The sequence below is a fragment of the Actinospineispora acaciae DSM 45401 genome (assembly GCF_000620785.1).
Taxonomy (GTDB): Bacteria; Actinomycetota; Actinomycetes; order Mycobacteriales; family Pseudonocardiaceae; genus Pseudonocardia; species Pseudonocardia acaciae.
The window spans coordinates 392950-508292 of record NZ_JIAI01000004.1; the positions used below are offsets into that span (position 1 = coordinate 392950).

The window sequence follows — 115343 nt, forward strand, 5'->3', positions numbered from 1 at the left end:
ACCTCGCCGCCCGCAGCGGGATCACCGCGCGCTGGTACCGGTTCAGCGACGCGCCACCGGAGGTCACCCGCCAGATCCGGGCGATCTCCCAGGAGTGGGTGGCGCACAAGGGGCTGCCGGAGATGCGGTTCACCCTGGGCGGGCTCGACGAGCTGGCCGACGACGACGTGCGGCTGCTGGTCGCGGTCGACGAGGACGGCACCGTGCACGCGGTGACCAGCTGGCTGCCGGTGCGCCAGGACGGCACGCTGGTCGGCTACACGCTGGACTTCATGCGCCGGCGCGCGGACGCCCCGAGCGGCGTGGTGGAGTTCCTCATCGCCAGCGCCGCGCGCGACTGCCGGGCCGACGGCCTGGAGTTCCTGAGCCTGTCCGGCGCGCCGCTGGCCAGGATCGGCCGGGACACCCCGGCAAGCGGGCTGCAGCGCGCGCTGGACTCCATGAGCCGGATCCTGGAGCCGATCTACGGGTTCGCCTCGCTGCTCGCCTTCAAGGCCAAGTTCCAGCCGTCCTACCGGCCGCTGTACCTGGCCTACCCGGACCCGCTCGCGCTGCCCGCGATCGGCGCCGCGATCACCCGCGCCTACCTGCCCGGGCTCACCGCGCGCGAGGTCTGGGGCATCGGCCGGGTGATGCTCGGGACGGTCCTGCCCCGCCGGCCGTCACCGGGGCGCGACCAGGCCGAGCTGGCCGGCGGCCCAGGGCATCGCCAGCCGTAGCCCGTCGTGCGCCACCGTCCAGGAGTGCGCGCCGGGCACCCGCAGCAACTGGACGTTCATCTTCGCCCTGGTCGCGGCGGCCAGCACCCGCTGCGCCTGCGGGCCGTAGACGGTGTCCCGCTCGCCGATGACCACCACGCCCGCGCTGTGCTCGAACGTCGCGGTGGCCAGGATGTCCAGCGGGTTGACCGTGCGGAACCGGTTCTCGTCACCGCCGAAGGTCGCCTTCACGGTCTGCTCCCGGCCGCCCAGCGTGGGCTCGTCCTGGCCGGAGATGTCGATGAACAGCGGGTACGCCCCCGGCGCGCGGACCGCGAGCTGCAGCGCACAGGTACCGCCGTAGGAGAACCCGCCGATCGCCCAGTGCCGGGGGTCGGCGTCCACGGTCAGGTTGGCGTGGACCCAGGCGGGCACGTCGTGCGCCAGGTAGGTCTCGACGTTGCCCAGCGCGGAGTCCAGGCACAGCGGGTTGCCCAGCGCCGAGCCCGTCGCGTCCGGCATCACCACGATCGGCGCCAGCCCGGCGTGCGCGGCCGCGAACCTGTCCATCAGCTCGGACACCTTGCCCGCCGTCAGCCAGTCCTGCGGCGCCCCGGGCTGGCCGGCGATCAGCACCAGCACCGGCAGCGCCGGCCGGTGCGCGCCCAGGTAGGCCGGCGGCAGGTACACCGACCCCTGCCGCGCGGCAAAGCCCGACCGGGTGCCCGGGATGCTCACCTTGCTGACCCGCCCGCCGCGCGGCATGTCCGGCGGCGGCCGCCAGGTCTCGATCAGCGGCCGGCTCGGGGCGGCGGGCTCCTCCGGGGCCGGCGGCGGCTCGGCGGGCGCGGAGGCGGGGGCGATCGCGGCGAAGTCGACCTCGTTCGCCGGCTCGACGCCCAGCGCGTCGCCCACCGTCGGGTAGTACCCGTACACACTGTTGATCTTCATGCCGGCCAGCAGCACCACCGCGAGCGCCATCGGCACCGCCGCCGACCGCCGCCACCACTCCGACGCCCGCGCCGGCCACCACGCCCCGACCGCGGCCACCACCGCGAACAGCGCCAGCCCAACCCAGGCCAGCACGTCGGCCGGCAGCGGGTCCGGGAACGGCCGCCACACCACGTTCACCACCAGCGCGACCGCCCCCGCGGTGACCACCGCACCCACCGCCGCCGCCGGAGCCACCGCCACCCACCACGGACGCCCCCGCCGCACGGTCAGCCCCACCGCCCCCGCCAACCCCGCCACGGTCAGCACCACGGGCAACGGACCGGCAAGCGTGGACACATCCAGCAGACCGGTCACCGCACGAGTATCCGCTCCGGCGCCGCACGGCTTGTCGGGGTGTCGCGCATGGTGCGGGGTGTGCGGCACCCCAGGTAGGTGTGCGGCGGGCGGTCATTCCGGCCGGCCAGATAAGATTTCGGCTTCGGCACCAGGCAGAGGGGCACGGTCGACATCGTGATGGCCCGGTACGCGATGCTGTTGGTCTTTGTCGCCGCGATCGTCGTCGCGTTCGTGCCCGGGACCGTCATCCACCTCATCGGGCTGGGCGTGTGGTGGTTCGGCGCACTGGTGGTCATCGACCTGTTCATCGGCGGGGGGCTGCCGGCACAGGTCCTCTGGGGGCTCGGGGCGGCCGCGGCCGCGTGGGCCTACACCTCAGGCCAGGCCGAGAGCATGGCGACCGACGGCCATGGGCTGCTGGCGCTCGCGATAGGGACCGCGCTGCTCCAAGTGTTGTCGCTGGTGCGCGCGAGGCGTACGGCGACGCGGCGCCCCGGGCCGGTCGGCGCGGGGGCACCCCCGACGGAGCCGGTCCCTGCCCCCGATCCACGCCAGGAGGTGGCGCGCGTCCTGGCCGTGATGGCCGGACACGTCGAGCGAGCGGCGGCCGACCGCGCGGATGGCGCGGCGGAGCTGGCCAGCCTGCTCGGCCGCTACCGATCTCGTCATGGCACCGACACGATCGCGACCTCCTCCCGGCCGGCGGTGGTGCGTGGCGCGGTCACCGACCTGGCGAGGGGCATGGAGGCGGTCCTGCGCCGGCAGTCGGCGGACGCGCCGGGGCACGCACACGTGGTGCTGGCGGCCCGGTACGCGGACCTGCTGGTCGACCTCGTGCACGGCCGAACGGGGGAATGAGCTGTGGGGCGGGACGTCGAGCACCTGGTACAGAAGGCCCTCGGCAAATGGGAGAAGGCCCGCGCAATGGGCGAACGGGGGAACCTTGCGTTCGCCGGCGTGCTGTACACCAGGGCCATCGGCAGGTTCGTCAGCTATTTCCAGCTCACACCGCACGCGAACGTCGTGCCCGCCTACCATGCACTCGCGTCGATGGGCTGTGAGGCCGCGATGATGTTCGACCATCGCGGCGACGGAGAGCTCGCGATCCAGTTCGCACGCGCGGGTCTGGCCGCCTCGCATCTCGCCGACCCCGCCAAGGGCGAGCCGGCGCGCATCCGGAACGCGCTACGGGACGAGGCGACGAGGCCGATGCACCAATACGTGCTGACGGACGCGCGGCCGCCGCTGCGCCCGGCGACCTTGATCGGTGGTGCCGCACAGGCGCGCGCCCTGCTGGCCGGGATCCTCCGGAAGTATCCGGGCCTGCCAGAGCCGACCTCCCCCCGATGGCCGATCGGCAGCGGGGGAAGGGTGAGCTACCTGCAGGATCAGAAGCGGTACCTGCGAGCAGTGCTGCCCAGCTGCGTCGGCCTGGACAACGACGCCGAGATGCGGACGCTCGCGACCGAGGCGGTCCTCATCTACGACGAGCTGTGCCAGTCGGAAGGTGGTTTCGAGTCGGCCTCGAGGCGAGCCGTCGCCACCCTTGCCCGCATCGACGGCCTCGCCGGTGACGAGTGAACCAGGAGACGTGTAATGGCCCGAACGCCAGCCAGCTCGCTGCAGTCGGCGCTGTCCTGCTGGGACACCGCGAGGAGGCAGGTGGCACGGGGAAATCGCGTCCGGGCCGGGCTCACCTACCAGGAGGGGCTCAACTACTTCGTGCTGTGCGCCAACCTCACCTGGCGCGCCGAGGCCCGCTCGACCACCGCGCCGCGACCGGCCGGCCTGATGCCCGTGTTTCATGCCATCGGGGCGATGGGGCGGGAAGGGGTCCCCGTGATGGAACGGTGCGGTGGGACGCGCGCGGCTCGCCGGCATGCGCGCACCACCCTCGCCGCCTCACACCTGGCGGACCCGACCGGGGGAAGGGCCGAGCTGATCAACGAGGCCCTTGCCGCCGAAACCGGATCCCCGCGGCTCGACCTGAACGGGGACGGCCCGCTGTCGGTGGAGGCCCGGATAGCGGGGGCCGCGCAGGCGCGCCTGCTCCTGGCGACGCTCATGGTGGAACGACCCGACGTTCCTCGGCGGCCGGGCCGTCCCCAGCCGGTCGGGATTCGTGGTTCCGTCTTCCCCGGCACCGAGATCGGCAGGTTCCGGCGGGCCGTGCTGCCGAGCTGCATGGAGCTGGCTGCCGACGACGAGATGAGGCAGCTCGCGCGGGAGAGCGTGGACATGTACACCGAGCTGTGCCGCGCCGTGGCCGGTCATGAGTCGGCACTGGATCGTGCCAAAGAGATTCTTGCGCGGGCCCGCGGGTAGGCCATGCCAGGGGAGGTAGTGGCGCTGCTGGGCGCGCTCGCCGTGTTGGTCTTCCACGCCGGCGACGGCCGGATGCTGTTCATCGCCCGCTTCCGGACGTTCGGGTTCGGGGTGGGCTTGCTCACCTATGCGCTGGCGGCCGGACCGGCGCTCGCCCCTCGGCCCGGCCTGGAGTGGGTCTCGACAGCGACGCATGCCGCGTTCGTCCTCGCCGGGGCCGGTGCGCTGTGGCGACAGAATCAGCACTCGCGACAGCGACGCTCCAACGCCAACTACGATCCGGACGCCGCCTCCGAATGGATCGTCGAAGGCCGGATACTGCTGCGCAGGTTCCTCGCCAGGGACGACTTGGAGGCCCTGGAGCAGGCCGTGGAGATATTCCGGCGCGCGGCCCGCGCCACGGTCAGCCACTCGTCCCACCTCACCCATGTGGCCTCCCTGCTGACGGCGTTGCACGCGCGTTACGAGCGGCTGCGCCGCCTCGACGACCTCGACGAGGCCATCGACATCGGCCGTGAGATCGCCCGAACCGGGTACCGCGGCGGCGCGAGGCGCGCGCTCGTGCTGTCCTTGCTGAGCGCCTCGCTACGGCTTCGCTACGACCATGTCGGCGGCGCCGGAGACCTCGCCGAGGCCGGCGCGGCGTGCCGGACAGCGGTTCGGCTCGTGCCGTTCAGAAGCCGCCACTTTCCGGCCTGCAGCCACGAGTTCGCCTCGGCGCTCCAGAGCGAGTACGCGCTCACCCAGGAGCGACGGTTGCTCGACCTTGCCATCGGGCACATCCAGCGGAGCCTTCGATCGGCACGCAGGCGCGGCTCGGCGCGACCGGTGGACCTGACAACCCTGTGCGCCTTACTCGCCGAACGGGGAAGAAGCACCGGGAGCCTGCGGGACCTCGGGGAAGCCATCGACGCGGGCCGGCTCGCGCTGCAGCGGGTGCCGCCGACCGACCGCCTCTTCCAGTCCTGCCAGAACGCCCTCGCCCTCGCGCTCCGCACCCGCTTCGAGCTCCGCGACCGGACGGCCGGCCCGGAGACGGCCGAAAAACACCGGTACGAGCTCCGGCCCCGGGTCGGAGACCTCGACGAGGCGATTCGCCTCGCGCACCGCGCGACCGAGTCCGTGTCCCCGGACGCGCCGCAAGGCGCCGACCACCGGCTCAACCTCGCCCTGGCCCTGCACAGCAGGTACCGGTACGAGCGGGCGCATGCCGATGACGGCCACCAGGCCGAGCGGACGCTCGGCTGGGCGCTGGAGGCGGCCCGCGACGCCGCGAACCATGCGCTGGCCGACGCCCCCACCCGGGTCAGGGCCGGCCTCGCCTGGAGCGACATCGCCGCATCGAGTGGCCGGCACACGGAGGCCGTGACGGCGTTCGAGGGTGTGATCGGGTTGCTGCCCAGGATCGCCTCGCTCGAGCTTGGGCGGGAGGACCAGGAGGTTCGCCTGGGCCAGTGGACCGGCATCGCCACCAGGGCCGCGGCCTGCGCCCTCAGCGCGGGGCAGCCGGAGAAGGCGCTGGTGCTGCTGGAACAGGGGCGCGGCGTGCTGCTGTCACGTGCCCTCGACGTCCGCGCCGACCTCACGAAGCTGCAGGCCAGAAACCCGACGCTGGCGGCGGAGTTCGACGAGCTGCGAGAGTCGCTCAGCACGGCCTACACCTTGTCGGCGGGGTTCGAAGGCGAGCTCGGGTGGGCTGACGGCGGGACGAGCGCCGAGCCCGCACCCGACGTCGACGACCGGGCGCGGCGGATCCGGCGCGCTCAGGTCGAGCGCTGGGAACACCTGTTGGAGCGGATCCGAGCCGAGGACGGGTTCAGCGACTTCGCCACGACACCGAGCCTGGAGCGGATCCTCGCGCAGGGGGCGGACGGGCCGGTGGTGTACCTCAACGTCAGCGAGGACCGTGCCGACGCGATCATCGTGAGACCGGACGGGGTGATCACGCGGCCGTTGCCCATCACCCTGCGCGAGGTCGCCGACCGCACGCGCGAGCTCCAGCTCGCAGTGGGCCTCGATCGCATCCTCGACCCCTCCGGACGGGAAGCCGTATACGACGTGCTGGCCTGGCTATGGAAATACGTGGTCGATCCGGTGCTGAAGGTCGCGGGCCTACCGGAGCCGGATCCCGAGGGCGCGCCGCCGAGGGTGTGGTGGATCCCCACCGGGGCGTTGACCATGCTCCCCATCCATGCCGCCGGGCTGCATGCCGAGAAAGGCGATTCCCTGCTGGACCGCGCCGTCTCCTCGTACGCTCCGACCATCCGCGCGCTCGCCGCGGTGCGGGAACGCCGTGCCGCCCGCACCGCCCCACGTCCACTGGTCATCGCGATGTCACGGACGCCCGGCGAGGACCCTCTGGAGAACGCCAAGGCGGAGGCCGAGATGGTGTGCCGCCTCTTTCCGGACTCCACGCAGCTGGAGAACGAGCGGGCGACCAGGCAACGGACGCTCGACGAGCTGCAGCGCCACACGTGGGTGCATTTCGCCTGCCATGGGGTGATCGATCCGGACATCCCGTCCCGAAGTCGGCTGCTGCTGCACGACCACCAAGCGAGACCGCTCACCACGGCCGACGTCTCACGCCTCGACCTGGCGGAACCGGCCGTGGCCTACCTCTCCTCGTGCGAGACCGCCCGGACCGGGTCACGGCACGCTGATGAGGCGATCCACCTCGCGTCCGCGTTCCAGCTGGCCGGCTTCCCCGACGTCATCGCGACCCTCTGGAAGATCCCCGACCTGGCGGCGCGCGAGTTCGCCAGGAACACCTACTCGGCGCTCGACCACGCGATCCGGTCCGACACCGCGCTGAACGCGGCCCGCGCGGTGCACGAGGCGGCGCGCCGGGCCCGCACCGACTACCCCAACCTCCCTGGCCTCTGGGCCGGCTACGTACACATGGGCCGCTGATCGCCGGGCGATGCCGGGCGCTCAGTCGGTCGTCACCCATCCCCGGCTGCGTTCCACGGCGCGGCTCCAGTTGGCGTGTTCTCGGGCGCGGACGTCGGCGTCCATGGACGGGGTCCACATGGCCGCGCGATGCCAGTTGGCGGACAGCACCTCCAGGTCCGCCCAGTACTCCACGGCCAGCCCGGCCGCGTACGCCGCGCCGAGCGACACCGCCTCCAGACCGAGCGGTCGCTCGACCGGCACGTCCAGCACGTCCGCGACGAACTGCATGAGCAGGTGGTTCGCGGTCATGCCGCCGTCCACCTTGAGCCGGGTGACCGGCAGCCCGGAGTCCGCGTTCATCGCGTCCACCACCTCGCGGGTCTGCCAGCCGGTGGCCTCCAGCACCGCCCGCGCCAGGTGCCCACGGTTGATGTACGAGGTCAGCCCGACCATCACGCCTCGGGCATCGGCGTGCCAGCGCGGCGCGTACAGCCCGGAGAACGCCGGCACGATGTAGCAGCCGCCGTTGTCCGCCACGGTCAGGGCCAGCGTCTCAATCTGGGCGGCGGTGGGGATCATGCCCAGCGAGTCGCGGAACCACTGCACCAGCGAGCCGGTCACCGCGATCGAGCCCTCCAGCGCGTACACCGGCTTCGGGCCGAGCAGGTAGCCCACGGTCGGGATCAGCCCGTGGGTCGGCTCGGCGATCCGCGCGCCGGTGTTCATCAGCAGGAACGCGCCGGTGCCGTAGGTGCACTTGGCCTCGCCGGGCGCGAAGCAGGCCTGGCCGACCAGCGCGGCGTGCTGGTCGCCGAGCGCCCCGGCCACCGGCACGCCGGGCAGCAGCGTGGTGCAGGTGCCGTAGATCTCGGCGTTCGGCCTGATCTCGGGGAGCATCCGCGCCGGCACGCCCAGCACGTCCAGCAGCGGCTGTGACCATTCGAACGAGCGCAGGTCCATCAGCATGGTGCGGCTGGCGTTCGTCACGTCGGTGACGTGCCGGCCGGTGAGCCGCCAGATCAGCCAGCTCTCCATGGTGCCGAACAGCACGTCGCCGGCCTCCGCGCCGGCCCGCGCGCCCGGCACGTGGTCGAGCAGCCAGCGCAGCCGGGGCCCGGCGAAGTAGGTGGCCGGCCCGATGCCGCTGAGCTTGCCGAACAGCGGCCCGTGCCCGTCCGCCACCAGCTCGGAGACGAAGTGGTCGGTCCGGGTGTCCTGCCAGGTGATCGCCCGCGCCAGCGGCACCCCGGTGTGCCGGTTCCAGATCACCGTGGTCTCGCGCTGGTTGGCGATGCCGAGCCCGGCGATGTTCTCCGGCCCGAGCCCGGCCTGCTTGAGCGCGGCCGGCACCACCCGCGCCACGTTGCGCCAGATCTCCTCGGCGTCGTGCTCCGCCCAGCCCGGGCGCGGGTAGTACTGCCGGTGCTCGCGCTGGGCCACCGCGACCATCCGCCCGGCCCGGTTGAACAGCAGGCACCGGGTGGACGTGGTGCCCTGGTCGATCGCCGCCACCACCCGCTCGCTCACCCGCCCACCCCGTTTCCCCTGGTCAGAACCCGTGAGTGGTTAGCGTTGTCATAGCAACGTTTTCCACTCACGGGTTACGTCTCCTCCCGCAGCGCCGACGAGATCTCCCGGCCGGCGGCGATGAGCTCGGCGGTCAGCTTGGGGCGGGGTTCGCCGCCGGCGCCGAACAGGTGCTCGACCGGGCCCTCGATGCCCAGCGCGGCCACCGCCAGCCCGCCAGGGCCGCGCAGCGCCACCGCCACCCCGCCGGCGCCCGGTTCGTACTCGCCCACGTCGGTGGCGTAGCCGCGGCGGCGGGTGACGTCCAGGTGCGCCTGCAGCGCGGGCACGCTCGCGCAGGTGCGGCCGGTGTAGGGGTGCAGGTCCAGGTCGCGGTGCGCGGGGGTGGCGACCGGCACGAACGCGAGCAGGCACTTGCCCAGCGCGGTGGCGTGCAGCGGCTCGTGCTCGCCGATGCGCAGCCGCTGCGGCGAGCCGTCCGGGCGGAACACGTGGTGCACCAGGCTCGCGGTGGACCCGGCCGGCACGCCCACGTACACCGCGCAGCCGGTGCTGCCGGCCAGCGCGTCGGCCCAGTTCATCGCGTGCGCCCGCAGGTCGTGGTGATCCCAGCCCTCGGCGCCCAGGGTGCGCAGCCCGGAGCCGACCAGGTACTGCGCGGTGTCCCGGTCCTGCGCGACGAAGCCGACCTCGCGCAGCGTGCGGACGATGCCGTGCGCGGTGGCCCTGGGCAGGCCCAGCGCGGCGGCCAGCTCGCCGAGCGCCAGCGGGCGGCCGGCACCGGCGAGCAGCCGCAGCATCGCGGCCGCCCGCTCGACCGACTGAATGGACCCGGGCATCCGACGCAGCGTAGTCCGGATTGTGACCCGGTCGGGGTGTTTGTTCGGCAATGTCGAATGAACGCCGTTGCCGAGGTCACAGTCCGTTTCTAGCGTCACGGCCAACAGGAGCGACGGAGCTCGGAGGAGAGATGCGCAATTCCTACTACGGCGAGCTCATAGCCGAGTTCGCCGGAACCATGATCCTGATCTTGTTCGGCTGCGGCGTGGTGGCCCAGGTGGTGACCACGCCGGACGGCAGCCTCGGCGGGCACGATGCGATCGCCTGGTCCTGGGGCTTCGGGGTGACGTTCGGCGTCTTCGTGGCCGGCCGGATCAGCGGCGCCCACCTCAACCCGGCGGTGACCGTGGCGCTGGCCGCGTACCAGGGCTTCCCCTGGCGCAAGGTGCTGCCGTACTCGCTGGCCCAGACCGCCGGCGCGTTCGTGGCCGCGCTGCTGGTGCGCGCCAACTACGCCGACCTGCTGGCGAAGTACGACCCCGGGCACACGGTGAAGTCGCAGTTCGTGTTCTCCACGCTGCCGGGCAACGGCGCCGAGGGCATCAGCATCGGCACCGCCTTCCTGGACCAGGTGATCGGCACCGCGATCCTGGTCTTCGTGATCTTCGCGCTGGTCAACGCCAGGAACAACCCGCCGCTGGCCAACCTCGCCCCGGTGGCGATCGGGTTCCTGGTGGTGGCGATCGGCATGGCGTTCGGGGCGAACGCCGGGTATGCGATCAACCCGGCACGCGACTTCGGCCCCCGGCTGGCCTCGTTCATCACGGGGTACTCGACGGCCTGGGTGGACCAACACGGCCAGCTCTACTTCTGGTTGCCGATCGTGGCGCCCATCATCGGTGGCCTGGTCGGCGGCGGGCTGTTCCAGCTATTGATCAACCGCAACCTGCCCGCCGACGAGGAAACGCCCACCCCGGTGGGCCGCGACATCCCCCAGTGAACCCATAGGAGTGGATCATGGCCGATTTCGTCGGCGCCGTTGACCAGGGCACGACCAGCACCAGATTCATGATCTTCGACCACGGCGGCAACGAGGTCGGCCGCCACCAGCTCGAACACGAGCAGATCCTGCCCAGGGCGGGCTGGGTCGAGCACAACCCGGTGGAGATCTGGGAACGGACCTCCGCGGTGTGCCAGACCGCGCTAAACAAGACCGGGCTGTCCGCGTCCGACCTCGCCGCGCTGGGCATCACGAACCAGCGCGAGACCACGGTGGTCTGGGACAAGCGCAACGGCCGCCCGTTCTACAACGCGATCGTCTGGCAGGACACCCGCACCGACCGGATCGCCACCGCGCTGGAGCGCGACGGTCGGGGTGACGTCATCCGGCGCAAGGCCGGGCTGCCGCCGGCCACGTACTTCTCCGGCGGCAAGATCCAGTGGATCCTGGAGAACGTCGACGGTGCGCGGGAGGCCGCCGAGCGCGGCGACGCCCTGTTCGGCAACACCGACACCTGGCTGCTGTGGAACCTCACCGGCGGCACCGACGGCGGCGTGCACGTCACCGACGTGACCAACGCCAGCCGCACCATGCTGATGAACCTGGAGACCCTCGACTGGGACGACGAGCTGCTCGGGTTCTTCAACATCCCTCGGCAGATGCTTCCTGAGATCCGTTCGTCCAGCTCGCCCGACCCGTACGGGACGACGCTGGTCCGAGGCCCGCTGGCCGGCGAGGTACCGCTGACCGGCGACCTGGGCGACCAGCAGGCGGCCACCGTGGGCCAGGTCTGCTTCGCACCCGGCGAGGCCAAGAACACCTACGGCACCGGCAACTTCATGCTGCTCAACACCGGCACCGAGCTGGTGCACTCGAAGGCGGGGCTGCTCACCACGGCGTGCTACAAGTTCGGCGACGAGCCGGTGGTCTACGCCCTGGAGGGCTCGATCGCGGTGACCGGCTCGGCCGTGCAGTGGCTGCGCGACCAGCTCGGCATCATCTCCGGCGCCGCGCAGTCCGAGGCGCTGGCCCGGCAGGTGGAGGACAACGGCGGGGTCTACTTCGTGCCGGCGTTCTCCGGGCTGTTCGCGCCGTACTGGCGCTCGGACGCGCGCGGCGCGATCGTCGGGCTGTCCCGGTTCAACACCAACGCGCACCTGGCCAGGGCCACCCTGGAGGCGATCTGCTACCAGAGCAGGGACGTGGCCGAGGCGATGGAGAAGGACTCCGGGGTGCACCTGGACGTGCTCAAGGTCGACGGCGGCGTGACGTCCAACGACCTGTGCATGCAGATCCAGGCCGACGTGCTGGGCGTCCCGGTGAGCCGGCCGGTGGTGGCAGAGACCACCGCGCTGGGCGCCGCCTACGCGGCCGGGCTCGCGGTGGGTTTCTGGACGTCCACCGACGAGCTGCGGGCGAACTGGAACGAGGCGCACCGCTGGACCCCGAAGTGGACCGAGGAGCAGCGCGCCGAGGGGTACGCGAACTGGCGCAAGGCCGTCGAGCGGACGCTGAACTGGGTGGACGTCGGCTGACATGACGGCTGTCGCGCTCTCCCCCGGGGCGCGCGCCGACGCGCTGGACGCGCTCGGCTCGGGGGAGCTGGACGTGCTGGTGATCGGCGGCGGGGTGGTCGGCGCCGGCTGCGCGCTGGACGCCGCCACCCGCGGGTTGTCCGTCGGGCTGGTGGAGGCCCGCGACCTCGCCGCCGGCACCTCCAGCCGGTCCAGCAAGCTCATCCACGGCGGCCTGCGCTACCTGGAGATGCTGGACTTCCGGCTGGTCACCGAGGCGCTGCGGGAGCGAGGGCTGCTGGTCACCCGGCTGGCGCCGCACCTGGTGCGCCCGGTGCCGTTCCTCTACCCGCTGCGCCACCGGGTCTGGGAGCGGGCCTACGCGGGCGCGGGCGTGACGCTCTACGACGCGCTGGGGCCGCTGGCCGGGCAGGCGCGCGGGCTGCCGCACCACCGGCACCTGACCAGAAGGGGGGCGCGCCGGCTGGCGCCGTCGCTACGAAAGGACGCGCTGGTCGGCGCGCTGCAGTACTACGACGCGCAGGTCGACGACGCCAGGTACACGCTGTTCCTGGCCCGCACGGCGGCGGCCTACGGCGCTCGGGTGGCCACCCGGGCCAGGGTGGTCGGCCTGCTGCGCGAGGGCGGTCGGGTGACCGGCGCCGAGCTGGTCGACCTGGAGAGCGGGCGGACGGTTCGGGCCCGGGCTCGGGTCGTGATCAACGCGACGGGCGTGTGGACCGACGAGACGCAGGCGCTGGCCGGCGAGCGCGGGCGGATCCGGGTGCGGCCCAGCAAGGGCGTGCACCTCGTGGTGCCGCGCGACCGGATCGTCTCGGACACCGGGCTGATCCTGCGCACCGAGAAGTCCGTGCTGTTCGTCATCCCGTGGAACCGGCACTGGATCATCGGCACCACCGACACGGACTGGACGCTGCACAAGGCGCACCCGGCCGCCAGCGCGAGCGACATCGACTACCTGCTCTCGCACGTCAACGAGGTGCTGACCGAGCCGCTGAGCCGCGACGACGTGGTGGGCGTCTACGCCGGCCTTCGCCCGCTGCTGTCCGGGGTGTCCGCTGACACCACCAAGCTGGCCAGGGAACACGCGGTGGTCACCCCGATGCCCGGACTGGTCGTGGTGGCCGGCGGGAAGTACACCACGTACCGGGTGATGGCCCGCGACGCCGTGCAGGCCGCCGTGCACGAGCTCGGTCACTTCAGCCGGGCCGAGGTGCCGCCGTCGTGCACCGAGGACGTGCCGCTGCTCGGCGCGGACGGCTTCGCCGCGGTACGCAACAGGTCGGCCGCCCTGGCCGCGCGCTCCGGCCTGCACCCGGCCCGGATCGAGCGCCTGCTCGGACGCTACGGCTCGCTCATCGACGAGCCGCTCGCGATGGTCGCCGCCGACCCGTCGCTCGGTCGCCCGCTGGCCGGCGCGCCCGACTACCTGCGCGTCGAGATCGTGTACGCCGCCACCCACGAGGGCGCCCGCCACCTCGACGACGTCCTCACCCGCCGCACCCGGATCTCGATCGAGACGTTCCACCGCGGCCTGGACGCCTGCGAGGAGGCCGCCGACCTGCTGGCCCCCGTGCTCGGCTGGACCCCTGCCCAGCGCGCCCGCGAGGTCCAGCACTACCGCGCGCGCGTGGCCGCCGAACGCGAAAGCCAACGGATGCCCGACGACACCACCGCCGACGCCGCCCGAATGGCCGCCCCCGACGAGGTCCCCGTCGCCTAGGCGCAACGCCCCAAACCCCCCGCGAGTCGGGCGTCCTGGCACACCGAGTCGGGCGTTTCAGCACACCACCGGCACACCACCGGCACGCTACCGGCACGCCGTCGGCGCCGCCGCGCGTGCATGTGCTGAAACGCGCGACTCACTGTGCTGAGACGCCCGACTCGCGGGGGGGTTTGGCGGGGGGTTTGGCGGGCGGGTGGGGGTCTCGGACGGGTACATACCGACGGTCGGCAGGTTAGTATCCCTGGTGTGACCAGGGCAGCGACGCGGATGTCGCAGCGGGAGCGGTCCGAGACTACGCAGGGGAAGCTGGTCGCGGCGGCGCGCGAGCTGTTCGCCACGGTCGGCTATCCGGCGACCGCGCTCGGGGCCGTCAGCGAGAAGGCCGGCGTGACCAAGGGCGCGCTCTACCATCACTATGACGGCAAGCCGGCGCTGTTCCGGGCGGTGTTCGAGGCCGAGCAGCGCGAGCTGGCGCGGACCGTGAAGGCGGCGGCCGAGCGCGAACCCGACCCGTGGGACGGGTTCTACGCCGGCTGCCGCGCGTTCTTCGAGGCGTCGCTGGAGCCCGACGTCCAGCGGATCACGCTGCTGGACGCGCCCTCGGTGCTGGACTGGTCCACGATGCGCGAGATCGAGGGCCGGCACGGGTTCGCGCTGATGTGCGCCGGGCTCACCGAGGCCATGCGCACCGGCCGGATCGGGCAGCGGCCGGTGGAGCCGCTGGCCCGGATGCTGCACGGGGCGTTGTGCGAGGCCGCCATGTACGTGGCCCGCGCGGAGGACCAGCAGGCCGCGAACGACCAGGTGCTGCGCGAGCTACGCCGGCTGATGCGCGCGCTCGCCGACCGGGGCTGACCCGGCCGAGGCGATCCGGGCCAGGTCGTAGGCGATCACGGACTCCGCGACCCGGCCATCCCGCAGCCGGAACCTGTCGATGCCGTAGAGGTCGAGCGCGCGCCCGCCGACGGTGCCGGTGCCCTCCCAGCTGATGAACAGCAGCTCGCCCTCGGTGGCGTGCGCGGTCGGCCACAGGTGGATGTCCGGGACCAGCTCGGCCACCCGCGCGACCTGGCCGGCGTAGGCGTCCGCGCCGCGCAGCGGCCGCTCGAACCCGGGCCAGCGCCCGACGACGTCGTCGTGCAGCAGCGGCCGGCAGGCGTCGTAGCTCGGCGCCGTCCACAGCCGGGACCACTCGCCGACGAACCGCGACGCCTGCTCGGCGCTCAACCCGCCCTCGCCGGTCGCCTGGCGAACTCCCGACCCGGCCGTCTCGCGGTACCCGTCCGGATGAAACACCGCCTCGACGTCGTGAGGGTCCTTCGCCGCCGCGTTCTCCTTGACGATCCGCGCCGCATCGCTCATCTGCCGCCTCCCGACCGGGACGATGACGGCCGACGGCCGCCTCTGACGAGCCTGAACGTAACATACCTTCTGACGGTATGTAACTGCCATGCGGTCGCGTCAGCCTGAGTGCGGTCACAGCGGCGGCGACGTGAACCTTGACTCGACGGTCCGCCAGGCCCACCCTTGTTGCACTATCAGGCGCATGTTGCGCACCACGCAACTCAGGAGATCGTCTCGTCGTAACCTGGTGGAGAACTGGACCACAGGGGGTCCCAGTGAGCGACGACCATGGACAGGACGGCAGCGCCCGCCCGCCGAAGAAGATCAGCGACCTCACGGTCACCGACGAGAGCACCGTGCGGCGCGCGGTCGCCGCGGCGGCCATCGGGAACGTCACCGAGTGGTACGACTTCGGGGTCTACGCCTACCTGGTGCCGGTGATCACCCAGGTGTTCTTCTCCAACCTCCCCCGGCCGGTGGCGGTCATCTACGCGTTCGCCACGTTCGCGGTGTCGTTCCTGGTCCGGCCGCTGGGCGGGCTGATCTTCGGGCCGCTGGGCGACCGGATCGGCCGGACCAAGGTGCTGTCGTTGACCGTCATCCTGATGGCGGCCGGCACCTTCGTCGTCGGGCTGCTGCCCAGCTACGCCGCCATCGGCGTGGCCGCCCCGCTACTGGTGCTGCTCGCGCGGATCCTCCAGGGACTGTCCACCGGCGGGGAGTACGGCGGCGCGATGACCTTCATCGCGGAGTACGCGGCCGACCGGCGGCGCGGGTTCCTGGGCAGCTGGCTGGAGTTCGGCACGCTCACCGGCTACGCCCTGGGCGCCACCCTGGTCACGCTGCTGAACACCGTGCTGTCCCACGACCAGATGCTCGCCTGGGGCTGGCGGATCCCGTTCATGCTCGCGCTCCCGCTCGGGCTCGCCGGGGTCTACCTGCGGCTGCGCCTGGAGGAGACGCCGGCCTTCGAGCGGCTGCTGGCGTCCTCGGCCACCCATCAGGGCACCGCGGCCAAGGAGGGGCTGCGGCTGGTGTTCACCAAGCACTGGCGCGCCATCCTGCTCGCCGGCGGCATCGTGGTGGCCTGGAACGTCACGAACTACATGCTGACCAGCTACATCCCGACGTACCTGACGGTCACGCTGCCGGCCAGCGGGGCGCGCGGGATCAGCGAGAACGCCTCGAACCTGATGCAGATCGCCGTGCTCCTGGTGCTCATGGTGGTGGTGACCTTCCTCGGGCGGCTCAGCGACCGGGTCGGGCGGCGGCCGGTGCTGCTGGTTGGCAGCGTCGCGCTGATCGCGCTCGGGCTGCCGTCGGTGCTGCTGATGCGGGCGGACACGCCGGTCACGGTGTTCCTCGGGCTGATCGTCATGGGGCTCACGCTGGTGTGCTTCTCGTCCACCTCGCCGTCCACGCTGCCGGCGATGTTTCCCACGCACATCCGCTACGGCGGGCTGTCAATCACGTTCAACATCTTCGTCTCCGCGTTCGGCGGCACCACCGCGACAGTGGTCAGCGCGCTGGTGCTGGCCACCGGCGACCTCAACTGGCCGGGCTACTACCTGATCGCCGTCGGCGTGGTCGGCGCCGTCAGCGCGTTCCTGCTCACCGAGAGCGCCCGCCACCCGCTGCCCGGCTCACCGCCCGCGGTCGCCACCGAACAGGAAGCCCGCGAGCTGATCGCCCAGCAAGGACCGCGCCCGTGAGTGCCCGGCTCATGCAAGTTTGCGGCCGGCGGCCGTGAAGCAGGTGACGCCGGTACACAGCCAGCCTTCGTGCTCGCCGCGTTCCTGTTCGGCCCAGAACGCGTCGGCTCCGGCGCGGTTCACCTCTCCGGTGGCGACCAGCTCCTCGAGCTGGCCGGCGAACACGACGCGCAGGAAGGCCACGGGGTTGAGCACGACCTGGGGCACGCAGTGCACGTCCGCCAGGCCGGCCTCGGCGAGCAGCCGGTTCAGCCGGCGGCCGATGCGGGGGTTGGGCAGGCCCGAGGCGAGCGCGTGCACGAGCGAGTCCGCGACATGGCTGTCGGGTCCGTCCAGGAAGATGGTTCCCGAGTCGATCTCCGATACCACCACCAGGCCGCCGGGTCGGGTGACCCGGGCCATCTCCGCCACGGCGGCCACCGGATCGTCGATCACCGCGAGTACTCGTTCGGCGCGGCAGCGGTCGAACGTGGCGTCGGGGAAGGGCAGCGACGCGGCGTCGCCGTCGACGAACTCCGCGGGCACACCCAGCGCGCCGGCCCGGCGGCGGGACTCCTCGACCATGCGCGCGCTGCGGTCGAGCCCCACGACGCTGCCGTCCGGCCCCACCACCGTCGCGAGGTGACAGGTGTCGGCGCCGGTGCCCGAGCCGACGTCCAGCACGGACAGCCCCTCGCGCAACCGCAGCTCGCTGGTGATGAGCCGCTTGACGCGGATCTCCCCCGGGATCGTGGTTCGGGCGTCGAGGAAGCGGACGAAGTAGTCGGCGTCGTGATCGTCGACGGCGCCGAAACCGGTCGGGTCGGCATCGTGGGTGGGCCTGGCCATGGGAGTTCCTCTCCGGCGGGCACGTTCGCGCCCGGTGCCGCCGACCCAACGCCGGCGCGTCGCCGCCGGCATGACGAGAACTACTCATCTCGCCACTCGCTCTACCTCGGTGGCAGCTCGCCGGTGCCCTGGGACATCCAGGTGGCGACCTGGACGCGGTTGGCGGCGCCGAGGGCGGCCATGATGTTGCGGACGTGGTTCTCCGCGGTGCGCCGGGAGATGTGCAGTTCGCTCGCGATCTGGCGGTTGCTTCGTCCCCGGGCCACCAGCGATGCGATCTCGCGCTGCCTGGCGGTCAGCGCGTGCCACGCCGGGCGCTGGGCGAGCTGGTCGGCGAGCTCCCTGGCCCGGGTGAGCAGCGGCGCCATGCCCAGCCGCTCGGCGAGCGCCGCGGCCCGCCGGGCATGCTCTCGCGCCTCGGGCGCGTCACCCGGCTCGCCCCGTGAGCGCAGCGCGGCGGCCAGCTCGTGGCGGGCGGTGGCGGCGAAGGGATGCAGCCCGGCCACGTCGTTGGCGGCCACGGCGGCGCGGAAGTGGTCGATCGCGGTGTCGGTGCGCCCGATGGCGGCCGCGGCGATCCCGAGCGGCAGGTGCGCCGAGCCGTAGGTGATCGACACCCCGGCCCCGGCGACCACGTGCAGGTCGGCATGGGGCAACAGGGCGTGATAGGCCGCCTCGGCCGCGTCGGTGTCACCGATCGCGGCGGCCACCGTGCACCGCATGGCGTCGACCGGCATCCGCACGAACGGCGGGACGCGGGCACTGTCGACGCCGGGCACCGCCCGGAGCAGGGCGGCGGCCTCGGCCGTGCGCCCGAGCGCCAGGTGGTACGGCGCGAGGTGCATCAGGTCGCCCATCACCGCGATGGGGTGGTCGTAGTCGGCCGGCAGCGGATCGGGTGGGACGTTGCGCGCGTCGCCGGTGAGCCGGGCGATGAGCAGCGCCGACCAGTAGGGCGCGCGGGCGGTGAGCCCGTCCGGCGTGTGGTCGAGCTCCAGCCGGACCAACCGCTGGGCCTCGGTGAACCGTCCTTGCCCGATCGCGACGGCGACCCGGCTGCGCAGCACGTGCCAGCGAGCCAACGGGCGTCCCAACCGGGTGGCGATCGGATCGGCCCGGTCGATCTCGGCCATGGCGTGGTCGATGTGCCCGGTCTGCATGAGCGCGTCGAAGCGCCACACGTGGCCCCAGAACTCCGCCTCCGGATCGGCGCGGCGCCGCCCGAGCGCGAGCATCTCGGCTCCGAGCACGAGCCGCTCGGCGTGGCCCGCCGGATCGGCGCGGGCGAGCTGGCGGGCCCGCAGCGCGATGCGCAGCGCGTCGTCGTCGCCGACCCGCCTGGCCATCGCCAGCGCGGCCGCGCTGGTGGCCGCCACCTGGTCCGGGCCACCGGCGAACAGGTACGCGATCGCCTGCTGGGCGAGCAGCTGTGCCCGCATCGAGGTCTCGCCCTCGGCCAGCCCCGCCAACGCCTGCTCACACCAGGTGGAGACGCGCAGCGTCCAGCGTGGATCGGGGAACTCCGGCAGGGCCAGGCAGGCCCGGCCGAGCGACTCGGCATCCCCGGTGCGCAACGCCAGCTCGGCCGCGGCGGCGCAGTGCTCCACGGCACCCGAGGAGTCGCGGCGGATGAAGCGGGTCCGACCGGCCTCGATCAGCAGCTCGCAGCGCCGCGCGGAGTCCATGTCCGGTGGCGCGGTGTCCAGCGCGCTGTCGAACAGCTCGGCGGCGTTCTCGTACGCCAGCTCGGCCAGCGCCTCGCGGCCCGCCGTGAAGGCCGCCCGGCTCGCCGCCGCCCGGTCCCCGAGCGGCAGCGCCGCGAGCCGATGCCGCGCGATCTCGACCGGCCGCGCCCCGCCGGCCAGCTCGAGCGCCGTCGCCACGCGCAGGTGTCCCCGCGCTCGTTCGGCGGCGGGAAGATCGGCCAGCAGGGTCTCGCCGAACAGGTCGTGGGCGAACCCGAACCGAGGGCCGGTCCGCCGCGTCACCGCCGTCACCGCCCCGGCCCGCAGCGCCTCGTCGAGGTGCGAGAGCACCAGGGCCGGGTCGGTGTCGCTGACGGTGGCCAGCACCGAGGGGTCGATCTCGCGCCCGAGCACGGCGGCCACCGTCAGCGTCCGGCGGCAGGCGGGCGAGAGGCCGTCCAGGTGTTCGCGGACCGCGTCGCGGATGACGTCGGGAAGCAGCGCATCGGGGGCCAGGCCGGCGCCGAGCAGCCTGCCGATCTCGTGCACGAACAGCGGGTTGCCCCCGGTCCGCGCACAGACGGCGGCGAGGACGGCTGGCTCCGCTCGCCTCCCCAGCTGGGCGCGCAACCCGGCCTCGACCTCCGAGCTCGACCAGCCGCCCAGCGTGATCGACACACCGTGCGGGTGGCGCCCGACCCGCGCACACAGCTCGGCCCCGGACGGGCGTGCTCGCAGCTCCCGCGCCCGAAACGCGCCCACTATCGCGAGCCGGCACTCCCGCACCTGTGACACGACGCTGACCAGCAGCGACAACGAGTCGGGGTCGAAACGGTGCACGTCGTCGAACCGCAGCACCGTCCCGTCCCCGGCGGCCCGCGCCAACGCCAGCCCGAACCGCTCGAACGCGACGAACCGCGCCTCGGGGCTCGGCAACGACGTGCTCGGCTCCGCGTCGGCCCTGGCAAGCCACGAACCGCCGCGAGCCAGCTCCTCCCGCAGCCCCGCCGCCGGCCACAGCCGCACCACCTGCCGCCACGGCCAGAACGCCGGCGCCACGCCCACCGCCGGCGCCTGCACGCTCACCACCGACCAGCCCCGAGCCGCCGCGACCCGACCGAACTCCGCCAGCAGCCGCGTCTTCCCGATCCCCGGGTCGCCACCGACCACACCGACCCCGGCATGCCCCGACCGCGCCGCGCTCAGGACGTCGAGCAGCGCGGCCAGCTCACCCGCCCGGCCGACGAACGTCCCGCGTCCCGCCACCGCCGTCCCTCACCCGTGAGTGGTTAGCGTTGCTATGACAACGCTAACCACTCACGGGTCTTTTTCTTGACCAGGATGGCCGCGAGCAGGTAGGCGGCGACGATCGCCAGCAGCCACGGCAAGGCGGCCGGCGGCGGGGCGGTCATCTGCAGCGCGGACGCCCACGGCGAGCGGGGCAGGGCGAGGCCGACCAGGACGGCGGCGGTGGCGGCCGCGAGCACGGCGTAGGCCGGCCGGGTCAGGCCCCGGCCGCGCAGCACCAGCACCACCAGGACCTGGGAGAGCAGGCCGACGGTGAACCAGCCGGCCTGGAACACGGACTGCTCGGCCGGGGTGTTCGCGCCGACGAGCCACCAGAGCACGCCGAACGTGGCCAGGTCGAACAGCGAGCTCAGCGGCCCGAACACCAGCATGAACCGGACCAGCCGGCGGGCGTCCCAGCGGCGCGGGCGGCGCAGGTAGCCCGGCTCCACCCGGTCGAAGGGCAGCGCGAGCTGGGCCGCGTCATAGATCAGGTTCTGGGCCAGCAGCTGGACCGGAAGCATCGGCAGGAACGGCAGGAACAGGCTGGCCGCGAGCACCGAGAACACGTTGCCGAGGTTGGACGCGGCGGTGATCTTGACGTACTTCATGGTGTTGCCGAGCGTGCGCCGGCCGGCCACCACGCCGTTGACCAGCACCGTCGGGTCGGTGTCCAGCAGCACCAGGTCGGCGGCGTCGCGGGCGGCCGGGGTCGCGTTGTGCACGCAGATGCCGACGTCGGCGGTGCGCAGCGCGGTGGTGTCGTTGGCGCCGTCGCCGAGGAACCCGACGCAGTGCCCCCGGCGGCGCAGCGCGGCGATGATCCGCGCCTTGTGCTGCGGGTTGACCTTGGCGAACACCGTGGTCCGCTCGACCAGCTCGGCCAGCGCGGAGTCCGAGGCGCGCTCCACGTCGTGGCCGAGCACGATCCGCCCGACCGGGATGCCGGCGCGCTTGCAGACCTGCTCGGCCACCAGCGCCGAGTCGCCGGTGAGCATCTTGACCGCCACGCCGTGCTCGGCCAGCCGCTCGACGGCGTCCGGCATGGTGGCCTTGACCGGGTCGACGAACGCCACGAACCCGATCAGCGTGAGGTCGCGCTCCAGGTCGTCGGGCTCGGCGGGCCCACCGAGGCCGCCCGGGTCGGCCAGCTCGGCGAGGCGGGAGGCCACCGCGAGCACCCGCATGCCGTGCGCCTCGTGCGCGGCCACCAGGTCCGCTGCCTCCCGCCGCCGCGCCGCGTCCAGCTGGGCTCCCTGGGCACCGGCCTGGTACGACGTGCAGCGGGCCAGGATCTCGTCCGGGTCGCCGCTGGTGATCAGCAGGTGCTCGCCGGCGGGGTCCCTGACCACCACCGAGGCCCGCCGCCGGTCGTGGTCGAACCCGAGCTCGTCGACCTTGGTGTACATGGCGCGGGCCAGCAGCGCCTCGTCCTCGGTGACGTAGTCCTGGATCGCCCGGTCGAACCGGTCCGGCGGGCCGGACAGCGACCGGCCGATCAGGTACGCGTACTCGACGGCGGAGTCGTCGAGCTGGCCGTCCAGGTCCACGCTGTGCGCGAACGCCACCCGGTCCTCGGTGAGGGTGCCCGTCTTGTCCAGGCACAGCACGTCCATCCCGCCGAGATCCTGGATGGAGTCCAGCCGTTTGACGATCACGTCGCGGCGGGACAGGGCCACCGCTCCCCTGGCCAGGGTGGCCGTCACGATCGCCGGCAGCATCTCCGGCGTGAGCCCGACCGCCACCGCCACCGCGAACAGCCCCGCCTGCGCCCAGTCACCGGTGACCGAGCCGTTGACCACCAGCACGATCGGCACCAGGACCAGCATGAACCGGATCAGCGTGCGCCCGACGGCCCGCACCCCGTGATCGACGCTGCTCTCCGGCCGCGCCCCGGAGGCGTCCCGGGCGAGCGCGCCGAAGTAGGTACCGGGGCCGGTGGTCATGACCACGGCGGTCGCCGTGCCGCTGACCACCGAGGTGCCCGCGAAACACACCGACGGCAGGTCCACGACGTCGGTGTCCGTCTTGCGGCGCCACGGCCAGAACGTACGTGCCGGCCGGGGCTCCGGAGGCTCCGGTGGCTCCTGGCCGCTGGGGGCGCGCTTGCGGACCGGGGTCGCCTCGCCGGACAGCACCGACTGGTCCACCCGCAGCCCGTTGGCGTGCAGCAGCCGCAGGTCGGCCGGCACCACGTCGCCGGCGGCCAGGGACACCACGTCGCCGGGCACCAGGTCCTCCACCGGCACCTCGCGCCACACCCCGGGCTGGCCGACGGCGCAGCGCCGGCGCACGGTGGCGGTGCGGGTGACCCGTGAGCGCAGCCGGCGCACCGCCCGGTCCGACCGCGTCCGCAGCCACCACCGCAGCCCGACGCTGATCGCGACCATCACCGCGATGGTCACCCAGCCCCTGGCGTCGCCGAGCGCGGCGAACACCGCGGCCAGCCCGACCAGCAGCAGCACGAACGGGCTGAGGAACGCGGCGCGCAGCCGGCCCAGCGCGGTCGGCTCGGCGGGGTCGGGGTGGCCGGGGTCCCAGCGCTGCTCCGCCTCGGCCTCGGTCAGGCCGCGCGGTGAGGTGCCCAGCCGCTGGCACAACGTCAACGGCGGCGCGGCCGCCAGGCCACGCAGCGCCACCTCGTGCCCGGCGCCGATCCGCCCGTCAGCCATGTGCTTCGCCCCGTTGGTCTCCTGATGGATGCCAGCGCTTGCCCTCCCCCGGCCGGGGCGTCCATCGACTGAAGAATGTGTCCTTGCGCAACCGTACAGAGTGAGACAGTCTGCTGGGCCCCGGCGTGAAAGGGATCGCATTGGCAGTGACGCCCCAACCCGGCGTTCCACTGGACGCGGAGCCGCTCCAGGAGGCCGCGGCCACGTTCGGCATGCTCGCCGCGACCTCCCGGCTGCAGATCATCTGGCTGCTCGCCGGCGGGGAGCGCGACGTGGGCACGCTGGCCACCGAGGTGGGCCAGACGGTGGCCACGGTCAGCCAGCATTTGGCCAAGCTCAAGCTCGCCGGGCTGGTCAGGTCGCGGCGGGACGGGCGCCGGCAGATCTACCTGATCGACAACCCCCGGCTGGTCGACGTGGTCCGGCTGACCGTCGGCCGCGACCTGCCAGCGAGCCCGCATGCGGAGGCGCACGCGGAGGGCGCCTGACGAAATCCGCGACTCACCCTGACGAAATCCACGACTCGCGGGCGGTTCATTCGCTCACTTGCGTAGGTACTTGACAATGAGACGGGCGGCGGTGTGCACTACGTGGCGGTGGCGGCACCCGCGTGTGCCCGGGCGGTGAGGAGGTGAGTGATGGATTCGGGTCGAAGTCCGGTTCCGTTGATCACTTCGCGCGTGCCGGGTCCGGTTCCGGGGGCGACTGACTAGTTCCGTCCGGACGGTGGCGCGCGCCCGTCGAACGGGGGCACCGCCATGACTTGGCGCGTTCTGCTCGAGATCGTATCGATTCGCCGCCGTCCGGCGGCCGCGCCGCACTGGGCGCTCAGGGCCGGCCAGGTCACGCCGGCCGGACCGATGTTGATGACCGCCGCGCACGGCGGCCGTACCTACACCCGGCCGTTCCCGCGTCCTGGCGATGCCGTCGCGGGCAACATCGACGCGGCGGTGACGCGGGCACGGGCCACGGCCGTGCTCGACCCGGCGCACGTGGGCGACATCCGGGGCGCGCTGGGCACCATCCGGCACGGCGACGCGCGCCGCCGGGTGGGCCTGCCGGCCCGGGTGCGGACGCTGCTGGCGATCGTCGGCCCCGGCCTGATCGTGATGGTCGGGGACAACGACGCCGGCGCGTTCGGCACGTACACCCAGGCCGGCCAGGACTACGGCACCCGGCTGTTGTGGACGCTGTTTCTGCTGGTCCCGGTGCTGTATGTGAACCAGGAGATGGTGCTGCGGCTGGGCGCGGTCACCGGGGTCGGGCACGCCAGGCTGATCCTGGAGCGGTTCGGCCGGTTCTGGGGCGCGTTCAGCGTGATCGACCTGTTCGCGCTCAACGCGCTGACCCTGGTCACCGAGTTCATCGGGATCGCCCTCGGGCTGTCCTACCTCGGGCTGCCCACCGTGCCGGGGGTGCTGGTCGCGGCGGTGCTGGTGGTGGCCGCCGCGAGCGCCGGCAGCTTCCGCCGGTTCGAGCGGGCCTGCCTGGTGCTGGTCGGCGGGTCGTTGCTGCTGGTGCCGATCGTGGTGATGGCGCACCCACCGGTCGGCCGGATCGCCCGCGACTTCGTGCTGCCCGGCCTGCCGGCGGGCGGCGAGCCGTCCACGGTGCTGTTGCTGATCATCGCGATCGTGGGCACCACGGTGGCGCCGTGGCAGTTGTTCTTCCAGCAGTCCTACCTCGTCGACAAGCGGATCACGCCGAGGTTCATCGGCTACGCGCGGGCCGACCTGTGGATCGGGATCGTGCTGGTGGTCGTCGGCGCGGTGGCGATGATGGCGTTCTGTGCGGCGGCGTTCGAGGGACGCCCGGAGGCCGGCAGCTTCACCGACGCCGCCGGGGTGGCCGACGGGCTCGGGCGTTACGTCGGGAACGGCGCCGGGGTGCTGTTCGCGGTGGCGTTGATCGACGCGAGCGTCATCGGCGCGGCGGCGGTGTCGCTGGCCACCGCGTACGCGATCGGCGACGTGCTCGGGCTGCGGCACTCGCTGCACCGCCGGCCCCGGGAGGCCAAGGGCTTCTACGCGGTGTTCGCCGGCCTGGTCGTCGCGGCGGCGGTGATCGTGGTCGTCCCGGGCAGCCCGTTGGGCCTGCTCACCGAGGGCGTGCAGACCCTGGCCGGGGTGCTGCTGCCGTCGGCGACGGTGTTCCTGCTGCTGTTGTGCAACGACCGCGCCGTGCTCGGCCCGTGGGTCAACGGCCGGGCGATGAACGTCTTCACCTCGGCGGTGGTCGCGGTGCTGGTGATGCTCTCGGTCGTGCTCACCGCCTCGGTGGTGTTCCCGGGCATCGGCACCGCCGCGATCCTGGCCGTCCTCGGCGCCGGCACCTGCCTGGCAGTCCCGCTGGTGATCGTCTACGCCCGGCACGAGACGGCGCCGCGCCCGCGCCCGGCCGACCGCGACGCCAGGGCCGGCTGGCGGATGCCGCCGCTGGGGCTGCTCCCGCCGCCTCGGCTGGGGCTCGGACGCCGGCTCGGGCTCGGCGTGCTGCGCGGCTACCTGGTCATCGCCGTGGGCATGGTCGTCGTCCGGGTGGTTCAGCTCGCCCTCTGATCACAGGGAAGGAGCGTGGGGCAATGAGCGTGGCGGAGATGGCGCTGCGGCTGGTCGCCGGGTTCGGGCTCGGCGCGGCCATCGGCATGGAGCGGCAGTGGCGGGCGCGCGGCGCGGGCCTGCGCACGAACGCGCTGGTGGCCACGGGCGCGGCGCTGTTCGTGCTGTTGTCGACGTACGGCTTCGACGCCGGCCTGGAGGGTGGGGTGCGGGTGGCCGACCCGACCAGGGTGGCCGCGCAGGTGGTGTCCGGCATCGGGTTCCTCGGTGCCGGGGTGATCCTGCGCGACGGGCTGAACGTGCGCGGGCTGAACACCGCGGCCACCCTGTGGTGCGCGGCCGCCGTGGGCTCGCTGGCCGGCGCCGGGATGTATCCGGTGGCCGCGTTGGGCGCGGTGGCCGTGGTGGTGGCCAACCTGCTGCTGCGCCCGCTCGGGCGGCGGCTGGACCGCCAGCCGGCCGGCGGCGACGAGGTGTGCGTGGAGTACCGCTTCGAGGCGGCGTGCGAGGAGGCCGCCGAGGCGCACATCCGCGCGCTGCTGGTGCAGGCGGTGACCGACACGGCGTTCGGGCTGCGCGGCATCCGCAGCTACAACACCGCCACCGACGGCCAGGTCACGGTGGCCGCCGAGCTCACCGCCGACCACCGCGACGACCGCCGGCTCGAACAGGCCGTCAGCCGCCTGAGCCTGGAGCCGGCCGTCACGTCCGTGACCTGGAGCGCCGTCCAGGACCCGTGATCGGCATTGTGGGGCGCCGGAGGGACGGCGTATAAGGAGACATCCGATGTCTGCGAGAGGTGTGACGGCGTGAGTGAGTTGGACGGGCTCAAGGCCATCGTCAGCGGCGGCGGGTCCGGGATCGGGCTGGCCGCCGCGCGGATGCTGGCCGCCCGGGGCGCCGAGGTGGCCTGCCTGGACCTGGACCCGTCGCGGGTCGGCGCGCCGCTGCTCGGGCTGCGCGCGGACGTCACCGATCAAGAGTCGGTGGACTCGGCGGTCGACGCGGCGGTGGCTCGGCTCGGCGGCGGGCTGGACATCCTGGTCAACAACGCCGGCATCGGTGCTCAGGGCACCGTGGAGGCCAACCCGCTGGACGAGTGGCACCGGGTGCTCGACGTCAACGTGCTCGGCATGGTCCGCCTGACCAGGGCGGCGCTGCCGCACCTGCGCGCGTCGCGGGCCGCCGCGATCGTGAACACCTGCTCGATCGCGGCCACCGCCGGGCTGCCGAACCGGGCGCTGTACAGCGCGTCGAAGGGCGCGGTGCAGTCGCTCACGCTGGCCATGGCCGCCGACCACGTCGGCGAGGGCATCCGGGTCAACTGCGTCAACCCGGGCACGGCGGACACGCCGTGGGTCGGCCGGCTGCTCGCCGCCGCCGACGACCCGGCCGCCGAGCGCGCGGCGCTGGAGGCCCGCCAGCCGATGGGCCGGCTGGTGTCCGCCGACGAGGTGGCGGCGGCCATCGCGTACCTGGCCGGCCCGGCGGCGGGCTCCACCACCGGAACCGTGCTCGCCGTCGACGGCGGCATGCAGGGGCTGCGGTTACGCCCGCGTCCGTAGCGGCGCCCCGGCGCGCAGGATCCGGTACGGCGGCCACAGCGCGACCAGCAGGCCGAGCGCCGCGACCGGGATCAGGTCCAGGCTCAGGGTGGGCAGCGTCCAGGCGCCCAACGCCAGGACCGGCGACCACCACGGCACCCGACGGGCCGGCAACCATGCGGCCAGCGTCATCAGGCCGATCGCCGCGAGCACCGACAGCGCGGGGCCGGTCCCGTAGAACATCTGGGCCGCGCCGGGGACGGCGTCGCGCAACTGGTCGGCGATGACCCCGCGCTCCGCCTTGGTCGAGGCGAGCGCGCCGGCGACCAGGTCGATCACGGCCTGGCCGACGCCGCAGAGCGCACCCAGCCAGCCGAGCAGCACCAGCCCGGTACCGATCCGGCGCACCGAGGGGCCTGCGTCGGCGAGCAGGCGCCGCAGGGCGTAGGTCGCCGCCCCGACCGCCAGGTACGAGGCCAGGTAGAAGACGTGGCTGACCGTCCACACCACCCCCGGCGACCGGGTCGGGTCCAGCAGCCGGACGGCGCCGTAGGCGAACAGCAGGGCCGGGGCGAGCGGCAGGCAGGCGGCGCTCACGCGGTCGGTCACGGACACGGGCCGACGGTATGCGCACGAGCTGGTGGCGGTCCCGGTTAATTCGGCGGGGCGACTACCGCGCGGACGGCGGCGGCGTGCCGAGCGCTCTGCGCAGCCACTGCTCCACCCCGGCCACGTGGATCGTCGCCCACGAGCGCGCCACGTCCGGCTGGCGGGCGGCGATGGCGTCGCAGATGGCGGTGTGCTGCTCGATGGTGCGGGCCACCGCGCCCTCCTGGGTCAGGCCGCGCCAGATCCGGGCCCGCAGGGTCGGGCCGGTCAGCCCGTCGATCAACGAGCAGAGCACGCCGTTGCCGCTGCCCGCCGCGACCCGCCGGTGGAACTCCAGGTCGTTGGCCACCAGCGCGTCCAGGTCCGGGTCCGGGTCGAGCTCGGCCAGCACCGCGCGCAGGCCCTCGATCTCCGCCTCCGGCATCGCCACCGCGGCCATCGCGGTGGCCGCCGGCTCCAGGATGCGGCGGACCTCGAAGAACTCCAGCACCGAGTCGTCGCGGTGGAAGTCGATCACGAAGCTCATCGCGTCCAGCAGCAGGTCCGCGTCCAGGCTGGTCACGTAGGTGCCGTCGCCCTGGCGCACGTCCAGCACCCTGATCAGCGACAACGCCCTGACCGCCTCGCGCAGCGAGCTGCGCGACAGCCCCAGCCGCTCGGCCAGGTCGGCCTCGCGCGGCAGCCGCGCCCCCGGCCCCAGCTCGCCGGAAACGATCATTGCTTTGATCTTCTCGATCGCTTCGTCTGTGACCGGCACGGGGCCTCCCGGACATCGGATGTCTCAGGGTATCCCCGGCGCGGCGGTTACCGTTGGCCGATGACGAGGGTGCACGCGTTCGGCGACGACGCGCTGGGCGACCACGACGCGGTGGCGCTCGCCTCGCTGATCAGGGACGGGGAGATCGGCGCGGAGGAGGCGGCGAAGGCGGCCGCCGAGCGGGCGCTGCGGGTCGAGCCGGCGCTGCGGGCCGTCGAGTTCACCGCGCCCGCGCCGGTCCAGCCGGTGCGCGAAGGGCCGTTCGCGGGCGTGCCGACCTACGTCAAGGACAACACCGACGTGCGCGGCATGCCGACCGGCCACGGCACTGCCGCGTTCCGGGCCGGGCCGGCGCGCGCGACCGGTGCGTTCGCCGCCCAACTGCTGAGCACCGGGCTGGCCGCGCTGGGCAAGAGCCGGCTGCCGGAGTTCGGTTTCAACGCCAGCACCGAGTTCGCCGACGCCGAGCCGACGCGCAACCCGTGGCACACCGGCCACTCCAGCGGGGCGTCCTCGGGGGGCGCGGCGGCGCTGGTCGCGGCGGGTGTGGTGCCGATCGCGCACGCCAACGACGGCGGCGGGTCGATCCGGATCCCGGCGGCGTGCTGCGGGCTGGTCGGGCTGAAGCCGAGCCGGGGCCGGCACCTGGAGAGCCCGCAGGCTCGGTCGATGCCGATCAAGATCATCTCCGAGGGGGTGGTGTCCCGGTCGGTGCGCGACACCGCCGCGTTCCTCGCCGCCGCCGAGCGGCACTGGCGCAACCCGGCGCTGCCGCCGTTGGGGCTGGTGGAGGGGCCGGCGAACCGGCGGCTGCGGGTCGGGCTGGTGCTCGACTCGGTCGGCGGGGTACGGGCGTGCGCGCAGACCCGGGCCGCCGTGCTGGACACCGCGCGGGCGCTCACCTCGATGGGCCACGACGTCTCGCCGGTTCGGCTGCCCGTGGACGACCGGTTCGTCGCGGACTTCACCCTGTACTGGGGGATGCTGGCGTTCTCGGCCGGCGCGTTCGGCCGGTGGACGCTGTCCCGCTCGTTCGACGCCTCGAAGCTGGACGGGCTGAGCGTCGGCCTTGGTCGGTTGTACCGGCGTGGGCTGCTCCGCACGCCCGGCATGCTCGCGCGGCTGTCCCGGGTGCGGCGGGCGTACGCGGGGATGTTCGTGCGGCACGAGGTGGTGCTCTCCCCGGTGCTGGCGCACGTCACGCCGCTTCTCGGCGAGCTGAGCCCGAACGTGCCGTTCGACGAGCTGCTGCACCGGCTGACCCGGTACGTGGCGTTCACGCCGCTGAACAACATCGCCGGCGCCCCGGCCATCTCGCTGCCGACCGGGGCGTCGTCGGACGGGCTGCCGATCGGCGTGCAGATCTCGGCCGCGCACGGCGACGAGCGGACCCTGCTGGAGCTGGCGTTCGCGCTGGAGCAGGACCGGCCGTTTCGGCGGATCCAGGACTGACCGACACGGCTCACGGCGGTTACATGCCCGGTTGGGTTCACTGGCCGGCATGGCGATCGACGGTTTCGCCGCGCCCGGCTGGCTCGCGCTGCTCGGGCTGGTCGCCGCCGTCACGGCGGGCTACGGCTGGTCGCAGCGGCGACGGCGGCGCAACATCCTGCGGTTCACCAACCTCGCGCTGCTGGACCGGGTGGTGCCCCGGGCGCCCGGCTGGCCCCGGCACGTGCCGGCCGCGCTGCTCCTGGTCGCGCTGATCCTGTTGACGGTGGGCCTGGCCGGGCCGACCGCGCAGGCGCAGGTGCCACGCAACCGGGCCACCGTGATGCTGGTCATCGACGTCTCGCAGTCCATGCGCGCGACCGACGTCGCCCCGTCCCGGCTGGCCGCGGCCCAGGAGGCCGCCACCCGGTTCGTCCGCGAGCTGCCGCCGACGGTCAACCTCGGGCTCGAGTCGTTCGCCGGCACCGCGGCCGTCCTGGTGCCGCCCACCACCGACCGCGAGGCCGCCGTCCACCAGATCCAGACGCTCCAGCTCGCCGAGTCCACCGCCACCGGCGAGGCGCTGGCCGCCGCCCTCAACTCCATCACCGCGTTCAACGCCCAGGTCCCCGGCAGCGAGTCCGGCCCGCCGCCCGCCCGGATCGTCCTGATGAGCGACGGCAAGCAGAACGTCGGCCGCGACGAGTTCGCGCTCGCCGCCGAGGCCGCCCGCCAGCATGTGCCGATCAGCACCATCTCGTTCGGCACCCTGTTGGGGACCATCGACATGGGCGGAGGCATCATCCCGGTGCCCGTGGACGACTCGTCGCTGGCGAGGGTTGCCCAGCTCTCCGGCGGGCGGTTCTACCCCGCGCAGAGCGGCGCCGAGCTGCACCAGGTGTACGACAACCTCCGCGAACAGATCGGCTACCAGACCGTCGAGGCGGACGTGAGCAGGCCCTGGCTCGTGCTCGGCACGCTCGTGACCCTGCTCGCCGCCGCTCTCGCCGTCGTTCGTGCCCAGCGCCTGCCGGCCTGACTATCGCTGGCTTTGCCGTGTCCGGACGGCGCGGGTGGCTCCGACCCTGTGGCGAGGCGCCCGGTGTGGGCGCCCTGACGAGCGAGGAGCTACCAGTGGCGGATCCGGTTGTGCACTTCGAGATCATCGGTACCGACCCGACGAAGCTTCGCGAGTATTACGGCGAGCTTTTCGGGTGGGAGTTCGGTGTGGGAGATGCGTCAAGCTTGGAGGTGTCGGAACCCGGAAACTACGGGTTCGTGGACGGGACGACTACCGGCGATGGGAACGGGATCAACGGCGGCATCGGCGGGGGTGATGGTTATCGGCCGCGGGTAGTTTTCTACGTTGATGTGCCTGATGTCGAGGCGGCGTTGCGGAAGGCGGAGAGCCTGGGCGGGACGCGGCGGTTCGGGCCTGAGCCGAAGGGCGCGAAGAAGGGCGAACTCGTGGTAGGGCAGTTCACCGATCCGGAGGGGAACTTGGTGGGGGTGGCTGGGCTCAGTTCGTGACCGTGCGCGTCGTTCGAAAATCCCACCAACGCGGGCTAGAGCCGATGCGATGCTAGTTCGGCGCCTTCGACGAGAGATTTCAGTTTCGCCCACATGATGGACGGGTGGACGCGGCGGACGAATGGTCCCTGGGCGAAGCCGCAGTCGGTGCCGGCGATGACGTTGTCGGGGCCGACCACACGGGCCAGCCGCACCAGGCGTTGGGCGATCAGCTCGGGGTGTTCGACGACATTGGTGGCGTGGGAGACGACGCCGGGGATGAGCTTGCGGCCTTCGGGGAGGGTGACGTTTTCCCAGACCTGCCATTCGTGCTCGTGGCGGGGGTTGGCCTGCTCCAGGGCGTAGGCGCCCACCGGGACGCGGAGGATCAGGTCGACGATGTCGGCCAGGGGGACGTCGCCGACGTGTGGGGCGTTCCAGCTGCCCCAGCAGACGTGGTAGCGGGAGCGGTCGGGTGGGATGCCGTCCAGGGCGCGGACCAGGGCCTCGACGCGGAGGGTGGCCCACTCCCGGTAGTCGCTCAGGGAAGCGGGCGGGACCATGGTGTCGTACATCGAGGCCAGCCAGGCGTCGTCGACCTGGACCATCAGGCCGGCGTCGACGATGGTGCGGTACTCCTCGTTGAGGGCGGCGGCCACCGCGAAGACGTAGTCGCGTTCGGTGGCGTAGTGCTCGTCGTGGCGGACGGGGACGACGCTCGCGGGGGCGACGACCGGGAGGAAGCCGGCGGTGACGTCGACATCGGACAGCGCGGCCGTGAGGTTGGAGATGTCGCGCTGCACCGCGTCGGCGCCGATGTAGGAGACGGGACCGGTGCAGACCCAGTTCGTGATCGAACCGGTGAAGCCCTGGGTTCGTTCGTACTCGGCGTAGAAGTCGGGGAACAGGCGCTTGTCGGTGCCGGGCATGACGACCACGCCGGGCTCGGTGCCGCCTTCGACGGGGCGGTCCTCGAAGCCGGCGAGGCGGGAACGGACGTAGCGCGACCAGCTCACCGACTTGCCGAACTCGCCGTCGCTGACCACGTCGATGCCGATCTCGGCCTGCTGGCGGACCACGCCGGCGACGGCGTGGCGCAGCGTGGCCGCGTAGACGTCCTCGTCGTAGGGGCGGCCGGTTTCCTTGTCGCGCAGGATCGCGACCAGGTCGTCCGGGCGGATCAGGCTGCCCACGTGGGTGGTGAGGATCTTCACCACGCCCGGGTCAGCCCCAGATCTCGGTCGCGGTCTCCACCACCAGGCGGAGCTTGGCCCACTGCTCCTCGGCGGTCAGGGCGTTGCCGTTCACCGTGGAGGAGAAGCCGCACTGCGGGGACAGGCAGAGCTGGTCGATGTCCACGTAGCGGCTGGCCTCCTCGACGCGGCGCTTCAGGTCGTCCTTGGACTCCAACTCGCCGCGTTTGGTCGTGACCAGGCCCAGAACCACGAACTTGCCTTTGGGTACGAACCGGAGTGGCGCGAAGTCGCCCGAGCGCTGGTCGTCCCACTCCATGAAGTAGCCGTCCACGGCGAGCTCGTTGAACAGCGCCTCGGCCACGAAGTCGTAGCCGCCCTCGGCCACCCAGGACGAGCGGAAGTTGCCCCGGCACATGTGCGTGGTGATCGCCATGCCTTCGGGGCGGTCGCGCAGGGCGGCGTTGATCTGGCGGATGTAGCGCTCGTGCAGGTGCTCGGCGTCGTCGCCCCGGGCGGCGATCTGCTCGCGCTGCTTCGGGTCGTTCAGGTAGGCCAGGCTGGTGTCGTCGAACTGCAGGTAGCGGCAGCCGGCCTCGGCGATGCGCCGCACCTGCTCGGCGTAGGCGGCGCTGACGTCGGTCCAGAACGCGTCGTCGTCGGCGTAGACGCCCGGGTCGATGGACGCCCGGCCGCCCCGGTAGTGGACCATGCTCGGCGACGGGATGGTCAGCTTCGGCAGCGCCGAGGTGGCCAGCGAGCGCACCGCCTGGAAGTCCGGCTCGAAGATGGTGTGCTCCAGGCGCACCGGGCCGGCGACGCGCAGCGCGGCCGGGGTGAACTGGAGGGTCCCGGACTCGTTGCGGAACTCGATGGCCATGTTGTCCTGGGCCTTCTCCACTCCGCCGAGCTGGTAGATGAAGTCCATGTGCCAGGAGGCGCGGCGGAACTCGCCGTCCGTGACCGACCGCAGGCCGACCTCCTCCTGCTTGCGCACGACCTCGGCGATCGCGGTGTCCTCGACCCCCCGCAGCTCGTCGGCGTCGATCGCCCCGGCGGCGAACTTCTCCCGGGCCTCGAGCAGGACCGACGGCCGCAGCAGGCTGCCGACGTGATCACCGCGGAACGGCGGGGTGTCTCGCAAGGCCATCGGCGTTGTCCTCCAACCGGGAAACGGGAACCACCTGCTAACGTATGCAAGAACATATATGATCAGCGAGCCCGCGCAACACCCCGCTCGACCGGCGCTGCGGGGCCGAGCGGGGGACACTGTGACGGATCAGGCGGCGGCGGGCGAGTCGAAGTCCGACCGCGCGTACCAGGCGATCAAGCAGCGGATCGAGGACGGCCAGTACGGCCCCGGCTATCGGTTGGTGCTCGACCAGCTGGCCCGCGAGCTGTCGGTCAGCCCGGTGCCGGTGCGCGAGGCCGTGCGCCGGCTGGAGGCCGAGGGGTACCTGGTCTTCACCCGCAACCACGGCGCCAGGGTGGCCAGCATCGACCCCGACCAGTTCGGGCACACCATGCACGCGCTGGCGATCATGGAGGGGGCCGCGACGGCGCTGGCCGCGCCCGAGCTGACGGCCGAGCACCTGGACCGGGCGCGGCGGCTCAACCAACGGATGCGGGCCAGCATGCGGGCGTTCGACCCGGCGTCGTTCACCCGGCTCAACCACGAGTTCCACGGGCTGCTGTGCGGGGCGTGCCCCAACCCGAGGCTGCGCGGGCTGCTCGAGCGGGAGTGGAGCCGGCTGGCGCTGATCCGCCGCTCGTCGTTCGCGTTCGTCCCTGGCCGGGCGCTCGCCTCGGTGGCCGAGCACGACCTGCTGCTCGACCTGATCTCGTCGGGCCGGCCGGCCGAGGAGATCGAGCGCGCCGCCCGCGACCACAAGCTGGGCACGCTCACCGCGTTCCAGGAGTCCCAGGCCGCGGGCGGCTGACGCGGTCATCGCGCTTCCGAGACGGCGGCCACCTCGGCGGGCGCGGCCGGCCGCACCCCGGGGCGCGCGATGAACGCGGCGCACGCCATGGCCAGCGTGCCCGCGGTGGCCGCCGCGATGAACAGCACGTCCGGGGTGCCGAACGCGCCGAGCAGCGCGCCGCCGATGTACGGGCCGAGGATGCCGCCGAACCGGCCGAACCCGAGCATGAACCCGGTACCGGTGCCCCTGGCGTGCACCGGGTAGGTCATCGCGCAGGTGTTGTTCAGCATGAACTGGCCGCCGATGAGGAAGAACCCGGCGAACGCGATGGCGATGATGTTCAGGATCGGGTGGTACGTGACGACCATGCTCAACGTGGTCAGTGCGCCGAGCCCGCACCAGAGCGCGAGGGCGCCGCGCCGGCCCAGCCACCGGTCGGCCAGGTACCCGCAGACGATCCCGCCCACGAACGGCACGCTGTGCAGCGCCGCGCCGAAGCCGAACCCGAGCGCGAACCCGTCGCCGCGCGCCACCATCAGGTTCGGGGTCCACGCGGTGAGCCCGTAGTTGACGAACAGCAGCAGGAACGACGAGACCCACAGCGCGATCGTGGAGACCAGGAACGGCCGGCTGAGCGGCACCCGCCAGTCGGCTCTCGCCCGCTTGCCGGCCGGCCTGATCTCGGCGAACCGGGCGTCCCGGTAGAGCGCGGCGCGGTCCGGGCGCAGGCGGGCCATCAGGCGGGCGGCCTCCTCGGTGCGCCCGTGCGCCACCAGGTACTCGGTGGACTCCGGGAACACCGCGAGGAACACCAGCCCGACCACGCCGGCGCCGGCACCGACGTAGAACAGCACCTGCCAGCCGTACTGCTGGCTGAACAGGATGCCGATCACCGAGGCCCCCACCCCGCCGATGGAGAACCCGGCGGCGGCCAGGGTGGCCAGCCCGAACCGGGTCTTGTCGGGCAGGTACTCGTTGATATACGCGGTGCCCAGCGGCATGATCACCCCGAGGCCGAGGCCGGTGACCAGCCGGAGCAGCACGAAGCTTCCGTACGAGTCCGCGACCATTGCAGTGACCAGACTGAAGACCCCGGAGACGAGCAGCCCGCCGATCATGGTCGGACGGCGGCCGAAGCGGTCGGCGATCACCCCGTGGCTCAGCGAGCCGATCGCAACGCCGATCAGGCCGGCGGACACCAGGAACCCCTGTTGGCTGGGCGAGAGCGCCCAGGCCTTGCCCACGAAGTGGATCACGTAGGACGGCGCCAGGATGTCGTAGCCGTCGAACGCGATGGCCACGAAGACCAGCCCGATCAGCAGCCAGTGGAACCGGGTCAGCGCCGCGCCGTCCATCTCGGCGCGGACGTCGATCTCTCGGTCGGGCATGTCAGCCTCCTTTGGCTGGCCGCCGGCGCGGGCGTGGCCGGGCGGTTATCTGGGAGCGGCCCCCAGGTCGTCCGGGTCGGTGAGCACCTCGATCAGGGCCGGGCCGTCCAGCGCGCCCAGCTCCTTCACGGCGGCGGGCAGCTCGTGCGCGCGGTCCAGGCGGCGGGCCGGCAGGCCGAAACCGCGAGCCACGGCCGCGATGTCCACCCCGGAGATGTCCTTGCCCGGGTAGCTGCCGACGCGGGCGGCGGTCCCGCCGTAGCGGCGCAGCGCGGCGGCCACCGCGGCGTACGAACGGTTGTTGATCACCACGAACAGCACCGGGATGCGGTGGCGGGCGGCCACCCACAGCGCCTGCGGCCCGAACTGGAACACGCCGTCGCCGACCACCGCCAGCACCCGGCGCTCCGGCGCGCCGAGCTGGTAGCCGAGCGCGGCGCCCATGCCCCAGCCGAGCGAGCCGGACGCCGTGGTGAACAGCGCGTCCACCGAGTTCAGCGGCAGCGCGCGGAGCAGGGCGGGCTCGGACGTGGTGGCATCCTCGAACACGGTGGTGCGGTCGTCGACCACCTCGGCCAGCGCCGCCGCGACCTGGTGGACGGTGGCCGGTGCGGGTGGTTCGGTGTGTTCGGACGGTGTGGGCGGCTCGGTGTGTACGGACGGTACGGGCGGCCGCGCCGGGGCGCGGGCGTCGCCGAGCAGGTCCAGCAGGCCGGCGGCGACCAGCGACTCGTCCGCGACCAGGGCGACGTCGGTGCCCTGCAGTTTGGCCAGCTCGGACGGGTCGACGTGGCTGTGGATCACCCGGCAGCACGGCGGCACCGGCGGCTCCGGCGACGGCTCGAACTCCACGAAGCACCGACAGCCCAGGAACACCAGCACGTCGGCGCCCGCGACCGCCGGGTTCTGCGCCGAGTAGCCACCGGCGTGCAGCGGATGGTCCGCCGGGAAGCCCGGCCGCTCGAACCCGCGCCGGTCCTCGTTGCACACCGGTGCGCCGAGCCGCTCGGCCAGCGCCACCAGCTCGCGCTGCGCGCCGTGCCGGCCCACCTCGGCGCCCGCGACCAGCACCGGCCGCTCCGCCGACCGCAACAGCTCGGCGGCCTCCCGCAGCCGCTCCGGGTCCGGCGCCGTCCTGGCACTCACCCGATGGCGCGCCGGGTCAGGGACGGCGACCGGGCAGACGGTCTCCATCAGGTCCTGCGCCAGCCCCAGCCACACCGGCCCGCTCGGCTCGGCGGTCGCGGCCCGCAGCGCCTGGGTGACGTCCTCGGGCAGGCCCGCGGTGGTCAGCGACTGCCACGCCCGCTTGACGAACGGACGGGCCAGCTCGCCGGTCGCGGGCAGCGCGGTGAAGCCTCCCCTGGCCTGGATGCTCGCCGCCTTGAGCCCGTTGAGCACCACCACCGGCGAGCGCGCCATCCGGGCCGCGTCCAGGTGGGCCAGCCCGTTGACCAGCCCGAGGTGCGTGTGCAGGTAGGCCACCGCCGGCTCCCCGGTGGCCCGCGCGTGCCCGTCGGCCATCGCCACCGTCACCGACTCGTGGGTGGTCAGCACCACCTCGAAGTCCGGATGGCGCACCGTGGCGTCCAGGAACGCCGCCTCCGTGCTGCCCGGGCAGATGAACACCCGCCGCACGCCCCAGGCCAGCAGCACCTCGAGCACCGCGTCCGCGCCGGTCCGAGCGTTCATCCGTCGACGACCCCGAGCGTCATCGAGCCGAGCCGGTCGATCCGGGCGCGCAGCACGTCGCCGGCGGTGATCGGGCCGACCCCGGGCGGGGCTCCGGTGAAGATCAGGTCTCCGGGCAGCAGGGTCATCAGCCGGGAGGCGTAGCTGACGATCGCCGGTACGGGGGTGATCATGTCGCGGGTGTGCACGTGCTGGCGGCGTTCGCTGGTCCCGTCCGCGCCGTCGCGCACCAGCTCGATCTCCAGGCCGGCCGGGTCGCCCACCTCGTCGGCGGTGGTGACCCACGGCCCGACCGGGGCGAACGTGTCGTAGCTCTTGCGGCGCGAGCGGTCGGCGGCGGCGCGCACGGTGATGTCCAGGCCGACGGTGTAGCCGAGCACGTGGTCCAGCGCGTCGGCGAGCGCGATGTCCCGGCCGCCGGTGCCGATCACCACCACCAGCTCGGACTCGTGGTGGATCTCCTGGCCGGCGGCCACCACCTCGCGCGGCAGCACGATGTCCTCGCCGGGCCCGGACAGCGCGGACGGCGCCTTGAGGAACACGTCGAAGGACATCATCCAGTCCTCCACCCGGCCCAGGGTGCGCTCCTGTACCTCGTGCATCTCGGTGACGTGCTCGGCGTAGTTGCTGGCGCAGGCGATGATCTTGGACGGATTGAGCGCGGGCGCGCGCAGGTGCGCGGCGGCGAGCGGAACCGGGGTGCCGGCCTTGGCGGCGGCCTCCAGCTCGGGGCGCAGCGCTACGAAGTCCCGGCACAGCCCGCGCCACCAGCCGGCGGTGACCGGGTCGTCCTCGTGCCGCGAACCGAGCACGGCGGTGACGTCCACGACGCCGTCCTCGGTCACCACCCCGAGCCGCGAGTCGTCGAACAGCGCGAGCCTCATCCGCCGCTCCTCGGGGTGAACGCCGAGATCACCGGCTGCGCGGTGGGCAGTTGCTCCTCGCGGTAGAGGCCCAGCGCGCGCAGCACCGGGGCGTCGCTGAGCACGAACAGGTCCGCCTGGCACGGCGCCCGGTGCTCGACGGCCGACCAGGACGGCACCACGAACATGTCGCCGGGTTCCCAGTCGAAGCGCCGGCCGTCGATCACGCTGTGTCCGTTGCCGCCGTGCACCACGTAGACCCGGTTCCCGGCCCGCCTGGTCGCCGGGGTGGACCGGCCGGCCAGGATCCGCTCCAGCCCGCAGGCCAGGGTGGGCAGCACGCTCGCGCCGGTGCCGGGGTTGACGTACTCGAGACAGACCGACGGTCGGTCTGTCTTGTCGGCGTCCGCGCGCAACCGCGCGTCCGCGTCCTCCCACCGGTAGACCAGCAGCGGCGACGGCGTGGGATCCAGCGCGCCGGTCACCTGCCCGGCGACGTGCGCGCCCGCGCCACCGAACCGGCGCTCGGACTCGTTGCGCCCGCGCACCGGCTGGTTCAGCTCCGGGTGCGGCTCGAAGAACACCGCGTCCAGCGCCTGGACCATGGGCAGGTCGAGGCCGTCGAACCAGAGCATGTTCTCGCCGGCGGTGTTGGTGTGGTCGTGCCAGGCCATCGCCGGGGTCAGCACCAGGTCGCCGGCGCGCATCTCGCAGGCGTCGCCGTCCACCGTGGTGAACACGCCCTCGCCGGCGAGCACGAACCGGATCGCGCCGGGGCTGTGCCGGTGCGCGGGCGCGCTCTCCCTCGGCCCGAGGCACTGCACGGCGGCCCACAGCGTGCCCGCCGCGTACGGCGCGCCGCCCAGCCCGGGGTTGCGCAGGCTCAGCACCCGCCGCTCGCCGCCGCGCTCCACCGGGACCAGCCGGATCGCCCGCTCGGCCAGCGCCCGGTACACCGCCGCCCGCCACAGCCAGGGCACCGCCTTCGGCCGGGGTGTCGGGGTGAGCAGCTCGTCGGTCAGCCGCCACAGCGGTGCCAGGTCCACCGCGTCCAGGTCGCTGTAGAACTCGGCCAGCTCCGACTCCACGTCCACGCTCATCGCGAGGCTCCTTGGTTGGTGAGCAGGGTTTCCGGCGGTGGGGTGCCGATGCCGAACCGCCGCGCGCTCTCCAGCAGCGACACCCGGCGCAGCCACGCCCTGGCCCGGTCCGGGTCGGCCGCGAGCGCGCGCAGCTCGCGGTGCGAGGCCCGGCGGCGCTCCGGGTCGGTCTCGCGCAGCCGCTGGGTGTTGCGTTCGGTGTCGGCCTGCACGTACTCCAGCGCGACCCGGCGGCGGTGCGCGTCGAAGGTGTCCAGCTCGGCGTCCGGGTCGGCGCCGTCGCGCGCGATGCGGGCCAGCCGGCGGGTGAGGTCGAACGCGTCGTGGATCCCGCTGTTCAGGCCCACCCCGCCGATCGGGCTGTTGACGTGCGCGGCGTCCCCGACCAGCAGCACCCGGCCGACCCGGAACGACTCGGCCACCCGCTGGTGCACCCGGTAGATCTGCCGGTCCACGATCGGGTAGCCGCCCGGCAGCGGGGCCACCGCGCGCAGGTGGCGCTGGATCTCCTCCGGCGTGGTCGCCTCCTCGTCGCTCACCTCGGCCGGCACCGGCCAGAGCACCCGCCACGCCTCGGGGGTGTGCAGGATGAACAGCCACTCCACCGGGTCGGCGACGTAGTTGACGTCGGCGATCCCGGGCAGCTGTTCGCGCAGGTCCACGGTGGTGCTGACGATCAGGAACCGCTCCCGGTAGGTGACGCCCTCGAACGCGACGCCGCTGAGCTTGCGCACCGCGCTGGCCGCGCCGTCCGCCCCGATCAGGTACGATCCGCGCAGCCGCGCCTCGCCACCACCGTCGATGCCGCCGTCGGTGCCGCCGTCGGTGCGCGCGGTCACCTCGACGCCGTCGCCGGTGTCGGCCACCCCGGTCACCCGCGCGCCGAAGCGCAGCTCCACGCGGTCGTCGGCGCGCAGCCGGTCGAACAGGAACCTGACCAGGCGCTGCTGGTTGAGCTGCAGCCGGTACGGATACCGGGTCTCGGCGCCCAGCAGCGACAGGTCGAACTCGGCGATCAGCCCGTCGCGGCGGTCCCGGAACTGGTAGCGGGGCACGGTGAGGCCCTCGGCGCGCATCCGCTCGGTGATGTCGATGTCCTCGAGCAGCTCCATGGTCGCGGCGTGGAAGGTGGACGCCCGCCAGTCCGGCCTCGGCTCGGGGTTGGCCTCCACCACCGTGACCGGCAGGCCGGCGTGCGCCAGCGCGGCCGCCGCGGTCATTCCGACCGGGCCGGCGCCGACCACGATCACCGGAAGATCCAAGCTCACGGGCACGACACTAGGAACCCGTCCCTCAATATGGAAGCATGAGCGGCTAAAGTTCTTCTATGTCGAATTCCAACAGGCTCAGCTCGGTGGACAACGCCTTGCGACTGCTGGTGTTGCTCGGCGAGCGGCGGGCGCTGCGGGTGGCGGACGCGGCGGACGGGCTCGGGGTGGCCCGGTCCACCGCGCACCGGCTGCTGTCCAGCCTGCGCGAGCACGGGTTCGCGCTGCAGGACAGGGCCAACGGCGCCTACCGGCCGGGGCCGGTGCTCACCGAGGTCGGGCTGGCCGCCGTCGGCGGCATCGACATCCGCCGGGTGGCCCGGCCGGTGCTGGAGGAGCTGCGCGACCAGACCGGCGAGACGGTGAGCCTGTCGCTGCTGGAGGGACGCAACGTGCGGTTCGTCGACTGTGTGGAGGGCACCCGCTCGGTACGGGTCGGCGACCGCACCGGACTCGCGCTGCCGGCGCACTGCACGGCGGGCGGCAAGGTCCTGCTGGCCGCGCTGTCGCCGGCCGAGCTGACCCGCCGCTACGCCGGGCACGAGCTGACCGTGCGCACCGAGTCCTCGATCGGCGCCTGGGACGAGCTGGAGCGCGAGCTCGCGGCCGTTCGGCGGGAGAACTACGCGATCAACAGGGAGGAGGGCGAGCACGGCATCAGCGCGGTGGCCACCGCCGTCCGCGACCCCGCCGGGGCGCCGCTCGCCGCCCTCGCGGTGGTCGTGCCGGCCGGGCGGCTCGACGAGGACGTGGTCCGTGAGCTGCTGCCCACCGTGCTCGCCTCCGGCACCAGGCTGCGCGAGCTGACCCAGCCTCATTAGCCGAGCCCTTGCACGGGTCGTCATCAATCACTATGTTTCCTGTCACCAAACAGCCTGTGTGATGGCGTCCACGAGGAGGTGGCCGGCATGAGTGCTCCGTCCGGGCCACTCCCGAGCGACGGCGCCGACCTGGGCAAGCGGATCCGGATGCTGCGCGAGCACGGCGGCCAGAGTTTGCGCGCGCTGGCCGCGGCGGCCGGGATCTCGCCGGGTTTCCTCAGCCAGGTCGAGCGCGGGCACGCCAACGCCACCGTCAGCACCCTGCGTGGCATCGCCACCGCGCTCGGGCTGACCACCGCTGACCTGTTCGGCGAGGACGACCTGACGGCCTCGCGGGTGCTGCGCCGCGACGAACGCCCGGAGCTGCCCACCGGCGGCCGGTCCAAGAAGTACCTGCTCTCCCGCCGGCCGCTGCGCAACCTGGAGGTCTACAACGGCGAGCTGGCCGTCGGGGAGGACACCGGGGAGCCGTACACGCACGGCGAGGCCCAGGAGATGTTCCTGGTGATCCGGGGCCGCGTCGAGGTCAGCGTGGACGGCACGGAGTACGAGCTGACCGACGGCGACAGCATCGAGTACCGCACCGACCTGCCACACACCGCCCGCAACCTCGGTGACGGCGTCGCCGAGGTGCTCTGGATCATCTCTCCCCCGCACCGGCCATGACTTCGCGACGGCTCTTGGCGGTGCTCGCCGCGGTGGTGGCCGTGGTGAGCGGGTGCGCGCCGGGGGTGCCGGATCCGGCGAAGCTGGACCTCGGGGCGGGGCCGCCGGCGGCGGGGACGGTGAAGGCCGGGGCGTTGCGGGACTACATCCTGACGTTCGTGTCGTACGGCGGGTTGTTCCAGGAGGGCCAGGAGAAGGCGGCGGTGGAGCCGTTCGCGGCCGAGTCCGGGGCGGAGATGCTCGGCGACGGGCCGACCGACCAGGCGAAGCTGCAGGCCCAGGTGCGGTGGGACAACGTGAGCTGGGACATCGTGGACACCGACGGGGTGTTCGCGGCGGCCAACTGCGGCACGCTGTTCCAGCCGCTGGACCCGGCGATCGTGGACACCAGCAAGATCCCGGACGACCTGCGCGTCAACGCCTGCTCGATCCCGGCGATGAGCTACGGATACGTGCTGGCGTACAACACGAAGAAGTACGGCGCGAACCCGCCGACGGGCTGGAAGGACTTCTTCGACACCGCCCGGTTCCCCGGCAAGCGCTCGATCGTCGGGACGCCCGGCGACGCCGCGCCCGGCCCGATGGAGGCCGCGCTGCTCGCCGACGGCGTCGCGCCGGAGAACCTGTACCCGCTGGACATGGACCGGGCGCTGCGCAAGATGTCCACGATCCGCAAGGACACCGTGTTCTGGACCACCGGCGCGCAGGCCCAGCAACTGCTGGAGTCCGGCGAGGTGGACATGTCGATGATCTGGTCGGGGCGGGCGTACGGCGCGGTGCGCAACGGCGCCCCGTACGCGGTGCAGTGGAACCAGTTCTTCCCGGTGTTCGACGCGATCTCGGTGCCGAAGAACGCGCGCTCGCCCAAGGCGTCGATGGCTTTCCTCAACTACTACCTGGGCGCCCGCCAGCAGGCGACGCTGGCGGAGCTGACCAGCTACAGCCCGATCAACGTGGACGCCGCGCCCCGGCTCGACCCGCTGGCCGCCTCGTACCTGACCACCACGCCGGAGAGGAAGCGCCAGGCCGTGCACGTCGACCTGAAGTGGTGGGCGGCGCACCTGGACGAGGCGATCAGACGCTACAACGACTGGCTCTCGGGGTAGCGGATGGCGTACACAGACGTCCTCGCCACGGAAGCCGCCCCGGATGCCGGCGGTGCCGCGCTGGCCGGTCGGCGGCGCGCGGCGCGGTCCTGGTGGGCGCTGCTGGCGCCGTCGCTGCTGCTGATGGCGGCGTTCTTCGCGCTGCCGCTGGCGTTCGTGGTGTGGTTGACGGGTACGGACGGTGACGGGCTGCTGGGCAACGTCGGCTGGTACCTCGGCGACCCGGTGCAGCGGGCGGTGCTGGTGCGGACGTTCACCACTGCCGGGTTGGTGACGGCGACCTGCGCGGTGGTGGGGTACGGCTACGCGTACCTGATGGTCACCGCGTCGGCGCGGGCCCGGATGGTGCTCACGATCATCGTGCTGATGCCGTTCTGGACCAGCCTGATGGTGCGGACGTTCGCCTGGGTGATCCTGTTGCAGGACAACGGGCTGATCAACTCGCTGCTGGACGGCCTGGGGCTGGGGCGGGTGGCGTTGATCCGCACCACCGGCGGGGTGGTGGTCGGGATGGCGCAGATCCTGCTGCCGATGATGGTGATGCCGATCTACTCGGCGATGCTGCGGATCGACCGGGGGCTGCTCTCGGCCAGCGCGACGCTGGGGGCGCGGCCGGCGGTGACGTTCGCCAGGGTGTGGCTGCCGCTGTCGCTGCCGGGGGTGGCGGCCGGGTCGCTGCTGGTGTTCATCAGCAGCCTCGGGTTCTACGTCACGCCCGCGCTGCTCGGCTCCCCGGACAGCTCGCTGGTCAGCCAGCAGATCTACGCGCAGGTCTCCGGGCTGCTGGCCTGGGGCCGGGGCGGGGTGATGGGGCTGTCGTTGCTGGTCGTGACGGGGGTGCTGCTGTCGCTGGCGTTCGCGGTGGCGGCCTCTTTCCGGGCCGGGCGGTTGCGGGGTTCGCGGTGAACGCACGCCGGTTGGGACGGGCGGCGCTGTGGTGCCTCGGGGTGCTCGTGGCGGTGTGGCTGGTGGCGCCGTCGCTGGTGGTCATCCCGCTGAGCTTCACCGACCGGCCGTCGTTCGCGTTCCCGCCGGGCGGCTGGTCGATCCGGTGGTACGAGCGGTTCTTCACCGACCGGAGCTGGCGGCGCGCGCTGTTCGCGAGCTTTCAGGTCGGGCTGCTGGTGGCGGCGCTGGCCACCGCGATCGGCACCGCCGCCGCGCTCGGCATGGCCCGACACCAGCGCCGGGTCAACTCCGCGGTCCGGGGCTGGCTGGTCGCGCCCATGATCATTCCGGTGATCGTGCTCTCGGTCGGGGTGTACGCGCTGTTCCTGCGGCTGCGCCTGACCGGGACGCTGACCGGGTTCGTCGGCGCGCACACGGTGCTGGCGCTGCCGCTGGTGCTGATCGTGGTGTCGGCCAGCCTGCGGCAGTTCGACAGGCGGCTGGAGGACGCCTCGGCGGTGTGCGGCGCGGGACGGTGGACGACGTTCACCCGGGTGACGCTGCCCGCGATCGCGCCCGGGATGGGGTCCGCCGCGCTGTTCGCGTTCGCCACCAGCTTCGACGAGGTGGTGCTCTCGCTGTTCATCCAGAGCCCGTACCTGCAGACGCTGCCGGTGAAGATGTACGGCTCGGTCACCCGCGACACCGACCCGACGATCGCGGCGGCGTCCTCGCTGATCCTGGTGGTGACCACGATCATCACCGTGGCCGGCGGCGTGATCATGACGAGGAGGACCCAGCGTGCGCGGTGAGGCGGGGGCCGGCGCGGCGATCGAGCTGGCCGGGCTGACGAAGGTCTACGACGGCACGGCGGTGGTGGACGGCATCGACCTGAGCGTGGCGGCCGGCGAGTTCGTCACGCTGCTCGGCCCCAGCGGCTCGGGTAAGACCACCACGCTGAACATGCTGGCCGGGTTCGTGCCGGTGACGTCCGGCGAGATCGTGGTGGGCGGGCGGCGGATGGACACGGTGCCCACGCACCGCCGCGACCTGGGCATGGTGTTCCAGAACTACGCGCTGTTCGGGCACATGTCCGTCGGCGACAACGTGGAGTACCCGCTGCGGCAGCGGCGACTTTCCCGGTCGGAACGGCGTACGCGGGTCGCCGAGGCGTTGAGCATGGTCGGGCTGGACGGGTTCGCCGGCCGGCGTCCGCGCGAGCTGTCCGGCGGGCAGCAGCAGCGGGTCGCGCTGGCCCGCGCGGTGGTGTACCGGCCGAGCGTGCTGCTGATGGACGAACCGCTGGGCGCGCTGGACAAGAAGCTGCGCGACCAGCTCCAGCTGGAGATCCGCCGGATCCACGCCGAGCTGGGCACGACGTTCGTGTTCGTCACCCACGACCAGGACGAGGCGCTGGCGCTGTCCGACCGGATCGCCGTGTTCAACGCCGGGCGCATCGAGCAGGTCGGCACCGGCGAGGAGCTGTACGAGTCGCCACACTCGATGTTCGTGGCCCAGTTTCTCGGCGAGTCGACGGTGCTGGCGGGGCCGTCGCGGGCGGACGGCGGCGGGTCAGTGGTCGAGGTGTTCGGCCGCCCGGTGCGGGCGGAGCGGGGCGACCCGCTGGACGCCGCCGACGCCGCGGTCGTCCTGCGCCCGGAGCGGATCACGCTCGTACCCCGACCCGACGGCGACGACCCGCCGCCGGGATGCAATGCCGTGCCCGGCGACGTGGTCGACCAGGTCTACCTGGGCAACGCCCGCCGGGTGCTGGTCCGGCTGCCCGACGGCGGCCAGGCCCACGTCCGCGAGTCCGCCGCCCACCGCACCGACACCCGCCCCGGCGACCCGGTGTGGCTGACGTTCGCCGCCGCCGACGCCACCGCCCTCCCCCGCTGCTAGAGGAAACATGACCGACCGCACCTACCAGTCCCGCCGCACCGCCGGCCTCACCAACGGCCGGGTCTCGTTCTGGTACGACCAGATCGGACTCCCCGAACGCGGCGAGGCGCTGCCCGGCGACCGGACCGCCGACGTGTGCATCGTCGGCGCCGGCCTCACCGGCCTGTGGACCGCCTACCACCTGGCCACCCACCGCCCCGACCTGCGCATCGTGATGCTGGAGAAGGAGTTCGCCGGGTACGGCGCGTCCGGGCGCAACGGCGGCTGGCTGTCCGCCGAGCTGGCCGGCAACCTCGACCGGTACGCCGCGAGCGGGGGCCGCGACGGGGTGCTCCGGCTGGTCCGCGCCATGGAGGGCGCCGTCGACGACGTCATCGCGGTGTGCGCCGAGGAGGGCATCGACGCGGACATCGTCAAGAACGGGGTCCTGCACGTGGCCAGGTCCGAACCCCAACTGGCCAGGATGGACGCTTCACTGGCCGCCCATCGGGCGTGGGGCATCGGCGAGTGGCACGAGCGCCGGCTGACCCGCCGCGAGGTGCACGAACGGGTCCGGATCGAGGGTGCGCTGGGCGCGGTGTACAGCCCGCACTGCGCGCGCGTCCAACCCGCCAAGCTCGTCCAGGGCATCGCGGCGGCCGTCCGGCGCAAGGGCGTCACGATCTACGAGGACACCGAGGTCACCGCCATCGAACCGGGCCGGGCGGTGACTCAGCGCGGCGTGGTCCGCGCCGAGCACGTGCTGCGCTGCCTGGAGGGCTATACGGCGTCCGTGCAGGGCCGCCGCCGCGAGTGGCTGCCGATGAACTCCTCGATGGTGGCCACCGAGCCGCTGCCCGACGACATCTGGGCGGAGCTCGGCTGGGACGGCGCCGAGCTGGTCGGGGACGCCGCGAACGCCTACAGCTACGCCCAGCGCACCGCGGACGGGCGGATCGCGATCGGCGGCCGGGGCGTGCCGTACCGCTACGGCTCGCGCACCGACGCCGACGGCATCACCCAGGCCTGGACCGTCGAGTCGCTGGCCGCGATCCTGCACAGCCAGTTCCCGGCCACCGCCGACGTCCCGCTCGCCCGCGCGTGGTGCGGCGTGCTCGGCGTCCCCCGAGACTGGTGCGCGAGCGTGAGCCTGGATCCGCGCACCGGCCTCGGCTGGGCGGGCGGATACGTCGGCAGCGGCCTGACCACCACGAACCTGGCCGGCCGCACCCTGGCCGACCTAGTACTGCGCCGCGACACCGACCTGGTGACGCTGCCCTGGACGAACCGCCGGGTGCGCCGCTGGGAGCCCGAACCGCTGCGCTGGCTGGGCGTGCGCTCGATGTACCTGCTCTACCGCGAGGCCGATCGCCGCGAGGCCGCCGGCCTGCGCCGCCCCAGCCGGATCACCCGGTTCGCGAACCTCCTGACCGGCCGCTGAAACCCGTGAGTGGCAATGGGTGCTATGGCGCCTATTGCCACTCACGGCTAACTTGACCACGCCGGGAGATGGGGGGCGCGCCGGGTGGAGGCGGTTGACCAGGTTGTCGTCGAGCGCGGTGGGGTGGGGCTGGCCGCGACGGCGTGTGTGCGGGTCAGGGACGCGGGCGGTGACGTTGTCGGGTCCGGTTTCCTGATCGGGCCGGACCTGGTGGCGACGTGCGCGCACGTGGTGGCCTCGGCGATCGGGGCGGACATGTTCGCCGAGGCGACGCCGGAGCGGCCGGTGCTGGTGGACTTCCCGATGTTGGCCGGCGCGGCGGCGGCCCGGTCGGCGCGGGTGCACCGGTGGGTGCCGGTCGCCGAGGACGGGACCGGCGACGTCGCGCTGCTGCGGTTGACCGCATCGGCCCCGGCCGGGGCGGTGATGCCGCCGGTGCGCCGGGTGGAGGGGCTGTGGGACCACCACTTCCGGGCGTTCGGGTTCCCGGCGGGGCGCTGGGACGGGGTGTGGGCGACCGGGAGGATCCGGGGCGGGCAGGCCACCGGGTGGTTCCAGCTTCAGGGCAACCCGGGCGAGGCGGCCATCGAGGGCGGGTTCTCCGGTTCGCCGGTGTGGGACGACGAGTCCGGCGCGGTGGTCGGGATGACGGTGGCCGCCGACCGGGACCCGAGTGTGACCACGGCGTATTTGATCCCGATCGAGCAGGTGCTCGGGCTGGACCCCGAGCTGCTGCCGTGCCCGTACCGGGGGCTGGAGCCGTTCGACGAGGAGCACGCGGAGTACTTCTTCGGGCGCGAACCCGAGCTGCGCAGGCTGCGGGCGGCGGTGGAGGCCTCGCCGCTGGTGGTGGTGGACGGGCCGTCGGGCGCCGGGAAGTCGTCGCTGGCGCGGGCGGGGCTGTTGCCGGCGTTGCGCGCGGACGGGGTGGCCGTCGAGCGGGTCGAGCCGAGGCCGGGGCTGCCGGTGCTGGTGGACACGGCGGGTGCGGTGCTCAGGCTCGCCGATCCGGGGTCGTCGGCGGCGCGCCAGGCCCGGGACTCCGATCGCATCGGCGCCGCGCTGGGTGACCCGGCGGGCCGGGCCCAGGCGCTCGACGAGCTGGCGGACGCGCTGGCCGGCGGAGACGCACAGCGGCTGGTGCTGTTCGTTGACCAGTTCGAGGAGCTCAGCGAGGCCACCCCGGAGGCGGCCTGCGAGCTGCTCGGGCTGCTCGCCGAGCTGGCGGCGCGCGGCGGAGCGACCGGCCCATTGCGGATCGTGCTCACCGCGCGAGGGCTGGCGCTGCACGAGGCGCTCACCCCGGCGGTCGCGGACGCGCTCGGCTCGGGAACCGTGCTGGTCGGGCCGATGGACCGGGCCCGGCTGCGGGAGGCGATCGTCCGCCCGGCCGAGCGGGCCCCGGGGCTGGGGTTCGACGACGGCCTGGTGGACCGGATCCTGGACGACGCCGGCACCGAACCGGGCCAGCTGCCGCTGGTCGAGTCGCTGCTCGCGCAGCTGTGGGCGCGCCGGGAGGGTGGCGCGCTGACCAACGCCGGCTACCGGGCCGCCGGCGGGGTGGCCGGCGCGCTGGCCGCGCACGCCGAGAAGGTCACCGCCGAGCTGCCCGGCGAGAAGCTGCGCGCGCTGTGCACCCGGCTGGCGGTGCCCGGCCGGGACGGGCGGTTCGTGCGCAAGCCCGTCCGCTACGCCGACCTGCCGCCCGAGCTGCGCGAGCTGGCGCCGCCGCTGGTCGCCGGCCGGCTGGTCGTGGTGGCGGGATCCAGCGGCTCGGGCGGCACCGGCGGCACGGTCGAGCTGGCCCACCAGGCGCTGATCGAGCACTGGCCGAGGCTGCGCGACTGGCTGGCCGCCGACCGCGAGTTCCTGGCCTGGCGCGCCCAACTGGACAACGACCGGCAACGCTGGGAGTCCACCGGCCGCGACGACGGCGCGCTGCCCCGAGGCGCCGCCCTCACCGCCGCCGACGCCTGGACCGACCGCGCCGGCGAACTGACCGACGCCCAGTCAGATTTCCTGCACCGCGCCCGCCAACGCCACCGCCGCGACGCCCGCCGCACGCGGATCATCGCCGCCGCCGTCGCCGCGCTCGTGCTCATCGCCGGCACCCTCACCGTCGTCGCCGTCCGTACCACCGGCCGCAACACCGTCCAACAGGCCACCGCGAACGCCGAGACCCTGGCCCGCGAGGCCACCGCCCGCGCCACCGACGACCCGGTCCTCGCCGCCCAGCTCGCCCTCGCCGCCTGGCGCAGCGACCCGAACAACCCGGCCGCCCGCACCGCCCTGGCCGGCCAGTACCTCGCGCTCGGCGCCGCCGACACCGTCGTCACCGGCGCGCCCGGGGACAAGCCGGTCCTCATCGTCTCCACCAGCGCCACCGCCCCCCACGACAACCTGCTGCTCACCACGGGCGAGGACGACCTGACCGCCGTCACCGACCCGTCCGGCCCGAACCCCCAGCGGCTCCCCCTGCCGGCCCCGACCGGCGCCTTCGGCAAGGACGGCACGCGCTTCTACTACGTGGACGGCGACGGCGCGGTGCGGGTCACCGACGTGCGCCCAGGCGCGACGCCGACGCAACTGGCCGCCCCAACCACGCCGAGACCCACCCTGGCCGGCCGCTCCCCCAACGGCGAGCGGATCGGCTGGTGGTCCCGCGACCAGGCCGGCCGCTCCGCCCTCACCGTCCACGACCTGGCCACCGGGGCGACCCGGACGGTGCCGATCAGCCTGCCGAGCGACGAGGTCAAGCTCGCGCTCACCGACGACCCGGACCGCGTGCGCGTCACCATCGGCGCGTCGACCGACCCCACCCCCCGGTTCACCGTCCGCTCGCTGGCCCGCGACGCCGAGGTCTACTCGGCCCCACCCGGCACCAGCGTCGTCAACAACGGCACCGCCGTGCTCGGCTGCACCCCGGCCGACCCGACGGTGACGCTGAGCCGGGCCTCGCTGGCGGTCACGGACATCACCTCGGGCGCCCGTACCCGGGAGATCCCGCTGGCCCTGCTCACGACCTGCCAGAACTACCGGATCACCACGGACAACCGATACCTGGTGGAGGACCTGACCTTCGGCGCCGGTACCGCACAGCGGCTGTGGCGCGCCACCGAGCTGTCCTCGGGCCGGGCCTACGTCTTCACCAGCCCGCCGATGAACACCTCGGCCTGGCCGCCCCGCCTGGCGCCGTGGATCACGCTGACGACCAGGCCCGACGGGGCGACCACCGCCTTCATCGCCACCGGACCGACAGTTGTTCGCGTCCCGGTGCACCGGGACGCGCCGCTCACCGGCGGCAACGGCGGGCCGACGCCGACGCGTTCGCTGCTGGCCGACGGGCAGGTGCTGCTGGCCACCCAGAAGGACGGAAGCCTCACCAGCTACGACCGAGCCTCCGGCGAGACCCTCGCGACCCGGCCCACCCCGCCCCGCGACCCTGAGCTGGACGTGCCCGACGACGACCTGTGGTCGCCGAGCCAGACCCCGGCCAGCTGGGAGCTGGTCAGGTACCAACCCAGGACGCTGGCGCCCGCGACCCGGCTCACCCTGCCCGGCGGCCCCACCGCGCCACCCAACGAACGCGGCGCCCAGGGCGTCAACTTCGCGCTCGGCAGGATGCCCGGCGGCCCGCCGACGACCGTGACGGCGCTCGTCGGCGGGGTGCTCAGCGCGTGGGACGCCACCACCGGCCAACCCCTCGGTGCCCCCATCAACCTCGCCGCCCAGGCCACCAAGCCCGAGTTCTACCGCGACCACGCGGGGATCTGGCCACGCGTCGGCCACCCGACCCAGGCGCTGGTGGCCACGCCCGAGGACGGCATGCAGCTCTGGGACGTGCCGGCCGGGCGGATGCTCGCCGAGATGAAGATCCCGATCACGGGCCGGTACTCGATCGCGGCGCGGGGCGACCGCCTCGCCGCCCTGACCCGCACCGCCGGCGTCGAGACGTGGGACCTCCCGACCGGCAAGCGAACCGACTCCGGCCTGAACCCCGGGGACGTGATGTCGCTGTGGGGGTTCACCGCCGAGGGCCACCTGATCACCACCCACTACCCCAACCAGGGCAACAGCTCGCCGGAGTCGATCACGCTGTTCGACCTCGACCGGCGCGCGGCCAGCGGCACCCTGGTCCCGGCGGTGTTCGGGGAGTTCACCGGCGTGTCGACCACCCTGGGCATCACCGGCTACAACGACCGGGCGCCCGCCGCCGTGGCCCTGACCGCGCGAGAGTGGCGCGACAGCCTGTGCCGGCTGGTGCCCGGCGAGCTGAGCCCGGCAGCGCGGCGGCTGCTCCCGGACGGCGTCGACCCCGGGCCGCCGTGCCGGTGACCGAAACCGTCGGGGGGCCGTGCAAGGCTGGAGGAATGCACGAGCGGGACGGGCTGGCGGAGCGGTTCGAGGAGCAGCGGGGGCAGCTGCGGTCCGTCGCGTACCGGATGCTCGGGTCGGCCGGCGAGGCCGACGACGCGGTGCAGGAGGCCTGGCTGCGGCTGTCCCGGGTGGACGCCGGCGAGGTCGAGAACCTGGCCGCCTGGCTGACCACCGTGGTGTCCAGGATCTGCCTGGACATGCTCCGCTCCGGGCGGTCGCGGCGGGAGGACCTGGTCGGGGCGCAGGTGTCCGACCGGCCGCGCGACGGCGACGGGAACGAGCCGGAGGACGAGGCGGTCCTGGTCGACTCGGTCGGCCGCGCGCTGCTGGTGGTGCTGGACACCCTCGACCCGGACGAGCGGGTCGCGTTCGTGCTGCACGACATGTTCGCGGTGCCGTTCGACCGGATCGCCCCCATCGTGGACCGCACCACCGCCACCACGAAGAAGCTGGCCAGCCGCGCGCGCCTGCGGGTGCGCGGCACCCCGGCCACCCCCGCCGCCCAGCTCGCCGAGCACCGGAACGTGGTCGACGCCTTCCTCGCGGCGGCCCGGGGCGGCGACCTCACCGCGCTGCTCGCCGTGCTCGCCCCCGACGTGGTGCGCCGTGCCGACCCGGCCGCGCTGCCGGCGGGCGCCGCGCTGGAGTCGCGGGGCGCGCGCACCGTGGCCGAGGAGACCACCGTGTTCGGCCGCCGCGCCCGGTTCGCCGAGGCCGCGCTGGTCAACGGCGAGGTCGGCGCCGTGGTGGCCCCGCGCGGACGGCTCCGGCTGGTGCTCACGTTCACCATCGCGGACGGCAGGGTCGCCGGCTACGAGGTGATCGCCGACCCGGCCCGGCTGCGCGAGCTGGACCTGGCCGTCCTCGACCCTCAGCCCGCCGGGTGGTAGCGGCCGTTGCCTTCCACCCTGCCTCCCTTGCCGTAGCTGTCGTGCGGGCGCACCCAGTCGGTCAGGCTGTGGTACGGGCCGTTCTCGTCGCGGCCCTTGGGCGTGAGGTCCAGGAACATGTACGTGGTGAGCAGCTCCTCACCGCCCCGGCCGAACGATGAGTACGTGTGGAAGATCTGGCCGCTCTCGTCGCGGTGGAAGACGCTGCGCCCGGACAGGTCCTCCATCGGGATCTGGCGATCCTGGTAGTTGTAGTAGATCGTCCCGCCGTCGGCCCGGTCCGGCGGGAAGGACACGTTGAAGTCGTAGTTGAAGTCGCCGCCGAAGGACGAGACGAACCGGAAGTTCCAGCCCATCCGGCGGCGGAACGCCTCGATCTCCTCGATCGGCGCGCGGGCGACGGCGGCGTAGGACACGTCGTGGTTGTTCAGGTGCACCAGCGCGCCCTCGACGTGGTCGGCCTCGAACGCGCAGCCCACGCACGGGGTGGCCTGCCCCGGCGCCATCATGTAGTGCTTGACGATCAGTTGGCTGCGCCCGTCGAACAGGTCGGCCAGCGTGAGCTTCCCGTCCGGGGCGTCGAAGACGTACTCCTTGTCCACCTTGACCCAGGGCAGCGCGCGGCGCTTCGCGGCCAGCCGATCGCGCTCTCGGGTGTGTTCCTTCTCCTCGCGCAGCAGCTCCAGGCGAGCTTCGAGCCACTTCTCGGCGGGGACTACCTCGTGTGTCATCATGATATGAGCGTACAAGTTGCTAGTATGAATAAGCAACTAGAAATCGAGGAGAGCGCGATGCCCGTACAGCGTGGCTACCGGCAGGCCTGTGGGATGGCCCGCGCGCTCGACCTGGTCGGCGAGCGGTGGGCGCTGCTGATCGTGCGCGAGCTGCTGCTCGGCCCGAAGCGGTTCACCGACCTGCGCGCCGCGCTGCCGGGCGCCAGCCCGAACGCGGTGACCGACCGGCTGCGCGAGCTCACCGAGGCGGGCGTGCTGCGCCGCCGCAGGCTCGCGCCGCCCTCGGCCGCCTGGGTCTACGAGCTCACCGACTGGGGCCGGCGGCTGGAGCCGATCCTGCTCGACCTGGGCACCTGGGCGCTCGCGGCCGCCCCTCGGGAGGAGCAGCGGTTCGTCAGCGTCGACTCGCTGATGCTGACGGTCCGCACGTACTTCGCGGGCGACCCCGACGCGCCGCCGGCCACCCTGGAGGTGCGGGTGGCCGGCGAGGCCGAGACCGGCTTCGGCATCTGGCTGCGCGACGGCAGGGCCGACGTGCGCCACGACCGCCCCGACCGGCCCGACGCCGTGATCACCACCGACGCCGCGAGCCTGGTCCGCGCGCTGGCCGACCGCGGCCCGGCGGGGATCACGGCGGCCGGCGACGGCGAGGTCCTCGCGCGGCTGGTCGAGGGCATGGCCGTGCCCGGCCCGGGCTGACGCGCGCGGTCAGCCCGGCGAGACCAGCTGGCCGGCGGCGCGGCTCGCGTGCGACTCGCGGTACTCGCGCGGGCTGATCCCCCTGGCCCGCTTGAACGCGGTGCTCAGCGCGAACGGGCTGCTGTAGCCGACCTTCCTGGCCACCGCCTCCAGGGTGGCGTCCTGGTCGGTGAGCATGTCGGCGGCCAGCGCGAGCCGCCAGCCGGTGAGGAAGGCCATCGGCGGCTCCCCCACCAGCTCGGTGAACCGGCGGGCCAGCGCCGCGCGGGACACCCCGGCCGCGGCCGCCATCTCCGAGACCGTCCACGGGTGCGCCGGGTTGTGGTGCAGCATCCGCAGCGCCTGGCCGACCACCGGGTCGTCGTAGGCGCGGTACCACTTCGGCGCGCCGACACCGGAGCGGGCGAACCAGGCCCGCAGCGCGGCGATCAGCAGCAGGTCGAGCAGCCGGTCCAGCACCGCCTCCTGGCCCGGCTCGTCCTTGACGATCTCGTCGCCGAGCAGCCCGGTCAGCGGGGAGCGCCAGGCCTGCGCCGGCAGCACCAGCATCACCGGCAGCGCCCGCAGCAGCCGCTGGCTGACCTCGCCGTCGATGTTGTAGGAGCCGACCAGCATCAGCGTCGTGCCGGTGGCGCTGTTGCCCCAGGTCCGCACGCCGAGGTCCATCGCGTCGTGCAGGTCGACGCCGTCCGGCGTGGTGCAGCGCTGGTTGGGGTGGATCACCGCCTGGACCGGGGTCGCCGGGTCGTCGGCGAACGTGTACGGGTCGGGGCCCCGGTTGATGACGATGTCACCGGGGCCGACGCGCACGGCGTCGGCGCCGTCCAGGGCCACCCAGGCATGCCCGGTCACCAGGGCGGTCAGGGACAGCGGCGCGCGGTCCGCGATCCGGATCGACCACGGCGGATCCATCACGATGCGCATCAGGAACGCGCCGCGCGCCCTCGGCCCGTCCAGCAGGCCGGCCAGTGCGTCCACCCGGAAGAGTGTAGACGCGCGCGCATGTGGCCGAGCATCTCGACGATGGTCCGTCTCAGCGCGGGCGGCTTGACTGTCGGACATGACTTCACAGACCGCGAACCTGACACTCGTCACCGGCGCCACCGGCACCACCGGCCGCCGGGTGGCCGAACGCCTCGCCGCGCGCGGGGTGCCGACCCGCCTCGCCTCGCGCTCCGCGTCGCCGTCGTTCGACTGGGCGGACGAGGGCACCTGGGCGGCCACGCTGGACGGCGTGAGCGCCGCCTACCTGGCGTACCACCCGGACCTGGTGGCCCCCGGCGCGGTGGACACCGTGCGGCGGTTCGCCGAACAGGCGGTGAAGGCCGGCGTGCGCCGGCTGGTGCTGCTCTCCGGCCGGGGCGAGGAGGAGGCCCGGCGTGGCGAGGAGGTGGTGATGAACGCCGGCGCGGACTGGACCATCGTGCGGTCGGCGTTCTTCGCGCAGAACTTCAGCGAGAAGGGCTTCGAGGAGTTCATCCGCGCCGGCGTGGTGGCGCTGCCCGCGCCCGAGGTGGGCGAGCCGTTCGTGGACGCCGACGACCTGGCCGACGTGGCGGTGGCCGCGCTGACCGAGGACGGCCACGCCGGCCAGCTCTACGAGGTGACCGGGCCGCGGCTGCTGACCTTCGCCGAGGCCATCGCCGAGGTCGCCGCCGCCACCGGCCGCGACCTGGAGTACCACCGGATCAGCAGGGAGGAGTTCATCGCCAACCTGGTCGAGTACGGCCTGCCGGAGGAGACGGCCTCGGTGTTCGCGGACATCTTCGGCACCGTGCTGGACGGGCGCAACGCCTACGTCACCAACGGCGTGGAGCGCGCGCTCGGCCGCCCGCCCCGCGACTTCGCCGACTACGCCCGCGACGTCGCCGCCACCGACGCCTGGACGCCGTGAGATCTGACCCCCGCCCGCGCCCCGGCTACGGACCCTCGGGACCGTCGCCGGGGCGCAGGTGCGCGGTGGGCCGGTAGACGGCCGGGCGCGAGGTGATCCCCTGCTCGGTGAGCAGCCGGCGGGCCGCCTCGGGGAGGTCGGTGCTGGCGATCGCGTCGTCGAACGCCTCCTCGCTGGCCCACCGGGCGACGTTGATGAACCGCAGCTCGGCGTCGTCGTGCACGGCCTGGTACATGGTGGCCTCGACGAACCCCGGCTGGGCGGCCATGATCGCGGCCCGCCGCCGCCACATCTGAAGGAACCGCTCGGACTCCGCCACCGGCACGGTGAACACGTTGATCAGGGTGATCTCCTCGTCGGGTTGCCCGCTCACGGCTGCAGCAGCCCGATCAGGTTGCCGTCGGTGTCGCGCACGGTGGCGATCCGGCGGCCGGTGCCGACGTTGCGGACCGCCGACACGGTCTGCGCGCCGGCCGCCAGCAGCGCCTCGAGGCTGGCCTCGATGTCCTCGACGTGCCAGTAACCGACCGGGCCGGTCATCCCCTTGCCGTGACCGTTCGGATCCAGCCCGACGTGCAGCCCGCCGCCCAGGTCGTAGCCGACGTAGTACGGCTCGTCCTGCGCCGGCGCACCGGCCAGCTCGCCGTACACGGCCTTGGCCTTCGCCAGGTCCGCGACCGGGACGATGACGGTCCTGATGCCTTCGCTCATGGGGTGCCTCCAAGGTGCTCGTCCGTACCCATCACCACCCTGACCCGCCCCGGCCGTTGCATGTGACAGTCCCGCTCCGGTAACAGCGGCACGCTCCGTACCAGCACGACTCGCCCTGACGGAAATCCCGACTCGCCCTGACGGAAATCCCGACTCGCGGAGGGTTACGGGCGGGCGCGGGCGGGGGCGGCGAACCACCTGTCCACGGCGACGGTGACGGCGCCGACCACGGCCGTCGCGACCAGCACGCCGGCCACTGTGTCGGTGGCGTAGTGCCGCTCCAGGGCGACCATCGCGGCGGACACCCCGACCACGGCGGCCGCCGCGAGCCCGACCAGCGTGGCGCGCAGCCACCCGGCCCTGGGCAGGCCGCCGGCCACGAACGCGAGCACCAGCACCCAGGCCAGCGAGGTGATGCTGGTGGCGTGGCCGCTGGGCAGCGACAGGCCACCGCCCTCGAAGGTGCGCCCGACCAGCGGCTTGAGCACGAACTCGGTCACCGTCACGGCCAGCACCGGGCCGGCGACCGCGAGCACCAGCGCGGGCCGGCGGCGGGTCCGCACGGCCGCCCAGACCAGCGCGATCATGCCGAGCAGCAGCGCGGGCGGGCTGCCGAGGTCGGCCACCGGCCAGAGGTACGAGCGGTGGCCGTCGGCGTGCTCCACCAGCGGCCCGCCCAGCGCGGCGTCCAGCAGCCCCGCGGAGCTGTGGCCGGCGTACCACCAGCCCAGCGCCACCGCCCCGAGCGCGCTCACCGCGGCCAGCGTCACGACCACCGCCCGCCACCGCCCCGACAGCAACCCCTCGCTCACACCGTCCAGGGTGCCCGAACGCGCCGCCCACCGGCTCGAACCCTCAGCAACGTGACGCCGGTCTCGCCGGCCGTCACCCCAAACGTCCCGCTGGGCACCGCACGCCGCACTATGCTGCCGGGGTGATCGACCCGGCGCGACCACGCAGCTCCCGGCGCCGCAACCTGATCATCTGTGGCGACAACCCGCTGGCCTACCGGCTGGCCGCCGAGCTGGCGGACCAGTCCAGCGCCGAGGTGACGGTGATCGTCCGGTCCATCGAGGCCAACTGGGCGCCCCGGATCGCCGAGCTGGCCGGCGTGCAACTGGTCGAGCTGCCCGAGCTGAGCGTGGGCGCCTTCCGGGCCGCCGGGCTGGCCGACGCGGACGCGCTGGCGCTGGTCGAGCAGGACGACGTCGGAAACATCCACGCCGCGCTGCGCGCCCACGAGCTCAACCCGAACCTGCGGCTGGTGATCAGGTTCTTCAACATGAGCCTGGGCTACCGGATCCGGGAGCTGTTCCCCGGCTCGGTGGTGCTCTCCGACTCCTCCACGGCGGCGCCGTCGTTCGTGGCGGCGGTGCTCGACGAGGTGGCGCCGGGGACCGTCCGGCTGCCGGGGCGGCACGGCCCCACGGTGTTCGTCGCCCGGCGCGCGGACGTGCCCGCGTCTCGGGTGGTGTGCGGGCTGGCCGACACCCGCGCGCCCGGTGGCCCGGTGCGGCTGCCGCCCGACGAGGACGGCGCGGACCTGGTGCTCGCGCTGGCCGGCGAAGGCGTGCTGCCGGTGGGCCGGCGCCGGTGGCGGGGCCGGGGGCTGGCGCTGACCCGGCTGCGCGGACTGCTGAACCGGAAGCTGGCGCTGGCCGCGCTGCTGCTTGTGGTCCTGCTCGGCGTCGGGACCACGCTGTTCGCGATGCTCAGCGGGCACAGCCTGGGCGACGCGGTGTACCTGACGGTGCTGGACGCGGCGGGTGCCGCCGAGCCGAACACCCGCCTCGGCCTGCCCGAGAAGATCGTCCAGTCGATGATCACGATCGTCGGCATCGCGATCATCCCGGTGGTCACCGCGGCGGTGGTGGACGCGCTGGTCACCGCCCGGCTGACCGGTGGCGCCGGGCGGCCGAGGCGGATGAGCGGGCACGTGGTGCTGGTCGGGCTGGGCAACGTCGGCGCCAGGGTGCTCGCCCAGCTGCACGACGCCGGCGTCCCGGTGGTGGCGGTGGACAGCGACGAGCGCGCCAGGGGCGTCCCGCGCGCCCGCCGCTCCGGCATCCCGGTGGTGATCGGCGACGCCAGCCGCGAGGAGATCCTGCGCGAGGCCCGGCTGGACGCCAGCAGGGCGCTGGTGGCGGTCACCAACAACGACGTGACCAACCTGGAGGCCGGGCTGCACGGCAGGGCCATGCGCGACGACCTGCGGGTGGTGCTGCGGCTGTTCGACGACGACCTGGCCCGGCGGGTGCAGGAGACGTTCGGCATCGACGTCTCGCGCAGCGTGTCGTTCCTGGCCGCGCCGGCGTTCGCGGCCGCCATGCAGCAGCGCCAGGTGCTCACCACCATCCCGGTCGGCCGCCGCGTGCTGCTGGTCGCGGAGATCCCGATCCCGGCCGGCTGCCCGCTGGTCGGCGTCCGGCTGGGCACGGTGTCCACGGCCACCCGGTCGAAGGTCATCGCGCTGCAGCCGCGCGGCGGCGACCGGATCACCATGCCGGCGCCGGCCGACCACGTGCTCGCCGGCGGCGACCGGCTGGTCGCGGTGGCCACCCGCACCGGGCTCGCCGAGCTGTCCGCCCGCGCCAGCCAGCGCCCGTCCGGCCCCGGGTCGACGGGCCTCGAGTCGACGGACGCGCTGGACGCGGAGTCGTTCTACGAGGCCGAGACCGACCACGAACCCCCGAGGTCCCGCTGACCCGAACCGATGGCACGGCGGGCACCCGATCGGCGGCGCGCGGTTGACACCCACCGGCGGGCTGCGAGACTCGAAGGCAGAATGGACGGCGAAGGCCGTCATCGACGGCTGTCATGACTGCGCTGGGCCGCGTACCGAGAGCCCAGGAAGGCGGGTGCGACCCATGGGCGCGTGGAGCCCCACACACTGGTTGATCGTGCTGGCGGTGGTGGTCCTGCTGTTCGGCGCGAAGCGGCTGCCCGAGCTGGCCAGGGGCGTCGGGCGCTCGGCGCGGATCCTCAAGTCCGAGACCAGCGGCCTGGCCGACTCCGAGACCAAGTCGGAGCAGGCCGCCGCCGAGCCCAAGGCCGACCAGGCCGCGACCAGCACCGACAAGCCCGGCACCGGCACCCCGCCGGGTCCGCGCCAGGGCACCGGCTGATCCGCGCGACACGAGATGAGGCGGTAGCACCGCCTCGGGCCGTACCGACCGACCCGTGCGATACCCTCCCCCGCCAGGGATGAGTGACATGATCAGCGGCGAGGGGCTCGGCGGCTAGGTGGGTGGATCCGGCGTGACCCGTAGAGCCTCACCGGCCGACGGCGCCCCTCGACGCGGCGCCCGCCGGCGCGATGTCCCCGTCCCCGCTCGCGGGAGCGGCGCGCTGGCCACGGCCGCCAGGGCCGGACGGGTGACGCTGGCGATGCTGTCCTGCCTGGTGCTGGTCGCCACCGGGTACGGGTGGAGCGTCTACAGCGACCTCAACACCGGGCTGACCAGGTCCGAAGCGCTGGGCGGCGGCCCGGCCGCGTCCTCCTCCGAGCCGATGAACATCCTGATCATGGGCCTGGACAGCCGGCTGGACCAGAACGGCAACCCGCTGCCCAAGGCGGTGATGGACCAGCTGCACGCCGGGGACAGCAGCAACGGCGGCTACAACACCAACGTGCTGATGGTGGTCCACGTCCCCGGCAGCGACCAGGCGGGCGCCCGGCCGGTGGGCATCTCGATCCCGCGTGACGACTACGTCGAGCTGCCCGGGCGGCCCAGCGGGACCCGCAAGGCGAAGATCAAAGAGGGATACGGACTGGCCAAGGCCGAGGCCGAGAGCAAGCTGCGGGCGCGCGGCGTCAAGGACCAGGTCACGCTGGAGCGGCAGGGCCGCGAGGCCGGCCGCAAGCAGACCGTCACCACCGTCCAGGACTTCCTCGGGATCCGGATCGACCACTTCGCGGAGGTCACGCTCGGCGGGTTCTACGACCTGGCCGAGGCGCTCGGCTCGATCACCGTGTGCCTGCAGGGCCCCACCCAGGACAGCTTCTCCGGGGCGAAGTTCGCCAAGGGCCAGCAGCAGCTCAACGCCTCCCAGGCGCTGGCCTTCGTCCGACAGCGCCGCGACAACGTCCACCCCGAGCTGAACTTCACCGACCTGGACCGGGCCCGCCGCCAGCAGGCGTTCCTGGCCTCGGTGGCCTACCAGCTCAAGAGCGCGGGCACGCTGGCCAACCCGGCCCGGATGCACGGCCTGGTCGGGGTGGCCGCCAAGGACCTGGTGATCGACGGCGGGATGGACCTGCTCGAGTTCGCCCAGCGCGCGCCCGCGATCGCCGGCGGCGGGCTGAGCTTCACCACGCTGCCGGTCAAGGCGTTCGACACCGTCGACGGCCAGGCGGTGAACGTGGTGGACAAGGACGAGATCAAGAAGGTGGTGCGCGGCCTGCTCGGCCCGGACGACGCGGCGGCCCCGAAACCGCCGCCGGCCAAGCTGCCGCCCGCGACCCTGGACATCGCCAACGCCTCCGGCCGCGACGGGCTGGCCGGCTCGCTGGGCAAGGCGCTCGCCGCGCGCGGGCTGACCGAGGGCGCGGCCACCACCGACAGCAAGCTGCGCTCGGCCACCACCCTGTCCTACGCCGCGGGCGCCAAGGACGCCGGCGACGCACTGGCAAGTCAGCTCGGCGGCCTGACCGCCCGGCAGGACAGCACGCTCAAGTCCGGCCACCTGAAGCTGGTGCTCGGCACGGACTTCAAGCCGCCGGCCGACCTCGCCGACGCCACCGGGTCGTCCGGCTCTGCCTCGTCCGCGTCGGGTGGGTCGGGCTCGAACCCGGACGGGGTGCCGGCCAGCAGCCTGCACACGAACGGCATCCCCTGCGTGAAGTAGCCCCGCGTCTTAGCCATCCCGATACGGTTAACACAGCAAACACACAGCGTTGCTCGGTTAGCTGTATGTGTGATAACCACCTCCGCCCGCGCCCGGACCCGCTGGCTGGCGGCCGGCGCGGTGCTGGTCGCGGTCGTGCTGCTGGCCGGGTGCGGCCGCTCCGGCTCCGACCACTCGTCCCGCCGGTCGTCGGAGCCGCGCCCGTCGGAGTCCACGGCGGCGGCGCCCGCTCCGGCGCCCGTACCCGCCCCCGCTCCGGCCGGCACCCCGGGCATGGGCACCCCGCAGCCGGCGACCAACTGCACGGTCCAGGCCGGCGACCCCGCCGCGATGGCGGCGGCCACCTCGGGCGCGAACCCCGGCGACCGGATCTGCCTGGCCGGCGACATGGGCGGGCAGCGGCTGGAGCTGCGGCGTTCCGGCACGCCCGAGCGTCCGATCGTGGTCCTCGGCGGCGGCCGGGCGACCACGAAGGGCATCACCGTCGACGCCAGCAACGTCGTGATCGACGGCGTGATCGCCCGCCAGCCCAGCGCGCCCGGCTGGTCGCTCAAGGGCACCAACATCACGGTGAGCAACAGCGCCTCGCTGTCCCCGCGCGGTGACGACGGCGACGGCATCCGGTTCTGGGGCAACGGCATCAAGATCGTGCACAACACCATCCGCGACACCAAGAACCTCAACCACGCGCACGCCGACTGCATGCAGACCTTCGCCACCGACGACGACAACCCGGCCAGCCAGAACGTCCTCATCGACGGCAACCGCTGCGAGGACATCGCCAACATGTGCCTGATCGCCGAGGGTCCGGACAGCGAGGCGGGCGACGGCAGCGGCGAGGGCAAGTCCACGAACTTCGTGTTCACCAACAACTTCTGCGACAACCACGCCAGCCAGGCGCTGTTCGCCGACGACGTCAGCAACATCACCGCCAGCGGCAACCAGATCGTCGGCAAGCTCGACAAGGCCTTCGCGTTCCAGAACAACTCCACCGGCGCCAAGGTCGGCGCCAACCGGGTCGAACGCGCCGGCTACGAGGTCGGCATCGACGACTCCTCCCAGTCCGGCTACCAGGGACCCCAACCCGGCGGCGGCCCCTGACCGTGCGCACCCGTGAGTGGTTAGCGTTGTCATAGCAACGCTAACCACTCACGGGTTCTGATCAGCGTTGGAACGGTGGTTGGCCGGCGAGCATGCCGCCGTCGACGGGCAGTGTTGCGCCGGTCACGAACGCGGAGTCCGGGCCGCACAGCCAGACCACGGCCTGAGCCACCTCGTCGACCTGGCCGAGGCGGCGGGCCGGCAGGGTAGCCGCGACGTGCTTTTGGACGGCGTCGCCGGCGCGCTCCAGGTGGTCGGTGAGGATGGGGCCGGGCGCGAGCGCGTTGACCCGGATGCCGGCCTCGGCGTAGTCCAGCGCGGCGGTGCGGGTCAGGCCGACCAGCCCGGACTTGGCGGTCACGTAGCCGGCCAGCCCGCCGACCGCGCGCAGGCCGGCGGTCGAGGACATGTTCACGATCGAGCCGCCGGTGCCGGTCGCGAGCATGGCCGGGATCTGGTACTTCATGCCCAGGAACACCCCGCGCAGGCTCACCGCGAGCGCGCTGTCGAAGTCCGCCACCGCGACCTCGGCCAGCGGGGTCGGCCGGTGGCCGCCGCCGGCGGCGTTGTTCACGGCGGCGTCGAGGCGGCCGAACTCGTCCATCGTCCGCGCCACCAGCCGGCGCACGGCGTCGGCGTCGGTGACGTCGGTCGGCACCGCGAGGGCCGTGCCGCCGGCGGCGGTGATGGTCGCGGCGTGCGCGGACAGCGCGGCGGAGTCCCTGGCGGCCAGCACGACGGCGTAGCCCGCCCGGCTCAGTGCGGCGGCGGTGGCGGCGCCGATGCCTCGGCTGGCGCCGGTGACGATCGCGACCCGGTTCATCGGCGGGCTCCTACCGGGGTGGTCTCGGTGGCCGGTCTGTTCGGCGCCTTGGCGTTGATCAGCAGGGCGGTGCCGACGGCGGCCGCGGTGAAGATGCCGACCGCCCAGCCGGCGGCGACCGTGTTGCCGTACACCAGCCCGGCGATGTCCCGGCCCGTTGCGCCGGGGTGCGCAGAGCTGTGGCTCGCGGTCGCGGCGGCGGCGGCGACGGTGTTCAGCACGGCGATCCCGAGCGCGCGGCCGACGCCCTGCATGACGTGCACCACGGCGGCGCCCACCCCGGCGTCGGCCCTGGCCAGGCTCACCGTGGCGGTGCTCATCGCGGCGGTGTAGACGGCGCCGAGCCCGAGGCCGAGCACCACCTGCCCCGGCAGCACCCCGGTCAGGTACGCGCTGGTCGGGGTGAGCGCGGTGAGCAGCGACATCCCGGCCGCCGCGACCAGCAGTCCCGGCACGATCAGCGCCCTCGGCGCCACCCGGTGCAGGAGCTGCCCGGCGATCAGCTGCGAGCCGAGGACCACCGCGGCGGACATCGGCAGCAGCGCCAGCCCGGCGGTGCCCGCCGAGTAGCCGAGCGCGACCTGCAGGTAGTACGACAGGAACAGGTACACCCCGGAGATGCCGGCCGTCGCGGCGGCCATCGCCAGGTAGCAGCCCAGCCGGTTGCGGTCGGCGAGAATGCGCGGCGGCAGCAGCGGCCGGGCGATCCGCGCCTCCCACACCGCGAACGCCGCCAGCAGCGCCACCCCGGCCGCGAGCAGCCCGATGACCCGGCCGGAGCCCCAGCCCTCGCCGGCGGCGCCGTTGCACCCGGCCACCAGCGCGGCCAGCCCGGTGGTGCCGAGCAGCGCCCCCGCGACATCCAGCCGGCCGCGCCTGGTGGCGCCGGGCCGGGTGGCGCCACGCAGGTACCAGGCGCCGGCGGCGGCGAGCAGCGCGATCGGCAGGTTCACCAGCCGGGTGACCTGCCAGCCCAGTTCGCCGGTGAGCACCCCGCCGAGCACCAGCCCGACCGCGCCGCCCCCGCCCACGATCGCGCCGAACAGGGCGAACGCCTTGCCCCGCTCCCGTGGCGCGGTGAACGTCACCGAGATCAGCGACAGCACGGCGGGCGCCAGCAGCGCCTCCGAGGCGCCCTGCACGACCCGCGCGGCGGCCAGCGCGGCCAGGTTCGGGGCCAGCGAGCTGGCGATCGAGCCGACCGCGAACCCGCCGAGCCCGAGCAGGTACGCCCTGGTCAGCCCGAGGTGGTCGGCCAGCCGGCCGCCGAGCAGCAACAGCCCGCCGGAGGTCAGCACGAACGCGCTGATCACCCACTGCCGGTCCGCGTCGGAGAACCCCAGCGCGGCCTGCACCGACGGCAGCGAGATGTTCATGGTCATCATGTCGAACACCAGCATGAGCTGGGCGACCGAGACGAAGCTCAGCGCCAGCCACCGCCGGTCGGGTGTCGTGGTCATACCGCCAAGCTGCCGCCCGAGCCCGCCCCAGTCGTCCGGCCAACGAACCGTTCCCCCCACCCCCAACTACGTCCGCCGGCGTACCCGCCCGTACACCCCCGCGGGCCGCACACCTTGTGGGGCCGTCGCACATGGTGCGGCGTGTGCGACGGCCCAACTACCTGTGCGACGGCCGCTACCGCGTGAGCGGGACGACCTCGTAGGGGTCGGGGAGGCGCGAGTCGATGAGGTCGGTGACGCGGGCGCGGGTGGCCTCGATGACGGGGTTGGACCCGGTCGCGGCCCGGAACGCCCGCTCGCTCGTCCAGTGCATGTGGTTGATCACCCGGGTGCCGTCCTCGCTGCGCAGCAGGTGCATCCCGACCAGCCCCGGGATGTCGGCCGGATCCCCGGCGTCCCGAATGCAGTCGACCAGCGCGCCCTGGTTCTCCGGCCGGACGGTGAAGACGTTGATCACCAGCACGCCCTGCTGGCCGGCGACGATGGGAAGCATGATCACTGTGAGGGTCCTCTCGGTATCCGGCCGGGCATGGCCGACCACCGAGGCTAAGGCACCAAGTGTGTCTGATTTGTAACACTTAAGCTCATCACATGCCCGCCACCGAACCCCGCCGCCGAGGCCCGCGCGCCGACGCACGGCGCAACGACGAGCTCGTCCTGCGGGCGGCCGCGCGGGTGCTCGCCGAGGACCCGCGCGCGACCATCCAGCGCATCGCCGACGAGGCGGGGGTCGTCCGCCTGACCGTCTACCGCCGCTACCCCAACCGGGACGCGCTGCGCCGCGCGATCTTCGAAACGGCCGCCGAGGAGGCCAACGCGGTCCTCGCCGACGTGACCGCCCGCGACCTCGAGCCGGTGCCGGCGCTGCGGACGCTCATCGTCGAGATGGCCACGATCGCCCGTCGCTACCCGCTGCTGCTGGTGGGCACCGACCTGCAACCGCTCCCGTCGGACACGCGACGCCCCACCCCGCCACCGGCGAGCCGGGCCATGCAACGCGCGATCCTGGACCTGGTCCGCCGGGGCCAGCACGGCGGAGCGCTGCGCTCGGACCTGCCGGCCGAACTGCTCCCCCAGGCCATCGTCGGCACACTCCGCATCACCCTGCGCTTCGCCCGCGGCCTCGACGCGGACCCCGAACAGATCGGCGCCCAGGTCGCCGACCTGCTGCTGCACGGCTACGCCACCGCACCCGACGCACCGCCGGGCCGAGCGGTCAGAACACGGTGATGGAGGCCGGGGCGCGTTCGGCGCGGCTGAACGCGCGCAGCACGGCGGTCGGCCCGTGGTGGCGCACCGCCAGGCGGGACAGCAGGTCGACCACCGCGTGCACGGCGGCCGGCGGTAGGTCGGGGGTGGGGATGTCCACGCTGACCGCGAGGTCGTCGGAATGCACCGCCAGCTCCATCATGCGGGTGACCAGCAGGTCGTCCAGCGACAGCGACCACGGGCCCCAGAACGGCATCCGCACCGGCCGGTCCGTACCCGAAGCCAGGGCGGTGGCCAGCTCCCCGATGGCGGCGTCCGTCTCCTCGGCCAACGCCGCCGGCCCGTCCGCCGCCAGCCGCTCGGCACCCTCCCGGATCCGGACATTGATCTCCGAGTCCAGGTCCGCGCCGACCCAGGCCGACCGGGCGTAGTGCTCGAGCAGCGGGATGGTCGGCTCGCTCGGCACCGGGTTGGCCAGCACCTCCCGAACGACCAGCACCTGGTACGCCAGGTGACCGGCCAGCCCGCCCACGCTGAGCTCGGGCAACGCGCTCGGCCCGCGCCATGCCTCGACGACCGCCGGCGCCCGCAGCAGGCCCGCGGCCGAGCGGGCGATGGACAGGAAGTCGTCTCTGGTACCGGTCATCTCGCAGCCTCCTGGTGAGCCCGGCCCGCGCCGGTTCGACGCGTCCGAGCTATAGATACTCCGGTACCGGCCCCGCCGAGGAGGCACCCGATGGCGATGACGCTGCAGCAGTTGCAGTACTTCCTCACCGCGGTGCGCCGCAAGTCGTTCTCGGCGGCCGCCGAGGAGATGCACATCGCGCAGCCGAGCCTGTCCGAGCAGATCCGCAGGCTGGAGCGCCAGCTCGGCGTCACGCTGTTCGTCCGCACCAACCGCGAGCTGCAGCTCACCGACGCCGGCCGGATCCTGGTGCCGCACGCCGAGCGCACCCTGGCCGAGTCCCGGGCGGCCGCCGAGGCGGTCCGCGAGGTGCGCACCCTGACCGGCGGCACCGTCTCGTTCGGGACGTTCAGCAGCGCGCACCTGTACCTGCTGCCCGCGCTCATCGCCGACTTCCACCGCCGCTACCCCGGCGTGGTCATGCACATCATCGGGCTGAACTCCGCCGAGGTGGCCACCGAGGTCAGGGAGGGACGGCTGGAGGCCGGGCTGGTGATGCTGCCGGTGGACGCGCGCGGGCTGGCGGTGACCCCGCCGGTGATGACCGACAGCGTGGTCTACGTCAGCGCCGACCCGCAGCGGGTGCGACGCCCGGTGACCATCCACGACATCGCGGCCGGCCCGCTGATCATGAGCGACTCGCGGTGGGAGGACGACCCGCTGCGCCGCGAGATCGCGACCAGGGCGCAGCGCGCGGGCGTCACGCTGACGCCGATCGCCGAGGTCGAGCTGCAGGTGGCGGCGGCCGAGCTGGCCGCGCGCGGGGTGGGCGACACGTTCGTGTCCTGGCACGTGGCCAGCTCGCGCGGGTACCTGCGCCGGCTGGGCTGGGCGCCGCTGGACCCGCCGTACACCGAGACGTTCGGGTTCGTGACCCGCCGCAACACCCCGCTCTCGCCCGCGACCAGGCGCTTCATGGAGCTGGCCGGAAAGCACCTGGCCAGGCTGCAACGCCGCCGCCGTGGACAGCCCCGCTAGCCCGTGCTCAAGGCGGAAGCTATGGGAACGAACGGCGATCTCGGCTTCACAAGGGTGCCCGCCGTTTCCAAGACTGGGCTGGTCGCACGGACCACGCCGAGCTGGAGGGCACCCACGCCATGTCGCTGCCGGAGGCCGACCCCACCGACCGCTACTGCGTCATCGGCGCCGGCGCCGCCGGGCTGGAGACGCTGCGCACCCTGACCGCCGCCGGGATCCCGGTGGACTGCTACGAGCGCACCGACCGCGTCGGCGGCCACTGGCACACCGACTACGACTTCCTGCACCTGATCACGCCCAGGGACGCCTCCGGCTTCGACGGGCACCCGATGCCGCCTGAGTACCCGGCGTTCCCGAGCCGCCGGCAGGTGTGCGACTACCTGGACGGCTTCGCCCGCGAGCACCGCCTGCGCGAGCGGATCACCTTCGACACCGAGGTGCTCGGGCTGGACCCGATCGACGACGGCGCGAAGGGCTGGCGGGTGCGGACCTCGGACGGTGCGAGCACGGAGTACCGGGGTGTGATCGTCTGCAACGGGCACCTGTGGTCGCCGCGGCTGCCCGCCGAGGCGGCGGCGTTCACCGGCACCTCGCTGCACTCCGGGCGCTACCGCAACACCGGCGACATCGGCGGCGAGAGCGTGCTCGTGGTCGGCGCCGGCAACTCCGGCTGCGACATCGCGGTGGACGCCGCGAACGCCGGCTACCGGACGTACATCTCGGTGCGCAGCGGGCACGTGTTCCAGCCCAAGACGTTCTTCGGCCGGCCGCGCGGCGAGCTGCCGGTGCTCCGGCGGCTGCCCGGCTGGCTGCAGGAACGGGTGGCCCGCGCGCTGGTCACGGTGTCGGTGGGCGGGCACGAGCGGTACCCGGGGCTGCCGGCGCCGGCCACCCGCAACCTCAACCGGCAGCCGCCGGTGGTCAACGACCTGTTGCTGTACTGGATCCAGCACGGGCGGATCACTCCTGTGCCGGGGGTGTCCGGCGCCGGAGGGCGGACGGTCAACTTCACCGACGGCTCGCGGCTGGACGTGGACACCGTGGTCTGGGCGACCGGCTTCGAGGTGGCGTTCCCGTTCCTGGACGACGACCTGCTGCGCTGGCAGGGCGGGGTGCCGCTGCGGGTGGGCGCGATGACGCTGCCGGTCGGCCGGCCGGGGCTGTACTTCGTGGGCCTGGCCGCGCCCCGGGGCGGGCAGAACCCCGTCTACTCCGCGCAGGCCCGGCTGGTCGCGCGGATGATCTCCGCGCAGCGCCGGCTGGACGTCCCGCTGTGCGAGCTGTTCGCCGCCGCCGAGCCCCCGGACGCCCGCATCGACATCCTCCGCCCGCTCTGGTTCGACCAGCTCGCCCGCGCGCGCAAGACCCTCACCACGCTGGAGAGGCGCGCCTCCCCCGGCGTCCCAGCTCAAGGAAAAACCTTCGCAAACCAACGGAAATCACGTCTGTGACCAGCGGCGCCGCCGCCGTAACCTCACCTCACCCGGCGGCCGCTCCACTCCTCCCGTATCCCTCGCCAGGAGCGTGAACAACCCATGTCTCATGTGCTCGACGACGCGCCCATGACCAGTTATCACAGGCGGTTGCTCATCGCCTGTTCCGGCGGCCCGTTCCTGGACGGCTACCTGCTGACGATCATCGCGCTGGCGCTGCCCGGCGTCACCAAGGACCTGCACCTCTCGCCCACCGAGATGGGCCTGACCGGCGCGGCGTCGCTGGTCGGGCTGTTCGTCGGCAGCCTCTGGTTCGGCGCCATCACCGACCGGGTGGGCCGGCGCGCGATGTACACCATCGACCTGGTCGCGATGGTGGTGTTCTCCGCGCTGTGCATCGTCGTCACCGACGCCTGGCAGCTGATCGCGCTGCGGTTCCTGATCGGCATCGCGGTGGGCGCGGACTACCCGATCGCCACCTCGCTGCTCGCGGAGTGGATCCCGCGCCAGAAACGCGGGCCGTGGCTGGGCCTGCTCTCCGCGTACTGGCAGGTCGGCGCGGTCGTGTCGTGCGTGGTCGGGTTCGCGGTCACGGTCATCGGCACGGCCGAGGGCTGGCGGTGGATGCTGGGCAGCTCGGTGGTCGCGGCGCTGGCGGTGCTGCTCATCCGGATCGGCATCCTGGAGTCTCCACGCTGGCTGCTGCACCGCGACCGCCGCGAGGAGGCCCGCGCGGCGGTGGAGAAGGCGCTGCAGCGGACGGTCCGCGACGAGGAGCTGGACGAGCTGGCCAGCCACTCCTCCTCCGGCGGGCGGGCCGGCCGCCGCCGCTACCGCGACCTGTTCCACGGCATCTACCTGCGGCGCACGCTCTACTGCGGGCTGAGCTGGCTGTGCCAGGTGACGCCGCAGATGGCCATCTTCACGTTCGCGCCGACGGTGTTGCAGAGCTTCGGGCTGCACGAGGGCGCGCAGTCGATCCTCGGTTCGCTGGTGCTCAACGCCGTCTACTTCGCCGGCCAGGTGCCGGCGTCGTTCCTGCTGGAGCGGCTGGGGCGGCGGAAGGTGGTGATCTCGATGTTCACCATGTCGACGCTGGCGCTGCTGCCGGTGGCGTTCTGGCCGGGGATGGCCGTCGAGGGGATCGTCTCGGCGTTCATTCTGTACGCGCTGTTCAACGCGGCCACCTCGGTGTTCGTGTTCATCTACCCGAACGAGCTGTTCCCGACCGAGATCCGGGCCTCGGCGGTCGGGATCGCGACGGCGATCAGCAGGGTCGGCGCTGCGCTGGGCACGTTCCTGATCCCGGTCGCCCTGGTGGCCATCGGCAACGGGCCGACGATGCTGGTCGCCGCCGTGCTCACCGCGATCGGGCTGGTGCTGTCCATCGTCTGGGCCGAGGAGACCCGGGGCCGCACGCTCGAAGAGACCAGCACGGGCGCGCCGGCGCTCCCGACGAAAGGACAGCTCACCTCATGACTACAGCGATAGTGACCGGGGCGGCCAGCGGCATGGGGCGAGCGGTGGCGCGGCGCTTCGTGGCCGAGGGCTGGTCGGTCGCCGGGTTCGACGTGCAGTCCTCCGGCCTCGGCTCGTTGCGTGAAGAGCTGGGCGAGGGGTTCCTGCCGCTGGTCGTGGACATCACCGACGCCGGGGCGGTCACCGAGGCGGTGCGTGCCACCGTGGACGCGTTCGGGCCGCCGGCGGCGTGCGCGAACGTCGCCGGCATCTACCCGACCTCCACCGTCTGGTCCGGCGACACCGCGCTGTACGAGAAGATCTTCGGCGTGAACGTGCTCGGCACGTTCCTGGTCTCCCAGGCGGTGGCCGCGCCCATGGTCGAGGCGGGGGCCGGCGCGATCGTCAACTTCGCCTCGGTGGACGGGCTGGAGCCGCCGAGCGGCCAGGTGCTCTACAGCGCGTCCAAGGCGGCGGTGGTGAACCTGACGCAGTCGTTCGCGGCGGAGCTGGCGCCGCGCGGCGTCCGGGTCAACGCGGTGGCGCCCGGCTGGGTGGTCACGCCGGGCACCGGCGCGCAGGACCGGCTGGAGGACGGGCTCGCGCAGGTCCCGATGCGCCGGGCCGCCACGCCGGACGAGATCGCCGACGTGGTCTGGTACCTGGCCGGCGAGGGCCGGGCCACCTACATAGCGGGCGCGACGATCATCGCGTCGGGCGGGCTGGTGATGCGATGAACCCCGCCGCCGCTGACCCGTTGCCCAAGCTCACCTGGATCGAGGGCTCCGCCGGCGACCCCGACCTCGCCCCGCTGTGGACGCTAATCCGCGACTACGTCGCCGGCCTCGCGGACGGCGCGTTCGAGCTGAACTTCACCCACCTGCCCGCGGAAGCGGGCGGCGTCCGCCACCCCGCCACCCGCCTCCTTCAAGACTCGATCATGCTCACGGCCGCCGCCGACGCGGCCGCCGATGCCGACGTGGTGATCCTCGGCTGCTGGGCGTCACCGATCATCGAGGCCCGCGCGCTGCTGGACACCCCCGTCACCGGCCTGGCCGAGGGCTCCGCGCGCATCGGCGCCGCGTTCGGCTCCCGGCTCGCGGTGGTCACCGTGGCCGAGGGCCTGCGCCCCGGCTTCGAACGCGACCTGGCGCTGTTCGTGGCGCCCGACAACCTGCTCGCCCCGCCGGTCTGGTGGCTGGACCCGCAGTGCCGCCCCGACGACCTCCTCACCGCCGTCGACAGCCCCGGCCACCTCATCGACAGGTTCGACGCTGTCGCCACCCGCGCCGCCGACGCCGGCGCGGACGCGATCCTGACCGGCTGCGGCTCGGTCGGCGCGCTGCTGGCCGTGCACGGCTACCGCCACCCGCGCACCCGCCCCGACGTCCCCGTCCTGGACTGCGACGCCAGCACCTACCACCTAGCCCGCACCCTCCACGACCTCCACCGCGCCGGCTCCCACCCCAGCCGCACCGCGTACCCCCCGGTACCGCCCGACCGCCGCCCCGCCCTCGACGCCGCCATGACCCGCCTCATTCGCGCAGCTCACCACCCGTGAGTGGTTAGCGTTGTCATAGCAACGCTAACCACTCACGGGCCCTGACCAGGCCGGACGCAGCGTCCGCAACCCGACGCCGAGCGCGATCACGGCGACCACCAGCGCGGCCGCGTACCCGCTCACCCCGACCCAGCCCGCGCCGCCGTAGGCCAGGCCGCCCGCCCAGCCGCCGACGCTGGACCCGGCGTAGTAGCTGAACAGGTACACCGCCGGTCCCTGTACGCCGAGCGCGGCGGAGCGCGAACTCACCCACCCGCTGGCCACCGAGTGCCCGGCGAAGAACCCGGCGGTGGTGATCACGAGCCCGAGGACGACCACGGCGAGCTGGGCGGGCACCATCAGCGCGATCCCGACCAGGGTGAGGACCCCCGCCGGCCACACCATCCGCCGCCGGCCGAACCTGTCCACCAGCCGCCCCGCCGCCGTCGAGGAGAACGAGCCGGCCAGGTACGCCACGAAGATCAGCCCGACCACGGCCTGGGACAGGTGGAACCGGGGTTCGAGCAGCCGGAAGTCCAGGTAGTTGTAGACGGTGACGAAGCAGCCCATGAGCAGGAACCCGACCAGGTACAGCGCCAGCAGTCCGGGGTCGGTCAGCGCCCGGCCCACCGACGCCGCCAGCGCCCTGACGCGCAACGGGCGCGCCCGGAACCGCCGCGACGGCAGGATCGCCGCCCGGAACACCACCGCGCACACCAGCGCCAGCAGCCCGACCACCGCCAGCGCCCACCGCCAGTTCGCCACGTCGTCGACCAGCCCGGCCACCAGCCGCCCGGCCATCCCGCCGATGCTGTTGCCCGCGATGTAGAGGCCCATGCCCGCGCCCAGCGACTCCCGGTGCAGCTCCTCGCCGAGGTAGGACATCGCGACCGCGACCAGCCCGGCCAGCGCGACACCCTGCAGCGCACGCAGCACCAGCAGCACCTCGAAGCTGGGGCTGACCGCCTCGGCCAGGGCGAGCACCGCCGAGGCGAACATCGCCGCGGTCATCACCCGGGTCCGGCCCAGCGCCTCGGACAGCGCGGTGAGCGGGACCACCGCGACGGCCAGCGCCCCGGTCCCGACCGACACCGCCAGGCTGGCCGTCGCCGGAGACAGCCCGAACGTCCGCGCCAGGTCCGGCAGCACCGCCTGCACGCAGTACAGCGTGGTGAAGGTGGCCAACGCGGCGGCGAACAGCGCGAGCGTGATCCGGCGGAACTCCGCGCTGCCCTTGCGGTGCCCCTGGCCCGGGGCCTGGGCATCACGCGAGACCGTCACACCTGCACGCTAGGCAGCGTCCGAACCATCCGTCCAATACGCCATCGACGCGAAAACCATCCATATACGGATGGATCGCCCACGACCAGCACGGGCACAATCGACGCCGTGACCGAGACTGTGAGCAACCAGTCGACCGACCTGGCCGCCGCGCTCGCGCCCAGGCTGGCCGTGCTGCGGGCGGTGGCCGACGAGGGCCGGGTCACCAGGGCGGCGGCCGTGTTGGGCATGCCGCAGCCGACGGTGAGCCGGTGGCTGGCCGTGCTGTCCGAGGAGCTGGGCACGCCGGTGACCGTGCGGGACGGTCGGGGCGTGCGGTTGAGCAGGCCGGGAGCGCTGCTCGCCGAGGCGGCCCGGCAGGCGCTGCGCACGTTGGAGAACGGCTGCCGCGGCGTCGCCGAGGAGATCGACCCGAGCCACGGCCGGGTGGCGCTCGCGTTCCTGCACACCATGGGCGAGCTGCGGGTGCCCGAGCTGCTGCGGGCGTTTCGCGCCGAGCGCCCGCACGTGCGGTTCACCCTGACCCAGGGCCGGCACGAGGACCTGCTGGAGCACGTGCGCACCGGCGCGGCCGACCTGGCGCTGACCGCGCCGCCGCCGACGGGCTCGGACTTCGAGTACACCGAGGTGGAGCAGCAGCCCGTGGTGCTCGCGGTCCCGTCCGACCACCGGCTGGCCCGGCGGCGCTCGGTGCGGGTGGCCGAGCTGGCGGATGAGCCGTTCATCGGCATGAAGGTCGGGTTCGGCATGCGCCGGCTCACCGACGAGCTGTGCGCCGCCGAGGGCTTCCGCCCGCGCCTGGCGTTCGAGGGCGAGAACCTGGACACGGTGCGCGGGCTGGTCGCGGCGGGGCTGGGGGTGTCGCTGATCCCGGTCACCGATCCGGGGCCGCCGCGCGGGGTGGCGGAGGTCCCGCTGCGCCCGCGCGCCGTCCGGCGGATCGGGCTGGTGTGGGCGGCGGACCGGCCGCTGCCTCCGGTGGTGGCCGCGTTCCGGGACTTCGCGCTGCGCGCCGGCGGGCACCGAACCTGACCGAGCCTGACCGCCCGCCGTTTCGCCCGGAGCGGAAGCGTTGCACCCGGACGCCGGGTGACTGTCAGGATGACGTCATGGCGGACATTCTCCGGTTCCCCCCGAACCGCACCCAGGCCCCGGATCGTGAGCCGGAGCCGCTGTGGCGCGAGGTCCTCGGCCGGAGCCTGCGCGCGACCAGGGAAGAGCAGGGCGGCCGCCTGGTCGACGTCGCGGAGCGGGCCGGCATCTCGCCGCAGTACCTGTCCGAGATCGAGCGCGGGCGCAAGGAGCCGTCCAGCGAGATGATCGCCGCGGTGACCGGTGCGCTCGGCATCGACCTGGCCGGGCTGCTCATCGGCATCGCCGGTGACGTCCGTCGGCCGCGCGGCACGGGTCCGGTGGCCCGCCGCCGTCCCACCGGACCCGTGCTCATGGCCGCCTGAGGCACCCTGGCCCTGCCGGTCTCAGGCCCGGTGGTCCAGGACCTGGTCCACCAGCCCGTAGTCGACCGCGCCCACCGCATCGAACACCCGGTCCCGGTCGGTGTCGTGCCTCAGCTGCTCGACGGACTTGCCGGTGTGCGCCGAGAGGATCTCCTCCAGCTGGGTGCGCACCCGCACCACCTCGTCCGCCTGCAGGATGAGGTCCGGGATGGCGCCTCGGCCCTGCGCCGCCGGCTGGTGCAACACCACCCGCGAGTGGCGCAGCACCGAGCGGCGCCCTGGCGCGCCCGCGGCCAGCAGCACCGCGCCGGCCGCGACCGCCTGGCCCACACACGTGGTCGCCACCGGCGCCTTGATGAAGCGCATGGTGTCGTACAGCGCGAGCATCGCGGACGGGTCGCCGCCCTCGGAGTTGATGTAGAAGTTGATCTCTTGTTCCGGGTTGTCCGCCTCCAGGAACAGCAGCTGCGCGATCAGCGCGTTCGCCACCCCGGAGTCGATCCCAGTGCCGAGGTAGACGATCCGCTCCGCCAGCAGGTGGGAGTAGACGTCCATGATCCGCTCGGTCCCCGCGACCCGGGTGATGACGTTGGGGATGGTGTAGGTGCTCATGCTGCCTCCACGCCGATCCCCAGCGCGTGCATGCGCACCGGCACGACCTCGCTGAGATCGTTGACGATGTGGTCGATGAAGCCGTACTCGAGCGCCTGCCCGGTGGTGAACCACCTGTCGTGCAGCGAGTCGGCGTGGATTCGGTCGATCGGCTGGCCGGTGTCCGCCGCGATGAGCCCGAGCACCGTGTCCCGGGTGTAGCGCAGGTCGTCCGCCTGCACCTCCACCTCGACCGCCGAGCCGGCGATCCCGGCCGAGCCCTGGTGCATCAGGATGCGGGCGTGCGGCAGGGCGAAGCGCTTGCCCGGGGTGCCCGCCGACAGCAGGAACTGCCCCGCGCTGCAGGCCAGGCCCAGGGCCAGCGTGGCCACGTCGCACGGCACCAGCCGCATCACGTCGCGGATCGCCAGCATCGCGGGCACCGAGCCGCCCGGCGAGTGGATCCACAGCGCGATGTCCTTGCGGGGGTCCTCGCTGGCCAGCGAGAGCAGCTGGGTGGCCAGCACCGTCCCGTTGTCGTCGTCGAGCGCGCCGTCGAGGACCAGCACCCGCTGGCTGAAGAACCGTTCGCGGAGCCGGTGGTCGAACAGCGGCTGCCTCTCGTCGTTGGTCATGCTCCGACGATGCCGGCGGCGCGGCGCCGGCCGCCGCTCCTTCCGCCGTGAGCAGATCTGCCCTCGGCAGGCGGGACCCCGCGCCCCACTGGTCGAGCGCGGCTAGCGGGGCGCCTTCTGGCTGAACGCCGGCGCCACGAACTTGTCAGGGGCCAGCGGCTCGGAGAAGTCCAGCAGGCCGGCGTCGAGGTAGACGCGCTGCTGGCGGGTGAGCTGGTCGGCGTCCGGGGCGAGGTCGGGGCGCCAGGTGTAGAACGGCACCCGCTGCAGCACTGCCAGGTCCTCGCCGGTGGCGTCGGCCAGGATCTTCAGGTTCTGCTCGGACTTGGCGGCCGTGCCCTGCAGGTCGGCGGAGGCGCGGACCAGCGCGTCGAAGAACTTCTGCGCCCGGTCGGTGCCGGCGAACGCGGCGCCGTAGACGACCCCGCTCGCCGCGGTCCCGGCCGGCGGCACCGCCAGCGGGACGGCCACGCCGTTGCGCTCCATCCGGGTGGTGAACGGCGCCGGCGGCAGGGCGGCGTCCACGCTGCCGTTCGCGATCGCGGCCTCCATGTCCGGGAAGCTGAGGTTGACCGCCCGCACGTCCCTCAGCGTCAGCCCGGAGCCGGCCAGCGTCACCCCGAGCTGGTACCCGCCGGCCGCGCCCGGGCCGCCGGACAGCGCCACGGAGCGCCCGCGCAGGTCGGCGGGGGCCTTGACGGTGCCGGCGTCGACCAGCTTCTTGGACACCTCCAGCGCGGTCGGTGACGCCTTCGGGTCGCCCGTCGAGACGCCCATGGTGCCGACGATCTTGATGTCCAGGCCGGCGTGCAGCGCATTGAACATGCCGGCGGAGAACCCGGCCACCACGGCGTCCACCTTGCCGCTCGCGGCCAGCGGGATGGCGTCCTGGCCGGCCTTGATGGTCTGCAGGTCGACCTTCAGCCCGCGCTCGGCGAAGTAGCCCTTGGCCTGCGCCAGGTACAGCGGCGCGAACAGGGTGGACGGGGCGTGCGCGACGGTGACGGTGGCGTCATCGGGTTTCGCGGACGACCCGCCGCAGCCGGCCAGCGCGGTGGCCAGTGTGGTCACGGCGGTCACAGCGGTCAGCGCCGCGAGCGCCGTCGACATGCGTTTCATCGGGCCTCCGTGTTCTCTTGGGCACCGGCGTTGCGGCGTCGTACCGGTTCGTTCGCCCGGCGCCAGCGCACCATGGCATGTTCCAGCAGCGCGATCAGGCCGGTCACCGCCGCGCCGAGCACCGAGACGGTGATCAGCCCGACGTACATCCGCTCGGGCTGGAAGAGCTGCCAGGAGTTCCAGATCAGGTAGCCGAGGCCCTCGTTGGACGCGACGAACTCCACGGCGGTGATGACCACCACCCCGAGCCCGGCCGACACCCGCAGCCCGGTGAAGATCGACGGCAGGCTGGCGGGGATGGTCACGAACCGGAACTGCCGCCAGCCGGTCGCCCCGTACGCCCGCGCGGCCTCCAGCGCGCCGGCGTCGATCTGGCGGATGCCGGCCAGCGTGTTGATCTGCACCACGAAGAAGATCGTGATCGCCACCGCGAGCACCCTGGGCGTCTCGGTGAGCCCGAAGATCAGCAGCAGCAGCGGCAAGATGGCGATCTTGGGCAGCGCGTACAGGGCGGAGAACGTGGGCGCCAGCGCGGCGTAGAGCGGCCGCCACGCGCCCATCGCCAGGCCCACCGCGATCCCGGCCAGCGCGCCCAGCAGGTAGCCGGCGGACAGCCGGGCCAGCGTGGGAAGGACGTGGTCGAGCAGCTGGCCGGAGGCGATCATGTCGGCGGCGCGGGCGAACGTCCTCGACGGCGGCGGGAACAGCCGCGCGTCCATCACCCCGGCGTCGGCCGCGAGCTGCCAGGCGGCGAGCAGCAGCACCGGGGTGAGCACGGCCAGCGCCAGGTCCCGCCGCCGCAGCCGCCGCGCCCGCCGCAGCTCCCGCTCCACGATCTCCTCGGCGATCGCCTCGGCCGCGCTCACCGGCCCACCCCGCCGCTCGTGCCACCCGTGCCGCTCGTGCCGCTCGTGCCGCCGCCGTTCAGCGACGCCGCCACCTCGTCGCGCAGCAGCGTCCAGATCCGGTGCCGCAGCTCGGCGAACTCCGGGTCCCGCTCGACCTCCATGCCGCGCGGGCGCGCGAACGGCACCTCCAGCTCGGCGGTGACCCGCCCCGGCCGGGCCGACATGACCAGCACCCGGTCGCCGAGCAGCAGCGCCTCCTCGATGGAATGCGTCACCATGACCACCGTCTTGCGCTCCCGCTCCCAGATCCGCAGCAGCTCCTCCTGCAGCAGCAGCCGGGTCTGCGCGTCCAGCGCGCCGAGCGGCTCGTCCATCAGCAGCACCGGCGAGCCGGTGGCGAACGCCCTGGCGATCGCGACCCGCTGGCGCATGCCGCCGGAGAGCTGGTGCGGGTAGGCGTCCTCGAACCCGGCCAGCCCGACCCGCTCCACCCAGCGGCGGGCCAGCGCGGTGCGCTCGCCGCGCGCCATGCCGGCCATCCGGGCCCCGAACGCCACGTTGTCCAGCACCCGCAGCCACGGGAACACGCCGTGCTCCTGGAACACGAACGCGGCGCCGTCCGCCTTCGCGACGGTGCCGGTGGTGGCCGTCTCCAGCCCGCCGAGGATGCGCAGCAGCGTCGACTTCCCGCAGCCGGACGGGCCGATCACGCAGGTGAACGACCCCTCGGCGACGGCGACCGTGGCGTCCCGCAGTGCCCAGATCGGCTCTCCCTTGGCGAAGAAGAGCTTCGAGACCCCCTCGGCCGCGAGCCGAGACCCGTGCGATCCCTCGGACGTCACCGGCGACGAACACCCCCTCCCGGCGTGTCCCGGCATTTCATCACGCACCGGACGATCCCGGCGAAAGGGGGATCTCGGCTCCGGCCGCGCGCGAACCTCCCCACCCACCGCCGCCGGCGAATAGGCTGCCGCCATGCGACCGGACGAGCACCTGGGCTGGCTGGCCGCCGAGCGCGCCGCGTTCGCCCGGGTCCTCCGGGACGGCGACCTGGCCGCCCCGGTGCCGGGCTGCCCGAGCTGGCACCTCGCCGAGCTGACCGCGCACCTTGGCGCCGTCCACCGATGGGCGCGGCAGGTGGTCGAGACCGGCGCCACGGCCTCGAACGACCACCCCGCACCCGCCGGCCGCACGGCGCTGGCCGACTGGTTCGACGAGGGCGGCGCGGCACTGGAACGCACCCTGCGCGGGATCGAACCGGACACGCCCTGCTGGACCATCGCACCGCCCGCCGTCGCCGCTTTCTGGATGCGCCGGCAGGCCCACGAGACGTCGCTGCACCGCTGGGACGCGCAGAGCTCCCAGGGCACCCCCGACCCGATCGACCCCGCGCTGGCCGCCGACGGCGTCGCCGAGGTCGCCGAGGCCATGTTCCCGAGGCAGGTTCGCCTGGGCCGCCAGCCGCCGCTCACCCGGAGCCTGCGCGTCGAGGTCCCCGACGCGGGCGCCTACACCGTCGCCGGCGACGGCACGGCGGCGCCGGGCCCGGACAGCCAACCGGCCGACGTGACGGTCACCGGCCCCGCCGAGGCGCTGCTGCTCCTGCTGTGGAAACGGACCACGCTCGACGACCCCCGGATCTCCGTCACCGGCTCGCCGGCCGCCGCGCACGCCGTCCTCGGCGCGCGGATCACCCCGTAGCTGACGGTCGCTCAACGATCTCCCCGTGCCCGGGCCGACGTCGCACGCTTACTGCTTGCATGACAAAAGCAGCTAGCACTAGCATCACGCTAGCGGAAGCGGCGATGGCCGTCGCTGCGAACCCCGGACGGCCCCGCTCCGCTCGCCAGCGATCGCCCCACGAAGGACGGTTACCCCCGCATGAGAACCGCAACGGCCCAGATACGCGACTTCCGGGCGGAGATCACCGACGCGCAGGTCGCCGATCTGCGCGACCGGCTGGCCCGCACCCGGTGGCCCGAGCCGGCGACGGTCGACGACTGGTCGCAGGGCATCCCGCTGAGCTACACCCGCGAGCTGTGCGAGTACTGGGCCACCGAGTACGACATGCGACGGCTGGCCGCCCGGCTGAACGCGTTCCCCCAGTTCCACGCCACCATCGGCGACCTGGGAATCCACTTCCTGCACGTGCGCTCCCCACACGAACGCGCCCGTCCGGTGGTCATGACGCACGGCTGGCCGGGTTCGGTCGTGGAGTTCCTGGACGTGATCGGCCCGCTGACCGACCCCGAGGCGCACGGCGCCTCGGCGGCCGACGCGTTCCATCTGGTGATCCCCGCACTGCCCGGCTTCGGGTTCAGCGACAAGCCGTCCCACCCCGGTACCGGGATCGAGCGGATCGCCGGCGCCTGGCACGAGCTGATGGTTCACCTCGGATACCCGCGCTACTACGCCCAGGGCGGTGACTGGGGCTCGGCGGTGACCACCGCGATGGCCGCCGGCGCCTTCGAGGGCCTGTTGGGCGTGCACCTGAACGTGGCACGGGCCTCCCCGGAGGCGCTCTCCCGGCTCGGCGAGCCGACCGAGCGGGAGCGCGAGATGCTGGCCAGGGCACGGCGGTTCTTCGCCGAGGAGAACGGCTACGCCGCCGAGCAGGCCACCCGCCCGCAGACGATCGGCTACTCGCTCGCCGACTCCCCGGCCGGCCAGCTCGCCTGGATCGTGGAGAAGTTCTACGCCTGGGCCGACTGCGACGGCCACCCGGAGAACGCCGTGTCGCGGGACAACCTGCTGGACAACGTCATGATGTACTGGCTGACGAACAGCGCCGCGTCATCGGCCCGGATGTACTGGGAGAACGCCCGGTACCTCACCACCCAGCCCGAATTGGTGCGGATCCCGGCCGCCTACACGCAGTTTCCCGAGGAGATCTTCGCGGTCAGCGAACGCTGGCTGCGGACGCAGTTCAGCGACCTGCGCTACTACCACGCCGCCGAGCGCGGCGGGCACTTCGCGGCCTTCGAGCAGCCCGAGATCTTCGCCCGTGAGGTTCGCGCCGGCATCGCCGCGCTGGCGAGCTGACGGCGTGTGGGGTCAGGGGCGCAGGCGGCGGACCGGGTGCAGGCCGCCCGCCTCGCACCGGCCCAGGTCGGACCACTTCCAGGTGATCGCGTAGTCCGGGAAGCCGACGCGGGTCCCCTCCTTCCGCCAGCCGGCACGCTCCTCGCGGCGCACCGCCCGGCGGGCGAGCGGGGACTCGCCGCAGATCGCCACCGCGTACACCGCGTCCGGACCCGGGTCGGGGTGTCGGTCGGGCAGCCAGTACTCGGCGCCCTTCGGCGGTTCGAGGCTCAGGCCGCACTCGCAGAGGCGGCTCGCGGGCTCGGCCGTCACCGCCGCCACCGGGTCGGTGAGAACGGGATCGGTGCCGGGGGCGCTGCGGTGCAGCCTGAACCGGGCCGAGCGCGGCGTCGGCGGTTCGGCCTCCACGTACACCGCGACGCCGCCGTGGATGTCGAGGAGATCACCGCTGGCCCGCAGCAGCGCGGTCACGTGGCCGCGGTTGACCGGGCCGTGCGGGTCCAGGTCGTCGGTCAGCCGGGAGCCCAGATAGAGGGCCTGGTCGGCGTTCTCGAGCACGGCGTGGACCCTGGTGCGAACCTCCGGAGCGGTCGCGGTCGGCAACCTGCTGACGGTGGCCAGGCCGGGCTGTCGCCCCTGCTCGGCCACGGCGCGCCGCCCCGGGCGGTCACCGGCACGGCACATCACCAGACGTCAGCCCTCCCACTGCGCGTCGCCACTTAATCCCGGATCCTCCAAACCCGGATTCCGGGTTCAGAGCTACCGTAACTGTAATCTTCGGGATCGAAAAGGGGCGCTCGAAGGCGGCACGTCGCCCGATCGAGTTGCCGCTATATCACAGTTGTGACGGCCGTCGTCGTTCCGCGCCCGCTTTGACTCCGTCCACGACGCGTGTCGTAGTCCAGAAATCCGTATCCTAAAACCGGGATAGGTGATACCCGGAGTCCGGGTTTCGGGTTACCGTTCTTCAGTCTCCAGGAAGGGGGCGCGGCCAGACGTCACATCTCAACTACTCTGTGTAGCTTTGCCCTGGTACATCCGCATGAAAGAGGTCTGATCGGTGGGTGCTACGGCCGTCAGGACGGCGAAGAGGCTCCTGCTCGGCAAGGAGATCAAGCACGCGATCGACCAGGCCGGGATCACGCAGGCGCAGGCGGCCGCCCTGATCAAGGTTCGGCCGCAGAAGATCACCGACGTGATCAACGGCCGGGCGGCGATCAGCTACGGCGACCTGATCACGCTGGCCCGCGAGCTGACGCTGGACCAGGGGCACACGGCCGCGCTGGTGAACCTGCACCAGGACAGCAACAAGCGGGGGTTCTGGTCGACCGGCCACAACCGCGCGTACCACGAGGACTTCCGGTTGATGGTCGACCTGGAGCGCTCGGCGGAGCTGCTGCGCTGCCTGGACAGCGAGATCGCGCCCGACCTGGTGCAGTGCGAGGCGTATATCCGTGCCCTGTTCGCGGCGCAGCGCGGCGGCGACGACGAGCTCTCGGTGGAGGACTGGGTGCAGGCGCGGCTGCAGCGCCAGGAGGCCCTGACCGGCGACGACCCGATCCAGTACCACGCGGTGCTCTCGGAGTCCTGCCTGTGGCGCGAGTACGGCGGCGTGACGGTCATGCGCGAGCAGCTCGACCACATGCACAAGCTGTCCAGGCGCCCGAACGTGCTCCTGCAGATCCTGCCGTTCAAGGAGCAGGCCAGCGGCACCCAGGTCGCGGCCAGGCCGTTCATCCTGGTCCGGGTGCCCTCGCCGGGCGCGGCCGGCCCGCTCGAGGTGGGCTACATCCAGGGCGAGAAGGAAATCCGCTACATCGACGACAAGAAGGCACTGGACGGATACGAGAAGGCGTGGCGCATCCTCACCTCGGCGGCGCTTCCCGCCGAGGACTCGCGGCGGTTCATCCGCTACATCGAGAACCGCAACTACAAGGACGGTACGTAGTGAGCGACTTCTACTCCCGCGAGATCGACACCACGAAGCCCAGCGCGGCGAGGCTGTACGACTACTATCTCGGCGGCACGCACAACTACCCCGTCGACCGTGCATTCGCCGAGCGAATCAGGGACATCTGCCCGTTCGCCTGGGACATGGCGCGGGACAACCGTGACTTCCTCCGCCGCGCCGTGCGGTTCGCCCTGGGGAACGGAATCCGGCAGTTCATCGACATCGGCTCCGGCGTGCCCACCGTGGGCAACGTGCACGAGGCCGCCCACCAGATCGCGCCCGAGACGCGCGTCGTCTACGTGGACAACGACACCGAGGCCGTCGTGACCTCGCAGGACATGCTCAGGGACTCCACGGTGGCCACCGCGATCCCCGGCGACCTGCGGCACCCCGACACCATCCTCGACCATCCCCGGACCGCGCGGCTCATCGACTTCGACCGGCCGGTCGGCCTGCTCATCGTGGCCGTTTTCCATTTCGTCAGCCCCCGTGACAATCCCCGCGCGCTGTTGCGTTCCTACCTGGATCGGCTCGCCCCGGGCAGCTACCTGGCGCTGTCCCACGCCGCGGTCGACGAGGCCACCCCGCTCGCCCGCGAGCAGTACCTGAACCTCGAACGGGAGTACGGCAGCACATCCAACCCCGTTTACGTCCGCCGCCGCGACGAGTTCACCGAGCTTTTCGACGGCCTGGACATCGTGGAACCCGGCGTCGTGTACGCCACCGACTGGCGAAACGTCCAGCCCGTCGACCCGCATTCTCCGGGACGGCCCTGCCTGTACGCCGCCGTCGGCAGAAAGCCATGAGAAAGGGAAGAGAATGAGCAACTCGACGCCGCCCGCCTTCCAGCGCCAGCAGTTCCGCAAGTCCAGCCGCAGCGGTCAGGACCCGCACCGGTGTGTCGAGGTGGCCCACGCGCGCGGCTGGGTCGCCATCCGGGACAGCAAGCGGCCGTGGGACTCGCGCGACGACCACCACCTGGTGTTCACCGCCGCGCAGTTCGCCGCGTTCCTGGACGGCGTGCGCCACGGGGAGCTCGCCTAACCGGTCGTGTGCGCGATGACCTCCAGGTGCTCCAGCCCGCGCAGGCCGTTGTTGATCATCGGGGTCGACGAGACGACCTCGAACCCGGTCACCCGGTCGGCGAGGCGTTCGAGCAGCGCGGTCATCTCCAGCCGGGCCAGGTGCATGCCCACACAGACGTGCTCGCCGCGACCGAAGGCGAGGTGGTCGGACGGGCGGCGGGTGATGTCGAACCGGGTGGGGTCCGGGTAGTGGCGCTCGTCGCGGTTGGCCGACCCGTAGAGCAGCGCGACCCGGCTGCCGGCCGGCAGCGCCACGCCGTCGATCTCGTGGTCCTCGGTGAGCACCCTGCTGAACTGCGGCACCGGCGACTCCAGGCGCAGCGACTCGTTGATCGCGTGCGGGATCAGCGTTCGGTCGGACCGCAGCAGCTCCCACTGGTCGGGATGGCGGGCGAACAGCGCGATCGTGTTGGTGATCGCCAGGATCGTGGTGTCCAGGCTGGGCGTGACATAGTCGAGCATCATCACCGGGCACTTGTCCCGGGGCAGCTCGCCGCGATCGGCCGCCTGGTAGAGGTGGGCGGCCCAGCCGTCCGGATCCAGGTTGCCGGGCACCGCGTCGTTGACCGCGAACGCGATGAACTCCTCGACCGAGGGCATGGCCTTGGCGAACCGGGCGTTGGCCGGCCCCTGGACGTCCCAGATCGCCGCCGCCCAGTCCAGCATCTTCGCCCGTCCCCGGTCGGGCAGCCCGACCAGGTCTGACACCACCGTCATCGGCAGGTGCTCGGCCAGCTCGGTGGCGGCGTCGAACCGGCCGCGCTCCACCAGCCGGGTGACGACCCGGTCGGCCTCGGCCTCGATCCTGGGGGCCACGTCGCGCATCCGGTCCTGGCGCAGCGGGCGTCCGAGCACCCCGCGCAGCATCGTGTGCTCGGGCGGGTCGCTGCACAGCGTGATGCCCTCGAGCTGGGCGTTCATCTCGGGGTCGACGAACACGCCTCGGGCCGAGGTGAACGTCTTCCAGTCCATCAGGGCCGTGCGCACCTGCTCGTAGCGGGGCAGGGCGTAGAGGTCGTAGCGGGGTAGGTGCACCACCGGGCCCTGCCCGCGCAGCCGCTCGTAGATCGGGTAGGGGTCGACCCGGGCCTCGTCGGTGTAGAGGTCGACGTCGCTGACCGGCACGTTCGCCATGGTGGCTCCGGTTCGAGGTTGGGTGGTCCGCCGCGCGTGACACAGCACAACACAGGTGACCGGCGCCCGCACTACGGCGCTCCCCACGGTCGGTCCCGCCGAGTGCTACCGAGGGTCGTGGTCGTCGTGGACGATCGAGAGGCGTTCGCCCGAAAATGGCCCGCCGGGCGCGTGACACTGCTGAGATGACGGTGGTGTCCGTGGTCCGCCTCGGGAGGTGGTCAACCTGTTCGGTCGTTGGCGGTCGCGGTACCCGTACCGGCCTGGCTCGCGGCCGAGCGACGCCACGGACGCCGCCGCCTTCGCCTGGCAGGTCCATCAGGCGCAGGAGGCGTTGACGAGCAAGGTCGACACGAAGGGGTCGATCCTTCTCGCCCTCGAAGGCGGCGCCCTGTTCGCGACGCTGTCGGCCAACAGCAAGGGCGCCGCGCTCGCCGGGCTCGTCGGATGGCGGCATGCGGCGGAACTCGGCGGAATCACCGCGCTGATCCTGTCGATGGTCGCCGCGGGCACCGCGGTGTTCCCGAGGTTGGGCAGCGTTCGACGGCAGCACGCGCAGCACCGGATGCACGTCGCGTACTTCGGCCATCTACGTCACTGGGAGCCGGCCGAGCTCCACCAGCGGTTGCGGGACCTGCGCCCGGAGGAGCGACTCGCATCGCTGGCCCACCAGCTCGTGCGGGTGGGGAAGCTGAACTGGGCGAAGTATCGGCTCGTCCAGGCCTCGCTCATGCTGGCGCTGGTCGGCGTGCTCGCCCTGAGCGCGGCGGCCTTCCTCGCCTAGGGCTGCTCCCTCCGGTACAACTGGTACAGCCGCTCGGTCTGTTCGTCGAGCTCGCGTTCGAGGTCGAGACGGGTGCGACGATCGTCCTCGGCGTACTCGTCGAGCGTGGCACGCCGCTTCCGCAGCCCGTCCTCCTTGCTCGCCTCCCCGACCAGGGACGTGATCTCCTCGCGGCGCCGGAGCTCCTCGTCGTAGAGCTTGACGTCGGATTCCGTCCGCCGCATGACCAGCCGGTCGTACGCGGTGGGGCCGCCCATCCATTTCGCCAGCACCGGCAGGCAGTCGACCACGACCAGCAGCAGCCGGAGTATCCAGTGCGCGACCGTCACGGGCGTGCTCGTGGCCGACAGCTTCCCGAGCGCATCGAGCTCCTCGAGGATGCCCACCGCCTGGGTGCGCGCGTCGTTCTGCTTCTTGTCGATCTCGGCCTGAACCTTGGCGCCGTAGCTGGTCGCCGCCTCGGTGACCTTGTTCTGAAGGTCGTTGATCCTGCCGTCGAGCCTGACGAGATCGGCCGGCCGCTGCTCCAGCCTCGTGTCACGGCGGTACTGCTCGGCGACCTCTCGGTTGTGCAGGCACTGAGGGCCTTCGCCGCGAACCCCGGTGGTGTCGGGCCTGGCGGTGCCCGCGCATTCGGCCCGAGTGGCGGCGTCGAGCTCCTCCCAGCGGTTCTTGTCCCGGTCGAGCGCCGCCGCGTCGTTGTCCCGGCGCGCGCGAAGATCGGCGAGCTCCGTACGCAGGGTGCTCGGCGAGTCGGGGAGGGCCAGGCGATGACTGGCGCACCGGTGATCGGCGACGGGCTCGTCGGTCGCCGGATTGCAGGTCTTCCACGTGCTCGCCTCGGCCGCGATCATCTCCTCCCGGGTCAGGGTCACCTGCCGTTCGATCGCCGGCCGGAACACCAGTATCACCATCGGCTCCGCGATCACGAACCCCAACAGCACCGAGAGCATCAGCCTCGGCAGCAGGGTCCTCGCCCGCCGCGAGCCGTGCGTGCTCGAGATGAGCCAGCTGTCGATCGTCAGGATGACCAGGCCCCAGGCGGGGGCGAACGCCACGGCGCCCAGCGCCGAGATCCAGCCCGTCGCCAGTTGGCTCGTCACGACCAGCATGGACACCGTGCTCAACGCCGCGGTCAGGCAGACGATCGCCCCCATCCTGGTGTAGCGCGGGCGGTCCAGCTTCACGCGGTCGAGTAGGTCTTCGTTGACGCCGATCAGGCGGCGTAGCCAGTAGGCGATCACGCGGATGTGCCGCTCAATCGGCATCGTCGGGCTCCTTCTGGTCGGGCGGGCTGGTCAGGTGCGGCGGGGTGAACACGTCGACGCCGGTCAGCTCGACGGTCAGGCCCGGCCAGGGGACGCCGCGGACCTTGAGGTCCGCGCGAACCCATGCGTGCACGTCCCCGCGCATCCGCGCGGTGTCGGTCAGGGAGTGCGTTCGGCCGAGCGTCTCGAGCCTCGGCCGTCCGCACAGGTGATCGCGCAGGCGTCCTTCCGCGTCCTCGGTTCCGTGGCGCACCACGGCCACGGGGTCGACTACCGTGCAGGCGAGCCTGATGCGCACGATGAAAGGGACGGCCTCCGCGGAGGGAACGGGGATGATCACCCGCACGGCCCGGCTCGCCGAGATGTCGACGACGCTGACGTGGGCGGCGCGCGCGAGGACACCGGATCGTTCACGGCGTCCGGGATCCGGCAGGCAATCGCCGCCCGCATGGAACACCAGCGCCTCGTGCGGCCCCGTTCGAGGCAGCCCGTCCGGGCGCCCGCCTCCGACCACGCGCAGGACCCGAAGCCAGCGGTTCATGGGCTCGATGCGGTGCCGGCGGATGATCGGGTACGGGCGGCCGGGGCCGTCCTTCGCGTCCGGCTCGGGTGGCGGGGGTGGCGGGGGTGGCGCCGGCTGCCCGGCGGGCGCCGGCCGTTCGGCGGGCGGCGGGGGCACACCGTGTGGGGCGGTCCGCGCTTCGGCCACCGCGTCGGACGACGATTGCAGCCATCTGGCGATGTCCTCCGCCTCGGGCTTTGCGCCGCCGGCGGCGAACCCGGCCAGGGCCTTGGCCACAGCGGCGGGGTCGACCAGCAACGGTGCCATCAGCCTGCCGACGAGGTCGGTGCGGTCGGGCCGGTCTCCCAGGAAGGAACCGATCGTGGACCGGTCATCGGTCCAGTTGCGGGCCGTGAGCGCGGCCCGCACGGACCGCCTGACCGATTCCTCCGCGTCCGGGGAGAGCCGACGGTCGGCGGCGTCGTCGAGCAGGCGGGCTAGCAGATCGAGCACGACGGCGCCGTCATCGCCCTCCGTCTGCAGGGTGCTGAACAACGCCCCGAAGGCATCCGCGTACGTGTCATCGCCGGGGCGCGGGCTGTCTGCGAGCAGCCGCCGCAGCTCGTGCACCGCCTCGGCCGGAAACCTCACGCCCAACTCGCCGCTCAGGGCGATTGCGGCCGTCTGCCGTTGGGGCGAGGTACCCCGCGCCCACCCACGTACTATGCGCAGTGCCGTCGACACGGACCGCTCGTCCAGACACAGGGCCCAGATCACAAACGCGGCCGTGGTCTGCGCGTTCCAGCCCGATCCCCCCTCCGACCACGGCTCGAGAAACTCCGTCTCGACCATCGTGGGATCGACCTTCGCCAGCCCGGACAGCCCGAACGCGACCGAGAGGTCGGCCCCGGCGTGCACGATCTCCCCGAGCCACGCCGAGACCCCCTCCCACACCGAACGGGGTTGACGAGCCCACAGCTCGGCCAGCACGTGGTCCCGGTACCTGGCGTCCGCGAACGTGGGAGTACCGCCGGGCCCGGTGACGACCAGGCTGTTCGGCTTGGCGGGCGCGGCGTGCTCGTCCACGTGCAGGTGAGTCCCGAGCGACTTCGCCCTGGTCCTGAAGTCCTCGCCGGTGACGTCCGCGCTGAACGCCAGCGCGGTCATCTCGACGACCTCCCACTGCGTGGGGTCGGTGCCGAACCAGGTCCGGACCACCTCGACGGCGGAACTGTCCAGGCGTCGCAGTGCGTGCGGCACGGACTCGCCCTCGGCGACGTGCGACGCGACCTTCACGAGCTCGGTCAGGGAACACTCGACCGGGAGCGCCTCGACGAGCTCGTCCACCGCGTGCTCGGCGCCGGCAAGGTACACCCGGACCACGTCCTGTCTCGGCGGTGGCCGCCACCGCACCGCGGTCACTATCTCGACCTCGGGGCTGATCGGCTCCTGGCGCGTCACCACCAGGAACGCGCCGGCCTCGCGGACCGCGTCACGCGCCTTGTGCCAGTCGAAGTCCGAAGGCGGCGCCGACTTGTCGTCCGCCTGGTCGACCACCAGGTAACCGTGGCCGGATTCGTAGCTGTGAGCGGCGATCTCCTGAATCGAGCTCGCGGGGGAAAGCACGGTCAGCGGCCCATCCGTCCGGCTACGTAGCAGGCTGATCGCCGCGGCGCGCTTCCCGAGCCCTCGCTTTCCCTGGAGAACAACTATGTGATCGACGCCAAGCGCTTGTGCGGCCTCGGGCTCGCACGGCCCCGGCACGTAGCGACCGGTCACCAGTTCGATGTCACGGTCATGCAGCAGCCCCGTCTCCCGGCGAGGCGATCCCTGCCGCACGCCGCTGCCTGCCCCGAAGACGCTGTCTTTGGCGTACACGGGGCCGTAGATTTGAACGATAGATCGGATACTGCGAGGCAGTTCGGAATCGGCCATTCTATTTCCACCCGATGCCGATGACCGAGTGCGATGCGTTCACCGTCCCAACGATGTTCTGGAACATCTTTGTCTCGGATGGAGACGATGGCGCTTTCGGCGTGCGGGCCTGCCCGTCGGAGCCTTGCCCGACGGGCAGATGGATCCACCCTTGGTCCGTGAAGTCCTTGACGGACACCTGGACCGCCTCAAATGGCGTGGTCATGAGCCCTCGCTCGCCGTGGACGACGACGTCGTTGTAGATCCGGTCACTGACGATGAGACCGAGATCCGCCTCGGTGCGGTCCTTCATGGCCTCGCGCAGGGGCGGCGCGTCGCGCAACCGAGCAGCGCAGATGACGGCATCGCCGGCGACGTGCGGCTCGTGAAGCACGGTCTCGCCATGATCGATCGCCACCCGGACCCGCAGCCGGTACGATTCCTTTACCCTGCGGTTCGCCTCGCCCAGCGCAATCACCAACTCACGCAGGACGAAGTCGGAGATTATCCAAGAAATCGCTACGTTCTTGTCCACGACCATGGTCAGGCTATCTCCGTCGGTGCGACGGTAGGCGCCGGCGATCGGGTATTGCGGGTCTCGCACCTTATCGATAGCCTTCTTGGTGACCTCGTCGAGGGTGCGGTCCAGGTGCACCTGCCGGTGTCTATCGCCGGCACTGGAACCGACGACGTCGAAGCTGATCACGGTGCGGGACAGGGCAAGCTCGCCCACAAGTTCTGTCCTTTCGGGGTGGTCACGACTGCGCTGAGGTTGATCAGGATGAAGGGCGACAGGCGCGGCAAAAACATCGTGTGGTGGGTTGTGCGAAGTTTTCCGATGGGAGTGCTCGGCGCACCCTGTCGGTGCAGGGCAGGACGAGCCTGCCGTAGCGGGTCTCGACGACCGACCGCTCACGCAGATCACGCAGCGACCGCTGCACCGACCCGACCGACGCGGCGGCCATCTGCGACAGCTCCTCCTGGTTCAGCGGGATGGTGACCGGATACCGGCCGTCCAACCGGGCGAAGAACTCGCCGACGTGCACAAGCACCCGCAGCACCCGGGTGTCGACGTCGTGGGCCAGCAACGCCATGTGATGGGTCTCGGACGTGCGCAGCCGCACGGAGACCTGCCGGACCACCTCGAACGCCACCCTCGGGAACTCCCCGAGGTAGCCCAGGAACTGGCTCCGCGCGATCTTGACTCCGGACAGCGGGCCACCCGCCACCACCGACGCCGACCGTGGTCGATCATCGATGCAGGCCATTTCGCCCAGCAGCGCCCCCGGCCCACAGACGCCCAGCAGTCGGACGCTACCGGCCGAAGTGTGGCTCATGATCTTCACGAAGCCGGTGCGCAGGACGATGACGCAGTCGCCCTCCTCGCCCTGGCGTATAAGCTGACGACCCTTCCGGTACATCACCCCGCGCCCCAGTGGCTCCAGAGCGCCCAGCGCCGGTACCGACAGGTTGAAGTTTCCCCCACTGTCCATGGAGTTCCCCCATGTGTGTTCTTTGATATCGGTCGCAACGACCGTGGGTGCGCACAAGCGACAACGGGAATCGATTGCAGCGGCAAGTGGTACAGGCGCCAAGCCGAACGGGGGGTCTCAGAACCTTGTAGGAGCGCACTCCGCACCGGTGTGCATGATGCGGCACGCCGCGGGAAACTAGTGCGCTGGCGGGCGCGAGCGGGCGCGGGCGCGAGCTAAGCGGAGAACGTCGCTGGTGAGGGAGCGCAGGACGCGCAGGCGGTGCGCGCGGGTGCCACGGACGTCGTCTATGGGAGCGGCGGTGGCGAGTACGGGCTCCAAGGCGCGAGCGATCGCGGCGTCGTCGCAGGCGGTTCCGACCAGGGCGGACGCGGCGTCGGGGACCAGGAGCGGCGTCGGGGCCACGGCGCCGATCGCGACGGCGGCGTCCACGCAGGTGTCCTCGGAGAACGCCAGCCGGGCGGCGACGCCGACCACCGCGAGGTCCATCCAGCGCCGGTAGGTGAACCGCCGGTACGCCGAGCCACCGCGGCCCGCCGGGAAAAGGACGGACACCAGGATCTCGTCGGGGGTCATGACGTTGCGGCCGGGGCCGGTGAAGAAGTCGCGGACGGCGACCTCCCGGGTGCCGCGCGCGGAGTGCAGCTCGGCCACGGCGTCGAGCACGAGCAGGCCGCACAGGGTGTCGCCGGCCGGGGACGATCGGCACAGGTTCCCGCCGAGGGTGGCCCGCTCGCGGGTCTGCGCGCCGCCGACCACCCGGGCGCCGTCCAGGACCGCGTCCAGCGCCGGGTCGACGCGGGCGCCGAGGTCGGCCAGCGTGGTCGCGGCGCCGATCCGTATCCCGTCGTTGTTGGCGTGCACCCCGCGCAACTCCGCGATGTGCTTGACGTCGACCAGGACGGACGGGGCGAGCGCGCCGGCCGCCCGCAGCGGCACCAGGTCAGTGCCCCCGGCCAGCGCGCACGCCCCCGGCTCGGCCATGTCCGCGATCAGCGCGGCCACCGTGCCCGGCCTCCGGTACTCGAACTCCGCCGCTACGGCAGCCATCTCTCGCGCCCTCGGTCAGTGCAGGTAGGACGCGCCGGTGGCGTCGATCGTGGAGCCGGTGGAGTAGCGGGCGCGGCCGGTGGACAGGAACAGGATCAGCTCGGAGATGTCCTTCGGGGTGCCGAACTCGCCCATCGGGATCTCGGTCAGAAAGCGGGCGTCGCCGCCGTGGCTGTCGATCTGGGTGCGGGCCTGGTCGGTCTCGATGATGCCGCCGCAGATCAGGTACGCGAGAATGTCGTCCTTCGCGAAGCCGCGCGCGATGCCCCTGATCAGGGAGTTCAGCCCACCCTTGGCGGCGCCGTCCTGGAGGTAGTCGGGGTAGTCGCCGCGCACGGCGATGCGGCCGGTGATACCGATGATCACGCCCTGGGTGGCGCGCGCCTGGAAGTGGTGGATGGCGAACCGGGACAGGTGCGCGGGCGCTACCAGGTTCACCCGCAGCGCCTCGGTCCAGTGGTTGTCCCAGTCCTCGGTGGGGGCGTCCAGGTCGATGGGCTCGCGGACCGAGGCGTTGTTGACCAGGACGTCGATGCCGCCCTTCCAGGCCACCGCCTCGTCCCACAGGCGGGAGACGTCGTGCACGTCGGCGAGGTCGGCCTTGGTCGCGGCGGCGCGGTCGGCGCCCAGCTCGGCGACCAGCTCGTCGGAGCGGGCGGAGCTGGCGCGGTAGTTGAAGAACACGTTCGCGCCGGCGGCCACGAAGTCGCGGACGGTGACCTCGCCTATCCCCCGCGAGCCGCCGGTGACCAGGACGTTCTTGCCTTCCAGTTCGGGGTAGTGCACGCTTCAGGCTCCTTTGCCGGTCAGTTGGGGTTCGAGGTCCGCGGCGTCCGGGCCGCCGCGCGCGAGCAGGTCCGCGTAGGCGTCCATCAGCCGTGTGGTCGCCGGCCCGGCGGTGCCGTCGCCGACCTGTCGCCCGTCGATGGAGCTGACGAACGCGACGCCGGTCCCGGTGCCGACGATGAACACCTCGGACGCGGTGAACAGGTCGTACGGGGCCATCACCCGCTGCTCGACGCGCAGCCCCGGGCCGGCCGCGCCGCCGGAGACCAGGCGCATGACCGTCTCGCGGGTGATGCCGGCCAGGATGCCGTTCGCCGGCGGGGTGGAGAGCACGTCGCCGTGCCGGACGAAGATGTTCGCCACCGGGAGTTCGGCCACGTTGCCGTCGATGTCCAGCAGGATCGCGTCGTCCGCGCCGGCGCCGATGGCCTCCAGCTTGGCGACTATGTGGTTGAGGTAGTTGTTCGACTTGACCCTCGGCTCCAGGCAGATCGGCGGGATGCGGCGGGTGGACGCGATCGCCAGCTTCACCCCGACGTCGCGCGGGCGGGCCGCCGCCGAGGCGCCCTGCACGGAGATGACCAGCTTCGGGTTCACCGCCTTGCGCGGGTCGGAGACGGGGTAGCCCTCGCCGCGGCTGACCACCACCCGCACGTAGCCGTCGGCCAGCCCGTTGCGCTCCAGCAGCTCGGTGATCAGCGCCGCGATCCGGTCCCGGTCGCACGGCGGGGTGATCCGCAGGTACTGGCAGGACGCCCACAGCCGGTCCAGGTGCGGGCGCAGCGCGAACGGCCGCCCGCCCCGGCAGACGATCGACTCGAACACCCCGTCGCCGTAGAGGAAGCTGTGGTCGAAGATCGACACCGAGGCGGTGGCGGCGGGCACGAACTCGCCGTCCACGCAGGCGTAACCGCGTTTGTAGTCGGCCACTTCGGACGCCCTGTCAGGCATGTCGGAAACTCTCCTTTGGTCTTCGCAAGGTCTGGTCATGTCCTGGTCTCGCCGGCGGCGTCGACCACCAGCAGGCCGTCGTCGAGGCGCTCGCCGGTGGCGAACCGGCCGTGGTGGAACGGGCGCAGGCGGCGGTCCAGCACGCCGGTGTTGAGGTACTCCGCGATCAGCGGGCCGGTGCCGACGGAGACCATGTAGCCCTCGCCGCCCCAACCGCAGTCCAGGTAGAAGTTCGGCCGCTCCTCGGTCTGCCCGACCAGGCCGGCGCCGTCCGGGGTCATGTCGATCAGGCCGGCCCAGGCGCGCAGGATGTTGACGCCGCGCAGTGCGGGGAACAGGCGGGCCAGCACGGCGGCGGACTGGCGGAGCGCCGCGTAGCTGGTGGCCAGGCGGGGGGCGCCGACGTGGCCGGTGGGCTCGGCGCCGCCGACGAACTCGCCCCGGGAGGTCTGCATGATGTATGCCTGGTCTTCGATGACGGAGACGATCGGGTCCAGGTAGGCCCGGTAGGGCTCGGTCACGAACATCTCCAGGGCCAGCTTGCGCAGCGGCAGCCGGACGCCGGCCATGGCCGCGACCTCGGCGGATCCGGAGCCGGCGCAGTTGATCACGATGTCGGCGGCGATCGAGCCCCGGTCGGTGAGGATGCGGTTGACCCGGTTGCCGCTGACGGACAGGCCGGTCACCGGGGTCTCGGTGTGGATCGCGACGCCGAGGCGGTCGGCGGCGCGGGCGTAGGCCCAGACCAGGGCGTCGTGGCGGGAGATCCCGGCCGTCGGGTCGTGGACGCCGGCGAGCATGCCGGTGGTGTCCAGGGGTGGGACCGCTTTGGCCAACTCCGCGGCGGTGACCATGCGGGTGGGGATGCCGAGGGAGTTCTGCATGGCCACCGCGTCGCGGGCCACCGCGACGGAGCGTTCGTCGCGGATGCAGAGGTACGAGCCGCGCTGGGTGAGCATGACGTTGTAGTCCAGCTCGACGGAGATCTGGCTCCAGATCTGGCGGCAGTACCAGACCAGCTCGGCCCAGGCGGGTTGCTGCCACGAGCTGCGGATCAGCGACAGGTTGCGGCCGCTGGCGCCGGCGCCGAGGTAGGAGCGCTCGAACACGGCCACGTCGGTGCGGCCGGACTTCGCGAGGTTGTAGGCCAGCGAGAGTCCGTGCACGCCGCCGCCGATGATCACGATCTCGTGGTTGCGCAGGGCTTTCGCGCCGGGGATGACCTTACTGAGCATTGGCGTCTCCCAGGCAGGCGAGGATGCCCAGGCGGATCGGGTGCGCGGGCGGGCGCATCGTCGGGCGGCGCAGCGACTCGACGTCGACGCCGGTCTTGTCCGCGAGGCGGGCCAGGATGGTGTCCATGCACGATTTGCCCTGGCAGGGGCCCATGAACGCCGCTGTGTAGCGTTTCAGCGTCTCGGCGTCGGTGAAGCCTTCGGCGACGGCCCGGTCCAGGTCGTGCTCGGTGATGTCCAGGCACAGGCAGAGCATCGTCTTGTCAGGCACGGGCGGCCCACTCCCCGGCGGCCCACTCCCCGGCGGCCCACTCCCCGGCGGCACGGCCCTCGGCGAGCGCGGCGGCGCGGTCCATGGTGCCGACCACGGCGCCGACGCCGTGCAGCACGGGCATCGGGCCGCCGCCTTGCTGGCCGGGGTCGATGCGGGCGGCTCGGGAGCCGTGTACGACGTCGTCGCCGGTGCTGGTCGCCACGTAGCGGAGCTCGTCGGCGCGCTGCCAGCCGCCGCTCATGCCGATCACCGTGCAGCCGATGGAACGCCAGGCGCCGCCGGTGTCGACCACGGCGGCGGTGACCCGGCGCCGGCCCCGTATCCGGACCACCCGTGAGCCGGTCAGGACCTCGGTGGACGGGGGCAGCTCCGCGTCCGGCCGGCGGGTTCCGCGCGGACGGGTGTCGACGATGGCGCGGACGGTCACGCCGGCGCGGGCCAGGTCGTCGGCGCAGTGGTAGGCGGAGTCGTCGTCGGTCACGAGCACGGCGGCCGCTCCGGCGAGAGCCCGGTCCTCCAGCGCCAGGCGGTGCAGCGCGGTGGCCAGCAGCACGCCGGGGCGGTCGTTGCCGGGGAACGCGACGGCGCGCTGGTAGGCGCCGGTGGCGAGCACGGACGCCGGGGCGGTCACCTCGACGGCCGCGTCGCCGGCGTCCACCACGTACCTGTCGTCGAACCCGGCCACGACCGTCGCGGGCGCGAGCACCGTGACGTCCGCCGACGCCCGTACGAACTCCAGCTCGTCGGCGCCGACGGTCGAGCCTTGATCACCGAGCACCGCCGAGGCCGAACCGCCCAGCCGCGCCCGCCGGCCCACCAGCACTACCTTCAGCCCTGCCCGCGCCGCCGAGGCCGCCGCCGCCAGACCCGCCGGCCCGGCGCCGACCACCAGCAGGTCCGCGCTCAGCCGCCGGGCCGGCGGCACCTCGAACGGCGCCGGCACCTCGGTGTCCGCCGCGAGCGACCGCAGCCGGCCCTCCCACAGCCGCCAGGCCAGGTTCTGCCGCTTGAACCACCGGTACTGGAACCCGACCGGGAACAGCTTCCCGACCAGGTTCAACGCCCGGTACGGGTCGAACCGCCGCCGGGTCGCGCCCTCGGTCTGCACCCGCATCCCGTCCGCCGCCGCCACCATGCACGACCGCACGTGCGGCACCCCGTCCACCCGCAGCAGGCAGTTCGGGCAGTGCCCGTGCGCGCAGTAGACGCCGCGCGGGCGGCGGTACTTCGGGCTCCGGGTCAGCACGTCGTGGCCGCCCGCGAGCAGCGCCCCGGCCACCGACTGGCCCTCGCTGGCGGGCACCTTCCGGCCGTCGAAGGAGAACGTCACGCTCACCGCCGCGCACCCCTGCGCTCGATGTCCAGCTCCTCCCGGGCGGCGCGGGTGGCCTCGACGTCGACGACACCGGCATCGTTCACTACCACGCCGTACGCCCGCGCCGCCTTCTCCACGCTCAACAACCCGGCGGCCACGTCCGCCGCCACCCGCTCGGGCTCGCGGTCCAGCGGGTCTCCGTACCCACCCCCGCCGGACAGCCAGGTGCTCACCCGGTCGCCGTGGCGCAGCTGGTAGGTCCCCTTGGACCCGAGCACGACCGGCTCGGCCGAACCGTCGGCGGAGTGCAGCACCGTCCGCCCCACCTCGCCGGGCTGGCCGCCCAGGATGCCCGGCGGGGCGAACCGCTGCCGGTCGGTGAGGTTGGAGAACGTCATGTTCTCGCCGAGCATGGTGACGTCCTTGCGGATGCCGTGCCCGCCCCGGTTGCGCCCGGCGCCGGCCGAGTCCGGGATCAGCTCCAGCCGCTCCACCCGCACCGGGTAGGCGTTCTCGTTGACCTCCACCGGGATGCCGTCGATGTTGAACGCGCTCGGGGTGGCCTCCATGCCGTCGGAGTGCGCCCGGCCGCCGAACCCGCCGATCACGATGTCGTAGTGCACGAACGGGCGGCCGGTGCGCGGGTCGTGACCGCCCAGGTTCGGGTTCGCCCAGTGCGAGCTGGGCGCGATCACCCGCTCCGGCATGACCTCGGCGAACGCCTGCATGAGCACGTCCACGAAGCGCTGCTGCATGATCGCCCGCGCGCCGACGCCGACCGGCGGCTGGGCGTTGACCACCGAGCCGGGCTCGGCCACGAACGTGATCGGCCGCAGGCAGCCGCCGTTCTGCGGCACCGAACCGCCGCTGGTGACGCACTTGACGGTGTAGTAGCAGAACGCGCGGACGTAGGTGAGCACGGCGTTGATGCCGGACGCGGTCTGCGGGCTGGAGCCGGTGAAGTCGATGGTCACCGAGTCGCCGTCCACGGTGACCGCCACCTCGATGCGCAGCGGGTCGGTGCCCGGTCCGTAGTCGTCGAAGTGGTCGACGGCGCGGTAGGTGCCGTCGGGCATGGTGGCGAGCGCGGCGCGGGTCGCGGCCTCGGAGCGGTCCAGCACCTCGTCGCAGGCCTCGTCGTAGCGGGCCATGCCGTACTTGCCGATCAGCTGGGCCAGCCGCTGCTCGACGATCCGGTTGCAGTTGCGCATCGCCATCAGGTCGCCGAGCAGCTTGTCCGGGATCCTGACGTTCGCCTCGATGATCCGCAGTACCTCGTGGTTGGGCTCACCGGCGCTCCAGACCCGGGTTGGCCACAGCCGCAGGCCCTCCTGGAACTGGTCGTTGATGTCCTCGACCTGCTGCGACCCGGGCGCGGCGCCGCCGACGTCGATCATGTGCGTGCAGTTGACGGCGTAGCCGACGATCATGTCGTCGACGAAGCACGGGGTGAGCATGAAGAAGTCCGGCAGGTGGCCCGAGCCCATCCACGGGTCGTTGAGCACCAGGCAGTCGCCGGGGCGCAGCTCGTCGGCTTGGTAGAAGCGCAGGAAGTTCTCCACGGCGGAGGGCATCGAGCCGAGGTGGCCGGGGCTGAAGTCGCCTTGGACGATCATCCGGCCGTGCCTGTCGAACAGGCCGACGGAGAAGTCCCGGCCCTCCCGGACGGCCTCGGAGTACGCGGTGCGGCGCAGCACCACACCGGCGTCGTTGGTCAGCGCGACCATGGCGCGCCACATCACACCCAGCGTGAGCGGGTCCATGATCAGTTCTCTCCTTCGACGGCGGCGATCTGAGCCAGGACGTTGGAGCGGTCGTCGACGGTCGCGGTGTCCCCGGGCAGCAGCAAGATCGCGCACTGGCCGTCCTCGATGACCGCCGGCCCGGCCAGCGACGTGCCGGCCGGCAGCTCTTCGCGCCGGTACACCGCCGTGTCGACGTAACCACCGCTCTCCGGGAAGTACACCTGCCTGGTGACCGTCGCGGGCCCGTCGGAACCGGCCGCCGTGTTGCGCGGGAGCTCGAACGCGGCCGGCTCCACCCGCCCGACCACCTTGATCGACACGAGCTGCGCCCGCGCGTCCGGATAGCTGTAGCCGTACCTCCCGGCGTAGTCGGACTCGAACCGCTCCCGCAGCGCAACCGCCAGCGCGGCCGGGTCGGAGACGGCGTCGCGCGGCACCTCCACCTCGACCACGTGCCCCTGCCCGGTGTACTGCATGTCCGCGAGATAGTCGGTGGACCGCGCCGCGCCGGGCGCCACGTTGTCCAGCAGCTTGCCGACCTCGGCGTCCAGCTCGGCCAGCTCGGCGCGCAGCCGGGCCGCGCCGCCCTGGTCCAGCGCCGCCACGAACGTCCGAGCCAAATCCACCCGGGGCGCGGCCTGCAACAACCCCACGGCCGACGCGATGCCCGCCGCCGCCGGGAACAGCACCTCGCCGATGCCCAGGTTGCGCGCCAGCCGGGCGGCGTGCGTGGGCCCGGCGCCGCCGAACGCGACCAACGTCAGGTCCCTCGGATCACGCCCGCGCTCGATGGACACCGCCCGGATGGCGTGCTCCATGTTGTTCGTGACCGCCTCGTGGATGCCCCACGCGCCACCGGCGGTGTCCAGCCCGAGCGGCTCGCCGACCTGCTCCCCGATCGCGGCCGCCGCGCCGTCGCGGTCCAGGCTCATCCGCCCGCCCAGGAAGTAGTCCGGGTTCAAATACCCGAGCACCAGGTTCGCGTCCGTGACCGTCGGCCTGGTACCGCCGGATCCGTAACAGACCGGCCCGGGGTCCGCGCCCGCGCTCTCCGGCCCGACCTCGATGATCCCCAGCCCGGTGCGGGCGATGCTGCCGCCACCGGCGCCGATCTCGATCAGGTCCACCGACGGCGTGACCACCGGCAGCCCGGTGCCCACCCGCATCAGCGTCTGGTCCACCTCGAAGACGCGCTCCATCCGGGGCTCGCCGCCCTCGATCAGACAGGCCTTCGCCGTCGTCCCGCCCATGTCGAACGCGACGAGATCCCCCCGCCCGTGCTCGCGCCCGAGCCAGGCGGCCATCGACACCCCTGCCGCCGGCCCGGACTCCAGCGCCCGGATCGGCAGCGCGACCACCTCGGCCGGCGTGGACAGCCCGCCGTTGCCCTGGTTGATGAACATCTGCCCGGTGAACCCGCGCTCACCCAGCGCCCGCCCCAGCGCGTCCAGGTACCGCCGGAACGCCGGCTGGATGTACGCGTTCACGACCGTCGTGCTGGCCCGCTCGTACTCGCCGATGATCGGCGCCACCTCGTGGGACAGCGACAACGTCGCCTCCGGCAGCGCCTGGGCGACCAGCTTGCCCACCCGCACCTCATGGTCGCCCGCCGCGTAGGAGTGCAGCAGCGACACCGCGACCGCCTCCACCCCGGCGGCGCGCAGCTCGGCCAGCGCGGCCCGCAGCCCGTCCTCGTCCAGCTCGCGCACCACCGTGCCGTCGTGGGCCAGCCGCTCACGCACCGCCAGCACCCGGTGCCGTGGGGTGAGCGGCTCGTGCTTGTCGAACCACAGGTCGTACGTGCTGTACCTGGCCGGCCGCTGCATGATCAGCAGGTCCCGGAAGCCCTCGGTGACGAGCAGCGCGGTGCTCGCGCCCTTGCGCTCGATCACGGTGTTCGCGCCGATCGTGGTGCCGTGCACGACCTGGCCGACCTCGTCCATGCTCGCGCCGACGCGGGCGAGCAGGTCGTCGATCCCGGCCAGCGCGCCGACCGACGGGTCCGGGGCGGTGGACAACCGCTTCCACACGTGCAGCTCGCCGGTCTGGCCGTCGTGCAGCGCGAAGTCGGTGAACGTGCCGCCGATGTCGAACCCGATCCGGTACCGCTTCCCTTGACTCGGTGTCTTCTTCAAGTTCGGGTTATTCATCGAGACCGCCTCCGGCGGTCAGGCGCCGTTTCATCAATCGGCGAGGTCATGTCGGTCCGGCGCAGTCCGGCGCTCGGGCGGACCTCCGGCCCGCCGTCGCTAACCGGACTTATGAATAACCCTCTCAACGAGCACTACCTTTCTCTAAGTGATCAAGAAAAGCCGCGACCCGGATCGGGTCCAGCGGCAGCGCGCCCGGCAGGGCGCCGAGGATGTCCCGCAGGGCGGCCCCCACCGCCGCCGCCGGGACGATCACCGGCGCCTCCCCGACGCCCTTGGCGCCGTGCGGGCCGCTGGGTCCGGGGTGGCCGGGCAGGAACACGGTCTCGATGTCGCGGGGGATGTCCGCGACGGTGGGCAGCCGGTAGTCGACGAGGTCGGCGTTGCGGACGGTGCCGTCGGCGGCGACGTCGAGGACCTCGCTCAGGGCGTACCCGAGGCCCTGCACGACGCCGCCCTCGACCTGGCCGCGCGCGCCCTCGGGGTTGAGGACGGTGCCGATGTCGTGCACGGCCAGGTAGCGGAGGACCTCGATGCGGCCGGTCTCCGGGTCCAGCTCGATCTCGGCGGCGTGGCAGTGGAACGTGGCCTCGTTGAACACGTCGAAGCGCATGCCGTCCAGGGTTGATCCGGCGAGTGGGGCGCGGGCGGCCTTGAACCGGCCGCTGCCGACGAGGGGGCCGGTGCGGTTCAGGGCGCCGGTCGCGATTTCGGCGAGCGGGATCGCGGAGTCCGGCAGCCCGCGAACTTCGACCCGGCCGTCGGTGAGGATCAGGTCGTCGGGGGCGGCCTCCAGGCGTTCGGCGGCCTCTTCGCGCAGTTGGCGAGCTACCTCGCGGGCGGCGGAGACGGCGGCGTTGCCGATCCCGTACAGGGTGCGGCTGCCCTTGGATCCGGCGTCGTACGGCGCGTCGGTGCCGCCGGAGCGGACCGTGACCTGGGACAACGGGATGCCCAGCTCGTCGGCGACCACGGCGGCCACCCCGACGACGACCGCGCCGGTGCCGATCTCCGTGCCCCCGGTGGCCACCGTCGCGGTGCCGTCCTCGTTCATCGTCACCGTCGCACTGGCCGGCGAACCGCTGGTCACCCACCACGCGCAGGCCAGTCCGTAACCCCGTCGCCGCCCCTCGGGCAGCGGCGGCGCGTCGGAGCGCCACCGCGCGAGTCGGGTGGAGGCGATGTCCAGGCACTCGGCGATGCTCACGTCCGGGATGAGCTCGCCGTTCGGGCCGCGGTCACCGCTGCGCAGCAGGTTGCGTCGCCGGACCTCGACCGGGTCCAGCCCGACCGCGGCGGCGATCTCGTCCATGTGCGCCTCGACGGCGTAGACCAGCTGCGGGCCGGACGGACCGCGGAACGAGCCGGTCGGGCAGGTGTTGGTGGCCACGGCGGCGGCGGAGAGGTCCACGGCGTCGATCCGGTACGGACCGGTGCCGAGCAGCGCGGCGATGGACGCGATCGTCGGGGTGTCGAACGCGTACGCGCCGGAGTCCAGGTACACGGTCGCGCGCCTGGCCAGCAGACGGCCGTCGGCGTCGACGGCGCTGGTCAGCTCGACCATCGAGTTCTCCCGGGGGTTGCCGGCGCGCAGGTCCTCCTCCCGCGAACAGACCACCCGCACCGGGCGCCCGGTGGCCAGCGCCGCCACCGCCGCCAGCGGGGCCAGGCCGAGGTGCAGCTTGCCGCCGAACCCGCCGCCGAGCGCGGGCACCCGGACGGTGATCTCGGACATCGGCCGGTCCAGCAGCGCGGCCAGGCCCTTGCGGACGGTGAACGGGTCCTGGGACGTGGTGGTGACGACCAGGCCGCCGTCCGGGTCCAGCTCGGCCAGGGTGGCGCGGGGTTCGAGGTAGGCCTGGTGCACGCGGTGCGACTCGATGCGGGTGGTCACCGTGAACGCGGCGTCTCGCAGGGAGGCGTCGACGTCACCTCGGCGGATCCGCGACGGCGGCAGCGGGTTCGGCTGGCCGGCGTGCACCTGCCAGGCGTCCGCGCGCAGCGCGTCGGTCAGGGTCACGGCGGCCGGCAGCGGCACGAGGTCCAGCCCGACCAGCGCCGCCGCCCGGTCCGCGTTCGCCTTGCCCTCGGCCACCACCAGCGCGACCGGCTCGCCGGCGAACCGCGTCACCTCGCGGGCCAGCACGGGCTGGTCGTGCAGCACGCCGCCCCACCGGCGGTCCGGCAGGTCGTCGGCGGTCAGCACGCGCACCACCCCGGGCGCGCTCAGAGCGGCCACCGTGTCCACCGACCGGATCCGGGCGGACGCCAGCGGCGAGCGGACCACGGCGCAGTGCAACAGGCCGTCCGGGCGGATGTCCTCGGTGTAGCGGGCGCGGCCGGTCGCCTTGGCCACGGCGTCCGGACGGTTCAACTCCGTACCCAGCACGCCGGTCACGGGGTTCCCTCCCCGACCCGGCGCGCCGCGGCGGTAACCGCCCTCATGATCGGCAGGTAGCCCGTGCAGCGGCACAGGTTGCCGGCCAGCGCCGTCTCGATCTCCGCGCGGTCCGGGGCGCCTCCGGTACGCGACGCCACCAGCGCGGCCGCCATCACCAGCATCCCGGGCGTGCAGATGCCGCACTGCACGGCGCCGGCGGCCGCCAGCTCCTCGGCCAGCACCCGCCCGGCGCCGCCCTCGGACACCCCCTCGGCCGTCCGGACCTCGCCGCCGTCGCACTCCGCCGCGAACACCAGGCACGAGTTCACCGGCCGCCCGTCCAACAGCACCGTGCACGCCCCGCAGTCGCCGGTGCCGCAGCCGAGCTTGGTCCCGGTCAGCCGCAGCTCCTCGCGCAGCACGTCGATCAGCAACCGGTCGCCGGCCTCGACCTCCCGATCGGCCCCGTTGCACCGGAAACGAGTCAGCTCAGCCAACGCGCTGCCCCGTCCGCTGGTCGAACAACATCCCGTGCGCCTCGTCGAACCCGAACCACACCTCGTCGCCGTCCGCGATCGGCGTCCCGTCGTGCGGCAGCGTCGCCATCACCGGCGGATGGTCGCCGATGTCCAACTGCGCGCGCACCCACCCGCCGCCGAAGATCGCCGCGATCACCCTGGCCCGCGCGAAACACCGACCGTCCGCCTCCGCCCGCACCGCCACGTGCTCCGGCCGAACCCCGCACCGAACCGTCTCACCGTCCGCCAACGAACCCTTCGCCGGCAGGCTGAACCGCATCTCCCCCGGCCCGGCCAGCTCCACCCCGCCGCCGTCAGAACCGCCGACCACCCGAACCGAGAACTCGTTCAGGTTCCCCAGCAACCGGGCCACCTCCAGCGACGCCGGCGCCCGATACACCTCCGCCGGTGCATCCACCTGCAACACCCGCCCAGCGCCCATGGCCGCGATCCGGGTGGACATGGTGAACGCCTCGTCCTGGTCGTGCGTCACGAACACCGTGGTGATCCCCAGCTCGCGCTGCAGCCGCCGCACCTCCAGCCCCAACTGCTCGCGCAGCCGCCGGTCCAGCGCGCCGAACGGCTCGTCCAGCAGCAGCAACCGGGGCCGGAACACCAGCGCCCGGGCCAGCGCCACCCGCTGCTGCTGCCCGCCGGACAGCTCCCCGGGATGCCGCTCGCCCATCCCGCCCAGCTCGACCACGTCCAACATCTCGCCGACCCGCCGCGCGCACTCGCCCCCGTCGACCTTGCGCATCCGCAGCGGGAACGCCACGTTCTGCGCCACCGTCAGATGCGGGAACAACGCATAGTTCTGGAACACCACCCCGACGTCCCGCCGCTCGGTCGGCAGCGCCGTCACGTCCCGCCCGCCGATGTGCACCGACCCGAGCCCCGGCCGCTCCAACCCGCCGATCAGCCGCAACAACGTCGACTTCCCGGAGCCACTCGGCCCGAGCAGCGTCAGGAACTCGCCGTGCTCCACCGCCAGGTCGATCTCGTGCAGCACGTCGACACCGCCGTACCCATGGCTGATGCCGCTCAACCGGACGTCCCCGGTGGCCGCCTCCGGCCGCCCCTCGCGCCCGCGCACGTCCTGATGGGTCATCGTCACCGGCTACCTCCAGATGCCGAGCGCCTGACCGCCCGCACGGCAAGCGCGCCGCCGCCGATGAGCACCAGCGCGGCGAGAATCAACGTGGACAGCGCCGCCACCGTGGGCCGCAGGTCCTGCTGCACGAACTGGTAGATCTTCACCGGCAGCGTCGGCTCGATGACCTGCAGGAACAACGAGATGACCGCCTCGTCCCACGACGTGATGAACGCGATCACCGCCGCCCCCGCCACCGACGGCAGCACCAGCGGCAACGTGACCCGGCAGAACGCGGTCACCCGCCCGGCACCCAGGCTGCGCGCCGCCTCCTCCAGCGACGAACCGACCTGCTGCAGCGCGGCCGTACAGATCAACACGGTGAACGGCAGCGCCAGCACCGCATGCGCCAGCCCGTACCCCAGCACCGTGCCCGCGATCCCGAGCTGCCCCTCCAGGTCGTACAACCCCGCCGCGATCAGCACCACCGGCACGATCATCGGCAGCATGAACAGCCCGCGCAGCGCCCGAGCCCCGCGCGGCCGCGCCCTGGTCATCCCCAACGCGGCGAGCAGGCCCGCCACCGTGGCCAGCACCGTCGCCAGCACCGCCACCTGGAAGCTCAACCACGCGGACTCCCCCCATGCCGTGTCCGCGAACAGCTCCTCGTACCACTGCAGCGACAACCCGGACGGCGGGAACGTCAAATACGACTTCGGCGAGAACGACACCAACACTACGTACACCAGCGGCACCACCAGGAACGCGAACACCAGCGCGCTCCAGCCGGCCAGCGCCGCCCGCCCCACCGACACCCGCCGCCGACCGCCCGGCCTCGGCGCCACCTGGACGTTCACCGGCCCCCGGTCGCCCGCCCCGGCCAGCGCGTCCATCCCGAACGCGCGGTCGAACACGTAGTAGATGACCAGCGCCAGCACCAGCAGCCCGACGCCCATCGCCGCCGCCACGCCCCAGTTGCCGATCGTGACCTGCTGCTGGATGTACATCGACACCGTGATGTTCGACGGCCCGCCCAACAGCGCCGGCGTCAGGAAGAACCCGAGCCCGATCACGAACGCGAGCAGCGCCCCGGAGTACACCGCCGGACGGGTCAGCGGGACGAAGATCCGGCGCACCGCCTGCCCCGGCCCGGCGCCCAACGTCCGCGCGGCGGTCATCAGCCCGTCGTCGATCCGCACCATTCCGCCGTAAAAGATCAGAATGAGGTACGGAAGGAGATAGCTCACCATTCCGATGGCCGCCGCCGCCTCGGTGAACAACAGGTCCGCGCCGCTCATCAACAACTGCAGCGAATAGATCCGCACCAGCACCGAGGTCCAGAACGGGAACAACACGAACAGCATCAGCAGCTGAGCCCGCCGCCCCGGCAACCGGGACAGGAACGCCGCCACCGGATACGCGATGACCACGGTGACCACCGCCGCCACCGCCGCGATCACGAACGTGTTGCGCAGGATGATCCGGTTCGCCGGCTCGGCCGCCATCTCCCGGTAGTTGTTCAGCCCGGGGTCGGCCAGCGACAGCGCGCCCTGCGGGTCAAAGCTGCGCAGTATCACTCCGACCAGCGGGTACACCACCAGGGCGAGCACCAGCAGCACGGCCGGGGCGAGCAGCACCCACCCGGTCACCGACACCGGGCGTGTCCTTCTGCGAGTCCGGACGGCCGGCGCCTCGGGGGTGACGGTGACTGTCATCGTCACGGCTTCCCGGTGGTCAGCCAGTTGTTCCAGCGCTTGGTGATGTCCGTGGTGTTCTGCAGGTAGTACTGGTCGTCCTCGGTGATCGCGTCCTTGACGTTGTCACCCTCGGGCGCCCATTTGACCACGTCCGGCGGAATGTTCAGCTCCTTCGTCGGAATGGTGTAGGCGACCTTCCGGTAGAACTGCGCCTGGGCGTCGGTGTCGTTGATGACCTCGGCCAGGAACTTCTGTGCCGCGGCCGGGTTCGGCGAGCCCTTCGGGATCGAGTTCATCCCGGTGAACAGCAGCGAATGGCTCCAGGCCACGCCGAGGTCGTCACCGTTGCGCGCGGTGGTCTGCGCCACGCCGCTCCACATCGCCGCGATCTTGCAGGTGCCGTTGAGCAGGAACTGCGCGGCCTGCGCGCCGGACGACCACCACACCACGTCGTTCTTGATCGTGTTCAGCTTGGTGAACGCGCGGTTCAGGTCGAGCGGGTAGAGCTTGTCGCTGGGCACCCCGTCGGCGAGCAGCGCGCCCTCCAGGGTGCCGCCGAACTGCGGGCTCTTGTACAGGCACCGCTTGCCGGGGAACTTCGCGGTGTCGAACAGGTCCTCGAACTTCGTGGGCGTTGGCGTGCCGGCCGGGAAGTCCTTCGGCCGCCACGCGACCACGGTTCCGGCGCGGTAGACCTGGTAGCCGTACTCGTCGTAGGTGCCCGGCCGCAGCTTGTCCAGCGGCACCACCTTCGGGTCCAGCTTCTCCAGCAGCCCGGCCTGCTTGGCCAGCTCGAAGTCGCTGACGGTGGCGAAGTTCGTCGCCGTCCACACCACGTTCCCGGACTTCACCCCGGCCTGCAGCTTGTCGATGCCGCAGCAGAACGTGTCGGCCACGACCTTGGTGCCGGTCTGCTTCTGGAACGCGGGGAAGAACGAGGTCTCCAGGCCGTTGACGAAGTCGGCGCTGCCGCCCGAGGCCAGGTAGACGAACGGTTTGTTGGAGCCGCCCCCGCCGCCGCAACCGGCGATCAGGCTCGCCAGGAGAACGACGACCGCGGCGGCGGTGAGTCTGCTGCGCTGCATGCTCCGCTGTCCTCTCGTCAACTTTGACGGTTCGTCACCCCGACGGTAAAGAACAATCTATAGATTATAGTCTGCGATCGAGAGATTAGAGGCGAGCGCAGACGAAGTCAACAGGCCGCCTAGGTAGTGAGGGCCTCGACGTTGCCGTCCGGGAAGTGCTTGGCGAACACCGCCAGCGTGCGGCAGAGGTCCTCTTCCAGCACGGACTCGCAGGCGGCGCCGTTGCCGGAGCGGACGGCGTCGAGCAGCTCGCGGTGGTTGGCCAGGGTGTCAGCCATGGTCACCTTCGGCATCCGGTAGGCGACCCGGGCGTAGCGCTCGGTGGCGATCCGCAGGCTCATGATCCGGCGCACCAGCGACTCGCGGCCGGTCGCGCGGTAGTGCAGGGCGTGGAAGCGGTGGTCGGCCTCGTAGAACCGGTCCACGTCCTCGGTCTCGGCGGCCGACTCCATCTCGGCGAGCAGCTCGGCCATGCGCTCGACGCCCTCGGGCGAGATCCGCTCCGCCCCCAGCCGTGCGGCGAGCCGCTCCATGCCGATGCGCATGAGGTAGAGCTCTTCGTACTCGTCCACCGTCAGCGGTGCGACCTGGGCGCCCCGGAACGCGTCGTTGCGCACCAGCCCCTCGCTGGCCAGCAGCTGGATCGCCTCGCGGGCCGGCGTCTGGCTCACCCCGAGCCGGGTGGCCAGCTCGTTCGGGTTCAACTTCGTGCCCGGCGGCAGCTGCCCCTTCACGATCGCGCGCCGAACCTGGTCGGCAACGACATCGCGGGCGGTGGGCCGACCACGCCGCACCGTGTCCCCCGACGTGAAATCGGGCAAGTTCACGCTGTCTCCCCTGACACGAGCCGTCCCTACAGAATACATTCTGTTATCTGCCGGGCGCTCGACGGCCGCTCGCCGCGGCCGGCGTCAGGTCGGGACGTACCCGTCGACGATCATTCGAATGCTGTCACTGTTGCTCTCGCGCAGGGCGGCCAGGGGCGCGTACTCCGCCGAGTTGTTCCACGCCCGCGCGCTCTGCAGGTCCGGAAACTCCACGACGACCACGCTGTCGGCGGGCCACCGGCCGTCGAGCTGTTCGACGTCCGAGGTCCGCACCAGGTACCGACCGCCGTACGGCTCCAGCGTCGCCTCCACCCGCTCCCGGTAGACGGCCATCTCCTCGGCACTGCCCGTCACCCGCACCCCGGCGATCACGTATGCGGTCAAGCGAACCCCCTCGACTCGGCCCGTAACTCTAGGGGAACGGCCGGCGATCGAGGTGTCCGCGCGTCAGCGGCCGGGGGTGTGGGTGGGCTGCAGCGGCTGGAAGTACGGGCTCAGCGGGCCGCTGGACTGCGCGCCGAGGTAGCCGGACACGGGCTCGGACGGCCGGGGGACGTACGGCGGCTGCTGCATCTCGAGGTACTCGGCCTCGGTGGCGATCTGGTACAGCTCGCACGGCCAGGCGGTGCCGCCGCCGCAGTCGATGCAGCGTCCGGCGTGGTCGGGGACGTGCTTCGCCTGGACCCGGTCCCGCAGGTCTGGCATGCGAGCGAGCAGGGTGGCCATCAACATGGAGAGCTCCTTTCCGGTCGTGCGCGTTCCTTGTTACCTATGAGGTCCAACCCCCGTCGGGATGCGCAGTTACGGACGGTCACCTGATCGGCCGTATAGACACGGCCAAAGGTCGCTTTTGAGCGACAAACGCCACGATGGCCTGGGCCGAACGTCGCAGAAAGTAACTTACTGTAACGTCAGCTCACTCTGTGTTATAACTTGTATCACTACCCGTGACGGGCGTTCGGAGATGCGGAACGTGCCGACGGGGTCAGGCGGGCAGCGGCAGGTCGGCGCAGTTCTCCTGATCGGCCAGCGCGGCGAGGGCGCGGAACGAGGCCCGGCTTCCGGTGAGGAGGGCGAACTTGTCCTCCAGCTCGGCGGGGGTGGCCGGGTTGGCGTGGTGGCCCTTCGGGTTGAGCACGGTGGCCTCGGCGGTGCCGGCGTCGGTCGCGAGCGTGACCCTGGCCGGGGCGGCGGTCGGCCAGCGGGCGTCGAGGTCCTCGTCGAGCGTCACCGAGACCCGCTCGGCGAGTTCGGCCACCTTCGGGTCCCAGTCCATCTGTGCGGGGCCCACCTCGCCGTGCACCAGGGCCGCGGCCACCGCGTACGGCACGGAGAACCGGGTGGACAGCGCGTTGGGCTCGGCCTGGCGGGCGATCCGCATGTTGGCGGTCACGGTGGCCACCTCGACGGAGCGGAGCCGGGCCGGGTCGGTGAGCCCGAGCCGGGCGCGCGCGTCCAGGGTGGCGTCGATGGCGCCCTGGGCCAGCGCGCAGGACGAGTGCAGCTTGAAGTAGTTGCGGCGCAGGCGCAGGTCAGCGGGGTCGATGGGGTCGATCGAGTCGGTCAGCGGGCGCGGGTCGGCGAGGCTGTCGACCACGGTGGCGGCCAGCGACCCGGTGGCCCCGGTGAAGCCGGCGTCCGCCCAGGCGCGCGCGGCCACGCCGATCCGGTTCGCGTGCCCGATCCAGAGGTTGCGGGCCGTCGCGCCCGCGTAGCAGGCGTCCCACCCGGTCAGCAGCGGTTGGGTGGCGGCGATCCGCACGGACGGCACCGGGTCCGCGCCGTGGATCCGGGCCACCGCGGTCGCGGCCCCGAGCGCGCCAAGGTGCCCGTGCGGGTGCCGCGCCTTCGGGAACACGAACGCCTCGAACAGCCGCGCCGCCACCTCGTACCCGGCGGCCACCGCCTCCACCAGCCGCGCCCCGGGCGCCCCCACCGCCTGCGCGGCGGCCAGCGCGGCCGGCACCACGTGGGCGGCGGGATGCCCGGTCGGCCGGAAGCCCTCGTCCATCTCCAGGAACGCCACCGCCGAGCCGTTGAGCCAGGCCGCCGTCTCCGCGTCGGCGCGCGGGCCTCCCGGCGCGAGCACCGACGCCTCGCCGGGCGCGGACCGGGCCAGCTCGTGGTCGATCAGCTTGGTCATCTCCGGCGAGCGGGCGCCGGCGTGGATCACGCCCACGGTGTCCGCGACGATCAGCCCGATGCTCGCGGCACCCTCGGGTCCGATGTCCTCCAGCCGCACCGCGCAGGCGGCCCGCGCCAGTTGCTCGATCCACTCGGCGAGTTGGTGGGCGTCGGTGCCGGTCACGAACCGAAGCTAACAAAGGTCGCGCCGAGCGGCCGGGTAGAGATCGGCGATCGCGGCGAGTACTGCTTCGCGGGCGCGCGCCGGGGCGGTGACCTCGACGAGCACGTAGTAGGCCAGGCCCTCGGTGAGCGCCACCAGACGGACGGCGGCGTCTTCCGGGTCGACGTGGGCGGGGATGAGCCCGTCGGCCTGGTCGGTGCGGAGCAGGTCGGCGAGCGTGCCGTGCAGCCAGGCGTAGTCCGCGCGCAGCCGGGCGGCGATGCGGGCGTCGGAGAGGGCGAGCGCGGTGAACCACTGCCGGACCCGCAGGTGGACGACGGTGGTGGCGTCGCGCGGGACGAGGTCGGTGAGCACGGCGGTCAGCGTCTCGCGCGGGCTCCGCCCGGTCTCCGATTGTTCGGACGCGGCGGCGATGCGGGCGGTGGCAAGCTCGTTGCCACGCTCGAACGCGGCCTCCATCAGCGCCTGTTTGGTCGGGAAGTAGTGCTGGACGCGGCCCGCCGAGACGTTCGCCCTGGCCGCGACCTCGGTCAGGGAGACCGCCGCCAGCCCCCGGTCCGCGACGACCGCGAGCACCCCGTCGGCGATCTCGCGGCGCCGCTGGTCGTGCGCGGTGCCGACGCCCCGGGTGCGCCGTGCCTCCATAACCCGTACTCCTACTCGATGTGGACACACTGCTTTGACGGCCACACCGTAGCTCGTTTACGCTCGTCGTCAGCAAAGCAATGTGATTACATTGATTTACGAGGCAGGTGGGCACATGACGCGGAGCGATCGGGCGGGAGCGGTGCTCTGGCTGGCCTGCTGCGGCCAGTTCCTGGTGGTGCTCGACGTCTCGGTGGTGAACGTCGCGCTGCCGTCGATGCGGGCCGCGCTCGGTGTCTCCGAGGGCGACCTGCAGTGGGTGGTGAACGCCTACGCGCTGGCGTTCGGCGGGTTCCTGCTGCTGGGCGGGCGGTTGGCCGACGCATACGGCCGGCGGTGGGCGTTCGTGCTCGGGCTCGCGCTGTTCGGCGCGGCCAGCCTGGCCGGCGGCCTGGCCGGCACGGCGGGGACGCTGATCGCGGCGCGCGGCGCGCAGGGGCTCGGCGCGGCGATACTGGCGCCGGCCACCCTGACCGTGCTGACCGCGAGCTTCCCCGAAGGCGCGCGCCGGACCCGTGCGCTGGCGGTCTGGACGGCGGTCAGCGTCGCGGGCGGAGCGGCCGGCAACCTGGTCGGCGGGGTGCTCACCGACTACCTCTCCTGGCGGGCGATCCTGCTGGTCAACGTGCCGGTCGTCGCGGTGTGCGGGGTGCTCGCCGTCCGTGTCCTGGACGCGACGGCGGCGGCCGGGGGTCCGGGGCGGCGGCCGGGCATCCGCATCGACCTGCCGGGCGCGGCGCTGGTCACCGGCGGGCTGGTGCTGCTCAGCTTCGGCGTCGCGCGGGCGCGGGATCTCGGCTGGGGCGCCGCGGTGCCGGTGGCCGCGATGGCGGCGGCGGTGCTCGCGCTGGCCGGGTTCGTGCTGGTGGAGGCGCGGTGGGCGGCGGCGCCGCTGATGCCACCCCGGTTGTTCCGGCGCCGCCCGATCTGGCTGGGCAACGTGCTGATGCTGCTCGCCGGCGGCTGTTACCAGGCGCCGATGTGGTACTTCCTGACGCTCTACATGCAGGACGTGCTGGGCTACTCCGCCGTGCAGGCCGGCCTGGGGTTCCTGCCGCACACGCTGCTGACGGTGGCCGTCGGCCTGTGGCTGACGCCCCGGCTGATGGCCAGGGTCCAGCACCGGGCGCTGATCACGGTCGGGGCGCTGCTGGCCGCCGCCGGGTTCTGGTTGCAGAGCCGCATCACTCCGGACGACGGTTACCTCTCCGGCATCCTCGGGCCGGCGGTGCTGGTCTCCGTGGGCGGCGGGCTGTTCAACACCCCGCTGACCACCGCCGTCACCTCCGGGGTCGACCCCGCCGACGGTGGCGCCGCCGCCGGCATGATGAACACCGCCAAGCAGGTCGGCGGCGCGCTCGGCCTGAGCCTGCTGATCACGCTGGTCGCGGGCACGGGGCGGGCGTTCGTGATCATGGCGGCGGCGATGGTGCTGGTCGCGGCGCTCGCTACGGCGCTGCCCGGCCGCCGGGACCGACGCCGGCGCGCCCCAGGATGTCCGGCAGTCCGTGCTCGAAGCCGAACGCCATGAGGTGCACGCCGGCCACCCCGGGGACCTCGGCCAGCCGCTGGATGGTCTCCACGCACAGCCGGATGCCCTCCTCGGCGAACCGGTCGGCGGGCACCCCGCGCAGCCGGCGGGCGACCTCGTCGGGCACGTGCACGCCCGGCACGCCGTCGCTGAGCAGCTCCAGCGCCCGGGGCGAGCGGATCGGGCCGACCCCGGCGAGCACGGCGCAGCGCTCGGCGACCCCGAGGTCGCGCAGACCTCCCATCCAGCGCTCGAACGCGGCAACATCGAACACGTACTGGGTCTGCACGAACTCCGCGCCGGCCTCGACCTTCTTCGCCAGCCTCCCGGCCCGCAGCGCGATGGGCGGCGCGAACGGGTTCTCCACCGTGCCGATCAGCCAGTCCGGCCGCGCGGACAGCTCCTCCCCGGACATGAGCACGCCGTCGTCGCGCAGGGTGCGTGCGGCCCACACGAGCTGCACCCCGTCCAGGTCGAACACCGGCATCGCCTCGGGATGGTCACCGTGGCGCGGATGGTCACCGGTCAGCAGCAGCACGTGCGGCACGCCCAGCGCGCCGGCCGCGAGCAGGTCGGACTGCAGCGCCATCCGGTTACGGTCCCGGCAGGTCAACTGCATGATCGGCGCCAGCCCGGCGCGCTGGCAGAGCACGCTCGCGCCCAGGCTGGACATCCGCACCCTGGCGCCCTGGTTGTCGGTCAGGTTCGCCGCGTCCACCCAGCCGCGCAGCAGCCCCGCCTTGCGCTCGATGCTCGCCGGGTCGGCCCCGCGCGGCGGCCCGATCTCGGCGGTGACGGCGAACCGCCCCTCGGCGAACGCCGCCCGCAGCCCACCAGCCACCGCCGGCCTCCTCGACTCGCGCGCGTGCCCGCAGCGTCGCATCCGGCCGCGCACCGCGTCTTCGGCTCGCCGGCCAACCCGGGCAAGATCCCCCTTGTGACATCGACCAACTCGACGCCCGACCGCGTCCGGCCCATCGCTGTGGCGGTGGTCGGGATGGGCTGGATGGGCCGCGTCCACGCCCAGGCCTACGTCCGGGTGCGTCACCACTTCCCCGACCTGCCGCTGCGGCCGGAGCTGGTGGCCGTCGCCGATCCGGAGCCCGGCCGGGCGGAGGAGGCGGCCGCCCGGTTCGGGTTCGCCACGGCCACCCGTGACTGGCGCGACGTCGCCGAGGACCCCACGGTTGCGGCGGTGAGCGTCACCACCCCCAACTTCCTGCACCGCGAGGTCGGCGCCACGCTGGCCTCGGCCGGCAAGCACATCTGGATCGAGAAGCCGGTCGGGCTGTCCTCCGAGGACGCCCGCGCTGTCGCCGGCGCCGTCGCCTCGGCCGGGGTGGCCGGCACCGTCGGGTTCAACTACCGCAACGCCCCGGCCGTGGCCGCCGCCCGGGAGCTGATCTCCGGCGGCCGGCTCGGATTGATCACGCACGCCCGGTTCCGGCTGTTCAGCGACTACGCCGCGCACCCGGACGGCGCGCTGAGCTGGCGCTACGAACGCGAGCGCGGCGGCAACGGGGTGCTGGGCGACCTCGCCTCGCACGGCGTCGACCTGGTCCGGCACCTGCTCGGCGAGATCGACTCCGTGGTCGCGGACACCGCCGTCTTCATCGCCGAACGGCCTCGGCCCAGCGGCGCCACCGCCGGCCACACCCGGGGCGCCGGGCCTCTGGGTCGGGTCCAGAACGAGGACTACGCCTGCGCCCAGCTCCGGTTGGCCTCCGGGGCCAGGGTCGTGCTGGAGGCCAGCCGGGTCGCGGTGGGCGCGCAGAACGACTACGGGTTCGAGATCCACGGCACCGAGGGCGCGCTGTCCTGGGACTTCCGCCGGATGAACGAGCTGGGCACCAGCCTGGGATCCGCGTACCAGG

General features: G+C 72.8%; 105 protein-coding genes (2 of these 105 only partly in view). 49 read left to right on the forward strand and 56 right to left on the reverse strand.

What is annotated here, in order from left to right; translation table 11 throughout:
- On the forward strand, positions 1 to 719 hold the 3' portion of the coding sequence (locus N912_RS53755; RefSeq protein WP_051580587.1) for a bifunctional lysylphosphatidylglycerol flippase/synthetase MprF. It extends 1912 nt beyond the left edge of the window; only the last 719 of its 2631 coding nucleotides appear in the window; the start codon falls outside the window, past its left edge; the stop codon is at positions 717 to 719.
- Here N912_RS53755 and N912_RS0122000 read toward each other — a convergent pair.
- Positions 663 to 2006 (reverse strand): alpha/beta hydrolase, encoded by a 1344-nt coding sequence (locus N912_RS0122000; protein WP_028924096.1) that lies wholly within the window; start codon positions 2004 to 2006, stop codon positions 663 to 665. The genes N912_RS53755 and N912_RS0122000 overlap by 57 nt on opposite strands.
- 156 nt (positions 2007 to 2162) lie before the next feature.
- Between N912_RS0122000 and N912_RS0122005 the strand changes: the two genes are divergently transcribed.
- The 4 genes from N912_RS0122005 to N912_RS60570 are packed head-to-tail and all read left to right on the forward strand — an operon-like array spanning position 2163 to position 7223.
- Positions 2163 to 2846, forward strand: a complete 684-nt coding sequence (locus N912_RS0122005; RefSeq protein ID WP_156993857.1) for a hypothetical protein — start codon at positions 2163 to 2165, stop codon at positions 2844 to 2846.
- A gap of 3 nt (positions 2847 to 2849) precedes the next feature.
- Entirely contained in the window at positions 2850 to 3569 is a 720-nt protein-coding gene (locus N912_RS0122010; protein ID WP_028924098.1) for a hypothetical protein, read from the forward strand.
- Positions 3570 to 3584: 15 nt separating this feature from the next.
- Positions 3585 to 4313 (forward strand): hypothetical protein, encoded by a 729-nt coding sequence (locus tag N912_RS0122015; RefSeq protein ID WP_028924099.1) that lies wholly within the window; start codon positions 3585 to 3587, stop codon positions 4311 to 4313.
- A gap of 3 nt (positions 4314 to 4316) precedes the next feature.
- Entirely contained in the window at positions 4317 to 7223 is a 2907-nt protein-coding gene (locus N912_RS60570; RefSeq protein ID WP_156993859.1) for a CHAT domain-containing protein, read from the forward strand.
- 21 nt (positions 7224 to 7244) lie between these two features.
- Here the strand turns inward: N912_RS60570 and glpK (N912_RS0122025) are convergent, their stop codons facing one another.
- Both glpK (N912_RS0122025) and N912_RS0122030 read right to left on the reverse strand, forming a co-directional pair.
- Positions 7245 to 8732, reverse strand: coding sequence for a glycerol kinase GlpK (glpK, locus tag N912_RS0122025; RefSeq protein ID WP_028924100.1), 1488 nt, complete (start codon positions 8730 to 8732; stop codon positions 7245 to 7247).
- 74 nt (positions 8733 to 8806) lie between these two features.
- Entirely contained in the window at positions 8807 to 9571 is a 765-nt protein-coding gene (locus tag N912_RS0122030; protein ID WP_028924101.1) for an IclR family transcriptional regulator, read from the reverse strand.
- Between the two features lie 131 nt (positions 9572 to 9702).
- On the opposite strand from N912_RS0122030, the gene N912_RS0122035 reads away from it, so the two are divergent.
- From N912_RS0122035 to N912_RS0122050, 4 genes are all read left to right on the forward strand, one after another.
- On the forward strand, positions 9703 to 10512 hold the full coding sequence (locus N912_RS0122035) for an MIP/aquaporin family protein (protein WP_028924102.1): 810 nt from the start codon (positions 9703 to 9705) through the stop codon (positions 10510 to 10512).
- A gap of 17 nt (positions 10513 to 10529) precedes the next feature.
- Complete coding sequence (gene glpK / locus N912_RS0122040; protein WP_028924103.1) at positions 10530 to 12047, forward strand: glycerol kinase GlpK; 1518 nt, start codon at positions 10530 to 10532, stop codon at positions 12045 to 12047.
- Between the two features lies 1 nt (position 12048).
- A complete protein-coding gene (locus tag N912_RS0122045) occupies positions 12049 to 13770 on the forward strand; it encodes a glycerol-3-phosphate dehydrogenase/oxidase (RefSeq protein ID WP_028924104.1) in 1722 nt (573 codons plus the stop codon).
- 249 nt (positions 13771 to 14019) lie between these two features.
- A complete protein-coding gene (locus N912_RS0122050) occupies positions 14020 to 14628 on the forward strand; it encodes a TetR/AcrR family transcriptional regulator (RefSeq protein WP_211261334.1) in 609 nt (202 codons plus the stop codon).
- On the opposite strand, the gene N912_RS60575 is transcribed toward N912_RS0122050, so the two are convergent.
- Positions 14590 to 15135, reverse strand: coding sequence for a nuclear transport factor 2 family protein (locus tag N912_RS60575; protein WP_051580589.1), 546 nt, complete (start codon positions 15133 to 15135; stop codon positions 14590 to 14592). The two genes, N912_RS0122050 and N912_RS60575, sit on opposite strands and share 39 nt — an antisense overlap.
- Positions 15136 to 15392: 257 nt before the next feature.
- Between N912_RS60575 and N912_RS0122060 the strand changes: the two genes are divergently transcribed.
- Positions 15393 to 16829: an MFS transporter gene (locus N912_RS0122060; RefSeq protein WP_084211090.1), complete on the forward strand. Its 1437-nt coding sequence runs from the start codon at positions 15393 to 15395 to the stop codon at positions 16827 to 16829.
- A 9-nt stretch (positions 16830 to 16838) separates the two neighbouring features.
- Here N912_RS0122060 and N912_RS60580 read toward each other — a convergent pair whose 3' ends face one another.
- The 3 genes from N912_RS60580 to mgtA all read right to left on the reverse strand — a co-directional run bounded on the left by N912_RS60580 (position 16839) and on the right by mgtA (position 23301).
- Entirely contained in the window at positions 16839 to 17657 is an 819-nt protein-coding gene (locus N912_RS60580) for a methyltransferase domain-containing protein (RefSeq protein WP_051580590.1), read from the reverse strand.
- A 101-nt stretch (positions 17658 to 17758) separates the two neighbouring features.
- Positions 17759 to 20608 (reverse strand): ATP-binding protein, encoded by a 2850-nt coding sequence (locus tag N912_RS0122070; RefSeq protein WP_028924107.1) that lies wholly within the window; start codon positions 20606 to 20608, stop codon positions 17759 to 17761.
- A gap of 32 nt (positions 20609 to 20640) precedes the next feature.
- Positions 20641 to 23301: a magnesium-translocating P-type ATPase gene (mgtA, locus tag N912_RS53775; protein ID WP_051580591.1), complete on the reverse strand. Its 2661-nt coding sequence runs from the start codon at positions 23299 to 23301 to the stop codon at positions 20641 to 20643.
- Between the two features lie 146 nt (positions 23302 to 23447).
- On the opposite strand from mgtA, the gene N912_RS53780 reads away from it, so the two are divergent.
- The 4 genes from N912_RS53780 (at position 23448) to N912_RS0122095 (ending at position 27424) form a co-directional block, all read left to right on the forward strand.
- On the forward strand, positions 23448 to 23789 hold the full coding sequence (locus N912_RS53780; RefSeq protein ID WP_037065840.1) for an ArsR/SmtB family transcription factor: 342 nt from the start codon (positions 23448 to 23450) through the stop codon (positions 23787 to 23789).
- Positions 23790 to 24059: 270 nt separating this feature from the next.
- The gene (locus N912_RS0122085) at positions 24060 to 25859 is read left to right on the forward strand and encodes an Nramp family divalent metal transporter (RefSeq protein WP_245645375.1); all 1800 of its coding nucleotides are present in this window, start codon (positions 24060 to 24062) and stop codon (positions 25857 to 25859) included.
- A gap of 23 nt (positions 25860 to 25882) precedes the next feature.
- Entirely contained in the window at positions 25883 to 26599 is a 717-nt protein-coding gene (locus tag N912_RS0122090) for an MgtC/SapB family protein (protein ID WP_028924109.1), read from the forward strand.
- A 69-nt stretch (positions 26600 to 26668) separates the two neighbouring features.
- On the forward strand, positions 26669 to 27424 hold the full coding sequence (locus tag N912_RS0122095; protein ID WP_028924110.1) for an SDR family NAD(P)-dependent oxidoreductase: 756 nt from the start codon (positions 26669 to 26671) through the stop codon (positions 27422 to 27424).
- Here N912_RS0122095 and N912_RS0122100 read toward each other — a convergent pair.
- Together N912_RS0122100 and N912_RS0122105 are read right to left on the reverse strand one after the other, a co-directional pair.
- Positions 27407 to 28018 (reverse strand): hypothetical protein, encoded by a 612-nt coding sequence (locus N912_RS0122100; RefSeq protein WP_028924111.1) that lies wholly within the window; start codon positions 28016 to 28018, stop codon positions 27407 to 27409. The genes N912_RS0122095 and N912_RS0122100 overlap by 18 nt on opposite strands.
- Before the next feature lie 55 nt (positions 28019 to 28073).
- Positions 28074 to 28769 (reverse strand): FadR/GntR family transcriptional regulator, encoded by a 696-nt coding sequence (locus tag N912_RS0122105; protein WP_028924112.1) that lies wholly within the window; start codon positions 28767 to 28769, stop codon positions 28074 to 28076.
- Between the two features lie 60 nt (positions 28770 to 28829).
- Here N912_RS0122105 and N912_RS0122110 point away from each other — a divergent pair, with 60 nt between their 5' ends.
- From N912_RS0122110 to N912_RS0122120, 3 genes are all read left to right on the forward strand, one after another.
- On the forward strand, positions 28830 to 30221 hold the full coding sequence (locus tag N912_RS0122110) for an amidase (protein WP_028924113.1): 1392 nt from the start codon (positions 28830 to 28832) through the stop codon (positions 30219 to 30221).
- Positions 30222 to 30252: 31 nt separating this feature from the next.
- The gene (locus N912_RS0122115) at positions 30253 to 31239 is read left to right on the forward strand and encodes a VWA domain-containing protein (protein WP_281176286.1); all 987 of its coding nucleotides are present in this window, start codon (positions 30253 to 30255) and stop codon (positions 31237 to 31239) included.
- Between the two features lie 65 nt (positions 31240 to 31304).
- Entirely contained in the window at positions 31305 to 31730 is a 426-nt protein-coding gene (locus N912_RS0122120) for a VOC family protein (protein WP_245645376.1), read from the forward strand.
- A gap of 35 nt (positions 31731 to 31765) precedes the next feature.
- Here N912_RS0122120 and N912_RS0122125 read toward each other — a convergent pair whose 3' ends face one another.
- Positions 31766 to 32923, reverse strand: coding sequence for a cobalamin-independent methionine synthase II family protein (locus tag N912_RS0122125; protein ID WP_169747927.1), 1158 nt, complete (start codon positions 32921 to 32923; stop codon positions 31766 to 31768).
- Positions 32924 to 32933: 10 nt separating this feature from the next.
- Entirely contained in the window at positions 32934 to 34052 is a 1119-nt protein-coding gene (locus N912_RS0122130) for a 5-methyltetrahydropteroyltriglutamate--homocysteine S-methyltransferase (protein ID WP_028924117.1), read from the reverse strand.
- 121 nt (positions 34053 to 34173) lie between these two features.
- Here N912_RS0122130 and N912_RS0122135 point away from each other — a divergent pair, with 121 nt between their 5' ends.
- A complete protein-coding gene (locus N912_RS0122135) occupies positions 34174 to 34842 on the forward strand; it encodes a GntR family transcriptional regulator (protein ID WP_028924118.1) in 669 nt (222 codons plus the stop codon).
- A 5-nt stretch (positions 34843 to 34847) separates the two neighbouring features.
- Here N912_RS0122135 and N912_RS53785 read toward each other — a convergent pair whose 3' ends face one another.
- Genes N912_RS53785 through N912_RS53790 form a run of 5 tightly spaced genes read right to left on the reverse strand, consistent with a single transcriptional unit; the run spans position 34848 to position 41135 of the window.
- Positions 34848 to 36212: an MFS transporter gene (locus tag N912_RS53785; RefSeq protein ID WP_051580593.1), complete on the reverse strand. Its 1365-nt coding sequence runs from the start codon at positions 36210 to 36212 to the stop codon at positions 34848 to 34850.
- 45 nt (positions 36213 to 36257) lie between these two features.
- Positions 36258 to 37904 carry a thiamine pyrophosphate-binding protein gene (locus N912_RS0122145; RefSeq protein WP_028924119.1) on the reverse strand — a complete coding sequence of 549 codons (1647 nt, stop codon included), beginning with the start codon at positions 37902 to 37904 and terminating at the stop codon, positions 36258 to 36260.
- On the reverse strand, positions 37901 to 38788 hold the full coding sequence (locus N912_RS0122150; RefSeq protein ID WP_028924120.1) for a fumarylacetoacetate hydrolase family protein: 888 nt from the start codon (positions 38786 to 38788) through the stop codon (positions 37901 to 37903). The genes N912_RS0122145 and N912_RS0122150 overlap by 4 nt, the downstream gene beginning before the upstream one ends.
- Complete coding sequence (locus N912_RS0122155; protein WP_028924121.1) at positions 38785 to 39867, reverse strand: cupin domain-containing protein; 1083 nt, start codon at positions 39865 to 39867, stop codon at positions 38785 to 38787. The genes N912_RS0122150 and N912_RS0122155 overlap by 4 nt, the downstream gene beginning before the upstream one ends.
- Positions 39864 to 41135, reverse strand: coding sequence for an FAD-dependent oxidoreductase (locus tag N912_RS53790; protein ID WP_211261335.1), 1272 nt, complete (start codon positions 41133 to 41135; stop codon positions 39864 to 39866). Before N912_RS53790 ends, N912_RS0122155 begins: the two co-directional genes overlap by 4 nt.
- A gap of 59 nt (positions 41136 to 41194) precedes the next feature.
- Between N912_RS53790 and N912_RS53795 the strand changes: the two genes are divergently transcribed.
- The 9 genes from N912_RS53795 (at position 41195) to N912_RS0122205 (ending at position 53205) form a co-directional block, all read left to right on the forward strand.
- Positions 41195 to 41956, forward strand: a complete 762-nt coding sequence (locus tag N912_RS53795) for an IclR family transcriptional regulator (RefSeq protein WP_084211093.1) — start codon at positions 41195 to 41197, stop codon at positions 41954 to 41956.
- 87 nt (positions 41957 to 42043) lie between these two features.
- Positions 42044 to 42622, forward strand: coding sequence for a helix-turn-helix domain-containing protein (locus N912_RS0122170; RefSeq protein WP_028924122.1), 579 nt, complete (start codon positions 42044 to 42046; stop codon positions 42620 to 42622).
- The gene (locus N912_RS0122175; protein ID WP_028924123.1) at positions 42619 to 43728 is read left to right on the forward strand and encodes an ABC transporter substrate-binding protein; all 1110 of its coding nucleotides are present in this window, start codon (positions 42619 to 42621) and stop codon (positions 43726 to 43728) included. Before N912_RS0122170 ends, N912_RS0122175 begins: the two co-directional genes overlap by 4 nt.
- Before the next feature lie 3 nt (positions 43729 to 43731).
- Positions 43732 to 44634: an ABC transporter permease gene (locus N912_RS53800; RefSeq protein WP_051580597.1), complete on the forward strand. Its 903-nt coding sequence runs from the start codon at positions 43732 to 43734 to the stop codon at positions 44632 to 44634.
- On the forward strand, positions 44631 to 45428 hold the full coding sequence (locus tag N912_RS0122185; protein WP_051580598.1) for an ABC transporter permease: 798 nt from the start codon (positions 44631 to 44633) through the stop codon (positions 45426 to 45428). Before N912_RS53800 ends, N912_RS0122185 begins: the two co-directional genes overlap by 4 nt.
- Positions 45418 to 46518, forward strand: a complete 1101-nt coding sequence (locus N912_RS53805; RefSeq protein ID WP_037065841.1) for an ABC transporter ATP-binding protein — start codon at positions 45418 to 45420, stop codon at positions 46516 to 46518. Before N912_RS0122185 ends, N912_RS53805 begins: the two co-directional genes overlap by 11 nt.
- A gap of 7 nt (positions 46519 to 46525) precedes the next feature.
- Positions 46526 to 47938, forward strand: a complete 1413-nt coding sequence (locus tag N912_RS0122195; RefSeq protein ID WP_028924125.1) for an NAD(P)/FAD-dependent oxidoreductase — start codon at positions 46526 to 46528, stop codon at positions 47936 to 47938.
- A gap of 84 nt (positions 47939 to 48022) precedes the next feature.
- Complete coding sequence (locus N912_RS0122200; RefSeq protein WP_028924126.1) at positions 48023 to 52273, forward strand: serine protease; 4251 nt, start codon at positions 48023 to 48025, stop codon at positions 52271 to 52273.
- A 35-nt stretch (positions 52274 to 52308) separates the two neighbouring features.
- A complete protein-coding gene (locus N912_RS0122205; protein WP_028924127.1) occupies positions 52309 to 53205 on the forward strand; it encodes a sigma-70 family RNA polymerase sigma factor in 897 nt (298 codons plus the stop codon).
- Here the strand turns inward: N912_RS0122205 and N912_RS0122210 are convergent.
- Positions 53187 to 53939 carry a DUF899 domain-containing protein gene (locus N912_RS0122210; RefSeq protein WP_028924128.1) on the reverse strand — a complete coding sequence of 251 codons (753 nt, stop codon included), beginning with the start codon at positions 53937 to 53939 and terminating at the stop codon, positions 53187 to 53189. The genes N912_RS0122205 and N912_RS0122210 overlap by 19 nt on opposite strands.
- A gap of 57 nt (positions 53940 to 53996) precedes the next feature.
- On the opposite strand from N912_RS0122210, the gene N912_RS0122215 reads away from it, so the two are divergent.
- Positions 53997 to 54638 carry a winged helix-turn-helix transcriptional regulator gene (locus tag N912_RS0122215; RefSeq protein ID WP_028924129.1) on the forward strand — a complete coding sequence of 214 codons (642 nt, stop codon included), beginning with the start codon at positions 53997 to 53999 and terminating at the stop codon, positions 54636 to 54638.
- A 9-nt stretch (positions 54639 to 54647) separates the two neighbouring features.
- Here N912_RS0122215 and N912_RS0122220 read toward each other — a convergent pair whose 3' ends face one another.
- Positions 54648 to 55616, reverse strand: a complete 969-nt coding sequence (locus N912_RS0122220) for an AraC family transcriptional regulator (RefSeq protein WP_028924130.1) — start codon at positions 55614 to 55616, stop codon at positions 54648 to 54650.
- Between the two features lie 82 nt (positions 55617 to 55698).
- Between N912_RS0122220 and N912_RS0122225 the strand changes: the two genes are divergently transcribed.
- The gene (locus N912_RS0122225) at positions 55699 to 56532 is read left to right on the forward strand and encodes an NAD(P)H-binding protein (RefSeq protein WP_028924131.1); all 834 of its coding nucleotides are present in this window, start codon (positions 55699 to 55701) and stop codon (positions 56530 to 56532) included.
- Positions 56533 to 56557: 25 nt separating this feature from the next.
- Here the strand turns inward: N912_RS0122225 and N912_RS0122230 are convergent, their stop codons facing one another.
- The 3 genes from N912_RS0122230 to N912_RS0122240 form a co-directional block, all read right to left on the reverse strand.
- On the reverse strand, positions 56558 to 56905 hold the full coding sequence (locus N912_RS0122230; RefSeq protein WP_028924132.1) for an antibiotic biosynthesis monooxygenase family protein: 348 nt from the start codon (positions 56903 to 56905) through the stop codon (positions 56558 to 56560).
- Positions 56902 to 57243 (reverse strand): VOC family protein, encoded by a 342-nt coding sequence (locus tag N912_RS0122235; RefSeq protein WP_028924133.1) that lies wholly within the window; start codon positions 57241 to 57243, stop codon positions 56902 to 56904. The genes N912_RS0122230 and N912_RS0122235 overlap by 4 nt, the downstream gene beginning before the upstream one ends.
- A 164-nt stretch (positions 57244 to 57407) precedes the next feature.
- A complete protein-coding gene (locus N912_RS0122240; protein ID WP_051580599.1) occupies positions 57408 to 58055 on the reverse strand; it encodes a phosphatase PAP2 family protein in 648 nt (215 codons plus the stop codon).
- Positions 58056 to 58177: 122 nt separating this feature from the next.
- Between N912_RS0122240 and N912_RS53810 the strand changes: the two genes are divergently transcribed.
- The 4 genes from N912_RS53810 (at position 58178) to N912_RS53820 (ending at position 63192) form a co-directional block, all read left to right on the forward strand.
- Positions 58178 to 59947, forward strand: a complete 1770-nt coding sequence (locus N912_RS53810; RefSeq protein WP_051580600.1) for a potassium channel family protein — start codon at positions 58178 to 58180, stop codon at positions 59945 to 59947.
- Between the two features lie 163 nt (positions 59948 to 60110).
- The gene (gene tatA / locus N912_RS0122250) at positions 60111 to 60368 is read left to right on the forward strand and encodes a Sec-independent protein translocase subunit TatA (protein WP_028924135.1); all 258 of its coding nucleotides are present in this window, start codon (positions 60111 to 60113) and stop codon (positions 60366 to 60368) included.
- Positions 60369 to 60501: 133 nt separating this feature from the next.
- Positions 60502 to 62091: an LCP family protein gene (locus N912_RS53815; protein ID WP_156993861.1), complete on the forward strand. Its 1590-nt coding sequence runs from the start codon at positions 60502 to 60504 to the stop codon at positions 62089 to 62091.
- A 69-nt stretch (positions 62092 to 62160) separates the two neighbouring features.
- A complete protein-coding gene (locus N912_RS53820; protein ID WP_051580602.1) occupies positions 62161 to 63192 on the forward strand; it encodes a right-handed parallel beta-helix repeat-containing protein in 1032 nt (343 codons plus the stop codon).
- 61 nt (positions 63193 to 63253) lie between these two features.
- On the opposite strand, the gene N912_RS0122265 is transcribed toward N912_RS53820, so the two are convergent.
- The 3 genes from N912_RS0122265 to N912_RS53830 all read right to left on the reverse strand — a co-directional run bounded on the left by N912_RS0122265 (position 63254) and on the right by N912_RS53830 (position 65968).
- Positions 63254 to 64015, reverse strand: coding sequence for an SDR family NAD(P)-dependent oxidoreductase (locus N912_RS0122265; RefSeq protein ID WP_028924136.1), 762 nt, complete (start codon positions 64013 to 64015; stop codon positions 63254 to 63256).
- Entirely contained in the window at positions 64012 to 65475 is a 1464-nt protein-coding gene (locus tag N912_RS53825) for an MFS transporter (RefSeq protein WP_051580603.1), read from the reverse strand. Before N912_RS53825 ends, N912_RS0122265 begins: the two co-directional genes overlap by 4 nt.
- A 175-nt stretch (positions 65476 to 65650) precedes the next feature.
- The gene (locus N912_RS53830) at positions 65651 to 65968 is read right to left on the reverse strand and encodes an antibiotic biosynthesis monooxygenase family protein (RefSeq protein ID WP_245645383.1); all 318 of its coding nucleotides are present in this window, start codon (positions 65966 to 65968) and stop codon (positions 65651 to 65653) included.
- A gap of 98 nt (positions 65969 to 66066) precedes the next feature.
- Here N912_RS53830 and N912_RS60585 point away from each other — a divergent pair, with 98 nt between their 5' ends.
- Entirely contained in the window at positions 66067 to 66705 is a 639-nt protein-coding gene (locus N912_RS60585) for a TetR/AcrR family transcriptional regulator (protein WP_051580605.1), read from the forward strand.
- On the opposite strand, the gene N912_RS0122285 is transcribed toward N912_RS60585, so the two are convergent.
- The gene (locus N912_RS0122285; RefSeq protein WP_028924137.1) at positions 66692 to 67330 is read right to left on the reverse strand and encodes a maleylpyruvate isomerase N-terminal domain-containing protein; all 639 of its coding nucleotides are present in this window, start codon (positions 67328 to 67330) and stop codon (positions 66692 to 66694) included. The genes N912_RS60585 and N912_RS0122285 overlap by 14 nt on opposite strands.
- A 90-nt stretch (positions 67331 to 67420) precedes the next feature.
- Between N912_RS0122285 and N912_RS0122290 the strand changes: the two genes are divergently transcribed.
- The 5 genes from N912_RS0122290 to N912_RS0122310 all read left to right on the forward strand — a co-directional run bounded on the left by N912_RS0122290 (position 67421) and on the right by N912_RS0122310 (position 72799).
- Positions 67421 to 68347, forward strand: a complete 927-nt coding sequence (locus N912_RS0122290; RefSeq protein WP_084211094.1) for a LysR family transcriptional regulator — start codon at positions 67421 to 67423, stop codon at positions 68345 to 68347.
- A gap of 119 nt (positions 68348 to 68466) precedes the next feature.
- Positions 68467 to 69798, forward strand: a complete 1332-nt coding sequence (locus tag N912_RS53840) for a flavin-containing monooxygenase (RefSeq protein ID WP_051580606.1) — start codon at positions 68467 to 68469, stop codon at positions 69796 to 69798.
- Positions 69799 to 69909: 111 nt separating this feature from the next.
- Positions 69910 to 71259, forward strand: a complete 1350-nt coding sequence (locus tag N912_RS53845) for an MFS transporter (RefSeq protein WP_169747928.1) — start codon at positions 69910 to 69912, stop codon at positions 71257 to 71259.
- Entirely contained in the window at positions 71256 to 71975 is a 720-nt protein-coding gene (locus N912_RS0122305; protein ID WP_028924139.1) for an SDR family NAD(P)-dependent oxidoreductase, read from the forward strand. The genes N912_RS53845 and N912_RS0122305 overlap by 4 nt, the downstream gene beginning before the upstream one ends.
- Positions 71972 to 72799: an aspartate/glutamate racemase family protein gene (locus N912_RS0122310; protein ID WP_028924140.1), complete on the forward strand. Its 828-nt coding sequence runs from the start codon at positions 71972 to 71974 to the stop codon at positions 72797 to 72799. The genes N912_RS0122305 and N912_RS0122310 overlap by 4 nt, the downstream gene beginning before the upstream one ends.
- 24 nt (positions 72800 to 72823) lie before the next feature.
- Here N912_RS0122310 and N912_RS0122315 read toward each other — a convergent pair whose 3' ends face one another.
- Complete coding sequence (locus tag N912_RS0122315) at positions 72824 to 74059, reverse strand: MFS transporter (RefSeq protein ID WP_028924141.1); 1236 nt, start codon at positions 74057 to 74059, stop codon at positions 72824 to 72826.
- A gap of 108 nt (positions 74060 to 74167) precedes the next feature.
- Between N912_RS0122315 and N912_RS0122320 the strand changes: the two genes are divergently transcribed.
- Entirely contained in the window at positions 74168 to 75091 is a 924-nt protein-coding gene (locus N912_RS0122320) for a LysR family transcriptional regulator (protein WP_245645377.1), read from the forward strand.
- Positions 75092 to 75168: 77 nt separating this feature from the next.
- On the forward strand, positions 75169 to 75516 hold the full coding sequence (locus N912_RS0122325; RefSeq protein ID WP_028924143.1) for a helix-turn-helix domain-containing protein: 348 nt from the start codon (positions 75169 to 75171) through the stop codon (positions 75514 to 75516).
- A 21-nt stretch (positions 75517 to 75537) separates the two neighbouring features.
- Here the strand turns inward: N912_RS0122325 and N912_RS0122330 are convergent, their stop codons facing one another.
- The 5 genes from N912_RS0122330 to N912_RS53855 all read right to left on the reverse strand — a co-directional run bounded on the left by N912_RS0122330 (position 75538) and on the right by N912_RS53855 (position 79551).
- Positions 75538 to 76128 (reverse strand): ClpP family protease, encoded by a 591-nt coding sequence (locus N912_RS0122330; RefSeq protein WP_028924144.1) that lies wholly within the window; start codon positions 76126 to 76128, stop codon positions 75538 to 75540.
- Positions 76125 to 76742 (reverse strand): ClpP family protease, encoded by a 618-nt coding sequence (locus N912_RS0122335; RefSeq protein WP_028924145.1) that lies wholly within the window; start codon positions 76740 to 76742, stop codon positions 76125 to 76127. The genes N912_RS0122330 and N912_RS0122335 overlap by 4 nt, the downstream gene beginning before the upstream one ends.
- 102 nt (positions 76743 to 76844) lie before the next feature.
- Positions 76845 to 77861, reverse strand: a complete 1017-nt coding sequence (locus N912_RS0122340) for an ABC transporter substrate-binding protein (RefSeq protein WP_028924146.1) — start codon at positions 77859 to 77861, stop codon at positions 76845 to 76847.
- Positions 77858 to 78727 (reverse strand): ABC transporter permease, encoded by an 870-nt coding sequence (locus N912_RS53850; protein ID WP_051580608.1) that lies wholly within the window; start codon positions 78725 to 78727, stop codon positions 77858 to 77860. Before N912_RS53850 ends, N912_RS0122340 begins: the two co-directional genes overlap by 4 nt.
- Positions 78724 to 79551: an ABC transporter ATP-binding protein gene (locus N912_RS53855; RefSeq protein WP_051580609.1), complete on the reverse strand. Its 828-nt coding sequence runs from the start codon at positions 79549 to 79551 to the stop codon at positions 78724 to 78726. The genes N912_RS53850 and N912_RS53855 overlap by 4 nt, the downstream gene beginning before the upstream one ends.
- 133 nt (positions 79552 to 79684) lie before the next feature.
- On the opposite strand from N912_RS53855, the gene N912_RS53860 reads away from it, so the two are divergent.
- Both N912_RS53860 and N912_RS0122360 read left to right on the forward strand, forming a co-directional pair.
- A complete protein-coding gene (locus N912_RS53860; protein ID WP_037065846.1) occupies positions 79685 to 80410 on the forward strand; it encodes a maleylpyruvate isomerase family mycothiol-dependent enzyme in 726 nt (241 codons plus the stop codon).
- Between the two features lie 180 nt (positions 80411 to 80590).
- Positions 80591 to 81751 (forward strand): epoxide hydrolase family protein, encoded by a 1161-nt coding sequence (locus N912_RS0122360; RefSeq protein WP_037065848.1) that lies wholly within the window; start codon positions 80591 to 80593, stop codon positions 81749 to 81751.
- A 12-nt stretch (positions 81752 to 81763) separates the two neighbouring features.
- Here N912_RS0122360 and N912_RS0122365 read toward each other — a convergent pair whose 3' ends face one another.
- Positions 81764 to 82435 carry a hypothetical protein gene (locus N912_RS0122365; RefSeq protein WP_156993863.1) on the reverse strand — a complete coding sequence of 224 codons (672 nt, stop codon included), beginning with the start codon at positions 82433 to 82435 and terminating at the stop codon, positions 81764 to 81766.
- 376 nt (positions 82436 to 82811) lie between these two features.
- On the opposite strand from N912_RS0122365, the gene N912_RS0122370 reads away from it, so the two are divergent.
- Genes N912_RS0122370 through N912_RS0122380 form a run of 3 tightly spaced genes read left to right on the forward strand, consistent with a single transcriptional unit; the run spans position 82812 to position 84746 of the window.
- Positions 82812 to 83699 carry a helix-turn-helix domain-containing protein gene (locus N912_RS0122370; RefSeq protein WP_028924149.1) on the forward strand — a complete coding sequence of 296 codons (888 nt, stop codon included), beginning with the start codon at positions 82812 to 82814 and terminating at the stop codon, positions 83697 to 83699.
- Positions 83699 to 84508, forward strand: a complete 810-nt coding sequence (locus N912_RS0122375; protein WP_028924150.1) for an SAM-dependent methyltransferase — start codon at positions 83699 to 83701, stop codon at positions 84506 to 84508. Before N912_RS0122370 ends, N912_RS0122375 begins: the two co-directional genes overlap by 1 nt.
- 13 nt (positions 84509 to 84521) lie before the next feature.
- Complete coding sequence (locus N912_RS0122380) at positions 84522 to 84746, forward strand: DUF397 domain-containing protein (protein WP_028924151.1); 225 nt, start codon at positions 84522 to 84524, stop codon at positions 84744 to 84746.
- On the opposite strand, the gene N912_RS0122385 is transcribed toward N912_RS0122380, so the two are convergent.
- Complete coding sequence (locus N912_RS0122385; protein ID WP_028924152.1) at positions 84743 to 85921, reverse strand: cytochrome P450; 1179 nt, start codon at positions 85919 to 85921, stop codon at positions 84743 to 84745. The genes N912_RS0122380 and N912_RS0122385 overlap by 4 nt on opposite strands.
- Before the next feature lie 217 nt (positions 85922 to 86138).
- On the opposite strand from N912_RS0122385, the gene N912_RS62195 reads away from it, so the two are divergent.
- Entirely contained in the window at positions 86139 to 86705 is a 567-nt protein-coding gene (locus N912_RS62195; RefSeq protein ID WP_051580610.1) for a Pycsar system effector family protein, read from the forward strand.
- Here N912_RS62195 and N912_RS53865 read toward each other — a convergent pair.
- The 22 genes from N912_RS53865 to N912_RS0122500 all read right to left on the reverse strand — a co-directional run bounded on the left by N912_RS53865 (position 86702) and on the right by N912_RS0122500 (position 111938).
- Positions 86702 to 87973 (reverse strand): DUF4407 domain-containing protein, encoded by a 1272-nt coding sequence (locus N912_RS53865; protein WP_084211096.1) that lies wholly within the window; start codon positions 87971 to 87973, stop codon positions 86702 to 86704. The two genes, N912_RS62195 and N912_RS53865, sit on opposite strands and share 4 nt — an antisense overlap.
- Positions 87963 to 90410, reverse strand: coding sequence for a hypothetical protein (locus tag N912_RS0122400; protein ID WP_169747929.1), 2448 nt, complete (start codon positions 90408 to 90410; stop codon positions 87963 to 87965). The genes N912_RS53865 and N912_RS0122400 overlap by 11 nt, the downstream gene beginning before the upstream one ends.
- Position 90411: 1 nt before the next feature.
- Positions 90412 to 91122, reverse strand: a complete 711-nt coding sequence (locus N912_RS60595; protein WP_051580612.1) for a hypothetical protein — start codon at positions 91120 to 91122, stop codon at positions 90412 to 90414.
- A 43-nt stretch (positions 91123 to 91165) separates the two neighbouring features.
- Complete coding sequence (locus N912_RS0122410) at positions 91166 to 91882, reverse strand: Crp/Fnr family transcriptional regulator (RefSeq protein WP_028924155.1); 717 nt, start codon at positions 91880 to 91882, stop codon at positions 91166 to 91168.
- Between the two features lie 177 nt (positions 91883 to 92059).
- Positions 92060 to 92932, reverse strand: coding sequence for an FAD binding domain-containing protein (locus N912_RS53875; RefSeq protein ID WP_037065850.1), 873 nt, complete (start codon positions 92930 to 92932; stop codon positions 92060 to 92062).
- 15 nt (positions 92933 to 92947) lie between these two features.
- Complete coding sequence (locus N912_RS0122420; protein ID WP_028924156.1) at positions 92948 to 93718, reverse strand: SDR family NAD(P)-dependent oxidoreductase; 771 nt, start codon at positions 93716 to 93718, stop codon at positions 92948 to 92950.
- A gap of 3 nt (positions 93719 to 93721) precedes the next feature.
- Positions 93722 to 94669, reverse strand: coding sequence for an aminotransferase class IV (locus N912_RS53880; RefSeq protein WP_064745342.1), 948 nt, complete (start codon positions 94667 to 94669; stop codon positions 93722 to 93724).
- 35 nt (positions 94670 to 94704) lie between these two features.
- Entirely contained in the window at positions 94705 to 95904 is a 1200-nt protein-coding gene (locus tag N912_RS0122430; RefSeq protein WP_028924157.1) for an NAD(P)/FAD-dependent oxidoreductase, read from the reverse strand.
- Positions 95894 to 96175: a (2Fe-2S)-binding protein gene (locus N912_RS0122435; protein WP_028924158.1), complete on the reverse strand. Its 282-nt coding sequence runs from the start codon at positions 96173 to 96175 to the stop codon at positions 95894 to 95896. Before N912_RS0122435 ends, N912_RS0122430 begins: the two co-directional genes overlap by 11 nt.
- A complete protein-coding gene (locus N912_RS64565; RefSeq protein ID WP_028924159.1) occupies positions 96168 to 97514 on the reverse strand; it encodes a (2Fe-2S)-binding protein in 1347 nt (448 codons plus the stop codon). The genes N912_RS0122435 and N912_RS64565 overlap by 8 nt, the downstream gene beginning before the upstream one ends.
- Entirely contained in the window at positions 97511 to 99256 is a 1746-nt protein-coding gene (locus N912_RS53885; protein WP_051580614.1) for a hydantoinase B/oxoprolinase family protein, read from the reverse strand. Before N912_RS53885 ends, N912_RS64565 begins: the two co-directional genes overlap by 4 nt.
- 2 nt (positions 99257 to 99258) lie before the next feature.
- On the reverse strand, positions 99259 to 101388 hold the full coding sequence (locus tag N912_RS0122450; RefSeq protein ID WP_064745343.1) for a hydantoinase/oxoprolinase family protein: 2130 nt from the start codon (positions 101386 to 101388) through the stop codon (positions 99259 to 99261).
- Positions 101389 to 101512: 124 nt separating this feature from the next.
- Positions 101513 to 103786: a xanthine dehydrogenase family protein molybdopterin-binding subunit gene (locus N912_RS0122455; protein WP_028924161.1), complete on the reverse strand. Its 2274-nt coding sequence runs from the start codon at positions 103784 to 103786 to the stop codon at positions 101513 to 101515.
- Positions 103783 to 104265, reverse strand: a complete 483-nt coding sequence (locus tag N912_RS0122460) for a (2Fe-2S)-binding protein (RefSeq protein WP_037065854.1) — start codon at positions 104263 to 104265, stop codon at positions 103783 to 103785. The genes N912_RS0122455 and N912_RS0122460 overlap by 4 nt, the downstream gene beginning before the upstream one ends.
- On the reverse strand, positions 104258 to 105394 hold the full coding sequence (locus N912_RS53890) for an ABC transporter ATP-binding protein (protein WP_051580615.1): 1137 nt from the start codon (positions 105392 to 105394) through the stop codon (positions 104258 to 104260). The genes N912_RS0122460 and N912_RS53890 overlap by 8 nt, the downstream gene beginning before the upstream one ends.
- Positions 105395 to 105396: 2 nt before the next feature.
- Complete coding sequence (locus N912_RS0122470; protein ID WP_028924163.1) at positions 105397 to 107031, reverse strand: ABC transporter permease subunit; 1635 nt, start codon at positions 107029 to 107031, stop codon at positions 105397 to 105399.
- Between the two features lie 62 nt (positions 107032 to 107093).
- Positions 107094 to 108158, reverse strand: coding sequence for an extracellular solute-binding protein (locus tag N912_RS53895; protein ID WP_051580616.1), 1065 nt, complete (start codon positions 108156 to 108158; stop codon positions 107094 to 107096).
- 119 nt (positions 108159 to 108277) lie between these two features.
- Positions 108278 to 108985, reverse strand: a complete 708-nt coding sequence (locus N912_RS53900) for a GntR family transcriptional regulator (RefSeq protein WP_169747930.1) — start codon at positions 108983 to 108985, stop codon at positions 108278 to 108280.
- Between the two features lie 84 nt (positions 108986 to 109069).
- Positions 109070 to 109369 carry a DUF1330 domain-containing protein gene (locus tag N912_RS0122485; protein ID WP_028924164.1) on the reverse strand — a complete coding sequence of 100 codons (300 nt, stop codon included), beginning with the start codon at positions 109367 to 109369 and terminating at the stop codon, positions 109070 to 109072.
- 63 nt (positions 109370 to 109432) lie between these two features.
- Positions 109433 to 109717 (reverse strand): hypothetical protein, encoded by a 285-nt coding sequence (locus N912_RS53905; protein WP_037065855.1) that lies wholly within the window; start codon positions 109715 to 109717, stop codon positions 109433 to 109435.
- A 253-nt stretch (positions 109718 to 109970) separates the two neighbouring features.
- Positions 109971 to 111293, reverse strand: a complete 1323-nt coding sequence (locus tag N912_RS53910) for an MmgE/PrpD family protein (protein ID WP_051580619.1) — start codon at positions 111291 to 111293, stop codon at positions 109971 to 109973.
- Between the two features lie 9 nt (positions 111294 to 111302).
- On the reverse strand, positions 111303 to 111938 hold the full coding sequence (locus tag N912_RS0122500) for a TetR/AcrR family transcriptional regulator (protein ID WP_028924165.1): 636 nt from the start codon (positions 111936 to 111938) through the stop codon (positions 111303 to 111305).
- Between the two features lie 115 nt (positions 111939 to 112053).
- On the opposite strand from N912_RS0122500, the gene N912_RS53915 reads away from it, so the two are divergent.
- Positions 112054 to 113469, forward strand: a complete 1416-nt coding sequence (locus N912_RS53915; protein ID WP_051580620.1) for an MFS transporter — start codon at positions 112054 to 112056, stop codon at positions 113467 to 113469.
- Here N912_RS53915 and N912_RS62215 read toward each other — a convergent pair.
- Entirely contained in the window at positions 113387 to 114310 is a 924-nt protein-coding gene (locus N912_RS62215) for a methylenetetrahydrofolate reductase (protein WP_245645378.1), read from the reverse strand. The two genes, N912_RS53915 and N912_RS62215, sit on opposite strands and share 83 nt — an antisense overlap.
- A gap of 24 nt (positions 114311 to 114334) precedes the next feature.
- On the opposite strand from N912_RS62215, the gene N912_RS0122515 reads away from it, so the two are divergent.
- Positions 114335 to 115343 carry the 5' portion of a Gfo/Idh/MocA family protein gene (locus tag N912_RS0122515; protein WP_245645379.1) on the forward strand. Its footprint extends 239 nt past the window's final position, so the window shows 1009 of its 1248 coding nt (coding positions 1-1009); the start codon lies at positions 114335 to 114337; its stop codon lies off the right edge, out of view.

Coding starts and splice junctions, on each gene's coding strand:
- N912_RS0122015 (WP_028924099.1), top strand. CDS start 3,585: ATGGCCCGAACGCCAGCCAGCTCGCTGCAGTCGGCGCTGTCCTGCTGG.
- N912_RS60570 (WP_156993859.1), top strand. CDS start 4,317: ATGCCAGGGGAGGTAGTGGCGCTGCTGGGCGCGCTCGCCGTGTTGGTC.
- N912_RS0122030 (WP_028924101.1), bottom strand. CDS start 9,571: ATGCCCGGGTCCATTCAGTCGGTCGAGCGGGCGGCCGCGATGCTGCGG.
- N912_RS0122035 (WP_028924102.1), top strand. CDS start 9,703: ATGCGCAATTCCTACTACGGCGAGCTCATAGCCGAGTTCGCCGGAACC.
- glpK (WP_028924103.1), top strand. CDS start 10,530: ATGGCCGATTTCGTCGGCGCCGTTGACCAGGGCACGACCAGCACCAGA.
- N912_RS0122045 (WP_028924104.1), top strand. CDS start 12,049: ATGACGGCTGTCGCGCTCTCCCCCGGGGCGCGCGCCGACGCGCTGGAC.
- N912_RS60575 (WP_051580589.1), bottom strand. CDS start 15,135: ATGAGCGATGCGGCGCGGATCGTCAAGGAGAACGCGGCGGCGAAGGAC.
- N912_RS60580 (WP_051580590.1), bottom strand. CDS start 17,657: ATGGCCAGGCCCACCCACGATGCCGACCCGACCGGTTTCGGCGCCGTC.
- mgtA (WP_051580591.1), bottom strand. CDS start 23,301: ATGGCTGACGGGCGGATCGGCGCCGGGCACGAGGTGGCGCTGCGTGGC.
- N912_RS0122085 (WP_245645375.1), top strand. CDS start 24,060: ATGACTTGGCGCGTTCTGCTCGAGATCGTATCGATTCGCCGCCGTCCG.
- N912_RS0122090 (WP_028924109.1), top strand. CDS start 25,883: ATGAGCGTGGCGGAGATGGCGCTGCGGCTGGTCGCCGGGTTCGGGCTC.
- N912_RS0122110 (WP_028924113.1), top strand. CDS start 28,830: ATGACGAGGGTGCACGCGTTCGGCGACGACGCGCTGGGCGACCACGAC.
- N912_RS0122130 (WP_028924117.1), bottom strand. CDS start 34,052: ATGGCCTTGCGAGACACCCCGCCGTTCCGCGGTGATCACGTCGGCAGC.
- N912_RS53785 (WP_051580593.1), bottom strand. CDS start 36,212: ATGCCCGACCGAGAGATCGACGTCCGCGCCGAGATGGACGGCGCGGCG.
- N912_RS0122145 (WP_028924119.1), bottom strand. CDS start 37,904: ATGAACGCTCGGACCGGCGCGGACGCGGTGCTCGAGGTGCTGCTGGCC.
- N912_RS0122150 (WP_028924120.1), bottom strand. CDS start 38,788: ATGAGGCTCGCGCTGTTCGACGACTCGCGGCTCGGGGTGGTGACCGAG.
- N912_RS0122155 (WP_028924121.1), bottom strand. CDS start 39,867: ATGAGCGTGGACGTGGAGTCGGAGCTGGCCGAGTTCTACAGCGACCTG.
- N912_RS53795 (WP_084211093.1), top strand. CDS start 41,195: ATGTCGAATTCCAACAGGCTCAGCTCGGTGGACAACGCCTTGCGACTG.
- N912_RS0122170 (WP_028924122.1), top strand. CDS start 42,044: ATGAGTGCTCCGTCCGGGCCACTCCCGAGCGACGGCGCCGACCTGGGC.
- N912_RS0122175 (WP_028924123.1), top strand. CDS start 42,619: ATGACTTCGCGACGGCTCTTGGCGGTGCTCGCCGCGGTGGTGGCCGTG.
- N912_RS53800 (WP_051580597.1), top strand. CDS start 43,732: ATGGCGTACACAGACGTCCTCGCCACGGAAGCCGCCCCGGATGCCGGC.
- N912_RS0122195 (WP_028924125.1), top strand. CDS start 46,526: ATGACCGACCGCACCTACCAGTCCCGCCGCACCGCCGGCCTCACCAAC.
- N912_RS0122205 (WP_028924127.1), top strand. CDS start 52,309: ATGCACGAGCGGGACGGGCTGGCGGAGCGGTTCGAGGAGCAGCGGGGG.
- N912_RS0122210 (WP_028924128.1), bottom strand. CDS start 53,939: ATGATGACACACGAGGTAGTCCCCGCCGAGAAGTGGCTCGAAGCTCGC.
- N912_RS0122215 (WP_028924129.1), top strand. CDS start 53,997: ATGCCCGTACAGCGTGGCTACCGGCAGGCCTGTGGGATGGCCCGCGCG.
- N912_RS0122225 (WP_028924131.1), top strand. CDS start 55,699: ATGACTTCACAGACCGCGAACCTGACACTCGTCACCGGCGCCACCGGC.
- N912_RS0122235 (WP_028924133.1), bottom strand. CDS start 57,243: ATGAGCGAAGGCATCAGGACCGTCATCGTCCCGGTCGCGGACCTGGCG.
- tatA (WP_028924135.1), top strand. CDS start 60,111: ATGGGCGCGTGGAGCCCCACACACTGGTTGATCGTGCTGGCGGTGGTG.
- N912_RS0122265 (WP_028924136.1), bottom strand. CDS start 64,015: ATGAACCGGGTCGCGATCGTCACCGGCGCCAGCCGAGGCATCGGCGCC.
- N912_RS53825 (WP_051580603.1), bottom strand. CDS start 65,475: ATGACCACGACACCCGACCGGCGGTGGCTGGCGCTGAGCTTCGTCTCG.
- N912_RS53830 (WP_245645383.1), bottom strand. CDS start 65,968: ATGCTTCCCATCGTCGCCGGCCAGCAGGGCGTGCTGGTGATCAACGTC.
- N912_RS60585 (WP_051580605.1), top strand. CDS start 66,067: ATGCCCGCCACCGAACCCCGCCGCCGAGGCCCGCGCGCCGACGCACGG.
- N912_RS0122285 (WP_028924137.1), bottom strand. CDS start 67,330: ATGACCGGTACCAGAGACGACTTCCTGTCCATCGCCCGCTCGGCCGCG.
- N912_RS0122290 (WP_084211094.1), top strand. CDS start 67,421: ATGGCGATGACGCTGCAGCAGTTGCAGTACTTCCTCACCGCGGTGCGC.
- N912_RS53840 (WP_051580606.1), top strand. CDS start 68,467: ATGTCGCTGCCGGAGGCCGACCCCACCGACCGCTACTGCGTCATCGGC.
- N912_RS53845 (WP_169747928.1), top strand. CDS start 69,910: ATGACCAGTTATCACAGGCGGTTGCTCATCGCCTGTTCCGGCGGCCCG.
- N912_RS0122305 (WP_028924139.1), top strand. CDS start 71,256: ATGACTACAGCGATAGTGACCGGGGCGGCCAGCGGCATGGGGCGAGCG.
- N912_RS0122310 (WP_028924140.1), top strand. CDS start 71,972: ATGAACCCCGCCGCCGCTGACCCGTTGCCCAAGCTCACCTGGATCGAG.
- N912_RS0122325 (WP_028924143.1), top strand. CDS start 75,169: ATGGCGGACATTCTCCGGTTCCCCCCGAACCGCACCCAGGCCCCGGAT.
- N912_RS0122330 (WP_028924144.1), bottom strand. CDS start 76,128: ATGAGCACCTACACCATCCCCAACGTCATCACCCGGGTCGCGGGGACC.
- N912_RS0122335 (WP_028924145.1), bottom strand. CDS start 76,742: ATGACCAACGACGAGAGGCAGCCGCTGTTCGACCACCGGCTCCGCGAA.
- N912_RS0122340 (WP_028924146.1), bottom strand. CDS start 77,861: ATGAAACGCATGTCGACGGCGCTCGCGGCGCTGACCGCTGTGACCGCC.
- N912_RS53860 (WP_037065846.1), top strand. CDS start 79,685: ATGCGACCGGACGAGCACCTGGGCTGGCTGGCCGCCGAGCGCGCCGCG.
- N912_RS0122360 (WP_037065848.1), top strand. CDS start 80,591: ATGAGAACCGCAACGGCCCAGATACGCGACTTCCGGGCGGAGATCACC.
- N912_RS0122365 (WP_156993863.1), bottom strand. CDS start 82,435: ATGTGCCGTGCCGGTGACCGCCCGGGGCGGCGCGCCGTGGCCGAGCAG.
- N912_RS0122380 (WP_028924151.1), top strand. CDS start 84,522: ATGAGCAACTCGACGCCGCCCGCCTTCCAGCGCCAGCAGTTCCGCAAG.
- N912_RS0122385 (WP_028924152.1), bottom strand. CDS start 85,921: ATGGCGAACGTGCCGGTCAGCGACGTCGACCTCTACACCGACGAGGCC.
- N912_RS53865 (WP_084211096.1), bottom strand. CDS start 87,973: ATGCCGATTGAGCGGCACATCCGCGTGATCGCCTACTGGCTACGCCGC.
- N912_RS0122400 (WP_169747929.1), bottom strand. CDS start 90,410: ATGGCCGATTCCGAACTGCCTCGCAGTATCCGATCTATCGTTCAAATC.
- N912_RS0122410 (WP_028924155.1), bottom strand. CDS start 91,882: ATGGACAGTGGGGGAAACTTCAACCTGTCGGTACCGGCGCTGGGCGCT.
- N912_RS53875 (WP_037065850.1), bottom strand. CDS start 92,932: ATGGCTGCCGTAGCGGCGGAGTTCGAGTACCGGAGGCCGGGCACGGTG.
- N912_RS53880 (WP_064745342.1), bottom strand. CDS start 94,669: ATGCCTGACAGGGCGTCCGAAGTGGCCGACTACAAACGCGGTTACGCC.
- N912_RS0122430 (WP_028924157.1), bottom strand. CDS start 95,904: ATGCTCAGTAAGGTCATCCCCGGCGCGAAAGCCCTGCGCAACCACGAG.
- N912_RS53885 (WP_051580614.1), bottom strand. CDS start 99,256: ATGGACCCGCTCACGCTGGGTGTGATGTGGCGCGCCATGGTCGCGCTG.
- N912_RS0122450 (WP_064745343.1), bottom strand. CDS start 101,388: ATGAATAACCCGAACTTGAAGAAGACACCGAGTCAAGGGAAGCGGTAC.
- N912_RS53890 (WP_051580615.1), bottom strand. CDS start 105,394: ATGACCCATCAGGACGTGCGCGGGCGCGAGGGGCGGCCGGAGGCGGCC.
- N912_RS53895 (WP_051580616.1), bottom strand. CDS start 108,158: ATGCAGCGCAGCAGACTCACCGCCGCCGCGGTCGTCGTTCTCCTGGCG.
- N912_RS53905 (WP_037065855.1), bottom strand. CDS start 109,717: ATGTTGATGGCCACCCTGCTCGCTCGCATGCCAGACCTGCGGGACCGG.
- N912_RS0122500 (WP_028924165.1), bottom strand. CDS start 111,938: ATGGAGGCACGGCGCACCCGGGGCGTCGGCACCGCGCACGACCAGCGG.
- N912_RS53915 (WP_051580620.1), top strand. CDS start 112,054: ATGACGCGGAGCGATCGGGCGGGAGCGGTGCTCTGGCTGGCCTGCTGC.